The organism is Lactococcus nasutitermitis (assembly GCF_018403765.1).
Classification (GTDB): Bacteria; Bacillota; Bacilli; order Lactobacillales; family Streptococcaceae; genus Lactococcus; species Lactococcus nasutitermitis.
The window spans coordinates 1-115,343 of sequence record NZ_BOVQ01000009.1 but is presented as its reverse complement, the minus strand read 5'-3'; the positions used below and the strand labels follow the sequence as shown (position 1 = coordinate 115,343).

110 protein-coding genes, 3 tRNA genes, 1 pseudogene and 1 riboswitch (1 of these 115 running past the window's edge) are annotated in these 115,343 nt (G+C 38.1%); of the genes and pseudogenes, 15 read left to right on the top strand and 99 right to left on the bottom strand.

Annotated features, from left to right (window positions below):
• Positions 1 to 437: the 5' end (the start) of an IMP dehydrogenase gene (guaB, locus tag KJS36_RS10095; protein WP_213536793.1), read on the bottom strand. 1,045 nt of this gene lie to the left of the window's left edge; the window shows 437 of its 1,482 coding nt (coding positions 1-437); it begins with the start codon at positions 435 to 437; its stop codon lies beyond the left edge, outside the window.
• Between the two features lie 182 nt (positions 438 to 619).
• Between guaB and KJS36_RS10090 the strand changes: the two genes are divergently transcribed.
• Together KJS36_RS10090 and KJS36_RS10085 are read left to right on the top strand one after the other, a co-directional pair.
• Positions 620 to 1,873, top strand: a complete 1,254-nt coding sequence (locus tag KJS36_RS10090) for a GH25 family lysozyme (RefSeq protein ID WP_213536792.1) — start codon at positions 620 to 622, stop codon at positions 1,871 to 1,873.
• A gap of 127 nt (positions 1,874 to 2,000) precedes the next feature.
• The gene (locus KJS36_RS10085; protein ID WP_213536791.1) at positions 2,001 to 3,290 is read left to right on the top strand and encodes a GH25 family lysozyme; all 1,290 of its coding nucleotides are present in this window, start codon (positions 2,001 to 2,003) and stop codon (positions 3,288 to 3,290) included.
• A 60-nt stretch (positions 3,291 to 3,350) separates the two neighbouring features.
• Here KJS36_RS10085 and KJS36_RS10080 read toward each other — a convergent pair whose 3' ends face one another.
• The 30 genes and pseudogenes from KJS36_RS10080 to KJS36_RS09935 all read right to left on the bottom strand — a co-directional run bounded on the left by KJS36_RS10080 (position 3,351) and on the right by KJS36_RS09935 (position 31,350).
• On the bottom strand, positions 3,351 to 4,766 hold the full coding sequence (locus KJS36_RS10080) for a DUF2142 domain-containing protein (protein WP_213536790.1): 1,416 nt from the start codon (positions 4,764 to 4,766) through the stop codon (positions 3,351 to 3,353).
• 1 nt (position 4,767) lies between these two features.
• Positions 4,768 to 6,300, bottom strand: coding sequence for a hypothetical protein (locus KJS36_RS10075; RefSeq protein WP_213536789.1), 1,533 nt, complete (start codon positions 6,298 to 6,300; stop codon positions 4,768 to 4,770).
• 194 nt (positions 6,301 to 6,494) lie between these two features.
• Entirely contained in the window at positions 6,495 to 6,920 is a 426-nt protein-coding gene (tagD, locus tag KJS36_RS10070; protein ID WP_213536788.1) for a glycerol-3-phosphate cytidylyltransferase, read from the bottom strand.
• A gap of 9 nt (positions 6,921 to 6,929) precedes the next feature.
• The gene (locus tag KJS36_RS10065; RefSeq protein WP_244842923.1) at positions 6,930 to 8,357 is read right to left on the bottom strand and encodes a lipopolysaccharide biosynthesis protein; all 1,428 of its coding nucleotides are present in this window, start codon (positions 8,355 to 8,357) and stop codon (positions 6,930 to 6,932) included.
• A gap of 49 nt (positions 8,358 to 8,406) precedes the next feature.
• Positions 8,407 to 9,261: a LicD family protein gene (locus KJS36_RS10060; protein ID WP_213536787.1), complete on the bottom strand. Its 855-nt coding sequence runs from the start codon at positions 9,259 to 9,261 to the stop codon at positions 8,407 to 8,409.
• A gap of 17 nt (positions 9,262 to 9,278) precedes the next feature.
• Positions 9,279 to 10,286, bottom strand: a complete 1,008-nt coding sequence (locus tag KJS36_RS10055; RefSeq protein ID WP_213536786.1) for a stealth family protein — start codon at positions 10,284 to 10,286, stop codon at positions 9,279 to 9,281.
• A 1-nt stretch (position 10,287) separates the two neighbouring features.
• A complete protein-coding gene (locus KJS36_RS10050; RefSeq protein WP_213536785.1) occupies positions 10,288 to 11,274 on the bottom strand; it encodes a glycosyltransferase family 2 protein in 987 nt (328 codons plus the stop codon).
• Positions 11,267 to 12,070 carry a glycosyltransferase gene (locus tag KJS36_RS10045; protein WP_213536784.1) on the bottom strand — a complete coding sequence of 268 codons (804 nt, stop codon included), beginning with the start codon at positions 12,068 to 12,070 and terminating at the stop codon, positions 11,267 to 11,269. Before KJS36_RS10045 ends, KJS36_RS10050 begins: the two co-directional genes overlap by 8 nt.
• Positions 12,071 to 12,080: 10 nt before the next feature.
• Positions 12,081 to 13,232: a glycosyltransferase family 4 protein gene (locus tag KJS36_RS10040; RefSeq protein WP_213536783.1), complete on the bottom strand. Its 1,152-nt coding sequence runs from the start codon at positions 13,230 to 13,232 to the stop codon at positions 12,081 to 12,083.
• A 15-nt stretch (positions 13,233 to 13,247) separates the two neighbouring features.
• Entirely contained in the window at positions 13,248 to 13,610 is a 363-nt protein-coding gene (locus tag KJS36_RS10035; RefSeq protein ID WP_213536782.1) for a DUF2304 domain-containing protein, read from the bottom strand.
• The gene (locus KJS36_RS10030; RefSeq protein WP_213536781.1) at positions 13,610 to 14,347 is read right to left on the bottom strand and encodes a glycosyltransferase family 2 protein; all 738 of its coding nucleotides are present in this window, start codon (positions 14,345 to 14,347) and stop codon (positions 13,610 to 13,612) included. The genes KJS36_RS10035 and KJS36_RS10030 overlap by 1 nt, the downstream gene beginning before the upstream one ends.
• Before the next feature lie 382 nt (positions 14,348 to 14,729).
• Positions 14,730 to 16,490, bottom strand: a complete 1,761-nt coding sequence (locus KJS36_RS10025; protein ID WP_213536780.1) for a rhamnan synthesis F family protein — start codon at positions 16,488 to 16,490, stop codon at positions 14,730 to 14,732.
• Positions 16,491 to 16,496: 6 nt separating this feature from the next.
• Complete coding sequence (locus KJS36_RS10020; protein ID WP_213536779.1) at positions 16,497 to 17,447, bottom strand: glycosyltransferase family 2 protein; 951 nt, start codon at positions 17,445 to 17,447, stop codon at positions 16,497 to 16,499.
• A 6-nt stretch (positions 17,448 to 17,453) separates the two neighbouring features.
• Positions 17,454 to 18,824: a DUF2142 domain-containing protein gene (locus KJS36_RS10015; protein WP_244842922.1), complete on the bottom strand. Its 1,371-nt coding sequence runs from the start codon at positions 18,822 to 18,824 to the stop codon at positions 17,454 to 17,456.
• Positions 18,817 to 20,007, bottom strand: a complete 1,191-nt coding sequence (locus KJS36_RS10010) for an ABC transporter ATP-binding protein (RefSeq protein ID WP_213536777.1) — start codon at positions 20,005 to 20,007, stop codon at positions 18,817 to 18,819. The genes KJS36_RS10015 and KJS36_RS10010 overlap by 8 nt, the downstream gene beginning before the upstream one ends.
• A gap of 12 nt (positions 20,008 to 20,019) precedes the next feature.
• Complete coding sequence (locus KJS36_RS10005) at positions 20,020 to 20,835, bottom strand: ABC transporter permease (protein ID WP_213536776.1); 816 nt, start codon at positions 20,833 to 20,835, stop codon at positions 20,020 to 20,022.
• A gap of 68 nt (positions 20,836 to 20,903) precedes the next feature.
• Positions 20,904 to 21,821, bottom strand: coding sequence for a glycosyltransferase family 2 protein (locus KJS36_RS10000; protein WP_213536775.1), 918 nt, complete (start codon positions 21,819 to 21,821; stop codon positions 20,904 to 20,906).
• A complete protein-coding gene (gene cps2T, locus KJS36_RS09995; RefSeq protein WP_213536774.1) occupies positions 21,811 to 22,995 on the bottom strand; it encodes a beta 1-4 rhamnosyltransferase Cps2T in 1,185 nt (394 codons plus the stop codon). Before cps2T ends, KJS36_RS10000 begins: the two co-directional genes overlap by 11 nt.
• A gap of 94 nt (positions 22,996 to 23,089) precedes the next feature.
• The gene (rfbD, locus tag KJS36_RS09990; RefSeq protein WP_213536773.1) at positions 23,090 to 23,986 is read right to left on the bottom strand and encodes a dTDP-4-dehydrorhamnose reductase; all 897 of its coding nucleotides are present in this window, start codon (positions 23,984 to 23,986) and stop codon (positions 23,090 to 23,092) included.
• 80 nt (positions 23,987 to 24,066) lie between these two features.
• Positions 24,067 to 24,543, bottom strand: coding sequence for a hypothetical protein (locus KJS36_RS09985; RefSeq protein ID WP_213536772.1), 477 nt, complete (start codon positions 24,541 to 24,543; stop codon positions 24,067 to 24,069).
• Positions 24,544 to 24,621: 78 nt separating this feature from the next.
• Positions 24,622 to 24,978 (bottom strand): VOC family protein, encoded by a 357-nt coding sequence (locus KJS36_RS09980; RefSeq protein ID WP_213536771.1) that lies wholly within the window; start codon positions 24,976 to 24,978, stop codon positions 24,622 to 24,624.
• Positions 24,979 to 25,018: 40 nt separating this feature from the next.
• Positions 25,019 to 25,390: a DUF2255 family protein gene (locus tag KJS36_RS09975; RefSeq protein WP_213536770.1), complete on the bottom strand. Its 372-nt coding sequence runs from the start codon at positions 25,388 to 25,390 to the stop codon at positions 25,019 to 25,021.
• Between the two features lie 18 nt (positions 25,391 to 25,408).
• A complete protein-coding gene (locus tag KJS36_RS09970) occupies positions 25,409 to 25,852 on the bottom strand; it encodes a VOC family protein (RefSeq protein WP_213536769.1) in 444 nt (147 codons plus the stop codon).
• A gap of 322 nt (positions 25,853 to 26,174) precedes the next feature.
• The gene (locus KJS36_RS09965) at positions 26,175 to 26,459 is read right to left on the bottom strand and encodes a hypothetical protein (RefSeq protein ID WP_213536768.1); all 285 of its coding nucleotides are present in this window, start codon (positions 26,457 to 26,459) and stop codon (positions 26,175 to 26,177) included.
• A 14-nt stretch (positions 26,460 to 26,473) separates the two neighbouring features.
• Positions 26,474 to 27,529 carry a dTDP-glucose 4,6-dehydratase gene (gene rfbB, locus KJS36_RS09960; protein WP_213536767.1) on the bottom strand — a complete coding sequence of 352 codons (1,056 nt, stop codon included), beginning with the start codon at positions 27,527 to 27,529 and terminating at the stop codon, positions 26,474 to 26,476.
• A gap of 18 nt (positions 27,530 to 27,547) precedes the next feature.
• A complete protein-coding gene (locus tag KJS36_RS09955; protein ID WP_213536766.1) occupies positions 27,548 to 28,066 on the bottom strand; it encodes a cysteine hydrolase family protein in 519 nt (172 codons plus the stop codon).
• Positions 28,063 to 28,656, bottom strand: a complete 594-nt coding sequence (locus KJS36_RS09950) for a dTDP-4-dehydrorhamnose 3,5-epimerase family protein (protein ID WP_213536765.1) — start codon at positions 28,654 to 28,656, stop codon at positions 28,063 to 28,065. Before KJS36_RS09950 ends, KJS36_RS09955 begins: the two co-directional genes overlap by 4 nt.
• A 128-nt stretch (positions 28,657 to 28,784) precedes the next feature.
• Positions 28,785 to 29,654, bottom strand: a complete 870-nt coding sequence (rfbA, locus tag KJS36_RS09945; RefSeq protein WP_213536764.1) for a glucose-1-phosphate thymidylyltransferase RfbA — start codon at positions 29,652 to 29,654, stop codon at positions 28,785 to 28,787.
• A gap of 318 nt (positions 29,655 to 29,972) precedes the next feature.
• Positions 29,973 to 30,356 (bottom strand): annotated as a pseudogene (locus tag KJS36_RS10855) (GH25 family lysozyme); the annotation flags it as partial.
• A 322-nt stretch (positions 30,357 to 30,678) separates the two neighbouring features.
• A complete protein-coding gene (locus tag KJS36_RS09935; protein WP_213536762.1) occupies positions 30,679 to 31,350 on the bottom strand; it encodes a DUF1129 domain-containing protein in 672 nt (223 codons plus the stop codon).
• A gap of 137 nt (positions 31,351 to 31,487) precedes the next feature.
• Here KJS36_RS09935 and rpmB point away from each other — a divergent pair, with 137 nt between their 5' ends.
• From rpmB to KJS36_RS09900, 7 genes are all read left to right on the top strand, one after another.
• Positions 31,488 to 31,682 carry a 50S ribosomal protein L28 gene (gene rpmB, locus KJS36_RS09930; RefSeq protein WP_213536761.1) on the top strand — a complete coding sequence of 65 codons (195 nt, stop codon included), beginning with the start codon at positions 31,488 to 31,490 and terminating at the stop codon, positions 31,680 to 31,682.
• 226 nt (positions 31,683 to 31,908) lie between these two features.
• Positions 31,909 to 32,694, top strand: coding sequence for an ABC transporter ATP-binding protein (locus KJS36_RS09925; protein WP_213536760.1), 786 nt, complete (start codon positions 31,909 to 31,911; stop codon positions 32,692 to 32,694).
• Between the two features lie 181 nt (positions 32,695 to 32,875).
• The gene (locus tag KJS36_RS09920; protein ID WP_213536805.1) at positions 32,876 to 33,238 is read left to right on the top strand and encodes an Asp23/Gls24 family envelope stress response protein; all 363 of its coding nucleotides are present in this window, start codon (positions 32,876 to 32,878) and stop codon (positions 33,236 to 33,238) included.
• 32 nt (positions 33,239 to 33,270) lie between these two features.
• Positions 33,271 to 34,908, top strand: a complete 1,638-nt coding sequence (fakA, locus tag KJS36_RS09915; protein WP_373306165.1) for a DAK2 domain-containing protein — start codon at positions 33,271 to 33,273, stop codon at positions 34,906 to 34,908.
• A 142-nt stretch (positions 34,909 to 35,050) separates the two neighbouring features.
• Positions 35,051 to 35,512, top strand: coding sequence for a ferrous iron transport protein A (locus KJS36_RS09910; RefSeq protein WP_213536758.1), 462 nt, complete (start codon positions 35,051 to 35,053; stop codon positions 35,510 to 35,512).
• Positions 35,513 to 35,531: 19 nt separating this feature from the next.
• The gene (feoB, locus tag KJS36_RS09905) at positions 35,532 to 37,625 is read left to right on the top strand and encodes a ferrous iron transport protein B (protein ID WP_213536757.1); all 2,094 of its coding nucleotides are present in this window, start codon (positions 35,532 to 35,534) and stop codon (positions 37,623 to 37,625) included.
• The gene (locus KJS36_RS09900; RefSeq protein WP_213536756.1) at positions 37,612 to 37,779 is read left to right on the top strand and encodes a hypothetical protein; all 168 of its coding nucleotides are present in this window, start codon (positions 37,612 to 37,614) and stop codon (positions 37,777 to 37,779) included. The genes feoB and KJS36_RS09900 overlap by 14 nt, the downstream gene beginning before the upstream one ends.
• A gap of 34 nt (positions 37,780 to 37,813) precedes the next feature.
• Here KJS36_RS09900 and KJS36_RS09895 read toward each other — a convergent pair whose 3' ends face one another.
• The 26 genes from KJS36_RS09895 to KJS36_RS09770 form a co-directional block, all read right to left on the bottom strand.
• The gene (locus KJS36_RS09895; protein WP_213536755.1) at positions 37,814 to 38,719 is read right to left on the bottom strand and encodes a prenyltransferase; all 906 of its coding nucleotides are present in this window, start codon (positions 38,717 to 38,719) and stop codon (positions 37,814 to 37,816) included.
• Positions 38,720 to 38,740: 21 nt separating this feature from the next.
• The gene (locus tag KJS36_RS09890; RefSeq protein ID WP_213536754.1) at positions 38,741 to 39,721 is read right to left on the bottom strand and encodes a polyprenyl synthetase family protein; all 981 of its coding nucleotides are present in this window, start codon (positions 39,719 to 39,721) and stop codon (positions 38,741 to 38,743) included.
• Between the two features lie 199 nt (positions 39,722 to 39,920).
• Entirely contained in the window at positions 39,921 to 42,953 is a 3,033-nt protein-coding gene (locus KJS36_RS09885) for a beta strand repeat-containing protein (RefSeq protein ID WP_213536753.1), read from the bottom strand.
• Positions 42,954 to 43,034: 81 nt separating this feature from the next.
• Entirely contained in the window at positions 43,035 to 43,742 is a 708-nt protein-coding gene (locus KJS36_RS09880; protein WP_213536752.1) for a WxL domain-containing protein, read from the bottom strand.
• A gap of 22 nt (positions 43,743 to 43,764) precedes the next feature.
• Positions 43,765 to 44,112, bottom strand: coding sequence for an EF2685/EF0750 family sortase-dependent surface protein (locus KJS36_RS09875; RefSeq protein WP_213536751.1), 348 nt, complete (start codon positions 44,110 to 44,112; stop codon positions 43,765 to 43,767).
• 112 nt (positions 44,113 to 44,224) lie between these two features.
• Entirely contained in the window at positions 44,225 to 45,304 is a 1,080-nt protein-coding gene (locus tag KJS36_RS09870) for a WxLIP family cell surface protein (protein ID WP_213536750.1), read from the bottom strand.
• Between the two features lie 265 nt (positions 45,305 to 45,569).
• The gene (locus tag KJS36_RS09865; protein WP_213536749.1) at positions 45,570 to 46,181 is read right to left on the bottom strand and encodes a nitroreductase family protein; all 612 of its coding nucleotides are present in this window, start codon (positions 46,179 to 46,181) and stop codon (positions 45,570 to 45,572) included.
• A 79-nt stretch (positions 46,182 to 46,260) separates the two neighbouring features.
• Positions 46,261 to 46,902 (bottom strand): thiamine phosphate synthase, encoded by a 642-nt coding sequence (thiE, locus tag KJS36_RS09860; RefSeq protein ID WP_213536748.1) that lies wholly within the window; start codon positions 46,900 to 46,902, stop codon positions 46,261 to 46,263.
• Positions 46,903 to 47,694: a bifunctional hydroxymethylpyrimidine kinase/phosphomethylpyrimidine kinase gene (gene thiD / locus KJS36_RS09855; protein WP_213536747.1), complete on the bottom strand. Its 792-nt coding sequence runs from the start codon at positions 47,692 to 47,694 to the stop codon at positions 46,903 to 46,905.
• A gap of 3 nt (positions 47,695 to 47,697) precedes the next feature.
• Complete coding sequence (locus KJS36_RS09850) at positions 47,698 to 49,041, bottom strand: cytosine permease (RefSeq protein WP_213536746.1); 1,344 nt, start codon at positions 49,039 to 49,041, stop codon at positions 47,698 to 47,700.
• Between the two features lie 10 nt (positions 49,042 to 49,051).
• The gene (gene thiM, locus KJS36_RS09845; RefSeq protein WP_213536745.1) at positions 49,052 to 49,816 is read right to left on the bottom strand and encodes a hydroxyethylthiazole kinase; all 765 of its coding nucleotides are present in this window, start codon (positions 49,814 to 49,816) and stop codon (positions 49,052 to 49,054) included.
• Positions 49,817 to 49,851: 35 nt separating this feature from the next.
• A riboswitch (TPP riboswitch) is annotated at positions 49,852 to 49,946 on the bottom strand.
• 125 nt (positions 49,947 to 50,071) lie between these two features.
• The gene (rlmN, locus tag KJS36_RS09840; RefSeq protein ID WP_213536744.1) at positions 50,072 to 51,178 is read right to left on the bottom strand and encodes a dual-specificity RNA methyltransferase RlmN; all 1,107 of its coding nucleotides are present in this window, start codon (positions 51,176 to 51,178) and stop codon (positions 50,072 to 50,074) included.
• Between the two features lie 70 nt (positions 51,179 to 51,248).
• Positions 51,249 to 53,042, bottom strand: coding sequence for an ABC transporter ATP-binding protein (locus tag KJS36_RS09835; protein WP_213536743.1), 1,794 nt, complete (start codon positions 53,040 to 53,042; stop codon positions 51,249 to 51,251).
• The gene (locus KJS36_RS09830) at positions 53,035 to 53,724 is read right to left on the bottom strand and encodes a YutD family protein (RefSeq protein WP_213536742.1); all 690 of its coding nucleotides are present in this window, start codon (positions 53,722 to 53,724) and stop codon (positions 53,035 to 53,037) included. Before KJS36_RS09830 ends, KJS36_RS09835 begins: the two co-directional genes overlap by 8 nt.
• 81 nt (positions 53,725 to 53,805) lie before the next feature.
• Positions 53,806 to 55,122, bottom strand: a complete 1,317-nt coding sequence (locus KJS36_RS09825; protein ID WP_213536741.1) for a bifunctional metallophosphatase/5'-nucleotidase — start codon at positions 55,120 to 55,122, stop codon at positions 53,806 to 53,808.
• Between the two features lie 133 nt (positions 55,123 to 55,255).
• Complete coding sequence (locus tag KJS36_RS09820; protein WP_213536740.1) at positions 55,256 to 55,708, bottom strand: dUTP diphosphatase; 453 nt, start codon at positions 55,706 to 55,708, stop codon at positions 55,256 to 55,258.
• 81 nt (positions 55,709 to 55,789) lie between these two features.
• Complete coding sequence (locus KJS36_RS09815; protein ID WP_213536739.1) at positions 55,790 to 57,226, bottom strand: glycoside hydrolase family 1 protein; 1,437 nt, start codon at positions 57,224 to 57,226, stop codon at positions 55,790 to 55,792.
• A 178-nt stretch (positions 57,227 to 57,404) separates the two neighbouring features.
• On the bottom strand, positions 57,405 to 57,827 hold the full coding sequence (locus tag KJS36_RS09810; RefSeq protein ID WP_213536738.1) for a DUF3284 domain-containing protein: 423 nt from the start codon (positions 57,825 to 57,827) through the stop codon (positions 57,405 to 57,407).
• A 9-nt stretch (positions 57,828 to 57,836) separates the two neighbouring features.
• Positions 57,837 to 57,983, bottom strand: coding sequence for a hypothetical protein (locus KJS36_RS09805; RefSeq protein ID WP_213536737.1), 147 nt, complete (start codon positions 57,981 to 57,983; stop codon positions 57,837 to 57,839).
• Positions 57,983 to 58,189 carry a hypothetical protein gene (locus KJS36_RS09800; RefSeq protein WP_213536736.1) on the bottom strand — a complete coding sequence of 69 codons (207 nt, stop codon included), beginning with the start codon at positions 58,187 to 58,189 and terminating at the stop codon, positions 57,983 to 57,985. The genes KJS36_RS09805 and KJS36_RS09800 overlap by 1 nt, the downstream gene beginning before the upstream one ends.
• 106 nt (positions 58,190 to 58,295) lie before the next feature.
• Complete coding sequence (locus tag KJS36_RS09795) at positions 58,296 to 59,780, bottom strand: PTS sugar transporter subunit IIC (protein WP_213536735.1); 1,485 nt, start codon at positions 59,778 to 59,780, stop codon at positions 58,296 to 58,298.
• A gap of 229 nt (positions 59,781 to 60,009) precedes the next feature.
• Positions 60,010 to 61,101, bottom strand: coding sequence for a DUF871 domain-containing protein (locus tag KJS36_RS09790; protein ID WP_213536734.1), 1,092 nt, complete (start codon positions 61,099 to 61,101; stop codon positions 60,010 to 60,012).
• Positions 61,102 to 61,341: 240 nt separating this feature from the next.
• Complete coding sequence (locus tag KJS36_RS09785) at positions 61,342 to 62,340, bottom strand: GNAT family N-acetyltransferase (protein WP_213536733.1); 999 nt, start codon at positions 62,338 to 62,340, stop codon at positions 61,342 to 61,344.
• Positions 62,341 to 62,441: 101 nt separating this feature from the next.
• Positions 62,442 to 62,828, bottom strand: a complete 387-nt coding sequence (locus tag KJS36_RS09780) for a VOC family protein (protein WP_213536732.1) — start codon at positions 62,826 to 62,828, stop codon at positions 62,442 to 62,444.
• 15 nt (positions 62,829 to 62,843) lie between these two features.
• On the bottom strand, positions 62,844 to 63,539 hold the full coding sequence (locus tag KJS36_RS09775) for a rhomboid family intramembrane serine protease (protein WP_213536731.1): 696 nt from the start codon (positions 63,537 to 63,539) through the stop codon (positions 62,844 to 62,846).
• Positions 63,540 to 64,079, bottom strand: a complete 540-nt coding sequence (locus tag KJS36_RS09770) for a 5-formyltetrahydrofolate cyclo-ligase (RefSeq protein ID WP_213536730.1) — start codon at positions 64,077 to 64,079, stop codon at positions 63,540 to 63,542.
• Positions 64,080 to 64,188: 109 nt separating this feature from the next.
• Between KJS36_RS09770 and KJS36_RS09765 the strand changes: the two genes are divergently transcribed.
• The gene (locus KJS36_RS09765) at positions 64,189 to 64,386 is read left to right on the top strand and encodes a cold-shock protein (RefSeq protein ID WP_213536729.1); all 198 of its coding nucleotides are present in this window, start codon (positions 64,189 to 64,191) and stop codon (positions 64,384 to 64,386) included.
• Positions 64,387 to 64,595: 209 nt separating this feature from the next.
• A complete protein-coding gene (locus KJS36_RS09760; protein WP_213536728.1) occupies positions 64,596 to 65,963 on the top strand; it encodes an MATE family efflux transporter in 1,368 nt (455 codons plus the stop codon).
• A 163-nt stretch (positions 65,964 to 66,126) separates the two neighbouring features.
• Here KJS36_RS09760 and KJS36_RS09755 read toward each other — a convergent pair whose 3' ends face one another.
• From KJS36_RS09755 to KJS36_RS09635, 25 genes are all read right to left on the bottom strand, one after another.
• Positions 66,127 to 67,599 (bottom strand): amidase family protein, encoded by a 1,473-nt coding sequence (locus tag KJS36_RS09755; RefSeq protein ID WP_213536727.1) that lies wholly within the window; start codon positions 67,597 to 67,599, stop codon positions 66,127 to 66,129.
• A 110-nt stretch (positions 67,600 to 67,709) separates the two neighbouring features.
• Positions 67,710 to 69,143: an Asp-tRNA(Asn)/Glu-tRNA(Gln) amidotransferase subunit GatB gene (gene gatB, locus KJS36_RS09750; protein WP_213536726.1), complete on the bottom strand. Its 1,434-nt coding sequence runs from the start codon at positions 69,141 to 69,143 to the stop codon at positions 67,710 to 67,712.
• Positions 69,143 to 70,609, bottom strand: a complete 1,467-nt coding sequence (gene gatA, locus KJS36_RS09745) for an Asp-tRNA(Asn)/Glu-tRNA(Gln) amidotransferase subunit GatA (RefSeq protein ID WP_213536725.1) — start codon at positions 70,607 to 70,609, stop codon at positions 69,143 to 69,145. The genes gatB and gatA overlap by 1 nt, the downstream gene beginning before the upstream one ends.
• On the bottom strand, positions 70,609 to 70,914 hold the full coding sequence (gene gatC, locus KJS36_RS09740) for an Asp-tRNA(Asn)/Glu-tRNA(Gln) amidotransferase subunit GatC (RefSeq protein ID WP_213536724.1): 306 nt from the start codon (positions 70,912 to 70,914) through the stop codon (positions 70,609 to 70,611). Before gatC ends, gatA begins: the two co-directional genes overlap by 1 nt.
• Before the next feature lie 50 nt (positions 70,915 to 70,964).
• A complete protein-coding gene (locus KJS36_RS09735; RefSeq protein WP_213536723.1) occupies positions 70,965 to 71,462 on the bottom strand; it encodes a GNAT family N-acetyltransferase in 498 nt (165 codons plus the stop codon).
• The gene (aspS, locus tag KJS36_RS09730; protein WP_213536722.1) at positions 71,455 to 73,245 is read right to left on the bottom strand and encodes an aspartate--tRNA ligase; all 1,791 of its coding nucleotides are present in this window, start codon (positions 73,243 to 73,245) and stop codon (positions 71,455 to 71,457) included. Before aspS ends, KJS36_RS09735 begins: the two co-directional genes overlap by 8 nt.
• A 328-nt stretch (positions 73,246 to 73,573) precedes the next feature.
• Positions 73,574 to 74,362: a GTP-sensing pleiotropic transcriptional regulator CodY gene (gene codY, locus KJS36_RS09725; RefSeq protein WP_213536721.1), complete on the bottom strand. Its 789-nt coding sequence runs from the start codon at positions 74,360 to 74,362 to the stop codon at positions 73,574 to 73,576.
• Between the two features lie 142 nt (positions 74,363 to 74,504).
• Positions 74,505 to 75,719 carry a pyridoxal phosphate-dependent aminotransferase gene (locus KJS36_RS09720; RefSeq protein WP_213536720.1) on the bottom strand — a complete coding sequence of 405 codons (1,215 nt, stop codon included), beginning with the start codon at positions 75,717 to 75,719 and terminating at the stop codon, positions 74,505 to 74,507.
• 127 nt (positions 75,720 to 75,846) lie between these two features.
• A complete protein-coding gene (locus KJS36_RS09715) occupies positions 75,847 to 77,427 on the bottom strand; it encodes a glycosyltransferase (RefSeq protein ID WP_213536719.1) in 1,581 nt (526 codons plus the stop codon).
• A gap of 251 nt (positions 77,428 to 77,678) precedes the next feature.
• Positions 77,679 to 78,008 (bottom strand): DUF1292 domain-containing protein, encoded by a 330-nt coding sequence (locus tag KJS36_RS09710; RefSeq protein ID WP_213536718.1) that lies wholly within the window; start codon positions 78,006 to 78,008, stop codon positions 77,679 to 77,681.
• 50 nt (positions 78,009 to 78,058) lie between these two features.
• A complete protein-coding gene (ruvX, locus tag KJS36_RS09705; protein ID WP_213536717.1) occupies positions 78,059 to 78,484 on the bottom strand; it encodes a Holliday junction resolvase RuvX in 426 nt (141 codons plus the stop codon).
• Positions 78,484 to 78,750 (bottom strand): IreB family regulatory phosphoprotein, encoded by a 267-nt coding sequence (locus KJS36_RS09700; protein ID WP_213536716.1) that lies wholly within the window; start codon positions 78,748 to 78,750, stop codon positions 78,484 to 78,486. Before KJS36_RS09700 ends, ruvX begins: the two co-directional genes overlap by 1 nt.
• Before the next feature lie 164 nt (positions 78,751 to 78,914).
• Positions 78,915 to 79,826: an aldo/keto reductase gene (locus KJS36_RS09695; RefSeq protein WP_213536715.1), complete on the bottom strand. Its 912-nt coding sequence runs from the start codon at positions 79,824 to 79,826 to the stop codon at positions 78,915 to 78,917.
• A gap of 120 nt (positions 79,827 to 79,946) precedes the next feature.
• Entirely contained in the window at positions 79,947 to 80,081 is a 135-nt protein-coding gene (gene rpmH, locus KJS36_RS09690; RefSeq protein ID WP_003135255.1) for a 50S ribosomal protein L34, read from the bottom strand.
• Between the two features lie 148 nt (positions 80,082 to 80,229).
• Positions 80,230 to 81,150: an RNA-binding cell elongation regulator Jag/EloR gene (gene jag, locus KJS36_RS09685; RefSeq protein WP_213536714.1), complete on the bottom strand. Its 921-nt coding sequence runs from the start codon at positions 81,148 to 81,150 to the stop codon at positions 80,230 to 80,232.
• Positions 81,151 to 81,226: 76 nt separating this feature from the next.
• Positions 81,227 to 82,036, bottom strand: a complete 810-nt coding sequence (locus KJS36_RS09680) for a YidC/Oxa1 family membrane protein insertase (RefSeq protein ID WP_213536713.1) — start codon at positions 82,034 to 82,036, stop codon at positions 81,227 to 81,229.
• Positions 82,033 to 82,401: a ribonuclease P protein component gene (rnpA, locus tag KJS36_RS09675; protein WP_213536712.1), complete on the bottom strand. Its 369-nt coding sequence runs from the start codon at positions 82,399 to 82,401 to the stop codon at positions 82,033 to 82,035. The genes KJS36_RS09680 and rnpA overlap by 4 nt, the downstream gene beginning before the upstream one ends.
• A gap of 168 nt (positions 82,402 to 82,569) precedes the next feature.
• Entirely contained in the window at positions 82,570 to 85,929 is a 3,360-nt protein-coding gene (locus KJS36_RS09670) for a KxYKxGKxW signal peptide domain-containing protein (RefSeq protein WP_213536711.1), read from the bottom strand.
• A gap of 21 nt (positions 85,930 to 85,950) precedes the next feature.
• On the bottom strand, positions 85,951 to 86,703 hold the full coding sequence (locus KJS36_RS09665; protein ID WP_213536710.1) for a pilin N-terminal domain-containing protein: 753 nt from the start codon (positions 86,701 to 86,703) through the stop codon (positions 85,951 to 85,953).
• Between the two features lie 18 nt (positions 86,704 to 86,721).
• On the bottom strand, positions 86,722 to 87,921 hold the full coding sequence (locus tag KJS36_RS09660; RefSeq protein WP_213536709.1) for a class C sortase: 1,200 nt from the start codon (positions 87,919 to 87,921) through the stop codon (positions 86,722 to 86,724).
• Between the two features lie 106 nt (positions 87,922 to 88,027).
• Entirely contained in the window at positions 88,028 to 89,902 is a 1,875-nt protein-coding gene (locus tag KJS36_RS09655; protein ID WP_213536708.1) for a beta strand repeat-containing protein, read from the bottom strand.
• A gap of 858 nt (positions 89,903 to 90,760) precedes the next feature.
• The gene (gene argH / locus KJS36_RS09650; protein WP_213536707.1) at positions 90,761 to 92,137 is read right to left on the bottom strand and encodes an argininosuccinate lyase; all 1,377 of its coding nucleotides are present in this window, start codon (positions 92,135 to 92,137) and stop codon (positions 90,761 to 90,763) included.
• Between the two features lie 35 nt (positions 92,138 to 92,172).
• Positions 92,173 to 94,110, bottom strand: coding sequence for a DUF2207 domain-containing protein (locus KJS36_RS09645; RefSeq protein WP_213536706.1), 1,938 nt, complete (start codon positions 94,108 to 94,110; stop codon positions 92,173 to 92,175).
• Positions 94,111 to 94,113: 3 nt separating this feature from the next.
• On the bottom strand, positions 94,114 to 94,680 hold the full coding sequence (locus KJS36_RS09640) for a LemA family protein (RefSeq protein ID WP_213536804.1): 567 nt from the start codon (positions 94,678 to 94,680) through the stop codon (positions 94,114 to 94,116).
• Between the two features lie 394 nt (positions 94,681 to 95,074).
• Positions 95,075 to 96,271, bottom strand: coding sequence for an argininosuccinate synthase (locus KJS36_RS09635; RefSeq protein ID WP_213536705.1), 1,197 nt, complete (start codon positions 96,269 to 96,271; stop codon positions 95,075 to 95,077).
• Positions 96,272 to 96,733: 462 nt separating this feature from the next.
• Here KJS36_RS09635 and KJS36_RS09630 point away from each other — a divergent pair.
• Positions 96,734 to 96,821, top strand: a tRNA-Ser gene (locus KJS36_RS09630).
• A gap of 196 nt (positions 96,822 to 97,017) precedes the next feature.
• On the opposite strand, the gene KJS36_RS09625 is transcribed toward KJS36_RS09630, so the two are convergent.
• Complete coding sequence (locus tag KJS36_RS09625; protein ID WP_213536704.1) at positions 97,018 to 98,577, bottom strand: hypothetical protein; 1,560 nt, start codon at positions 98,575 to 98,577, stop codon at positions 97,018 to 97,020.
• A gap of 247 nt (positions 98,578 to 98,824) precedes the next feature.
• Here KJS36_RS09625 and rnhC point away from each other — a divergent pair, with 247 nt between their 5' ends.
• Together rnhC and lepB are read left to right on the top strand one after the other, a co-directional pair.
• Positions 98,825 to 99,718: a ribonuclease HIII gene (gene rnhC, locus KJS36_RS09620; RefSeq protein WP_213536703.1), complete on the top strand. Its 894-nt coding sequence runs from the start codon at positions 98,825 to 98,827 to the stop codon at positions 99,716 to 99,718.
• Positions 99,719 to 99,724: 6 nt separating this feature from the next.
• Complete coding sequence (gene lepB, locus KJS36_RS09615) at positions 99,725 to 100,351, top strand: signal peptidase I (RefSeq protein ID WP_213536702.1); 627 nt, start codon at positions 99,725 to 99,727, stop codon at positions 100,349 to 100,351.
• Between the two features lie 121 nt (positions 100,352 to 100,472).
• Here lepB and KJS36_RS09610 read toward each other — a convergent pair whose 3' ends face one another.
• The 7 genes from KJS36_RS09610 to rpsL all read right to left on the bottom strand — a co-directional run bounded on the left by KJS36_RS09610 (position 100,473) and on the right by rpsL (position 106,914).
• Complete coding sequence (locus KJS36_RS09610) at positions 100,473 to 100,970, bottom strand: DUF2127 domain-containing protein (protein ID WP_213536701.1); 498 nt, start codon at positions 100,968 to 100,970, stop codon at positions 100,473 to 100,475.
• A 154-nt stretch (positions 100,971 to 101,124) separates the two neighbouring features.
• Complete coding sequence (purR, locus tag KJS36_RS09605; protein ID WP_213536700.1) at positions 101,125 to 101,940, bottom strand: pur operon repressor; 816 nt, start codon at positions 101,938 to 101,940, stop codon at positions 101,125 to 101,127.
• Positions 101,941 to 102,292: 352 nt separating this feature from the next.
• Entirely contained in the window at positions 102,293 to 103,267 is a 975-nt protein-coding gene (locus KJS36_RS09600) for a DUF6287 domain-containing protein (protein ID WP_213536699.1), read from the bottom strand.
• Positions 103,264 to 103,530 carry a prenylated Rab acceptor gene (locus KJS36_RS09595; protein WP_213536698.1) on the bottom strand — a complete coding sequence of 89 codons (267 nt, stop codon included), beginning with the start codon at positions 103,528 to 103,530 and terminating at the stop codon, positions 103,264 to 103,266. Before KJS36_RS09595 ends, KJS36_RS09600 begins: the two co-directional genes overlap by 4 nt.
• A gap of 162 nt (positions 103,531 to 103,692) precedes the next feature.
• Positions 103,693 to 105,780: an elongation factor G gene (gene fusA / locus KJS36_RS09590; protein WP_213536697.1), complete on the bottom strand. Its 2,088-nt coding sequence runs from the start codon at positions 105,778 to 105,780 to the stop codon at positions 103,693 to 103,695.
• A gap of 234 nt (positions 105,781 to 106,014) precedes the next feature.
• Positions 106,015 to 106,482: a 30S ribosomal protein S7 gene (rpsG, locus tag KJS36_RS09585; RefSeq protein ID WP_213536696.1), complete on the bottom strand. Its 468-nt coding sequence runs from the start codon at positions 106,480 to 106,482 to the stop codon at positions 106,015 to 106,017.
• 18 nt (positions 106,483 to 106,500) lie between these two features.
• On the bottom strand, positions 106,501 to 106,914 hold the full coding sequence (gene rpsL / locus KJS36_RS09580; RefSeq protein ID WP_213536695.1) for a 30S ribosomal protein S12: 414 nt from the start codon (positions 106,912 to 106,914) through the stop codon (positions 106,501 to 106,503).
• A gap of 293 nt (positions 106,915 to 107,207) precedes the next feature.
• Between rpsL and KJS36_RS09575 the strand changes: the two genes are divergently transcribed.
• Complete coding sequence (locus KJS36_RS09575) at positions 107,208 to 108,497, top strand: serine hydrolase (RefSeq protein WP_213536694.1); 1,290 nt, start codon at positions 107,208 to 107,210, stop codon at positions 108,495 to 108,497.
• Between the two features lie 41 nt (positions 108,498 to 108,538).
• On the opposite strand, the gene KJS36_RS09570 is transcribed toward KJS36_RS09575, so the two are convergent.
• From KJS36_RS09570 to KJS36_RS09530, 9 genes are all read right to left on the bottom strand, one after another.
• Positions 108,539 to 109,426: a GRP family sugar transporter gene (locus KJS36_RS09570; protein ID WP_213536693.1), complete on the bottom strand. Its 888-nt coding sequence runs from the start codon at positions 109,424 to 109,426 to the stop codon at positions 108,539 to 108,541.
• Between the two features lie 162 nt (positions 109,427 to 109,588).
• Positions 109,589 to 110,869: a glycosyltransferase family 2 protein gene (locus KJS36_RS09565; protein ID WP_213536692.1), complete on the bottom strand. Its 1,281-nt coding sequence runs from the start codon at positions 110,867 to 110,869 to the stop codon at positions 109,589 to 109,591.
• A complete protein-coding gene (locus tag KJS36_RS09560) occupies positions 110,869 to 111,345 on the bottom strand; it encodes a hypothetical protein (protein ID WP_213536691.1) in 477 nt (158 codons plus the stop codon). The genes KJS36_RS09565 and KJS36_RS09560 overlap by 1 nt, the downstream gene beginning before the upstream one ends.
• On the bottom strand, positions 111,342 to 111,989 hold the full coding sequence (locus KJS36_RS09555) for a hypothetical protein (RefSeq protein ID WP_213536690.1): 648 nt from the start codon (positions 111,987 to 111,989) through the stop codon (positions 111,342 to 111,344). The genes KJS36_RS09560 and KJS36_RS09555 overlap by 4 nt, the downstream gene beginning before the upstream one ends.
• Before the next feature lie 18 nt (positions 111,990 to 112,007).
• Positions 112,008 to 113,369, bottom strand: coding sequence for an FAD-dependent oxidoreductase (locus tag KJS36_RS09550; protein WP_213536689.1), 1,362 nt, complete (start codon positions 113,367 to 113,369; stop codon positions 112,008 to 112,010).
• A 112-nt stretch (positions 113,370 to 113,481) separates the two neighbouring features.
• Complete coding sequence (gene mnmM, locus KJS36_RS09545) at positions 113,482 to 114,021, bottom strand: tRNA 5-(aminomethyl)-2-thiouridylate-methyltransferase MnmM (RefSeq protein ID WP_213536688.1); 540 nt, start codon at positions 114,019 to 114,021, stop codon at positions 113,482 to 113,484.
• Between the two features lie 78 nt (positions 114,022 to 114,099).
• Positions 114,100 to 115,029 (bottom strand): tRNA modification radical SAM protein MnmL/YtqA, encoded by a 930-nt coding sequence (gene mnmL, locus KJS36_RS09540; protein WP_213536687.1) that lies wholly within the window; start codon positions 115,027 to 115,029, stop codon positions 114,100 to 114,102.
• Positions 115,030 to 115,073: 44 nt separating this feature from the next.
• A tRNA-Asn gene (locus KJS36_RS09535) sits at positions 115,074 to 115,147 on the bottom strand.
• A gap of 41 nt (positions 115,148 to 115,188) precedes the next feature.
• Positions 115,189 to 115,260, bottom strand: a tRNA-Glu gene (locus KJS36_RS09530).
• Positions 115,261 to 115,343 lie beyond the last annotated feature (83 nt).

Sequence of the window (115,343 nt, the reverse complement as noted above, 5' to 3'; positions counted from 1 at the left end):
CGCAAATCACGATTTGTCAAAATCCCAACCAACTTACGATTTTCCAAAGTTTCCACGATAGGAACACCAGAAATGCGATAAGTCGCCATCAAATTCTCAGCTTCCTCAATCTTGTGTTCAGGCGTTAAGAAAAATGGGTCTGTAATAACACCAGATTCAGAACGTTTTACCTTATGCACTTCCTCAGCTTGCTGCTCAATCGACATATTTTTATGAATAACACCCAAGCCACCTTGACGTGCCATCGCAATAGCCATCTTTGAATCCGTAACTGTATCCATAGCAGCTGAAATAATAGGAACATTCAAATGAATATTAGCAGCCAAATCCACACCTAACTTCACTTCATTTGGTAAAACATTACTTGCAGCTGGCAAGAGCAATACATCATCAAAAGTATAACCTTTTTTCAAAAACTTCGTTTCCCAATTCGACATCGAACAACAATCCTCCAAAATTTTATTGTTCCCATTCTATCACTATTTAGCCCAGTTTTCAATAGGTAAATCTCATTTTCTTATCATATAATCTTTCAAATCATTTTGTAATCAATAGTATGTTTGTTAAAATTAAAAATATCGTTTTTAAAATTAGAATTACATTAGAAAAAGAGAAAAAAATGAAAACTAAATTAAAAAGTATATTCCTCCTTACAACAGTCCTATTAACAGTTCTTCCTCTACAACAAATTTCAGCTGAAACAAGCGAAAATATTGAAAATAACAACCATCCAATGGGCTATTATACAGGGGGGTATCGTACACCAGAAATGAAACGCGCCCGTGCAAGTGCGCCCTCAAATCTCACTTCAAACGATAGTAGCCTTCCAAGAAAAGATGCCATTGACATCGCCAGCTATCAAAGTTGGATGACCCAATCTGACTTCAACCAACTCAAAGCCCAAGGTGTCAAAACAGTCATCATCAAACTTACAGAAGGTACTTATTACCAAAATCCTTATGCAAAATCCCATATCCAAATGGCAAGAAATGCCGGACTGAACATTGCCACTTATCACTTTGCAATCTTTGGCAATACCAGCAATCAAACAAGCGCAAATAACGCTGCAACTAACGAAGCAACTTACTACGCAAATATGGCAAAAAGTCTCGGCTTAACAAACAGTACCGTCATGATTGAAGATGCTGAGTACTCTGGAACTGCTTCTGGAGTTTGGAATCAAGCCAGTCAAAACTTTACCAATCGCCTAAAAAATCAAGGTTATTCCAACATTCGCTATTACGCATCAAAAAGCTGGGTAGAAAGTAAAATCATCAATCCAACAACTTTTGGCAATAAAAATATGTGGGTAGCCCAATATCTCTACGGCAAACCAAGCAACACCAACCTCCAAAACACTCAATACGGCGCATGGCAATACACCAGCCAAATGTATTTCACCAACTTCAGCGCTCAAAAACCCATTGATACTAACATTGACTACGGAAATATTTTTAAAGCTCCAGCAGCCTCAACAACACATCAAGAAGTTTACCGTATGTACAATCCTAACAGTGGCGAACATTTTTATACAACAAACAGCTACGAAGCTACTCAATTAAGTAAAACAGGCTGGCATCACGAAGGTATCGGTTGGGAATCTCCTCTTACAAAAAATAATCCTGTTTATCGCCTTTACAATAAAAACGGAGGCTATCATTTCTACACATTAAACAATAACGAGAAAAATAAACTAGTCAGTTTAGGTTGGCGCTATGAAGGAGTTTCCTTCTACACAGGAGGTAACAGTTCTATTTATCGCTCTTACAACCCAAACAATGGAATGCACAATTATACTCTCAACTCCTATGAACACACACAACTCGTTAAATTTGGCTGGAAAAATGAAGGAACTGCTTGGAAAGTAAAATGAAATAAAGCCTCAAATTTTTTGAGGTTTTTCATATATCAGCAAAATAGCTACTGATTTGTAATTTTGTTAAAAATATATTATGATGATAGAATAGAAAACTCTTACAAAATAACAGTTTGGAGAAAATATGTCTCACAAAAAAATCCTCTTAATCCCTCTTCTATTTTTCGCATTTCTATCAACAAAATCTATCCTGGCTGATGATACTGCTGCAAGTGTGAATGCTACTCCCAATAATCATCCAATGGGCTATTACATTTCTCCTATCTCAACATCCACAACAACAAGTATTCCAAAAGCTTCTACGACATCCTACAGAACTGGTGCTATTAAAGTTGAAGCTCTCTCTTACCACTTACTCAGTTCAGCAAATACACCAGCCAACCTTTCCTCTACAGATACAAGTCTCCCCTCAAAAGATGCCGTTGATGTCTCATCTTACCAATCATGGATGACTCAAAATGATTTCAATGCACTAAAAAAAGCGGGGGTTAAAACAGTTGTTGTCAAACTAACTGAAAGTACAACTTATACTAATCCTTACGCTAAAAGTGAAATTCAAATGGCACAAAACGCTGGCTTAAATATAGCTGTCTATCACTTTGCTGACTTTGGTAATCCTGCCTCAGAAGCTTCCTATTTCGTAAAAGTAGCCCAATCTTTAGGACTTCCAACAAGAACAACTATGATTGAAGATGCCGAAAATACTTCTTACACCGGTAATTGGACAACAGCTTCTCAAACTTTTGCAAAAACTGTACGGGCTGCTGGCTATCCTAATGTTAAATTTTATACCTCACAAAGTTGGGCTACTTCTAATAAAATGAACGCCACAACACTTGGTGCTAAAAATATGTGGATAGCACAATATCTCTATGGAAAACCAAGCAATAACAATCTCCAAAATATGCAATACGGAGCTTGGCAATATTCAAGTCAAATGTACTTTACTGGTATGAGTACTTCCTCCCCACTTGATGTCTCTATTGATTATTCAAATCTTTTCAATGACAATTCAGCCATTAGCTACGTTTATCGCGTCTATAACCCAAACAGTGGTGAGCATTTCTATACAGAAAATAGTTATGAAGCACAGCAATTAGACAAAACCGGATGGAACCTTGAAGGAGTTGGATGGAGTGCTTCAACTTCAACTTCATCTAGTCCTGTCTATCGTCTCTATAATCCCAATGGTGGCTATCATTTTTATACTATGAGTAGTTATGAAAAAAATAGTTTAGTAAAATCAGGATGGCGCTACGAAGGAATTAGTTTCCGTTCTGCTGGTTCTACTCCAATCTATCGTGCCTATAATCCTCACAATGGAATGCACAACTACACAACAAACGCTTACGAACAAAATTCTCTTGTAAAAGCGGGATGGAAAAATGAAGGAATTGCATTCTATTCAGAATAAAAAAATGGCTATTCTCAGCCATTTTTTTATTTTACCTTAAGCACTAACAGCGCTCTTCGTTTATAAATAATAAATTCCAAATAAAGTTCCGAAAAGTAATAATATATTTGAAATTATTATAACAATAATTGAAAAAGCAAATATCATATTTTTGCGATTGAGTTGTATCTTAAAGTGAGTATTTGCAAATACTAAAGGAAATAGTAAAAGAGTTGGTGTAAAATATCTTCCTTGAATACCAGTTATAACTCCTACAGCTCGAACATTCGTTACATTGATTGACGGAGAAAAATAATTCATATATGAAAAATAAACAGCAAGAACACCTAACAGAAATAAAAGCAAAGCACCAAGACTAAGAAGCCTAGATTTTACGAACTTTTCTTCAGTTAAAAGTATCAAAATAAGTAAAACATACCAAACTCCTGAAACCCATAGAGGCATATAGTTAATGGTTGCATATGGAGCTGCAATAATACTACTAAAAATTTGCGAAATATTCGTTATTGAAAATAGATTTACTGAATAATTTAACAATAAACGCCAGCTAGAAAATAGCAGACTTGGATGATGGCTATAAATAGAGTATCCTCCAAGTATCAGAACAATAACTCCTCCCACAACCAATAAAATACCATTAATTTTTTTAATGAAAGTTGCACGATAAGCTAATCTAACTTCTTCTTTTGGTTCTTTAGAATGCTGACTTATTAACACACCAAGAATTACTAATGGAAACAGAGCAATCAACAATTTAATATTCGTCTTCGCGCCCAAATAAAGCATGATGGAGGCAACAACCATTTGCAGCAACCTGACTACTCTCACTCTATTATCAACAATCATATTAATCGCAATAGCAACAGCAAATGCCGCCAAAACGTAAGTCAGCGCATCATAAGATAAACTCGCAAAACTATTCGTAATAACTGGCGATAATGCCAAAGCTAAAAAGAATAATTTTCCTTTTTTCACAAAACGAATGATAAAAAACATAGCTAAGCTACAAATAAATGTAGATAGAAGTCTTGCTGTAACTATCATTACCCCCATAGAAGGATAAATATGATAGCCTAGCCAAACACCCATAGCGGAAATAATATGTCCCCAAAAATTATAACTGAGTAGTGAGGGCTGGGTTTGTACACGTGGCAAATCCTTCATCGGCATTTTTACAATCTTATTTTGAAAATACTTTTGAAAATAATTCCCAGACTGGTAAGACGGAATTTGCGCTTTTATTCCTGAACTTATACTTGCTTCGCCATATGCTGAAATATCATTGGATATTCCTACCATATTTGTCGAAACAGTATAATGATATTGTCCATCTGGTTCATTAAATAATGGCATAAATAAAGAAAGCGATACCCCAATTATAATAGCCAAAATGAGATAAACTCTATGAATTTTTCCAAAGGATGTTCGAGAAACTCTTTTCTGCTTCTCAGTTCTTGTACTTCTAACTCGTTCCATATTATAAAATCCTCACAATAATTATCATCATAGCAAGCATTAATGCTACTAAAATACTAATAGGAAGTATAATCCGAATAAAACTACTCATTGGCTTGACTGACTCACCACTTGTAGCTAATATATTATATTCCTGAACTCCAGCAGAAAAATCTGGAATAGATGTATTCAACGAGTAATCCGGATTCTTAGAAATTCCTAAAGAATTTTCCGCAATAAGACTACCATTTTTAGTAATCTTTGCTCGACTAAATACTGTAAAATGAATCAAATTTTTATTAAGACTATATCCTTTTGGAGGTGTTATCTGATAAAGAAAATAATCTGGACCAGGTGCTAAACCTACTAATTGAATAAGTGATGAGTTAATCTGAAGTGCTTTTTTAGACTTAAAATTAAAACGACTAGTCTCAAGAGGAATTGGAGTTGTTTGTATATCTCCAATCGCATATTGTTTTCCCCCCTCCAGCTTAGTTAAAGAATTTAAATCCAATTGATTAAGATTAGCTACTTTAACCCACTGTGCATTATTAGAATATAACTCATCTCCACCAGCAACTTTTCTCCCAAGGATATATTCTCCTCCAGTCACAAATTTATTTGCTTGTGTATCAACCATTGCGAAATTTATCCCAGTAAGAATAACTGCAGGAGAGCTACTTTTTACAAAATTTCCATTAGTATCACCACCACTAACAACTAATGTAGCTCCACTTGGTGTTAAATCACTAAGACTTGTCGGAGTTACGTGTGCGTGTACAATCAACACTTCATCTTGACTTAATACAGGAAAAGTAACATTTTGAGAATTATTTACCGAAGAAGATGCAATAGGACTAATCGTACTTGCAGAATTATCAGCTTTAATGCTGTCAATAACTAAATTATTGTTTGCTACAACTGAAATCACTCCACCATTTTGGTTAAAATCTTTTTTTATTGTTATCTTATATGTAAGTGTTCGATTAGGTTGAATAATATATTGATTAAAGTTTGAACGACTTTCTTTTTCAGGATTTTCCAAAACAGCACTTAAACGGTCATTTAAGTTTGCCGTGTCAATCATTATTTGTTTAGTAGTCGATGTAATATCAACTAACTTCAATACTTTGCCACTCCCATCTAAGATTAACGTTTTTCCCGCTGGGAGAACTGCGACTGCGTTTCCTTGATTGTTGGTAAATTTGTTAGCAAATTTAGGGGAGGGTTGATGGAAAAAGTTTCCACTTTGCCCATTAGTCAGTAAATTACCTCCACCATATTGAATGAGTAAGCTAATAAGGTCTGGCATTTCTGCCTCTGTATGTTGTTGACCATTTCCAATCTTTGCACCTGTAGGTAAGATAATATCTGGACTATCTTTCTGTCCTTCAACAAAACTCAAAGTTGATTTTACCATCAACCAAGTTGCACTATTCATTTCATCTGAAGAAAATTCCCCCATTTTCATTTGGCTGTAAACTTTCTGAACATTAACAGCAGAATATACACCATTTACAATCGGTGTACCATTATTTACAGCAGTCAAAGACACATTTACATTGGTATTAGTATTATCGGCTTGAACTTTCATAACACTTGAAAAAAAGCTCATAAAAAAGCAAGTAACTATGACACTTAATTTTATTCTCAGTATTATTTGACTTTTCATCAATGTACTATCCATTCCATTAAAATTATTATAAAGCTTTATTTTTTCATAGCTAAAATCGTGTAATTTTCTCGAGTTTAGTCCTTGGTTTCTTGATTATTTAATTTTCCTAGTTCTTCTTTAATCTTAGATGATGAGGTTTTCCCACGAGGAAAATACATTATTTTTAGTTCAGGAAACTGCTCTTTAAGAAAATCAAATTTTCCTTTCCAATCATCTCCCATTGCAAAAATATCAACACCAAACATATCAATATATAAAGATTTATCATCCCAAGACTGTTCTGGCACAACTAAATCAACATATCTAACCGCTTCAAGTACATACTTACGAGTATCATAATCTTGGTAAGCTTTCTTTCCTTTCCCAGCATTAAACTCATCTGTAGAAAGCATTACAATCAATTTATCACCAAGATTACGTGCATTTCTTAGCATATTGATGTGACTCTCGTGTAAGATGTCAAATGTTCCTGCTACTAATACCACTTTTTCTTTATCCATTATTTTTACCTACCTCTTCTTAATAATTTCTGTGATTACTTTTCTCTCTGAACTAAAAAATATAAAAAGTAACCATGCAAAAATAAAAATGACACCTCTAAGAATTAAACTATAAAATAAATTAGAGGGGTCAATAAACTTTTCTAATTCAAGGACTATAAATATTACTCCACCTAAAATAACTGGTGTTATAAATTCTTTAAAAAAGTCAAGTAGTTTCCCATTTAAAGAATGTTTAATGAGTCTATAATAATTAACGCAAAAACTATATAAAAATCCAATTGTCAAGCAGATAGCCACAGTATTGATTGAACCTAGAAGTACTCCAATAATTATTGAGGATACTAATCCACTAGCAGTAAATAATCCTGTAACCCATAATTTTCTACTATGATTTCTTGCTTGAAAAATCGCACCCACAGGAGTAACAATCATCTGACTCCAAACAGTTATTGAAAGAATAGAAAATGGAAAAATAGCTGCTGACCACTGACCACCAAACATACACAAAATAATTTGTCTAGCCGTTGTACTTAAAAATATTGATAAAGGAATACCAATTAAAGCTAAAATATGAACTATTTTAAAATATACCTGTCGAATATAATCCACATCATCTTGATACTCTGAAAGAACGGGCTGTAAAACAGGATTTACTACACTTGTAAAAAGTGTATTAGGAAGCATTAACAGTTGATATGCTTTACTATAATTTGCAAGTGCCGCTTCTCCCATAAACTTCCCAATTAACATATTATCCGAATTTCTGGAGAAATAGTTAACAAAGTTAAATCCAAATTGGTTCTTAGAAAATGTCCATACACTTTTTAATGGTGCCATGTTAAAATGTCTTGTAAAGGTAACCTTAGAGAAAAAATGATTAAGTAAGAAGTTGATAATTGAAGCTGTAATAGCACTTATAATTAAAGCATACACTCCTCCACCAAGAAAAGCAAGAGTTACTCCAATAATCCCAGCACATAAATTAGCAAGCACCAAACTAAAATTAACAGCTTTAAATCTCTTAGCTTTATTAAGTATAGCTGTTGGAACAATATTTAAGCCATTAAAAAATATTGATATCGCTTGTACCCAAGTAAGAAAGTAAAAATCATGATTGTGATAAAGTATGGCTAAAACAATACCGAAGAAGCCAAAGATAACGGCAATACTTAATCCAAACAGAGCGGAGAAGTCAAACAAGACACGATTATCCTCAAAAGTTAGCAATTTATTTTGAATAATTGCAGGTCCCATTCCAGATTCAATCATCATGGCAAAAAATATGATAAATACTTGCATAACAGCAACAAGTCCAAATTGTTTTGGCGTCAATAATCTACTTAATACCATTTGAATGATAATTTGTAAAAGAAAATTACTATAAATTCCGAGGGATGTGAAGATAAAACCCGTTTTTAATTTTGTATTCATCATTAAATTTTTAACCTCCTTCTCACAACAAAGTTTTTGAAAATATAATCTGTTATATTAGTTTCCCATCTACGATATATTCTATATCATCAATTTCTAAATAATCAAAACCATGATGAGTATTAGGATTGATATTGTCAGGAATTTTCATGTAGTCAGGACCATATTGTATTTCCAACATTTTATTATACTCTGCAGGTATTGGAAAACTTTCAGATTCAAATTTATGTTGAATAATTTTATCTACATACTCTAAGGGAAAAAGTTCCTGAGTAAACTTATACGATGTAGAAAAATTAATTATGTAATTTCCGCTTGATTCAGTAGATAATTTATAAATCTTGTTGATTAGATATTTTCGACCTAAAATCTTATACATAACAAAAGCTATCGTCTTAAAAGTAAGCAAACTAATCTTTTGGATGAATGGCATGTCTTTAGGACTAGCAATTCTTGATAGTTTCCTATTGTTTAATATCGTTATGTATCGTTTAATTTTTGAGTATGTTTTACCAACTCTTTGAAAATCATCTGATACAATATCTATGGGAAAGATATCTACGAAAACACCCATTTGATAATCATCATCATCTCTTGAAGACCATACTTTAATTTTTGAATGTTTATCAGAAATTTTTGCTTGTGGACGACTGAAATCTTTCTGCTTTCTGTATTCAAGCAGTTCATAGTTTTCAGTGTCTTTCCAGAGTGACATAAATTTTTCATAGTCTTTTCTGAGCATTCCTATATCAATATCGTCATCCCATGGAATAAAACCTTGATGACGTACTGCTCCTAGCAACGACCCTCCTATGAGAAAATAAGGAATATCATTTTTAACACAGAATAAATCTATTTCTTTTTGTATTTCTAATGCACGCTTGTGTACTTCTTCTAAGTAAGTCATAATATCTCCACACTATCTTATAATTCAAATTCACTTTTGTCTAAGAATTTTTTTTCAAAAGCACTATTCATTTTGTTGACTACTTCATCAAATTCATTTTCTGGAACCCAATCGCCATCTTCTAAACACAAAATCTTATATTTAGATTTGAAAAGAGCATCAAAATCTATTTCTTTGTCCAAATTGACTAATTTTCCAAACTTGAATGAATTCATTGGGATAAATTCAGCTGTGGCACGCGCATAATCAAGCATTACCCAGTCAGAAATACTTTTAATATCTTGAGAATTTCTAAATTTACTTTGTCCTACAAACTCAAAATAATCAGGCAATTTTGTTCTTAATTCTTTGTACAATGTCTTTGTAAGCGGAGCTGGCAAGTGGTCTTCTCGAAAGCCAAGAAAATGACCGTAAAATTTTAACATAGGGAGCATATAAACATTAGCCAAAAAAGCAAATACTCCATTTTTTAGCGAAAACATTTTTTTATTTATCAAATATTTTGTATCTACAGCTTTGTTCAAAGCTAAAATGTTATTAGAAAAAAGAGCGTCACTTGGCATAAATGGAGCGTGCATCATTTGAAGACACGGTTTTCCATTTACAAAGAAATCTGTTGGTAATGTAGGTGCGTTCAAAAACATATCGTCATTAAAATTTACAAAACACTCTGAAATACCTGGGATTTTATCAAAACTAAATTCAATCGCATTTGAATTAAAAGTAGGTAAATATGCTTCTGGAATAAATTCTTTATGGTTAACAACGTTAATTTTCGGATGATTAACATTTAACCACTTAGGAACGTGTCCCCAAGTTACAATATGAATTTTATTTACCCATGGAGCAAATCGTTCTATGGAACGCAGGAGAAATTGGAAATTATCCATATTTCGATAACGACTGTTACCATTTTCATGTGCGGTACCTTTTTGTTGATTATTTCGGTAAAAATCCCTTTCTTTTTCCCAGTCTGGATCTGCACCATCCAGATAAGTAATTACAAAATCAATTTTATTATCCACTTTACACTCCTAAAACTTTTTTCAAATTATTTCTAACAAAATCATTGTAGTAAATTTTATTCATCAATTTTAATCCTAAACGTAAAAGTCCAGAATTGAGATAGACAAACTTTCTCATACCTAAGTTTTTTGAAAGTTCTTTATTTTTCTCAAAAAGCTGAAGAAATAATTTTTTAGAGACATCAGATTTATCTCTTGTACATTCTAACATTACGTAATCATTATCATTGATACAAATGGTCTGTGCTAGTTTCAATGCTTCCGGATGATGTTCTTTTACAAAATCTAACACAATTTCCGTTTTATCAAAAATAGCAAAGTTTCGCTCAGACACTTTCTTATTTGTAAGACTTTCTGGATTAAAACGATAATAATAGCCACAATAATCAACAAAATTTACTTTATTCGCTATCGAAAGTACCTGAAGACTTATTGCTGCATCTTCATACATCATAATATCAGGAAATCTTAAATTTTTAAAGATTTGACGTCCATATAATTTACAAACTGGGCCTGCTGAAGCAAATCCAGGAGAATACATTTGCTTGACACTTTCTACAAAAGATTGGGTTTGAAATATCTCTTTTCTATTTCCTTCTCCCACTCTCTTAAAATCTTTGGAGAACTTACACATTGCAAGCTCATCATCTCCTTTAAGAGTTGCTAATAATACTTCAAGTAAATCTGAACTAATCGTATCATCCGAATCAACAAACATGAGAAAATCACCTGTTGCTTGTTCTAATCCAAAGTTTCTCGCTCCTGCAGGTCCGGAATTTTCAATAGAAAATAATTTCATTCTCTTATCCTGCTTTTTGTCCATATATTCTTGGAGAACTTTAAGAGAATTATCTGTAGAACCATCATTTACTAAAATAATCTCTAAATGGTTGTGTGTCTGTTCTAAAATTGAATTTAAGCAATCTACTAGATAAGTTTCTGCATTATAAATAGGAATTATAACGCTTATTAAGGCTTGTTCATTCATGTTTATTCCCCAGTTTATTATATTGATAAATCATCATAAATAATTTTGAGAGACCTTTGCCCCAATATCTTTCAAAGATTTCGTACTCTTCATTTTTTCTATGTTCGTTTTGCGTATTTACTGTTGTCTCTGATTCTCCATGAATTCTATGTGCCATAAGTCTTTCTGACAGATATTTGATATGTCCTGGCAAGCGCATAATTCTTTCCCAAGCATCCCAATCCAGTGCCATTCTCATTTCTTCATTAAATTTGAAGTCTTTTAAGCGTTCCATATTGTAAGAAACAGCTGGACAGCAAATGAAATTTCCAAAAGCATAAATTCTTCTTTGATAAGTTTTATTTTGCAGAAGTGAAAGTAATTTAAGACCGAATGTTTTAACTTTGAGATTGATATTTCTACTCCGACTTTTTCCTTCTTCATCTATCTCATAATAATCAGAAAAGGCAATATTCAAATCTTCTCTCGCTTTAAATACCTGAAGTATTTTCACACCATAGTCGGCTTCATAAATATCATCCTGATGAGCAATCGTAGCATACTTTGTTTTTACAAAGGATAAAGCTTTATTCCAATCTGCACCAATACTGCCACCTTTGTCAGAAAACTGAGGAATATCATACTTTTCACAAAGTTCAGTAATAAAATCATTGGGTGTTGAAGTGTAAAGAATTACAGAAGATTCCTTTTTCAATACTGAAGTTTGCGCTAACAAAGACTCAATACATACTTCAAGATATGGAGAGCTTTTATACGCACATATAACAAATGTATGGTTATTTTTAACTTCTTTCATTCGGTATATCCTACCTTTCTAACAACTGAGTGCAAGATTCTAGTTCTATAAACGCTTTTTCAAAATTTTCAACTGTTTTATTCCATGTATATTTTTCCATAACACGCTGAGATACTTTTTCTTGAATAGGTCTTATTTTTTCTGGATGATTGATTAAATCTCTTAGAGCTTTCAGTAAAGCTTCTTCACTATTCTCAATAACATAACCATAAGTAGAATCTGGCAACAATTCATAAGCACCACCAACATCTGTTGTTATAACTACGTTTTTCATCATAGCTGCTTCAATCATAGAGGTTGAGAAACCTTCTATTTTTGAAAGAAGAACAAAAATATCAGATTGATTATTCAACTCCATTACTTTATCATGATGAATATAGCCTAAAAATTTAATATTTTCTTGTTGGTAGCGTTGCGTCATTTTTTTATAAATCGGACCATCGCCTGCAATGATAAGCTCAACATTATTATATTCTTTTGAAAGTTGTTCAAATGCTGAAAGTAAAATTTCTACACCTTTGAATGTTGCTTGCAGTCTTCCTGAAAAGCTAATTGTTATTTTATCTGGTTTTGTTTTTTGAGTAAAGTATTTGTCAAATTCTGCTGGGTCCACTGCATTATAAAGAACACCTTTGGAATTTATATTAAATTCTTTTAACCAATCAGCTGCTTCTTGTGATACGCCATAAAAGATATCGGTATTTTTTTTAACACGCTGAATTAAAATTTTCTCTACTTTATGAAGAAAAAAATCTAAAAATTTATTATTAAGTGTGAGATAAGTTGTGCCATGCTCCAGTACGAGTGCTTTTTTATTATTTTCTTTCGCTAGTTGTGTTCCTAAAAGTGCTGGAAGTTGAAATCTTGTGTTGCACACATAATAATCAATTTTTTCCTCCCGAATTTTTTGAAGCAACTGTTTATAGTGTTGATTTTTTTTAAAGAAAGGATAACGTTCCTGCCAAATTTTTCTTATTGGTAGGCGATAAACCTTAACTCCATCAATAATTTCTTCATCTTTTTGGTTGTTTTCTTGGCTAGTCACTACAATGATGTTATAACCTTTTTTCCTAAGTCTTATAGCAACATTATAGGTATAGCGTTCTATTCCTCCAAAATGCGGGAGATAATAACCGCTAAAAAATGCAACTGTCTTTGTCATGGTTTTATTAAATTCCTATTTATTTTTCTGTTTACTCTCTACATCTTCCACTTCCTTTTTAAGCAAGGAAAGTTCTTGAACCAAATTTTTTATTTGTTTTTCAGCTGATATGAGTGACATTTGATATTTTAAGCAAATGATGACAAGCATTGCTACAAGCATAAATAATGCGAGTGAAGACAAGGTATTTATTCCTAAAATGTGAGCTATTTTACTTCCCAAATCAGAAAAAATTGCTCCAAATAAAATAAGAAGTGCTAAAACGAGCCATTTCAGCATATGTCTTATTTCTGCCCGGTCTTTGCGCACCAGTTGAACAGTATAAATAAAAAAAATAATTGCAAGGATAATCGCTAGTATTCTTAATTGTACGGGCATTATTCTTTCTCCCTTCCAAGTAACGAGGTAGCTATAATTGATAGCGAAACGCTAATCATGTAGCTGACACCTTTTAACATATTTATGCTTGATGTACCTGTAGTTCTCTCAAACATTCTGACGCCTACTTCTTTGACACGAATAGATTTTGCGAAAAGGTGCATATAAGTTTCTGGTTCTGGATATTGTCGTGGATAACGTTTTACAAACTGAGAAATGACTTGCTTGTTTCCTGCTCGATAGCCGCTTGTGACATCCTTTATTCTTATTTTTGAAGAAAAATAGATAAGTGCAGATAAAATCTTAATACCTGTCTGACGTGCTGTGGAGGATTTAAATTCTGAATTGCTCTCGTCTAAAAAACGTGAACCGACAACAAAATCTGCTTCATCCTTTAAAATTGGTTCGATAAGATTGGGAAGTGACTCAATATCATGTTGTCCGTCACCATCAAACTGAACAGCTATATCATAATCATGTTGATAAGCATAAATATAGCCTGTTTGTACTGCGCCACCAATTCCTAGATTTTGAATGAGTTCAATATGGTTAATATTATTTTCTACTAATACTTGTTCTTCATTATCAGTGGAACCGTCGTTAATCACGAGATAGTCTAATTGATAATTTATATTTTTTTGGTACGCTTGTACTTTTTGAATATTTTCTACTATTCCTTCTGCCTCATTGTAAGCAGGAATAATGAGTAAAATCTTTTGTGTGTTTTTATCAGCCATTATATAAGCCTCCTTATCCATTGAGTAATTTGAGGGAGTACATCTGGGATATTATTTTGAGTATAATAAACAAATAATGTCTTTGAGAGATACAATACTAAGCTAGAAATGAGAATAATCTTAAATATCCTCAACAGAAATAGCCAATTATTCCTTATTTTACCATATTTTTTAACATAAATCGCAATAGGACTCAATACAAGAGTAATCGGAACATAATTGTATTCCTGATTTACTGGATTATTTGTGAAACTTGTTGTCCATATTCCAAACGTCCACATAGCTAGAATAGCTGTGATTAAGAGATAAATTTGCCTGCTTGAAAGGATTGTTCTTTTGCTGAAATTGACTTCTTGTTTATTATTCATTTCTCATTTTTCTTTTAGCGTTTCCACGGCATCAGTCGATAGACAAGGATTACTTTGATTTTCTTAAACATCATTTTCACCAAATCTCTAAGTTTTGTTTGCGTAAGGTCTGTTTCTACGGTGCGAAGAAGACGATTTGCTGAATAATTGGCGATAAAACCATTATTGGTTTGGATTTGTGAAATACGGAAATCATATCCGTTTACCCATGCTGCATAGACGATAAGACGTTCAAAAGCATGAAGGATACTGTTATATGGAATTGGTTCTTCTGGAACAGCTTCAGCAATATTTATTTCTAAAAGATTTTGAAGTGCTTCTGGACGGTACCAAATCATTGTGCCATAACTCATAACATAGCTGTCTTTTTGCTTGAGCTCTTTGGGATTTTTAAAATCTATTTTTTGCCACATTTCGTACATGTAATGCCAAATATCTCGTTCTGTGATATAAGTTGGTCCGTAGAAATGGTCAAAGAATGATGGTACATCTGCAATCATGAGTCCAAGTTGGGGATTTTTTTCAAATTCTTGGAAAATTTGTTGAGCAGGTTTTAACAGAGCATATTCGATATCTCGGCGCCAACTTTCACCAACTATCCAGTCATTGTCTTTGGATTTCTTTGTGTGAAAATGTCCTATTAGGTCATAATTTTTCATTTTCGGTGTTACTTGCATCCAAGGTAGCACATCTCTGCCTTTATTACCTGTAATTTCTATATCTTTGACTTGTGGCAGGGGATAATCTGTTTGAATCTGTAACTTCTTTTCTTCGCTGTCTGTTGTGATATAGAGGTCATAATTTTTGACAAAGTTGTCAAAATAATTAAGGTACTCTGGAATAAGATCAATGTAGAACGCGTGAAGATGGATGGCAATTTTTAAATTTGACGAAGCTGTCAAATCTGGTGTAAACTGAATTGTTTTTTCTGACAGCATATATTCACGGTCAGGATAATCAACGTCTGTCATATGTTCAACAATGTAAGAAATCGGATAATCACTTTCTTGTTGCAAACGTTCAATCACAAGCGGTGTGTAAATATTGTCTGCGCCATAACTAAACGCTTTGATTTTCAAAAATGGAATGTGACGTTGTAAAAGAGCTGGAAGATTGAAAACTGAAAAATCATGTACTAGCATTCCAGACCAATCTTCTTTACGAGTGTCAAAAAGAACTGCTGAATGAAAACCTGCATCTTCAAAATACTTTGTCATTGCTGTTTCATACTGAATGATAACTTTGACAACATCATCAAGCACTTCAACAGTATCCCAGAATTTGACAAAACTGTCAGAAGCTACTACTTTTTGTTTATAACTGACAAAATAACTTTGGATATGGTCTGGTAATTTAATCTCTGGCTCATCTGCCCAAGGTTTTACTTTGTGACTTCTGTTATTAGTAATTCCCCAAAAATCAACGGTCGCATCACTGTCAAAACGCTCAAAGGGTGCGCTAAAATCATAAACTGGTCCAAAACAAGTATCGTTCATCACTGTGACGGAATCATAATTGGCAAGTTTGTCAAAACCATAATGTTTCATCGCATCAGACCAAGCAACAAAATCATAACCTTTATTTTCACGCTGCATAAAACCATCAATAAGATGCTGATTTGACAGTCCCGTCAAATCTTTTTCAGCAAGTTGACTATTGGAAATAAAGAAAATTTCTCCAAAAAGTTCTCGGAGATGTTGCAGTTGATAAATGACGTGCGCACTTAGTTTATTATCTTTATTAAAATGTACGTAAAGAAGTAGTCTGTTATTCATAGTGTTCTATTTTCTAAAAGGATGGCGTAATTTTCTACCAAGCCGATATTCTGGGGAATTCTTTAGATTTTCTATTTCTGCTGCTTGACTTTCTATGTGAACATCCTTGTCATGCAATGCTTTTTGGATGAATTCATCTTGGTCCTTGATATGCTGGTCTTTATCGGCCAATTTTTGTTCAAAGTCTTGCGCCAAATCTTGTTTGAGCGCTTCATAATTTTTTACCCAAAGAAAAACGTTTGATTGCAAAGCATGGATGATATCGTCAGAAATTTTATCTCTGTATTTATCAAGAATGTAAAAATATGATTGATAATATTGTTCCCAATCATCACGCGCGCTACGTGAATCATCCAGCACACGATAATTCAATTTTGTCTCTGACACAAAGATAGCTTTTGCTTGATGTTGCATAAAAATATTTAGCCAAAAATCAAAATCTTCAAGATTTTGCAGTGTTTCATCAAATTGGACATTTTTCAGCACTTCACGTTTGACAAGAGATGAAACATCAATCAAATTGCCTTCTAACTCTTTTTCCCAACTAAAATCCAAATCTTCTCGCAAAAGATTATGTTTATGTTCAAAATCCCAAAGTTGACAATAAGCAATGTCCGCAGATTTTTTTGACAGTTCTGTCAAAAGTATTTCCAGATGATTTTCATTCAAAAAATTGTCGCTATCCATGAAAAATAGAAAATCACCTGTAAATTTTGCCAGCGCTTCATTACGCACACGAGCAACACCTTTATTTTCTGCTGAAAAATAATGTGTTTCAGCAAATGGAGAAGTCTCTAGTACCTTTGTAATGACTTCATCAGAATTATCTGTTGAGCCATCATTGAAGACCAACAGTTCGATTTCTTGATGAGTTTGTTCAAAAATACTACGTAAACATTTTTCGATATAGTCACTATGATTATAGCAAGTCACAGCAACAGAAATTTTAAAAACCATAATTACCTACTTAAAAATATAATGTGTCACACCGGAACGATATTCATCCGCTGGAAGTTGCAAATGATAAAATTTAACAGCCGTTACTGATAAATTGATAGTCAAAACAAAGACAATCACAAACACCACCAGTTTTTTTAACCAAGCACCTGATTTTACTGATATCTTCTGACTTAGTAAAGTAAAAATTCCTGGCAAAAGTAAAATAAATACCGTGAAATAGCGTCCTTGAGGACCTGTAATCGTTGCATCTGTCAAATAAGAACTATTGACCGCATACTGCAGCAAAATTCCAAACAGATTGAGCGCAGCAACTGCAAATGATAACCAAGCAAACCAACGTGGAATAGCTTCTTTTGTATAAGACAAGAGTAACAAAATCAGTACTGCAAACTGAACTGCAAAGAGCCATGCTGGAACACCTGCTGTATTAGTCCCACTGATAACCTCTGTCGTCAATACTGTATAATAAGGCTCAAGGAAAGTATAAAAGAATTTCCCAGCAATGAGATACAAATGTGCATGATATCTCATAAAGAAATAGACGACTCCCAAGATGAAAATAAAACTGGAACCAAGAGCAATTTGTAACTTACTCAAAGAAATTTTTAATTTCTTTCCAATCAAATAAATCAGCATTCCAGCTACTAGAATAAATAGCAATATAGAATTTTCTTTAGAGCTATAAACAGCTATGGATGGCAAAATAATTCGCAAGAAAAATTTCTTAATCGTAAGCTCTTTTTCTGCTTTAATATCTGCCGCAAGATTGAGTAAGGTTGCAATCAACCATGCACAAACAATGTAGTTAAAACAATCATAACTCAAACTTGTTACAAACTGGATAACTGTTGGCGTTAAAGAAACGAACACAAATAACCATTGATAAACTTTTAATTTCTTGATAATAAAATACATTGCTACAATAAAGAATATCAAATTAAAAATTCGCGCTGTAATAATCATCGCCCCGATTGAAGGGTAAATCATATGACCGATTTTCACGCCCAATGCAGCTACTGAGTGCATTAGTTTATTCCGCCAACTCAGCTGAACAATTCGTGACTCTACTTTTGAATGTGAAATAATAGGTAACTTTGTTTCAAAAAAATTTTTGAAATAAGTTCCTTTTTTCATCATTGTGCTAACTGTTGTAAAAGGAACGGGTGTTGACTGATAATCCTCAGCTGGAAATCCAACTTTTGCTCGATTAACGACAGTATTAGAGATATAAGTGGCACTATCAAAGTGATAACTTGCATCAGGCTCGATAAAAAGTGGCTGAAAAACTGCAAATGCCAATCCCAGCACGACAGCAATGATTAAAAAGATATTTTCTGGCTTGCTGATTCTTTTTTCTTTTCTTTGCCTACGCAAAATCCCATGCTCCATTTCGTTGAATTAAACCACTTGATGAATCTTTCGCACTCAAATCTTCCTTAGGAATATCGTTACGATTTATCATGATGAATTTCTCATCTGGGTCATAAGCAACCATCTCATCTTTACTATTACGTACAGATACTTGCAATTTAAGCTTTAGATTATTAACTTGCTCAAGTTTGCATTCATAGATTGCTTTCTTATGTCCCATTCCTTCTGTCATATAATCCAAGGAATTATCATTATAAATCCATATATTGTGGTCAGCATCAGTGAGTGAAAAAGCAATATATGTTTCAATAGGGGCTTTGACATCGTATTCGATTTCAAATTTGATAGGTTGCTCAGGTGTTGTTTGTACAGGTGAGAGAAGATTAACTTTCAAATCAGAAACATATTCTTCTGAAAGCTGTGTTTTTCCTTGTGCAGCTTCCAAACGTTTCAGATTGTCCAAACTATATTGATTGGCAACTTTATCAACATCTCCTGCTACCTTAATCAAGCCATTTTCAATGAGAATTGCTTTATTACAATATTTTTTAGCGGCATTCATATCGTGTGTCACTAAAATTGTTGTTTTTCCTGATTTTTTGCGTTCGAGGAAGTAATCATTACATTTACGTTGGAAAGCTTCGTCGCCGACGGCGAGCACTTCATCAAGTACAAGGACATCTCCATGTGCTTTAATCGCAACTGAAAAAGCCAGTCGCACTTGCATACCACTGGAATAATTTTTTAATTTCTGGTTCATGAAATCAGGAAGTTCTGCGAAATCTACAATGTCATCATACATGGCATCTATTTCCTCAGTTGAAAACCCTAACATGGCACCATTCATATAAATGTTTTCGCGCCCTGTAAGTTCTGGATTGAAACCAACACCGAGTTCGATAAAACTGACGAGTTTTCCATTGACTGTGACTGTTCCTTGCTCTGGAACATAGATTTGTGAAATAATTTTGAGAAGGGTTGATTTTCCTGAGCCATTTCGCCCGACAATACCAAAAAAGTCGCCTTCGTGTACTTCAAAGTCGATATCTTTGAGAACGTGCTGTTCTTTGTAGCCTTTAATACCGCGCATTCGATTGACGAGAGTGGTACGTAAACTTGTTGTCGCCTCTGTCGGAAGTCGGAAATATTTGCTGACATGGTCTATTTTTACTGCTATATTTGCCATTTTTTCTCTCCCTTAGATAATTTCTGCGAAACGTTTTGAATTTTTCGTGAAAATCCATAATCCGAATGCGAAAATAATAAATGGCAGGATATATGGAATAACAATAACGAAAGGATTGTGCCACATTTGCCAAAGCGTTGGATTGGTATTATTACTATAAGTCAAGACGTAACGCATATCTTGCACGATTTGTGCCATTGGATTGAGCATTTGAAGCTGCGCTACCCAATAATAATGCGGATGTGAGGAAATCTGTGTAACAGGATAGATAATTGGAGTGCCATAAAAGCCTGCTTGCATGATAACTTCCCAGATAGGCCCCAAGTCACGGAAATAAACGAAAGCTGTCGAAAGTATAAAGGAAATTCCCATACTAAAAATAATCAACTCAAAGAGCAACGGAACTGCAAAAATCACTGTCCAACTAAAGTGAACACCATTGATAATCGCAAAACCAATCACAACGACAAGAGAAATAATCAAGTTGATGAAAGCATTGGATACAACTGAAAAGATGATGACAGGTTTAGAAAAATTGACTTTTCTTAGCAAATCACCTCGTCCAACGATGGACATCATACCGACGCCAGTCGCTTCACTAAAGAAATTCCAAACCGTAATCCCTAAAAGAAGTGAAACGGCGAAATGGGGTGTTCCTGCACCAAATCTCATGAATTTCACGAAAACGAGGTACATAATCAAGAAGAGTAAAATCGGTTTCAAGATTGACCAGAGATAGCCGATAACGCTGCCCTGATAGCGAAGTTTGAAGTCAGTTTTAATTAATTCTTTGAGCAGAATTTGATTTCTGCGGCTGAAGAAGTTCATTTGTTTTTCCTTTTTTGATGCAAAATGAGTTAAATGTTCTATTTATTATAAAATCAGTAAATGATTTCTCATTTTTTATATGCAAATTTTGTAATGATGAGTGTTTTAAAAATAAAAGTATGAAGTGTTTTATTTTTTCTCAAGTTGTTTCTTTTTAAAATCTTTCTTCGTTTGCCAAGTGGCTGTTCGAGAAGACTTACGTAATCTGTGATGAGACTACGTTTTTGAGGAGATAGATGCTCAAAACTCAGTAATTTTTTTGCTTGTACTTGACTTGAATCAATCAACCACCAATATTTGTCCAACCAATGATTTGTCCAATTTTTCACGCGTTTTGATAAGGTACGTGAGCCGAGGACGTTGTTGTCATGTTGGCGATAGAGAATGGTCGCACGGTCAATATAGACAAGCTCGCCCAGAGCTGTGGCAACGAGTGCGAGATACCAATCGTGCATGATGATATTTTCGGTGTCTTGCCATTCTTTGGCGAGGGCGGCATTTATCATGCTAGTACAACCTGTGACGGTGTTTTCGGTCAATTCTTGGACGAGTTCTGTGTTGGCGTGGTCGGATTGACTGCGTATCATACTTTTTGACAGAACTGTCAAATTTTTATCAACGACTTTGAGGTCTGTATAATACATGATTGGCTTGCTGTTATCGTGTTTTTTGGTTTCATCAAGCATAATCTGAAGTTTGTCAGGAAGCCAAAAATCATCTTGGTCACTAAAAAATGAAAAATCTGCTGGATATTTTTTGACAAGTTCGTAAAAAGATTTGATAACTCCGACATTCTCTGCTTTTACAAGAGTGATACGGTTGTCGTTTTTGACAAAACTGTCAATAATCTCGCAGGTTTTATCATGTGAGCCGTCATCGCGGATAATCAGCTGCCAGTCTGTAAATGTCTGTTGCTGAATGCTTTTAATCTGTTCAGCAATAAATTTTTCACCATTGTAGGCGGACATTAAAATATTAACTTCCATCATCGTCTCCGGCTACACTTTGTGAGCTTGAACAAAAAATTTCCTCATATTGGGCGCAAATATGCTGCCAAGTGTATTTTTCTTTTATCATTTCTTGTGCCTTGCGGTGGAGATTTTGTCGTTGGTCGTTGGTCAAATTTTCAAGTTCTGTGAATTGCTCCGTTAAATTTTCTTTGTCAAAATAAAGGACGCTATCTGCTGCTGTTTGCTGATTGAAATTAACATTCAGCACCAGATTGACTGGCGTTGACCACATCGCTTCAAGGAGTCCAGGATTTGTCCCACCAACTTCATGTCCATGCAGATAGGTAAATGCGTGCTCCCGAATGTAACGCAATTCGTTTTGATCATAAACAGTACCAACGAATTTGACACGATTATCCTTATCAAACTGCGTTTTTTCACGCAATTCATCATAAAAAGCGTTGCCTTCGTAATTTGTCACAATCACTAACTCACGCGTACTTTCTGACATCATGAACGCACGAATCAAAGTTTCATAGTTATTTTCAGGAACAAATCGACCAACTATCAAATAATAATTATCGCTTTTCACAGCGAATTTGTCAAGAGTTGGCGAGTTTGTCAAGTCAGAAATAACCTGCTCCGTCCCATAAGCAATCACTTTTGAAGAGATTTTGCCATATTCTGCCGTGAGATAATCTTTGATACCGACATTATCGCTGATAATCAAATCCGCGTACCGCACCATTTTACGTTCGGCAAGTTTGAGATAACGGCGTACAGGCGCAGCCCACTTGGTTCTACGCCATTCAAGTCCGTCAGGATTGACGAAAAGCTGACCGCCAACTTTGTGAATTTTTCTAGCATAACGCCCAATCACACCACCGATAGTATTGCCCAAAATATAGAAAATCGGCTGCTCAATCTGTTGCTCTTTAACCATTTTCAAGCTGGCATTAATCGCCAAAATATCATAAGCAATCACGCGCGCTGCGCCGATATTTGGCACATTGATAGCAAAACAATCCGCACCGAGATAGTCAAAATGTCCATCTGAACCCGCCAAATCTGAGTTTTCGCTCTGGCAAGCGACATGATATTGAATGTTCGGATTTTGCTGATGTTTCACGAGTTCTTCAACAAAAGTCTCAAAACCACCGTATTTTGCGGGCAATCCTCGACTGCCAATGATGAAAACGTGTTTTTTCATGTCTCTTTCCTTGATTTTTTAGCTAAATTTTTTTGACAGAATCGTCAAAAATGTTCGGATAATGTGATAATTTTTTTGACAGAACTGTCAAAACTTATTGACGTAAATCACCTTTGACCATATCAGCTGACGGGCGCAAATCGCCTTTTGACAACATTTGTGCGAGTGCTTCTTGCCAAGTTGGAATGTCAAATTCTGTCGCTTTAGCTTTGTCAAGGCTCATCGTCGAGTTGAATGGTCGTTTTGCTTTTGCCGCAAAATTTTTTGACGAAACAGGCAAGACTTTTGTATTTGTATCTTTCAAAATTTCTGTTGCAAAATCAAACCAGGTCACATCTTCGCCCGCAGCTGCATCATTTGACAAATGATAAAAACCGCTTGCTGCATCTGTCGTAACCAAATGTACCATGAACTCAGCGAGCGTGCGGCTCCACGTAGGGCGGCCATGCTGGTCATTGACAACTGTCAACGTATCATGCGTTTTCGCCAAATTTTGCATGGTAAAGACGAAATTTGGTCCATATGAGCCGAACAGCCAAGCCGTGCGGATAACATAGAATTTCGCGCCAGAAGCAACAATCGCCTGCTCGCCCAAATCTTTCGTGCGTCCATATTCACTGACAGGATGTTTCTCCGCATTCTCCAGCCATTCCTCGCCAACTGGCAAATAACCACCAAAAACATAATCCGTCGAAATCTGCACCATCGTCGCCCCAACGCGCGCGCAAGCTTCAGCAATATTGCGTGTCCCGTCAACATTGATTTTCTCGCCGAGTTCTTTTCCCTCGTCTTCTTCCTTGTCAACCGCCGTGTAAGCTGCGCAATTATAGACAATTTCGGGCTTATTCGCATCGAAAAACGCATCCACACTCGCTTTGTCAGTAATATCCAATTCTGCCACATCAGCCGCTGTATAGCTCACACCGCGCTCGTCCAATAAATGACGCAATTCCGTGCCAAGCTGACCATTTCCACCTGTGATTAAAATCATAATTTTTTCCTTTTCTGTTAACTATTTTATCAAAATTTTTCCTCATTATTTTTTTGACAAAACTGTCAAAAATATGATGATTATTTAATTCTCGTCATCAACTGCTCAACTTGCTTTTTAAGGCGCTTTTTGGGCACTGTTCCAACATAGCCAGTAAAATCATTCTCATTTTGCCAAATCGCACTCACCCAAGCCTCAATATGAACCAGCTGATTATGACTTGTATCCACCAGCACACATTTTTTCTGAAGCCAAAATCCATCGCCTTTTTGATAAACGAGCGTTCCTTTATAATTCTTCAGTTTAAATTTCAATTCTTTAACCAGATAATCTTCGACATTCTCGAGCACTTCCTCAGGCATCTTCTCCGTCTTAACATCTGCCACAAAACGACTTTGCTTGTTCAATGCCATGAGTAGAAAAAGAATAGCGAACACCATGGCAAGTAAACCAACGAAATAAAACAAAACATTATTTCCTGAATTAGCATAACCAATCACAGCCAGTCCCAAGCAAATCCCCCCAACTGCTAAATTCCGCTTTCTAATTTTATCCATTTTTCTCTCCTCATCCATCATCAGTATCAATGGAATGTGCTAAATTATTTTTGACAGAACTGTCAAAAAAGTTTTATCTCATTTTGCATGACAAACCGCTTCAATCCGATAACCGTCAGGGTCAATAACAAAGGCAGCATAGTAGGTCGGCGCATATTTTTCCCGAATTCCCGGCTCGCCGTTATCTGTACCGCCCGCAGCCATCGCCGCATCATAAAATTGTTTCACCGCATCATGTGTTGATGCACCAAAAGCAAAATGAATCGGCGCCGCAATGCCCTGAGAAACTCCGAAAACACTGCCGTCAGCGTGCTGATACATCACAAAATTCTCATTGGCAGCAACTTCCGCAAAACCAAGTGGCGCAAGCGCCGCATCATAAAATTTCTTCGACACGGCGACATCTGCCACAGTCAAACTAATATGGTCAATCATTTTTTCTCCTTTTTATCACAATTATTTTTTGACAGAATTGTCAAACCTGTACTTTTGGCAATTCCGATTTCCCGATTTCTGTCAAAAATGTCACACGCATGCAAGTCATCTCAGACTCCGCACTTGGCGCAGAATTCCCATGATAACGCGCCAAATAACTCGCACTCACACGCTCAATTTCCCCTGCATCCTTCACGTGCATGAGATTCACTTGATAAATTTTTCCCGCCACATGAAGCTGTCCAGTGCCTGACTTCATTGCCGATTGCCACCAAGAAGACTGCCTACTCGAAGCTTCGACATACATCACACCATCCACCAACGCAAACCATATCCATGTTGGACGATGTCCCTGCGGGTCTGGACAGATATAAATATCCCGAAATCTTTCAAATTGTGTCGCCTCAATCATTATTGCCTCCCTAGGCTATCAAATCTGTGGATTGACAGCAAATTGCCAAGTAATGCCATATTCGTCGACAAGCACACCAAATTTTCCGCCCCAAAAAGCATCAGTAAAAGCTTGTTGAACCGTGACCCGTCCAGAATTTTCAGCTTTCTCAAAAATCGCTTCGAGTTCCGAAATCGCAGCGTCATCATCTTCCGTCGCTGCCAGCAAAAATGTCAATCCAGACTGAACCGCATTCCCACCAAAATCATCCGCAAAATAAATCGGCTGACCGAAAATATGAAAACTTCCGTGCACCGTCAGTTCTGACAAATGCGCATCATCAGGATTTTTCCCAAATTGCGCCGCAAGCTCAGGCGTAACCACCATCCGTCCGCTATCTGTCGCACCAAAAACCGTTTCGTAATAGGCAATCGCCGTCTTACTGTTCTCAAAAACAAGGTGCGGTACTAAATTTTTCGCCATAATTTCTCCTTTTGACAGTTTTGTCAAATTTGACAAAGCCATCAGCACTGATAAGTTATTTTTTCCTACTCACTTCAACAAAAAACAAAGCTAGCCAAACAAAGCCAAAAATCAAATTTAACCAAGCACCCGAGTGATTTTTTTCCACAAAGAACCTGACAAATGCCGAAATTAAGAAAATAATGCTGGCAACCAAATATAACATTTTAAGAAATTTCATTTTTTACCACACAAACAGTCTACAACTTGCAACACCGATAAATATAAGCCCAAGAATAATCAGAACCCAAGATAAGTTCAAACTCAGAAATTTACCAAAATCCTATTCTTCAACCACTTTAAACTCCTGATAAAATTTCAGTCTTGAATAATCCTTAATCTTTTTTCCATCATCAACTAGAAAACTGCCAAAAGCAACATTATAACCTTGTGCGCCCCAGCCCCAACGGAGTTTGTGAGGAGTCACGCGAATATTTCCCTCTTGCCCTAAAGGAAAAACAATATCCAGCTCAGCCACAAGTTGCTTTACCCAATCTGGCATAGTCGCTTTATCGCCAGAAATTTCCCAGCATTCGACACTTTTCCCTTTTTTATCAATAGCTTTCATAAAAAATCTCCAGTTTAGTCTATCACTTTCTGACTCTTTGCATACTTGGCTTCCACCGCGTCTTTCTCCGCTTTCCACCAGCCCTCATTTGCCTTGTACCAGTCAATCGTCGCCTGCAAACCACTTTCAAAGTCGGTGTGTTTTGGTGTCCAACCAAGTTCTTCGCGAAGTTTTGTGTTGTCAATCGCATAGCGTTTATCGTGCGCATCACCACGAGGGTCAATCACGCGGTCATAGTCGTTCTTGTCTTTGCCCATGCGCACCAAAATGTCTTCCAGCACGGCTTTATTATCTTTCTCGCCGTCAGCGCCGATGAGGTAAGTCTCGCCAATCCGCCCCTTCATCAAAATCGCCCAAACACCAGAGCTGTGATCTTCCGTGTGAATCCAATCACGGACATTTTTGCCATCGCCATAAAGTTTTGGCTTAATTCCGCTCAAAACGTTCGTAATTTGACGTGGAATAAACTTCTCAATATGTTGGAAAGGCCCATAGTTATTGGAGCAATTAGAAATCGTCGCTTTCAGTCCAAAACTGCGCACCCAAGCCCGCACAATCAAATCACTCGCCGCTTTCGTTGAACTATAAGGACTTGTTGGATTGTAAGGTGTCTCCGGTGTAAATTTCTCACCTGCACCCTCGCCATGTCCTGGTAATTCCTCACGATAAGGCAAATCGCCATAAACCTCGTCCGTTGACACATGGTGGAAACGCAAATCGTACTTGCGCGCCGCTTGAATCAGCGTGTAAGTCCCAATGAAATTCGTCTGAACAAATTCATCCTGCGAAATCAAGCTGTTATCATTATGACTTTCAGCCGCATAATGCACAATTGCATCCGCCTTGCTTGCCACTTTATCAACAATTTCAGGGTCAGCAATATCGCCAACCACCAGCTCCACGCGCCCACTATCAAAAAGCATATTGATATTGTTCACATTTCCCGCATAAGTCAGTTTGTCGAGCACTGTGATGTGCACGTCTGGGAAGTTGTTGTACACATAATGCACAAAGTTTGAGCCAATAAAACCCGCACCGCCAGTAACGACGATATTTTTGTATTCAGTCATTTTTTTCTTCCTTATTTTTTAATTCACAAAATCCTTGGTTTCGCAAATCGTTTCAAATTCTTCCAACGATTTTTGATAACCAGATAAGCTCTTATCCGCCGTCGCATCTTTGACAATCACCACATCAAAATGCAGTTCCCGCGCTGTTCGTGCCGTTTTGACAACGCCATTACTCGTAGAAACTCCTGTGAAAACAAGCTTTTTAATCTTTTGACGATTTAAAAGTTGTTCCAAATTTTCATCTGACTGTGTGAAAGCGTTCGGTCCATATTTAGCGATTTTATAGACATTGGGCAAATCACGTGCATCTTCTTCCAAAATCAAACGTCCAACGCGTTCCGCCCATTTTTTAGGCAAAATTTTTGGCTGAACAGTGACCATGATGATCGGTTGCCCAGCATCCGCAAAAGCCCCCATGAGTTTTTGATTATTCGCAAGCACCTCATCATAACTATAAGGCTTCGCAAATGGTGCCACAATCCTGCGCATCGCAGCTTGCAGGTCAATCATGATGAGCGCTGTATTTGACAAATTCATAGTTCTTCTCTTTTCAAAGCTACAACATCTTTCAAAAATGGGTGATTTTTATCGGCTTCAGAAACTTCTGCTTCCGCCAAGTTTTCCCATGTAATTCCCAAAGCAGGGTCTGCATAATTCACAAATGCATATTTAGGCTTCAATTCCAACGCCCAGTAATCATTGACGAGATAACTATACGAAACTGTGTCAGACAGTACCTGAAAACCATTCGCCACGCCGCGAGGAACGTAAATTCCAACACTTGCATCAATCACGGTCTGATAGACATTGCCAAAACTCTCGCCCTCTCGCAAATCAACCCAACTCCCAAGGACTTTCCCGCCATCAGCGACAGAAATGTACTTATCCCAAGGTTCTGCATGAAGCCCTCGCAAGACATTCTTCCGCGAAAAACTCACGTTATTTTGCAATTTTCCTTCTGCGAAAAAGCCTTCTGGAAATCCCAACGGAATCATCTTTTCCTTCTGGAAATTTTCCTTGAACCAGCCACGGTTGTCGCCGTGAACAGGAATGTCAAATTGCAAAAAGCCCGGAATCGCTTCAATCGCCGTCGCTTTTAATTCTTTTTCAAAAAAATTACTGTTCATTTTTTGATTTTTCCTTTTTGTTTTATTTATCTTTTGCTCTATAAAAATGAAGCGACATCAATCAGCTTCATCAATAACGTAAAATTGCCCTGTTGGCTTAAAAAGCAAACTAAATTTGGTTGTAAGAGTTATTTTTCTCCTACGAGTCGTAGCAAATACTGTCCGTAGTCGTTTTTCTTCAAAGGTTGAGCAAGTTCACGAACTTCATCACTTGTGATATAGCCCATGCGCCATGCAATTTCTTCAAGGTTCGCTACCATGACGTTTTGCATTCGCTGTACAGTTTCAATATATTGCGCCGCTTCAAGTAAACTTGCGTGCGTTCCTGTATCAAGCCAAGCAAAACCACGTCCCATCAGCTCAACACTCAAATCGCCACGTTCCAAATATGCTTTATTCACATCCGTGATTTCAAGCTCTCCACGAGGACTAGGTTTGATATTTTTGGCAATTTCAACCACATCATTATCATAAAAATAAAGTCCTGTGACTGCATAGTTTGACTTTGGATTTTCTGGTTTTTCTTCAATAGAAATAGCATTCATTTTATCATCAAATTCAACAACGCCAAAACGCTCAGGGTCATTGACATGATAACCAAAAACAGTGGCTCCATGTCCTTTACCTGCTGCTTTTTGCAAGAGTTTACTCATTCCTGGACCATGATAGATATTATCGCCCAAAATCAGTGCCACACTATCTTTTCCAATAAAGTCAGCACCTAAAATAAATGCTTGTGCGAGACCATCTGGACTTGGTTGCACTTTGTATGAAAGAGAAATTCCAAACTCTGAACCATCGCCCAAAAGTTCCTCAAAACGTGGCAAATCTGTCGGCGTTGAAATAATCAAAATCTCTTTAATTCCTGCCAACATCAATGTAGAAAGTGGATAATAAATCATCGGTTTATCATACACTGGCATCAGTTGTTTACTTGCTGCGCGAGTCAAGGGATAAAGACGTGTCCCAGAACCACCAGCTAAAATAATTCCCTTCATTTAAGGAACCTCCATAATATAATTAATCAGGTTAATTATAGCATAAAATCGCTTATGTGTCATTTCTCTATTTTTCGCATAAATCATCAAAAAAAGACGAAGATTGAACACTTCGTCTTAAAAAACATCTTAGTTTAATTGTTGAGCTTCGGCCCAACCTGAATCTGTAGTTACGTGTGCTGCTCCCCAAGTTTTAGCCCAATTAAACGCTTCGTTGAGGTTTGTAAAGAGAGCTTCACCGAAAATGTTGTTATTACTATCTTCTACAAATCCAACATAGTTATGTCCGCTGGCAGCTCCAATACCTCCGCCAACTCCATACCAAGCAATACCTTCATTACTCCAACCAGCTGATACTAAAGAATTTTCTTCAGCTTTATTTGTTGTATAGTTGTGAGAACCTGCTGTAGCATGAGGATTGTAAGCACGGTACAATGGTGTTTTACCACCTGAACGCCAACCAATTCCTTCATAATTCCAGCCTGCTTTCACAAGACTACTTTTTTCTGCTGCACTTGTCGTATAGAAATGATCTCCAGCATTAGGATTATAAAGGCGATAAACGGGCGCTCCTTTAGTAGGGGCAATCCAACCAATTCCTTCAAATCTCCAACCAGCATTTACCAAGTTTTGGTCTTCCTTGATATTTTCCGTGTAGAAATGTTCACCACTGTTTGGATTATAGAGTCGATACATATAGACTCCAGCAGTATTGACACCTGAAATCTGCTGCGCATGAGCATGAGGTGCTGCGATAACTCCGCCTGCTATCAAAGCAGCGGAAGCAAGAACGGTAAGTGTTACTTTTTTCATCCTGTTTTTCTCCTTACAAAAATCTTTACAATGTAATTTTATCAAAATTATTTTAATATGTAAAGGCTTAACATATCTTTGTAATTACTTTTTGTATTAAATTATAAATTGTATTTTATAAAAAAAAAAAAATAGATATATTTTTTTACAATATGTCTATTTTTTATTACATCTGGATACAACAATATAAAAAAACAAGATAATCATCTTACTATTTCGAATTTACTCTCGCTGCCGGTGTCATTGCTGAGCGTGTGTGAAATTGACGTTTTACCAAATATTTGATACCAAAGGCAAGAACTGCCAGTACAATGCTGACGTAAGAATTAACAATCGGATTCAACGCTCTTGGCAACATTGCTGTCACTGCTGTTAATACTCCCCAGACGAGGACAACAGCAACAACTAGAAACATATTTTTCCAATTCCATTTTCGAGTAGTTGCTTCTTGACTGTAGAAAAAGCGATACATCATGTACATCACAATCCCTGCAACGGCCGCCATAATAACCGTTGTTGTTAGACCATAGGTTTGATATTTCTTGCTGAAAAGTCCGAGAACTCCGCTAATAGCTGTGATTGCTCCAAAAAGCATCAAACTGCTATCAAGCCACATCAACACTGGATTTGTATTTTCATTACTTGTTTTTGTAGTTTTGCCAGCTTTTTTTTCAGGTTCATATTTTTGAATGAATTCTTGTGGTGTTCCAAGAAGTTTTTTGGCTAAAATCCCTGTTTTTTGCCCTTCAATGATTTGAGGCAAAATGTCCGCCAAAATTGTTTTCACTTCTTCATCTGTTTTACCAATTACCATTAGTTGCTTGGTTACGGCATGAATATATTCACTATTTTTTGCTGTGAGTTCCTCTATTAAATTGTCCATAGCACTATTTTATCAAATTTAAGAAAAAAAATCAGCAAAAGAAGAAAAATAACTTGATTTTTTTGATAAAAAAATGTTATACTAATCAAGTATGTTATCTTTCGAAGCATAAAAAATATAAGGGGAGGATATAAATCATGTCTAAAGTATGTTATTTTACTGGTCGTAAGACTGTTTCAGGTAATAATCGTTCACACGCAATGAACCAAACAAAACGTGTTGTAAAACCAAATCTTCAAAAAGTTACAATTCTTGAAGGCGGAAAAATCAAAACTGTTTGGGCTTCAGCAAAAGCATTGAAAAAATTGCCTGCTGGCGTTGAACGTGTTTAATTTCGTTTTTGCTTGCGCAAGCAAAAAAGTAAAATCTGTCATTTTTGACAGGTTTTTTTATTTTTGACAGAACTGCCACTCGACTTATGGCTTTAGCCACTTAGCGAGAGTGGATACCAGAAAGCGTAGCTTGTCGGTGTCAAAAACTTTGATAAAAAAATTCGCAACTTACCAGATTTTGCGTTATAATAGTCTTAATATTTTGAAAAATATGGAGAGATTTATCATGGAAATTCTTTCATTTAAAAATGTCAATTTTATGCGCAACCAAAAGTCTATCCTATCTGATATCAACTGGCAAGTCAATCAAGGTGAAAATTGGGTCATTCTCGGTCTGAACGGTTCTGGAAAATCTAGTCTCATCAAGCTTATCATGGCAGAAAACTGGAAAACTTCTGGAGAATTAACCGTGTTAGGCACGCGCTTTGGCAAGGACCAAATTCCCGCATTGCGTCAACAAATCAGCATTGTCGGCTCATTTATCGCTGAGCGTTTCAATGGTAATAGTCATGCGGAAAATTTAGTTTATACAGGAAAATTCAATTCAAGTATGCTCTACAAGCCATTTACTGACCAAGAATTGGACGAAGCGCGCGAGCTTATGCACCAAGTGGGCGCAAGCGATCTGATTGGACGTATTTATGGGACACTTTCTCAAGGTGAAAAGCAACTTCTTCTCATTGCACGAAGTTTAATTTTGCATCCTAATATACTGATTTTAGACGAAGCCACCAACGGATTAGACCTCTTTGCCAAAGAAAATCTGCTCGAAAAACTTCACGATATTACAACAATGAAAAACGCCCCCACTCTCCTTTATATCACTCATCACCCTGACGAGATTACCGAAGATTTCAACAAAATTCTCCTCCTGCGTGATGGAAAAATAATCCAATCTGGCGATAAATCTAGCATCTTAACCGAACAAAGTCTCACCAATTTTTATCAAAAACCTATCCAAATCGAAAAAATCAACAAAAAATACTTCGTCATACCAAAAAAAGATTTTTGACAGTTCTGTCAAAATTTTTTTATCAAAAATTAGGTTTTACAGAACTGTCAAAAATATCTCACACGACAAACAACGGACAAAACTGTTTTATTTTCCAAAAATATGGTAAAATAAGTCAGGATATTCAAATAATATGGAGGAAAGTACCTTAAATCAAAATTTAATCGGTACAAATATGAAAATGAGTGTTACGATTAATAACCAAAATGGAAATGTCGATATCGCGACCGAGGTCATCGCAACGGTTGTCGGTGCAAGCACCACAGAGATTTTCGGTGTTGTTGGCATGACAAGCAAAAATGCTGTCAAAGACAACTTCCGCAATATTTTACGTCAAGAAAATTACGCAAAAGGTGTTGTAGTTACAACAAATGAAAACGAAACTTCCATTGATGTTTACGTCGTTATTTCTTATGGTGTAAAAATCAGCGAAGTAGCAAAAAATATTCAAGAACGTGTACGTTTCAACTTAGAAAACCAACTCGGTATTTCTGCCGCGAAAATCAACGTCTATGTACAAAATGTGAAGGTGGTTGAAGACTAGTGACCAAGATAGATTCAAATAAATTCAACGAAATGATTCAGGCAGCAGCTAGTCGCCTGAATGCCCAAGCTGAATATGTCAATTCCCTCAACGTGTTCCCCGTACCCGATGGTGACACAGGAACCAATATGGGAATGACCATTACCAACGGTGCCAAAGCTGTTTTTGAAAAACCAGCTGACACAGTCGGCGAAGTAGCCCAAATTCTTTCAAAAGGTCTTCTCATGGGCGCTCGTGGCAATTCCGGTGTTATTCTCAGTCAATTATTCCGTGGCTTTGCCCAATATGCCAAAGACTACGAAGAACTTGACGGCATTCATCTCGCCGCTGCTCTACAAAACGGTGTCGAAGTTGCCTACAAAGCTGTCATGAAACCAGTTGAAGGAACTATCCTTACCGTTTCTCGTGGCGCTGCTGAAATGGCAAAACACAAAACAGACGAAACAGACGATGTTATCAAAGTCATGCAAGCCGCACTTGACGGTGCTAATAAAGCACTTGCCATGACACCAGATTTACTTCCAGTTCTCAAAGAAGTTGGTGTTGTTGATTCCGGCGGACAAGGTCTCGTCTTCATCTATGAAGGTTTCATGACCGCTCTTAACGGCGAATATATTCCAGAAGATCCTGAAGAAGGACCTGAAGCAATGGAACGTATGATTAACGTCGAGCACGAAAATTCTGGTGTAGCCAACGCTTCTACAAGTGACATCAAGTACGGCTATTGTACCGAAATCATGGTTGAAATTGGCAAAGGTCCAACAGCTCACGAAAGCTATGACCACGACACATTCCAGACCTATCTTGCCAGTATCGGAAACTCTCTTCTTGTCGTTGATGATGATGAAATCGTCAAAGTCCACGTCCATACAGAAGACCCTGGACTTGTTATGCAAGAAGGACTCAAGTTTGGTCGTCTCGTAAAAGTCAAAGTTGACAATATGCGCCTCCAAAACGAAGGTGTCAAAGAAAAAGAAGCCAAAGCCACAAACATTTCCACTTCTGATTCCAAAAAGGATTGGGGCCTCATTGCTATCACAGCAGGCGATGGCTTAGCCGAAATCTTTAAAGAAATGGGCGTCAATTACATCGTCTCAGGAGGACAAACGATGAATCCTTCAACCGAGGACATCGTCAAAGCTATCGAAGCGGTCAATGCCGACAAAGTCATTATTTTACCTAATAACAAAAATATTTTTATGGCAGCAAAATCAGCCGCAGAAGTTGCAACAATTCCTGTAGAAGTCGTTGAATCAGCAACAATTCCTCAAGGTTTCACAGCTCTTCTCAGCTTCGACCCAACAAAATCAATCGAAGAAAATAAAGAAGCAATGAGTGAAAGCCTCAGCGATGTAAAATCAGGTTCAGTCACAACAGCCATTCGTGATACAAACGTTGATGGAATTGAAATTCATAAAAAAGATACACTCGGAATGCTTGACAATAAAATCGTAGTCAGCACTAAACGTATGAATGATGCCATTTTCGCCGTTTTTGACCAAATGATTGATGAAGACAGCGAAATCGCAGCTATTTATATCGGCAGTGATGGAAAAAAATCCGTAGCTGATAAAATTGCCAAGGAACTAGAAAAGAAATACGAAGACTTAGAAGTAGAAATTCACGAAGGCAAACAACCCGTTTACCCTTACCTCTTCTCTGTCGAATAAGAAAAACTTGCAAATAAAAAAACTTTACAAATTGTAGAGTTTTTTTATTTTTTTAACAATCCTTGCAAAATTTCCTAAAAAATGTTTTACTAATAATGTAAAACATTTTTGACAAATCAAACAATTTTCATGGAAAGAACAGATGAAAACACTCAATCAAGCCCATATTGGGCAAGTTTACTATATATCCGAGCTAAAAAAGACAACTTTTTCCCAAAAACTTCGTGAACTAGGTTTTATACCTGACAAAGAGCTTGTCCTCCTATCACTCAACGAAGATAATGCTATCGTTAAAGTAGGAAATACTCGCCTAGCTCTAAGTTTAGATTATCTACGAACAATCATCATCAAAAACGAGCAAACAACAGAAAATATGATAGGACTTTCTAGCCTTACCGTAGGTCAAACTGGTGTCGTACGTATGATTGATGCCACAGGCGAAATAAAACGCCGTCTCATGGATATGGGTATCACTCGAGGCACGAGCATCTTCGTTCGTAAACTTGCTCCACTTGGAGACCCAATGGAACTTCACCTTCGTGGCTACGCTCTTTCACTAAGAAAAAATGATGCAGAAAAAATAAAAGTTACTCTCAAACAATAAATCATATTTAGGAAAATACATGACAACAATCGCACTTCTAGGAAATCCCAACAGTGGGAAAACAAGCATCTTCAATATATTAACTGGCGCCAATCAACAAGTTGGTAACTGGCCCGGTGTAACTGTCGAGCGCAAATCAGGACATTACAAAAAAGATAAAAAAGTTGAAATCCAAGATTTACCCGGCACTTACTCTCTTTCCCCTTATTCTCTCGAAGAAGAAGTCACGCGCCACTATCTTCTTCAAACACCACCTGATGTTCTCCTTAACATTATAGATGCTACCAATCTGGAACGCTCTCTTTATCTCACGCTCCAGCTCATGGACTTCGGCATTCCAATGGTTCTAGCTCTCAACATGAGCGACCTTACCGAACGTGATGGGAAAAAAATAGATATCGAAAAACTTTCTTACAGCCTCGGAGTACCAATCATTGCCACATCTGCCATAAAAAATCGTGGCTTGAATGAAGCAGTCAATATAGCTACAAAAACACATGATATAGCTCACATTGAATACGATAATCGCCTAGAAGGAGCCCTCGCAGAAATTGGCAAAGTTATCCATAGTAGCAATCGTTTCGAGCAAATCAAATGTTTTGAAGGTGATACTCTTACACTTTCACAACTCTCTCATGCTCAACAGTTTGAAATCAAAGACATCGTAAAAATCACAGAAAAAGTGATGTCCGATGATTGTGAATCCATCATTGTCAATGAGCGCTACGACCTCATCGGACAAATCGTACAACTCTGTGTGACAGATATTTCAAATGGCAAAGCCAACCTTACCGACAAAATCGACCAAATTGTCACTCACAAATGGCTTGGTTTACCAATTTTTGTCCTCATCATGTGGCTTGTCTATTACATTGCAATTCAAACGGTTGGTACAGCAGCCAGCGACTGGCTCAACGACGTTCTCTTTGGTCAATGGCTTCCAGAAACCGTCTCACATCTAATGAACCAATTAGCGATTGCCCCTTGGCTCAAAGATTTAGTGCTTAATGGTATTATTGCAGGTATCGGAGCTATTTTAGGTTTTATACCTCAGATTTTTGTACTATTTATTTTACTGGGGATTTTAGAAGATTCAGGCTACATGGCACGTGTTGCCTTTGTCATGGACCGTATTTTCAGGCGTTTCGGCTTATCCGGAAAATCCTTTATTCCCATGTTGATTGCATCAGGTTGTGGTGTTCCAGGAATTATGGCAACTCGCACTATCGAACAAGAGCGTGACCGCAAAATCACGATTATGATTACAACTTTCATGCCCTGTTCAGCAAAACTCCCTATCATCGCCCTCGTTTCTGGTGCATTTTTCCGTCATGCCAGTTGGGTTGCTCCGAGTGCCTATTTCCTTGGAATGGGCATGATTATCGTTTCAGGTATTATCCTCAAAAAAACACGCTTATTTGCTGGAGATACTTCTGCTTTTATCATGGAACTTCCCAGTTATCATCTCCCTCATACAACAACGGTCTTCAAATACGCCTTTGACCGTGCTATTAGTTTTGTAAAACGTGCCGGAACAATTATCTTCGTGATGAATGTTGCAACATGGTTTTTATCAAACTATAACTTTGCACTTCAACATGTAGAAGCAGCCCATTCTATCCTTGCTCACATCGGTTCCGCGCTTGCCTTCTTCTTTGCTCCTCTTGGTTTTGGAGAATGGCGCGCTACCGTAGCTACAATCACAGGACTTGTCGCTAAAGAAACAATCGTTGGCACGATGAGCGTTCTCTATTCTCACACTTCTGGTGTTACGGGTAGCAATGGACAAGCTATTTGGCAAGCTCTACAGTCTCATTATAGCGCACTTTCTGCTTATTCTCTCCTCGTCTTTAACCTCTTATGCGCGCCTTGTATCGCAGCTATCTCTACGATTTACAAAGAAATGGGAGAATTAAAATGGACATTACGTGCCGTAGGTTTTCAAACACTCATTTCCTATAGTATGAGTTTTATCATCTATCAATTTGGCTCAGCAATCAACAGCCAAAACATTAGTTTTCCAACTATTCTTGCTCTTATCGTCCTTTTCATCGGACTTTACTTTATATTCCGTCGCCCTAGCACAAAGGAGGTTTCTCATGAACTTAGCTAGTATCATCTTATTTCTTCTAATTCTCATTGCAATCACATTTGCCCTTAGAAAAGTTATCAAAAGCAAAGGAGCTTGTGATGACTGCAAAGCAAGTTGTCCTATCAAAAGCACCACACTTCAAGCCAGTCCTAAAAATCATGACTGCTGCAAATAAATCCTAAAAAAAGTGCTATAGCTAATAGCACTTTTTATCTCAGCCACAATCCAATAAACATCAAAACAACTTGTAAAAACTGAAAAATCATCAGAATACTTACAGAACTTACAAAAGTTTCACTCTTTATCTGTTTTACAAGATAAGGACGAGCAATCTTGATAATCAAAGGTACAATCACTATCATTCCTAACATAACTGGTGATAAAATTCCTAAAATAACCGCAAGAACAATAAACAGAAAACTCAAAATAATAGCCAGTTTCCACCAGGTAAGCGCAGCAGTTTTTCCAATATAATGCACTACTGTAAAACGTTGATTTGCCTCATCTTCTTCAACATCACAAGTATTATTAGCAAGCATCATATTAGCAATCAATAGTGTATTAGGCAGAGCTACAAGAATTGTCGTTAAGATTGTCTCAATATTCCAGATAAGTACCGTGTGAGCATTGATATAAAGACAAATCAAAAAAATGAGATAACCCATTGTAATTCCGCTTGCCACTTCTCCAACAGGTAATGTTGATAAAGGCTTTGGACCAGCTGCGTAAAAAATACCAACAAAATAACAAATCAAACCTAGCCAAAATACCACCCAACCCGTCATACTAGCTACAATTAAGCCTAAAATCAATGAACTAAAGAAAAATCCAGCAAGTAACAATCGAATTGTCCTAAGTGAAATTTCTTCCCGACCAATAATATTTGTATTTTTCTTATATCCCTCAGTATCAACAGCTTTATGATAATCATTATAGTTATCCCATATATCAACAAAACAATTAAACAAAAACATAGCCACAAAATAAAGTAAAAGTGGCACAAGATTTGCTTGATGATAATGATATAAAGAATAAGAAAGCCCCAAAAGAAAAGGAAAGACACTCGCTGTCTTAGCTTTCAGTTCAATCAATTCAGCAAATAATCTAAAATTCATAAAAAATCCTTTGAAATATCTCTAATAATTTCTTTGAAGTAGAAGTTTCGTGACCTCAGCTAATATTTGTTTATTCTGTGTATCTGGTAACTTCGTAATTTCTTCCAATGCAATATCGGTTAAACTATTTGCCATTTTCAACGCTGCTGACATACCACCAAGTTCATCAACTAAATGAGCTAACTTCAAACATTCCTCACGTGTCAGCTTATCAGACTTTTCTAAATACGGTAAAATAATTTCTTTATCTGCTTCTTTTGCAAATAACAAAGGTAAAGTATAAATACCTTGACGAAAATCTGTCAATATCGGTTTATCAGCCGCTGATAAATCTACTGTAAAATTTAAAATATCATCATAAATCTGAAATGCACAACCAATTGCCAGTCCAGTCTTGCGTGCTGAGTATTGCATTTTTTTATCTCCACCTGCAAAATAAACACCTTCTAAGCAACTCAAGCTCAATAACTCAGCAGTTTTGCCACTGATTGCTTTGAGATATTTACGAACAGAGATATCTGTTTGAAAGGCTGATTGCATTTGTGTCAATTCTCCCTGCAAAATCTTTTTCATTGACTTTGCATTATGTACAAGAAAAGGAGTTGTAGCCATCGTTTCACATAATAATTCAAAATAAACTGTATAAACAAAATCACCTGTATAAACAGCGACATCTTTTCCAAACTGTGTCTCAATAGATGGCAGCCCTCTGCGTAATGGTGAATCATCAATAATATCATCATGAATCAATGTTGCTGAATGTAAAAGCTCTAAGGAAGCCGCAATTTTAACCAATTTCTCATCATCTTTATCCTTATTATCAATTAAACCTGCAAAAAGAAAAAATAAAGCTGGACGTATCATTTTCCCACCACAAGCCGCAAATTCTCGCAAGGCATCTTGGATTTCAGAATTATTTATTTTTAAACGCTCTGCCATTAAATCTTGGACAGCAGCCAGTTTTGCTTGTATCTCTGGATAGTTTTGCCAAAATGTAAGCAATATTTTCTTTTCCTCTCATAATTATAATAACAATTTTATCCATTTTGAAATTCATTCATAAAATTTCAAAAATAACTAATATCAATAATAAAGCGCTATCTCTTATTTTAACAAAAACAATCCAATATTGCTCTTGTTATGACTTCTTAGCATAAAATAAATAAATCCCTCTATAAATTATAGAGGGATTTATCCAGCCCTATGGCGCTACTATTAAAGTCCAAGTCAGAACTCCTTGATAACTCGTTGCCAGTTGTGAATCAACTGGAACATTCAAGCGAAATGGACTTGAACCAGCATCTAGGATAACTGTTGTCCCACCTTCAGCTTGAGATGTAGTCATTATCTGTGTAGGAGCTGTACTCAACACTTGATTGTTATATTCTAAATCTCCTTCAAGAGAAATCCCTCCATTTGATGATGTGATTGGTGAAGTTTCAGCTACTGTAACTGTCCACGGAGAAGCATCACTTCCGCGTGTATCAGATACCGTTACTGGTTCATTAAGATTTCCCGTATATGTTTGATTTGAACTACTGATAGTATGTGAGCCAAAATCTACTGACGAAGGTACTTGCAATGAAATTGAGCCAGAATAAGTGACTGAAACTTCATATGTATTATTTCCCCCAAGTATATAACCTCCTGCACCCGTTACGGCTTCCTGCAAAGACATATTAGCATCTATATAGTTATTATCCAATGGGTCTGTATATTGGACAATCTGCCAACCCGCATGACTTGTTATCCAACCATCCAGCCAGTCTTGTCCCGTTTGTACATCATTCGAAGATATCCGCGCTCCTGTTAAGCCTAACGCTACAACCTGTGGATTAGGTGTAGTAGGAATACCTCCATCTGGAATTGGACTGACACTTTGATCAACATTCACTTGCAACGTGACCGTTTGTTGTACCGCTTTTAATTTTATAGTAAAATTATTCATTCTTTGGCTAGAGTCTGTAAAATAAGGATTAGCCGCTTGTGCTGCTTGAAGTGCATTCATACCAGCTGTTGTGCTATCAGTATAAGTATTTCCATCAGGTCCAACCACTGTATCAATCGCATAGCCCGTTGGAATTACTGGATTGAAGCTTATCGCACTGCCTGTCTCCCCAGATAAATTTATCTGGCTCGGCAAGGAAGCTTGAAGTTGTCCTGCATTCCCGTTATAGCCTGGTGTATTGCTATCCCATACAAAACTTACCGTTCCTGTTTGATTTATCGCACTAACTAATATTTGAAAGTTACTTTGCAAACCAAAAGTTGACGGAGCATTTTGATAGTACATATAAGGGAATTTAGCAAGCGCTCCTGTTAAATCAGCATTCCCTGCTAAACTATTACTTGAATTATCCGGTGCTATGACTGCAGATGCTACATATCCTGCTGGAAGTTGCGATAATCCCGGATTAGCAATCACTGTTCCTGTCTGACCACTCTGAGTGATACTGCTTGGTAAAGTAGGAACAGAGTAGCCTGTACCCGCTGCAGTTCCATTATAACCTGGCGTTCCCGAAGCATACTGATAACTAAAGTTTGCCGTTTGGGATGTCGGAGCTAAAATAACCGCAAAGTTATTAGGAGTTCCAGATGCTACTGTTGCAGATGAATCTGTCAAAGGATTGGCAGTCAACGCCGTTCCTAAACTTGGATATACCTGATTATTAGGCCCTATCACTTCTAATATACTATAACCTGTTGGAACAACAACCAATGGTACTGGTGCAATACTATCAGTTAAGCCTGATGTATTGGCAATAACTGGCAAAGCACTTGCAAGTCCAGGACTACTAGGACTTGTCGATGGTAGTGCATAAGTCACATTCGCCATTGTATTTGTTATCGAATTACTTGTTCCCGGAGTTCCTCCAATATACCAAGGAGTAAAACTTGCTGTTTGCGTATTTGGAGCATACTCAATATTTATTACATTGGGATTAACTCCTCCTGATTGATAATTTTGTACAGTGACAGAATTTGCAGAGCTAAAACTATATCCTGCTGGTGCTGTGGGTGCCACATAGCTATAAGTTCCCGTGGTGCTTGTCGAAGTCGCTGGAGAAGATGTTGCTGTGTTTCCTGGTGCCAAAACATTCAACGTATCATTAACATTTGCAGCAATCGTAGTAGGTGACCATCCAACTAGTGAGGCTCCTGTGTTTGCATTCACATAATTAACAGTTGTCGTTTGTTCTCCACGATTGATTGTACCTGTTGCACTGTCTAATGAAACCGACATTTCAGAATAGTTTCCTCCTGTCCCTCCAACAAACCCAATAGACATTGAGTTTTGTAAGTTACAGTGAGTGGTCAACGTATAACCTGATAAGCCTCCATTCACACTACTTGACCCCAAAAGTCCCCCGTTATTTGTTGTTTGAGCAATGAGATTTAAAGTTAATGTCCCCGAATTAAAGCCTGTAGGTGCAGAGTTTGTTGTATCTGGTGTCCAAGACATAGAAATAGGTTCTTGAACTTCCCCTGGAATTCCTGTATCGAGTCCCAGTGCATAATTATCATCTGGAGCTTGCATCCAAGCCTGTCCAGTCGTTGTGTTTGTCGTTGTGCCTGCTGGATAATTTGCTGGATTAAGCATTCCTGATTGAGTCGTGTTACGAATAGCCATAACATTCCCTCCGCCAGCAGTCCAGCCAAATAAACTTCCATTTCCATCATACATAGCATCATCATTAAAATACAAATCTCGACCTAAAAAATATGTATTACTTAATCCATTTATACCTAAATTAGGTCCTGTGGCATTAGGAATATTGGCTTGAAGCTGACTATTGGAAGATGGAGTTAAGATAAAACCTAGAGCATCTCCACCATTTTCGAAATTTCCTCCCAGTCCTATAATCAAAGTTGTATCAATTTTGATTGTTGCTTTCAGGGAAAAAGTTGATGCCGTGGAAACTGCACCATTAAAAGTAGCAAAGCCAATTTTATTTTGATTATCATTGACCAGATTAAGCCAATTACCAACGATAGAGGGTGAATCATTCCCACCAATCGTATAATTTGTTGCTTGATTTTGTTGCCCACTATAAGTATGGTGCCCTGTATCCCAAGAACTACCTTGTGTCAGAATTCCAACTCCTGTTTGAGTAACAGCACTAACAGACTGTACTGGAAACAACGCAAGGATAGGTATGAAACCACTAAGTAAAAGTAGGCTACTTGTGCATAAATGTATGAATTTTTTTAGTAATTGTTTCAAATTTATCATTGTCGCCTCTCTTTACAAAGAGAAGTTTCTTTCTTTAAAATCAGAAAGAAACTTCAACTTCAAAAGTATTATCTTTTTTACTTATGGGGCAACTTCCAAGTCCCATTCAAGAGTTGAAGTATAGGCACCCGTATTTGCAGAACCTGAAGGAACATAGAGAGAGATTGGACCGCTCGTGCCACCGTCCGCATAGTCCGTTGGTGTACCATAGTTTACCAAGTATTGTCCAACCGTTCCATCACCTGTCATGACTGTTTGAGCCTCACCAGGTGTGAGTGTATAACCAGCTGTAGTTGCAGGAACATATGCCCCTCCTCCTGCATTTGCTCCTACTCCAGAGCCAAAAGTCAAAGCAGCATCAGTTAAATCTAAGTCTCCATTATTAAATTGTGCTTCTTGAGTAACTGAAAGTGTCCAGTTTCCATTACCTGCTCCTAAACCACGTAAATCGTGCATTTCAACAAAATCTGCTACAGGATTACTTGCACCAAATGCAGTGGTATCATCACTTGCATAATAAGTCTGATTGCTTGTTGAAATTTCATGTGAACCAAAATCTAAATCTGAAGCATAATCAATAGAGAAGTCTCCTGCAGTACCTGCATCTCCTGTACCATCAGGAGCTTGTGGATTTGTCACATCAGGAGGAGTTGTTGGAGCAGTAAAGTTTACCGTACCATTTGTATCCCAGTGTCCTGCATCAACTGAATCAGCAAAAATAGGTATAACTGTTCCACCGAGAACCAATGTTGTAAGTGCTACAGCAGAAAGTGTGATTGTTTTTTTCATAATAATCTCCTTGTTAAATCTTTTATTTTTTTGCTACTTTTATAAACTTTTTATTTTTTAAGTATAAGGTAGAACTGATTAGTAGGAAACTTATTCCAATGATAGTTGCTAGATGGGAACTGCTTCCTGTTTTTGGGAGTAATGTATTTCCCGTAATTTGGGAAATTTTTATATCCGTTTGCTTAGCGTACTTTTGAGTAGTCGCTCCTCCTTCTGGTTCTTTCTGAACCGTTGACGATGGTGAAGTTTTAGGTTGATAGAATCCTACACTTCCTTTTGTCTGTACAGCTTGTACACTGTCTCCATCTGCTCGTATCGGTGGTGCCATAATAAGTAACGCACCTACAAGCAAAAATAAACTTTTATTCAATTAATGCCTCCTCCTCCTTGGTATTAATATATATATCTTCACTTCTGAGCTATTTTTAATTTTGCTAGAAGATGAATTCAAAATTACTAATTGAAAATTAAACTTTTTCTCTTTAAGATTGAGCTTTATCTCTCCTGCGACGTCTCATCATCAAGAAAATGAAGACTAATAAAAGAATGAGCACAGCACCTATAATCGTCAGTAAATCAACAGAATCAGTATTTTTATGATTGATTGTTGGGTCTGATGCGTTAAGCTGTTTAGCTTTGGGATGACTGATTGTGAACTCTTTTTGGAAAGTCCATTTATAGTCATATCTAGTTGCTAGTCCATTTACTTGTTCTGCATATTTTCCATTGCCGTCTTTTCCTCCATAAACAGTCATTGAAAGTTGATATTTGCCTGCTTTAAGTGGTTTTGAATATTCTCCATTTGGATTGCCTTGTATAGAAACTGGAACAGCAAAGTTAAAATTTGAGTTAGGTGCCATCTTCATGGCTTTTCCTTCATAGCTATACTTAATATTTTTATCTGTTATTCCTTGAACAACTGCTTGAGTATTCATATCTTTTAAATAAGTAGCTGCCGAATTTTCTAAATTACTAGAAATAACATTTCTTCCGTTGACCTGACTTGCTTCAACACCATTCATGCTTAATTTAGGAGCAATTATTGTTTGGTTTTGTTGCATGATTAAAGCTACAACATAACGATATTCATTGATAATAGAAACACTTTGCGATTTGGCTTTTGGTTTATTATTCGTTTTTTCCTTAAAGCCAAGTCCACCTGCCATAACTCCGTTAAAGTTCGCTTTTGGCATTGTTGCTACTATGTTTATAGTTGTTGTAGCGTTAGCTGGAATAGTAACTTCTTTATATTGACTAGGAATGCTAACGTAATCCTCTATTTTATATTTTAGGGATTTATCAGATGCTTTATTTTTAGTATCATACACAGCTAAGCCATTATTATTTGTTGTGGCAGTAGCAAAACTTGTATCCACTGTAATAGGATTAGATGTTGTATTGGACAGCTCAATCGAGATGGTTTGTTTTTGCCCCGGTTTCATTACTAAATCAAAATAACCTTGATTTTTATTAAGTTGATTATTGGGGAAGATAGGATTGACTGTAAAGCCTGAAGTAGATGCTTGAACCTTTGATACAGTCAGAAAAGTAAAACCTATCATAACGAAAATAGCAATTAAATGTTTTAGTTTTTTCATTATTTCTCTCTGTCCTCTAGCTAAATGCTTTCTAATTTTTTGTAAACATTTACTTTATAATTGAAGTATATCATTTTTTGTTCTTTTTATTGTAAAATATGTTTTACAATATTTGTTTTTTGTTTTTTAATCTATTTTTATAACGAATATTGTTTTTTTGCTTTTTATTTCATGCAAAAAAGCATTCATTTTAAAAATGAATGCTTTGTTATTTATTACAAACTTTAAATTAACGAATTTCTACAATTCTATCTTGTGGCAAGCGATAACTTGCTTGTCCTTTCTCGGCAGCATTTCCTAACGGAATGATAAGTTCTGGACGATAGCGACGTTCAACTTCAAGGATTTCATTGACTTTTGGTGTACGTTTAAAGCCTAAAATGACATTACTATCGTATCCTCTATTTTTGATTGCTAGAATAAGGTTCATTGTGATGATACCAATATTGATGGATAGAAAATTACTTTCTGTCAATTCATCATAATCTTCAAACATACTTGGATAACGGCTATTATAGCGTTCTAGCATTTCATCATCTAGTTCTGCTCCTGCAATGCGAGCAATTTCTCTTGAACGTTCTGGCAAATCAGTATCACTAAAGAGTACGATTGCTGAGCCTGCTGTACGAATTTGTTCTTGATTACGTGGATGAACTTCTGAAAGCAATGCTTCACGTTTTTCAGGACTTTCAATAATAACAAAATGCCAAGACTGCATATTGTGAGCAGACGGGGCAAGACTAGCGGCTGATATAATCTGTTTCACATCAACTGTTGGAATTTTTTGTCCGTCAAAATGCTTAACTGCGTGTCGTGATTTGTTTAATTTTACGTAATCCATGAGTTCTCTCTTCTATTTTTTGTCTTTAAATCTATTCTATCAAATTTAGTAGGATTTTGTTCATATTTGAGAGTGTTTTTTATTCAAATGCTCTTAATATTGTGTTAATTGTTCTATAAGGCATTTTCGTCTCTGTGAGTAGAGAAATAATGGCAACACCATCTAAACCTGTTTTTGCTAATTTTTCAGCTTTACTTAGGTCAATACCACCAATTCCTACTATGGGAAGTTGGTTCACTTGAAGAATGCTTGTGAGCAGTTTATCTCCAATAGGTTTGGCTGCATCTTTTTTTGAACTCGTTTGATAGATTGGTCCGATTCCTAGGTAATCTGCCTTACTTGATTGGGCTTGTATAAGTTCTTGTTCATTGCGCACAGAAAGTCCAATAAAGACTTTTTTTCCTAGTAAATCACGCGCTCTACTCACTGCCATATCGTCTTGTCCAAGATGTAATCCATCTGCTCCGACTTCAAAAGCAAGCGCACTATCGTCATTGATAATAAATGGAACATTATGCGCTTTTGCTACTTTTCTTAAACGATTTGCCAAGCCCAATCTTCCATCTTCATTTTTATAATGCGTTCCTTTGTCACGAAATTGATAGGCTGTGACACCACTTGCGATAAGTTTTGAGATTTTTACTTCTGCTTCTTCTAAAGAGAGATTAGGAAAATCTTGCGGCCCTGCAATAAAATAACATTTCAAAAAATTTTTATTCATTTATCCTTTTATCCAGTGATTGAGTGGACCATGACCATGCCCAACATTGATTTCTTCTTTAATTGCTTTGCTGATAAATAGTTTAGCTTTTGGCATAATGTCCAGAAGATTTTCGTTTTGTGCGAGGTGGGCAACAATGTAGGAGGAAAGTGTATCTCCTGTTCCATGTGTTCGTTTTGTATTCGTTCGATTTGCTGTGTAAGTTGTTATACTACCATTTGCCGTTAAAAGGCTATCTATTACTTTACTTCCTTTCAAATGTCCTCCTTTGATGAGAACATTTGCTGCTCCCATTGCTTGTAAATCAAAGAGGGCTTGATGGATTTTTTCTTCAGTATCAACTGGATAGCCAACTAATACTTCTGTTTCATCAAGATTTGGTGTTATGAGTTCTGCCAGAGGGAAAAGTTCTATTTTTACTTTTTCAATCGCATCATCAGTCAAGAGTTTTGCTCCTCCTTTTGCTACCATGACTGGGTCAACAACGAGGTGTTTCGGGCGATATTTTTTTATTCCCTGAATGACTGCTTCTACTTGCTCTTTTGAAAATAATGCACCTGTTTTTGCTGCTGAAATCTCTAAATCTGAGAACACTGAATCAAACTGTTTTAAAATAAAATCAGGAGGAGTTGTTGTTATTGCCTGCACACCATAAGTGTTTTGGGCGGTAAGCCCTGTGATTATTGTTGCACCGTACACTTTTTGATTGTGGAAAGTCTTGACATCTGCGTTGACTCCAGCGCCACCACTAGAATCAATACCCGCAATCGTTACTACTTGTTTTACTTGCATTTTTTATTTTTTCTTTCTGAATATTTTTGTTAATAGATAATATGTGAATCCTGAAATTATCAATGCTTCAAAACTGACTCCAATCGTATGACTGAGGAAGGTCAATCTTTCAAAGAGATTGTAAGCTATTAAACCTATGAGCCATGCAATTATCGCGAGCCAATTCACTCCTTTATGATACCAATAAGGGCCATTTATTTTTTCTAAAGCATTGAGTTGATATTTTCTTTTATTGAAAAGATAAAAATCTAGGAGGTAAATGGGGATAACTGGGATAAGTGTCATACCTACAATGTTTAAGAAAACAATAAATGTGTCTAAAAAGCTGTTGACAATCAGTGGAATAAAGGAGATGAAAGAGGCAATAATCGTGACTGTTATGAGAGATTGTTTCAGTGTTGCTTTTTTAAAGATATTATTGAAAGCTGAACCTGCTGCGAGCAGACTTACAGCGTTTGATGTTGTGGAACTCACTACAATGACAAGTAAGGCAACAAGTCCTAAGCCAAGTTTTGTTGCCACAGCAGATGGATCAGAATTATTTGGATCAAAACTGTGTAAACTCAATGCCATAGCAATGGTTGAAAACATACCGATAGCTGCAAACCACCATGTCCCAAGATTGATGCCAACGAAAGGGATAATAAGAGCTGATTTTTTATCTTTGGCAAAGCGTGAAAAGTCTGAACCTGCTGTTGCCCAACCAAGATTGAAAACTGCCATTGTGTCTATGACCGTTCCTGTGGACATTTTTAGCTTGAGCGCTGGATGCCAGTTGAATATTTGTTGCCATGAATAATGATGAAAAACAACAACCATTTCCCAAATGACGAGGATATAAATCAACCAAATACCAAAACGTTCTAAAAGTTGTATGGAGCGTTCTCCTAATGAAACGGATAAGAGATGCAATATCATCATCAGGAAAACACCTAAGCCAATACTTATGTAAGCTTTATTTCCTGTCGTGCTTGGAAAATCGAAAAGAACGTGCAACATTGTCCCCATGGAAAGTGCTGCGATGAAAGTATTCGTTGCCGCCCAGCCCATGAACTGTACAATATTGATAAATGATGGGAGAATAGAGCCGCGAACTCCAAAAGAAGGGCGTGTCAAGTACATTGAGGGAAGTCCTGTTTTATAGCCCATATAGGCGGAAATACTCATAAAAGCGTAAGAAAGTATGCCAACAATAATGAGTGTGAGTGAGGCTGTCATCACTCCTGCTGCTGCAATCACTCCTCCTGTAAACCAAGTGCCGTTATTTGCATTCGCATTTATCCAAGTTGCGAGGGAGTCCCAACTTCCAACGTTGCGCTGATGATTTTTTATATTTGAGTTTTCCATAAATTTTTCCTTAGATAATCGTTTCTCTGGAATTTTGAGCTTTTTGGTAGAGAGTATCAAGAAGTGTATTCACAAAATTTCCTGGTAAGTTGTTGACTGCTGTGCTTGCCAGTTCTCCTGCTTCCCCAAAGAGTTGTGTGGCTTCAAATGCTGCTTCTAATGGTGAATCTGAAACGGAAGCAAAAGCTCCGATTATTGCTGAAAGCATATCGCCACAGCCAACGTTTATTTTGAAAAGTGGACTATGTGTGTTCACTTTTAATACTTTTTTTCCATCTGTAATCGTATCTGTACGTCCTGTTTGTACAATTACTGCGTTGGTTTGTCTGGCAGCTTTAAGTGCATTATGGTCGTTTACTTGTTCATCTAGGGCATCTATTCCTTTGCTTGCTACGACTGACTGAGCGAACCATGCTATCTCGGCGGCATTTCCTCGAATAATCGTTATTTTTACTTCGGCAATGAGACGGCTGACAAAGCTGGCACGATAAGGCATCATCACGGCTACGGGGTCTAAAATAACTGGTTTGTGCATTTTATTTGCCAGTTTAGCTGCTGTGATGAAAAATGGAAGCTCTTCTTCGTTTATCGTGCCTGTGTTGAGGACAAGAGCGCTAGAAATACTGAGAAGTTCTTCAAGTTCGTTGCTTGCTCTGGTCATGAGAGGTGAAGCGCCCAGAAAGCTGATGGCGTCTGCAACGTGTTGTTGGGTAACACTGTTTGCGAGGTTCAAGACGAGAGGTTGTTTTTCTTGAATAGTTAATAAAATAGACATAAAAAATCTCCTTTGTGTGGGCACAAGGAGGGTTCAGCGAAATACAGACACATTCCTACGCAGGTATTAACCTGTTCAGGTCCGATGGTTTTTCTCAACCGCATTGTTTGCAGTACCCATTGTGCTTTTTTATATTTTATAATGTTTTTGTGTAACATTATTTTTAATTGCAGTTTAAGTATAGCATATTTTTATGGTTGGGACAATATACTTTAGAAATTTTTGAGATAAAAAAACTGGTTTTGAGACCAGTTTTTATGCTTTTGTTGCTTTTTGGATTTGTTTTGAACGGAGTTGTCCACAGGCTGCATCTATATCTGTGCCGTGTTCTTGACGAACGACACAGTTGATGCCATTTTTCTTGAGAACGTCGTAGAATTTCATGGTTGCATCGTGTGTGGAGCGCTCGTACTTGATATGTTCTGCTACTGGATTGTAGGGAATGAGGTTGACATAAGCGAGTTTGTTACGTGGCTTGATGAGATTTGCAAGTTCTTGGGCAATTTCTGGTGTGTCATTGACGCCTGAAAGCATGATGTACTCGTAAGTCACTCGGCGATTCGTGGTTTCTGTGTAATAATCAATGGATTCAAAGAGTTTTTCGAGAGGTTGTGAGCGGTTGATGCGCATAAGGCTTGTGCGGAGGTCATTATTTGGTGCGTGAAGGGAAATGGCAAGGTTGATTTGCAGTCCTTCGTGGGCAAATTCTTCGATTTTTTTCGGCATGAAACCGCAGGTGGAAACGGTGATGTGGCGCGCGCCGATGGCTAAACCATTGTCATCGTTAATCACGTGGAGGAAATTTATCATGTTTTCGTAATTATCAAAGGGTTCACCAATTCCCATGACGACGATATGTGAGACACGTTCGTCTTGTCCACGTTCGTCAAAATTTTTTTGGACGAGCATGATTTGGCTGACGATTTCGCCTGCGGTAACGTCGCGTTCTTTTTTGAGAATGCCGGAAGCACAGAAAGTGCAACCCATGTTACAGCCGACTTGAGTGGTAACACAGACTGAAAATCCGTAAGCTTGACGCATGAGGACTGTTTCAATCATCATGCCATCAGGAAGCATGAAGAGATATTTGACTGTGCCGTCTTCGGATTCTTGAATGACGACTTGCTGCAAGGGATTCATGATGAACTGGCTGTTAAGTTTTTCGATGAATGCTGCTGAGAGGTTGGTCATTTCTTCAAAACTTTGGACACGTTTGCGGTAGAGCCAGTCCCAGACTTGGGTTGCTCGGAATTTCTTTTCGTTGTTTTCTATTGCCCAGTCAATGAGTTGCTCGCGGGTCAAGCCGTAAATGCTGGGGCGCGTTTCTGCTGTTTTTGTTGCTGTATGTTGTATTTCGTTCATGAAATCTCCGGAATTTTTTTCTCTATATTCTTTTATTAAGTCGGTTTAATTGTATCATAATTTGATTGTTTTACTCAAATTGTAGGTCATAGAGCATTTTATAAAGTCCTCCTTGTTGAAGAAGGGTAGCGTGGTTGCCTTTTTCTACTACTTTTCCTGCATCCATGACAATAATTTGATGGGCGGCGTGAATAGTGGAAAGACGATGTGCAATGACAATACTAGTACGTCCTTGCATAAGATTGTCAAAAGCATGCTGAATAAGTTTTTCTGATTCATTATCTAATGCTGCTGTTGCTTCATCTAAAACAACGACAGGGGCATCTTTTAGAAAAGCACGGGCAATAGAAAGACGTTGTTTTTGTCCTCCTGAGAGTTTCACCCCACGTTCACCGACTTGAGTTTCCAAACCTTGTGGCAAACTTTTGATAAAGTTCAAAATATCTGCTAGTTCTGCTGCTTGTAAGATTTTGTCTTTCGTTGCTCCGAAACTTCCATAACGAATATTTTCAGCAATCGTCCCGTCAATGATTGTGACATCTTGGCTGACAACAGAAATATGCTGGCGCAAATCTTTAAGAGTCATTTGGCGAATTTCGGTAGTATCATAATTGATTTCTCCTGCGCTGGTATCGTACATTCGAGTGAGAAGTTTAATCAGAGTTGTTTTTCCTGCTCCTGAACGTCCTACTAGAGCAGTTGTTTTTCCTGCTGGAATATTAAATGTAATGTGTGATAATATGGGGCTTTCGCTTCCTGTATAGTGAAAATTTACGTTATTTAAGGAAATTCCATTTTGCAAAGGATTGGGAAATGGTTGCGGATTTACTGGATCAACAACTTTTTCGGTCACACGCATAACATCTTCAATGTGGTCATAGGAAACAAGCGCATTTTGAAAATTATTAATAACTTGACTAATCAGAGTAATCGGTGCTTGCAGGAGCGCTAAATAACTGATGTAAGCAACGAGTTCACCAATACTAAGTTCATGATTGATGATAAGATAGCCACCAAATAGAAGGACGATTGCTGTTCCAACTGTATTGACAAAGGTAGTTACTGGTGATAAGATATTTTGCCATTTTGTGACGTCAAGTTGGTAATGATTGCCCTCTTTGACAAGTTTGTCAAATTTGACAGATTCGTGTGCTTCTGTGGTGTAATTTTTTATAAGTTCAATTTGTGTAAATGTGGATTGAAGTTGATTGGAAATTTTTGAGAGATTGCGGCGCATTTTTGCATTTGCTTCGCGGATATGTCCTCTCGAAAATTGAATATTGAGATATAATATCGGAAATGTGAGTGAAATGAGCAACGCCATTTTCCAATCACGAATGTATAGAAAGCCGAGTACACCAACAAAGGTAAATGCTTGACTGACAAGACTAAAGGTGTTGTTTGAAACCAGAAGTTGAATATTTTGAATATCACTTGTCAAACGCACCATGAGGTCGCCCGTTTTCGTGTCTTGAAAGTAGCCATAGTCTTGCTTTAACAGTTTATTGTAAGTGGCAAGGCGAATATCTGCAATAGCTTCAAGAGAGAGGCGCTGCATGAGATAAGCATTGGCGAAGCTGAGAAGCCCAATTAAAGCAGTTACCCCAAGCATGAGGAGGACTTCATGTACAAGATATGACGTACTTCTTTCAGGAATTGCAACATCAATAATGGTTTTTGTAAATTGGGGAACAAGAAAATTCAAAAAAGCCAAAGCAAAAAGGAGGATGATATTTGTGATAAGCAAAGCGCGGCGTTTGATAACTGGCTTTGCGATGAAAAATATCAATTCACTTGGTTTGACTTTTAAATGTGCCAAATACTTTTTAAGCTCACTTGGCGGAAGCTTATTCATATTACGCATCGTGGCGCCGTTCTCTAATTACAAAAGATTTTTTGGGCTGCTTTTTGTCATTTTCTGTTGTTTTTCTTGTTTTTTTATTTTTGACAGAACTGTCAAAAACTTTTTTCTCTGAAAATGGCTTGTTTTGCTTTTTGTCAAATTTGACAGAACGTTTTTCATTCATGACAAAGCTGTCAGTGTCGCGTTTTTTGTCTGTTACTTTTTCTTTATTGTCATAATTTTTGTTGCGGTTGCGATTTCGTTTACGACGTGGTTTGTCAAATTTTGCTTTGCTTGGATTTTCTTCAAATACGCGCTCAGATTCATAGGCTTGCTCATTTTTCAAATCACGCGCACGCACGCGCCGAAGCACAAAATAAGGGCAACCGTAATTGCAATATTCGTTGAGATAATCCTCAAGATGGTCAATCTTTGTGTCAGCCGCCATTTTTTTGCGACTCATGGAGAAAAATCCTTTCAAGCGAAGTTGCTCAAATCCAAAATCGCCGACAAGATAATCATACTTGTCAAACACGTCAGAAAAGCGCTGTTCCAACTTTTCCGCGTCAAAAGCATCACGAAAATCGCGGACAATGTGAAAAGTTTTGTCGCCGCCGATTGTCACGATATTATCCACCGCAATCACGTGTTCTCCCGGATATTTGTTGTAATTTAATTTTGTTTCGTCTATTTCTTTAGCCATTTTATCTATTTTTTCTTTTATATTTTTTGACAGAACTGTCAAAAATGCCTGCAAATCTTTTTGACAGTTCTGTCAAAAATTTTAAGCTTCTTTTGTCAATTCTTTGGCAATAATTTCACGTAATAAATCTGGAAAAAGGATTTCAGATTTGCCCGTTTTTTTGAGCAATGGAAAATACCAAGCAAACAAGTACTGGTCAGGCATGACGACTTGGTAAGTTGCTTCATTTTCCACGACTTTATCCCCGAAATAAAATTCTCCATCTTCCAGCGAAATTCCCTGCATGACAAGATTTCCAAAACTCTTTCCGCGAAATCCCATTCCCTGAATTTGCTGCGTCCCCAAAAATGCGGAAACATCAATGATTTCAGTCAGGACATTTTTTAGCTCAGCACCAGTAAAAGTGAAGCGAATCAGTCGCATAGAATGTGGCAAAACATCGTGCAAAGTGTCCAGCGTAATCTCCGCCGGTAACTCATCTGTGACCAGCAAACCAGAATTCATCACGCAAGCAGCTACATTTCCAAAATCTGCAAATTTGCCAGCAATGAAATGACTGGCTTCAAAGTCTGGAAATTGATTGCTCAAAGCTTTTTCCAACTGTGCAACTTGTGTACCACGCAAAAGCGTGTGTCCTTGCACTTCCCAGCCATGACTCTCAAGCAAATCTGACTTTTTCTTTGGCAAAGTATTCGTTGAAATAGCCTCAATCTGCGACTCTATCAGATTTTTTCCATCAAATGTTAAGTCAATCTCGCCAATATGCTCACCATATTTCCCAGCTGCCGCAAGTAAAGTACCATTGAGCTGCGCGCCATGCTCAAAAAGATGATGTGTGTGACTTCCGATAATCAAGTCAATATCATAGTTCTGTGCGATTTTTTCATCCGTCGACTTTCCCAAATGCGACAGCAAAATCGTGAAATCACAATCTAGCGGAAGCAGCTCGTCCAACACTTCAAACGGGTCTCGCAACTCCCAACCAGTGTAAGGATAAGCCGTTTTGTAAGGCGCCGTCAAGCCTAGCACACCAACGCGCAAGCCCCAACTTGTCGTAAAAATCTGCGGACCTTGCGCAAATGGTGGATTGAGATTGGACAGCAAAACTGGGAAATTCGCCTTATCATAAAGATGTTCCAGCATCTCGTGCGTCAAACCCAAACCTTCATTATTGCCAATCGTTGCCGCCGTCAGTTTGAGCCGATTCATCAACTCAACATTCATCTGCCCGTCTGTCGCTTCAGAAATCGGGTGCATTCGGTCAACATTATCTCCCAAATCAAAACGAAAAACATCGCTTTGTCCCAGCGATTCTTCCGCAAAAAATCGTTCAATTATCGGAAATTTTTTCAAATGTGAATGCAAATCATTAAGATGAAGAATGCGCAAATTGTTCATGTTTCCATTATAACACACCTGTCAAGGCTTTGACCGTCAAATCAGCTAAATTTTTAGCTCAGAAATTTTTGACAGAACAGTCAAAAGAGATTTCAACCAAAAAATATTTTTGACAAGTCTGTCAAAAACATTTTCAAGCTCCAGTAGAGCCAAATCCACCAGCGCGCACAGCTTTTTCGACGTCATCATCTCCATCAGCAACTAAAAATGGCATGAAAACGCCCTGAACAACACGTTCTCCCTTTTCCACCAGCACATCATGCTCCGTGATATTTCTCATCTGCATATACATATGACCTTCATTTTCAGGATTATTATAATAATCCTTATCAATCACACCAACAGAATTGATTAAAACCAAACCTTTTTTCCGCGGATTACTTGAGCGGCTATACATATAAAGCACCTCGTCAGCCTGCATATAAGCTTTCAATCCCGTTGGAATCAACTTAATCTCGCCCGGCGCCAAAGTCACCGTTTCTGCCGCCTCAATATCATAGCCCGCCGAATGCTCCGTTGAACGCACAGGCAAATTTATCCCAGCATTCTCATAACTTGACAGCACCTCAAAACCACGTGTTTTCATTTTTTCTCGCCTCCATTTTTTAAAAATTAACTCCTTACATTATATCACAAATAAAAAAGCGCCAACAGACGCTCTTTTTCTTTAAATATCCTCACCATTCGTCTCAATAATATGTTGATACCAATAGTAACTATCTTTCGGAATGCGTTTCAAACTGCCTTGCATCGTTTCATCTTGGTCAACATAAACAAAACCATAACGTTTTTGATAACCATTCAACCAGCTCAGCAAATCTGTGTAACTCCAAGTATGATAACCAATAACCGTCGCACCATCTGTCATCGCTTCTTTAATCGCTTTGACATGACTTTCAAGATATTTGATACGGTATTCATCGTGAATTTTACCATCTTCGAGTTTGTCATATTCGCCAAGACCATTTTCAGTAATCATGACTGGAATACGATAACGGCTCGTGATACGGCGCAATGCAATCCGCAAGCCTTCAGGGTCAATCTCCCAATCCCAGTTCGTACGGTCAATAAATGGATTTTGGATTTTCTTATGCAATCCTGGAACACCTGATTCCTTTGTCGTCCCTTTTTTACCTGTCGTATTAAATCCAGCAGCACCAACGCCACCATCAATAGGATTCCAAGCATTTGTCGCCGTCTGATAATAGTTAATTCCCAGAAAATCAGGATGTGCCGATTTCAAAAGTTCCGCATCTCCCTCAGCAAATTCAGGTGCCAGACCATTTTCACGAAGATAAGTCAATGCCGCAATAGGATATTCACCATAAATATAAACGTCCATCCAGAAATGCGCATACATTTCCTCAGCATTTTCTGCCGCAAGCACATTCAAAGGGTCGCTGTCCTTCGCATACTGTGGTGTATAAGCAAATGACGGTCCAATCTGTCCTGGAATTTTCATCTCATGAAATTTATTGATGACTGCAGCATTTGCCAAGTTTGCGATATGATTAACTTGATAAAAAAGTTTTGTATCTGTTTTTCCTGGTGGATGTGTCGCAATCTGCCAACCTTGACTTGTAAAGACATTTTGCTCATTGAGTGACACCCAATATTTCACTTTTCCTTTGAAAGCAGTAAACAATGTCCCTGCATAATTCACAAAATCAGCAATAATCTCGCGTGATTCCCATCCATCATACAAATCCTGCAAAGCTTGTGGCAAATCCCAATGGTAAAGTGTCACGATAGGCTCAATCCCATTTGCAATCAACTCATCCACAAGATTTTCATAGAATGCTAATCCTGCTTCATTGACTTCTCCACGACCTTTGGGGAAAATCCGTGTCCAAGCAATCGAAAAACGATAAGACTTCAAGCCCAGTTCTTTCATCAAGGCAACATCTTCTTTGTAGCGATGATAATGGTCAACGGCAATATCACCATTTGTACCTTTGAAAGTTTTTCCCGGAATACGAACAAAGTTATCCCAGACACTGGCTTCCTTACCATCTTCAAAAGGTGCGCCTTCAATTTGATAAGCAGCAGATGCACTTCCCCAAAGAAAATCCTCTGGAAATGAATTTAATTTTTTGTGTTCCATATATTATCCTAACATCAGTAAAATTACTGATATTCCTTTCTATTTCTCTGTTCCAAGAACAGCTAACTTTATATTTATTATAACACAAGAAAACGTTTTCTATCGTTTCATATTTTGGAATATGTTTTTATTTTATGAAAAAAAGCCTGCTAATTTAGCAGACTTTTAGTGTCATTTCTTATTTTCCGACATAAGCTTTTTGGATAGCATCTAAGATACCTATCATGCGGCGTTTTTTGAAACGTCCAAAAAATATCGAAACAATCATGTCATTAAAATGTTGAAAGAATCCTTTTGCCGTCTTACTTTCAGTGATGATGACATCTGTTGAACGGTCATCAATCTTATGCAATTCCCATCGTGTCTTATAGGTATTACGGTTTGTTGCTGTCGTAAAAGCATAAACTGTTGGCGCGGAAACTTCATCAAACTTAATCTGTCCTGTTTGATTTTTACCAAAAGTTTTCGTGTACTTGAAGCCCGTCAAATTCCGAATTTTTGGACGTTGCTTCGTGTTTTTTTCGATATCATAAAGACAAGAGTCAATGATTTTTTCAAAGATAAATTCGCGTGGCGCGTCAATAGTTTTAACAATTTCCATAATAAAATCCTATTTTTTTTCTTCTTTTTTCTTATTTTTGTGTGTGACAAAGAGAATGATAACAGACAAAATAAGAAGTGGCAATCCAAGATACCATGTATGGTATGCGATGAGTAGCAATGATAGACTTAAAAGACCAATTCCCCAGTTTGACATTAGGCAACTCCTGTACTAAAGAACAATCCTTGTCCCCATTCAGAACCTTTGATGATAGCTTTAGCACGATTTGCTTCCGCTGCTTTATCTTCGGCATCTGTTTCAAAGAAAAGTTTAAGGCCTTGTTTTTTCACAAATTTGAATCCCTCAGTTTCAAGAAGTGCCTTGATATCTTCTTGTTTGAGTGCGATATTAACAATAATCATGAGTGTTCTCCTTTGTCTTTTTATAATTATTATAGCATTTTGAGCTATAAATTCATAGAGCAAGGAGAAATTTTCCTTGCCCTATTGTTTTAATTTGTAATCCTTATCAATCGACTTCTTCTTCTTCAAGTTTGTTTGCTGCAATAACAAACGGTGTCCAGATGAAGAATGTAATCACTAAGTTGATGACAACAACAACGATAGCACGCCAGTCAAAGCCTGTAGCCATAAAGGCATTCAGAATTGGTGGAGTAACCCAAGGAACGGCAACAACGACCGGATTAACCAAATGCAAGATTGTTGCTACATAAGCAATGATAACTGAAATCAATGGTGCCACTGTGAACGGAATCAAGAAGATAGGGTTCAAGACGATTGGCAAACCAAACATGATTGGTTCATTGATTTCAAAGATACCAGGAGCAAGACCGATACCAACGACTGTCCGATAATCTTTACGTTTCGAGAAGATAAGAATGGCAATAATCAGTGTGATTGTACCACCAGAGCCACCGAACCAAGCAAAAGCGTCCCATGAACCACGCACCCAAAGGTTGACGTATTCATTATTAACAGCGTGCGCTTGAGATGTTGCACCTTGTGAAATAAGATGTTGAATACCAGAAATGTGTTCTTTGAAGTAAAGTTGTTGGTTGCTCAGTCCAAGAGGTCCCCAGATACCGTCAAGAGCAGGTGACAATACGTTTGGACCATGAATTCCGAAGAACCAGAAGATTGAAACGAAAATAGTGACAATCAGTACGGCAACAATATTTTGTGACAAGACTTGGAATGGTGCTGCGATGTACTTGGCAATCAAGTAAATGATTGGATGTCCTGTCAATTTTTGGAAGATATAGTAGATAAGTGAAACAACATACAGTGAAGCAATCGTTGGAATAATTGCCAAGAATGCTTTTGCAACTGCTGGTGGCACAGTATCAGGCATTTTAATCGTGATATTGGCAAGCATCAGTTTTGCATACAAGATAACGGCAATCGCGCCCATAATAATAACTGTAAAGTATGCGTCAGCATCCAAATGTCCAGCAGCAAAGAATGGTTTGTAAGTTGCAATCAACTGAGCAGAAATGCCATCGTTAATTTTTGTCATTGCAGCTGTACCCGCTTTACCTGTGCCAAGTGCTGTACCGATACTGCCTAATTGGTTTGGCAGACCTGCAAACAAAGTAGCAACTGAAACGATACCTCCAGCTAGGTCATTGACACCATAAGCACGTGCTAAGTTGTAACCCCAAGAAAAGGCAAAGATAACACCGATAACAGTCAATGTTCCTTGATTGACCAGACCTGAAATGTTATTCAAGTCGCCAATGATTGGGACATTTGCTAAGGTCCAGACTTTATCTGGTGCCAAAGCGGCGAATTTTGTAGGACCATCTACCATTTGCTGGATAGATGATGGGAAAGTTGTGACAATGGCAGAAATCATCGCTGCGAGCGCCCCAGCAAGTGTTGCTGGTAACATACCAATCATTGAGTCACGCAAAGCAACGAGGTGCTTTTGTGAACCAATCTTAGCGGCAACTGGCACAATGTATTTCTCCATCCATGCAGTAATTCCGTTCATGGAATCCTCCTTTGTGTCGGCTAAGAATGTTTCTCTTGTAGATACCTACAAGAGAAACGGCTAGCCGTTTTTTAATAATAATAAAATACTCTAATAAAATTAGAATTTCAGTAAACTTATTTTTTACACGTTTACATTATAATGATAAGGTTTTCATTTTGAAATTGCAAGGCTCTGTCTTCAATAAAAAACATATTTCCTTAATAGAAACATAAAAGTTGCTGAACTGCTAATTATTTTTTATCAGTTTGAAGCTGCTCCAAGGTTTGAGATAATCTAAAAGAAATTCTTCATCTGGAGCGAGATGAGCAACGATATTGACACGTCCATCGTTCTTCATCTCTTTGAGAGCAATTTGTGTTTCTCCTTTATATTGTCCATAACCATTATTATCAATAACAATATCGCCACGATGAATGGTTTGCGTATCATGAGCTGGGAAATCTTCGTCTTGATAAATCACGCGCGTCATGGTTGAGCGCAAGATGTAAGCTGAACGGTCGCCACGGTAGCTGTGTGTCGTTTCAAAGAGACATTTTTCTTCAACTTCGCTGATGTTTGGGCGAGGGATAATTTTAATTTCTGGGATGCTTGCGTTGAAAGCTTCTGACATCGCTTTTAGCTCTGTTTCGCTCGCGTAAGCATTGGCAATCGTGATGTCGTCAATCCCGCCGATGAGTTTGTAGTGCTTGACTTGTGTGGCAATCTCTAAATCTCGATGGTCTTCAAGACTACACAAGCCGTCTTGCGTAGGCCAAGGGCCAAAAGTTGCTGCATGAGAATTGACAAATGCCATCGTATTGAGATTGTATTTTTTGAATTTCTCGGTGCATTGTAGGAAAAAATTGTATTCCAAGCCTGAGTAGCGGTGAGGATAGAAATTGTGACTGCCGAGGAGTTTTTCGGTATCTGGCGAATAATCCATGATACTGTCAACATAAGTTGTCCCTTGGCTCATATTGATTTCAATCTTGATGCCATAGGGATTGTGGGTCATTCGGGCTTCTTCGGCTCCTGTAAAACCAATATCCAGTCTGACACCATCTGCGCCCATTTCGTGGAAAAACGAAAGGTCATCGTAGCTGATATCAAGTTGAGTGAAAAGTCCTGGATTGATGTCAATCATGACTTCCATGTCGAGAGAATTTGCATAATCTACGACTTTTTTAAAGCTACTAAGAACTTGTTCTTTATCTCCTTTAATCTCTAATAGTGAGGTAAATACACGCTTGAAGCCGTATTTGTGGGCGAGGTCAAGATAGGCTTTGTCTGCCTCATAGTTTGAACGTTCTGGATAAATTGAAATGCCTAATTTTCCCATTTGTTTCTCCTTTGTTTTTAAGCTTATTTTAATGATAAGGTTTTCATTTTAAAAATGCAAGCGATATCATAACAAAAAATATATTCCAATTTCTGGAATATATTTTTATATTGCTATTTTTATGTTTGGAATTTTTAGACCAAAATTGTGAAAAATGCTTATTATCGCTTTTTAAAATCTATACCAATTTTTAATGTTAGTTTCTATGTTATCTTTTCGTTATTTTTCTGTTATTAAAATTTAAAATTCTTCACGGAGAATGACGAGATTTTCTCGATAGATTTTTGCTGTAAATTCTCCGATTGTCATGGTTTGTGCTTTGCCATTGCCTACTGTGATGTTATTTTCTGGGAGGATATCATCAGTAATTGTTGCTGCAAAATCTGGTGTTCCATTGATTTTTAAAAATTCTTGGAGATTGACAATGCGCGCCATCATATGAGGATGCTGAATAATCTGCAAACGAGCTGGTTCTGGGCAGTCGTACTCCAGCTGTGTATTTGCTGGGGCTGTCCATGTAATGGTGTCAAAACTCGCGGCGTGACTATTGATAAAATGATAAAGAGCTTGTTTTGCATCTTGACTCAGAAAAGCGAGTTCTTTGATTGTAAAAGTCATACCGTCAAAGTCATAAATCAAGTAACCAAGCGCTTTTTCATCTTCTTTGTAAATCGCAAAATAGGGTTGAGATTTGTAGTTGAAATAATAATCCCAAGCAAAGTTGTCGCGTTTGACACTTCCTTGATTGTCAAGTTGCTCATGGATTTCTTGGAGGTCTTTTTGAGCTTCGCTGAGCGTTTGGCGCGTTATTTTACCTGCTGTGCGTTTTCCTTTTGGAAAATCTGTGGCTTTGACTGTGTAGATTTTTTTGTCAAAAGCATATTCGTAGCCAAATTTTCGGTAAAAATCATAGGAAAATGGGGAAAGATAGGAAATGGCTGTTCCTTTTTTGTAGTTGTCTTGCAGGATTTCCGTCATGAGTTTGCGGATGGCGCCATTTCCTCTGTACTCTGGATAGCTTGCTACATAGCCTATTCCGAGCATTTTTACTGTGCTATTTTTCCAGTAAATATTAAAAGGAATATCAATAATCATTGAGGTCAAAAGATTATTTTCTCTGTGAATATAGGGCTGAGCAACATCAAGCAGGCGATAAAAGGCTTCGTCTCCTCCTGTGATTGGCTTGTGAAAAGCATATTTTGTCAAATCTAGTAATTCTTTTTTTGTATTCGTATTCATGGCTTTATTTTATCATAAAAAAATTTTTTGACAAAACTGTCAAAAAATGTGAAGTACTTTTTGGCATGAAAATCTTTTTTGACAGTTCTGTCAAAAAATTTTTAGATGGTCAGTTCGATTTCATTGCCCTCTGGGTCAATGATGACAGCTTCGTAATAACCGTCCCCTGTGGTTCTTGGTCCAGATTTGACAGTGAAATCATCTTTGCGAAATTGCTGAGTGAGTGCATCGACTTTTTCGGCTGAACCGAGTGAAATCGCTAGATGAGCATAGCCAAAATGTGTAGGAGAATTTTTTGACAAAGCTGTCAAATCTTCTCGTGTCCCAATTTCAAGACGCGCGCCATCTGTAAAACTCAAAAAATAGGATTGGAAGCTTGTTTTTGGATTGTGATACTTTTCTCCCGCCACAGCGCCAAAATAATGCTCATAAAAAATTTTCATATTTTCTAAATCTTGAACAAAAAGTCCGATGTGTTCTATCTTCATCTCACAGCTCCATTTCTAATAAACAAAGGGAATAACAAGAAAAGCGACAAAAAGCACAAGCATCACTATGCTCGAAATTAGGCGATAATGTGGAGGAATGGCACGTTTCAACGCTTTTGGTGGGAAAATCGCTGAGAGCAATAAACCACCAACCGCACCACCAATGTGCGCCCAGATATTGATTGTTCCTAAATCAAACATATCATAAACGAGATTTATCACAATCAACACGAGAAAAGTCTTGCCAATCTGCTTGAATGCTGGCATTCCTGTGAAATAGCCAAGCCCTGCAACCGCACCAAAAATCCCAAAAATAGCGCCAGATGCACCAGCCGAAACGCCGCCAGCTGGTGTGATGAAAAATGACAACGCATTTCCAAATATCCCCGAAAGGAGGTAAATCACCGCAAAACTGCGCCAGCCAAAGATTTCTTCGACTTGTCTCCCGATGAAAAACAGTGTCAACATATTCATCATGATGTGTCCCCAGCCAATGTGAATAAAAATCGCCGTAAACAAGCGCCACATTTGGCTTGGGTCTACAAGCATCTGTAGTTTGTAAAGTCCACCAACTTGAACAATATTTTGCCAAGCCGTCGCTTGATTGCCAAAAGTCACGTATTGTCCCAGCCAAATCGCCAGCGTCACAATCGTCAAAATATAAGTTGCTTTGTGTTGATTAAAATCTTTTTTTATTGCTTCAAAATCCATTTATTTTCTCCCTGTAAATACTTGTTGAACAGCTTTATCATGCGCTTCATTGACAAAATCAATCCGCTGAAAATCATAAGCAACCGATACCGTTGCCCCCGAAAAATGACTCAGATAACGATCATAATATCCACCACCAAATCCAATGCGAAATCCCACTTCATTCCATGCTAAACCCGGCACAACAATCAAATCAGGAATTTCCTCCTGACAATTTTTTGGCTCTAACATACCAAAATCCGAACGTTCCAAATCTGCTGAATCATATTTGACAAAAATCATTTGATGATTTGACAAAGTTTTCGGAATTAAAATTTCTTTCTTTTTCATTTTATCATTTTTGACAGAACTGTCAAAAAGTTTTCGCAGGTCAAATTCCATCGTCATAGGCATATAAAGTGCAATTTTATGCGATTTCTGCCAGATTTTTGACTGAGTCAAATCAGTTAAAATTTCTCCTGTTTGTCGCTTTTTTTCGTCTATATCAAAATTTTTTAACAAATTTATCACATTTTGTCGAATTTCTGCTTTACTTTTCATACTATCTATGATAACATGAAATTGTAAGTTTTTGTTTTAAGATTATGTTTGCTATTTGCTACACTTTTCCTAAACACGATTTACGGAATTTAAGAAAGGATGTATCAAAATGGCACAAGGAACAGTTAAATGGTTTAACGCCACTAAAGGTTTTGGCTTTATCACTGCTGAAGATGGAAAAGATGTATTCGTACACTTCTCAGCAATCCAAGGCGACGGCTTCAAAACTCTTGAAGAAGGACAAAAAGTGAACTTTGATCTTGAAGATGGCCCACGCGGACCTCAAGCAATCAACGTTACTAAATAATTAAAAAATTTATTTCCGCCGCAAGGCGGTTTTTTTATCGTCAAAAATCATCAACTGCCAATCGTCATTAAGAAGATAAAATATTTTCTCTAAAATAAAACAAAATTCCCATTGCTTTCTAGCAACAAAAAGTCTAAAATATAAAGATAGAAATTTATAGGCTTGCCAAAGAAAAAAGCCATTATAGAAAGCGCTAACACGAAAACTTCATGAAAGATTTAACCAAAGGGAATATCTTTAAAGGACTGATTGCATTTACCCTCCCATTACTGCTGGGAAACTTTTTTCAGGTTCTTTACAATACCGCAGATACACTGATTGTCGGACAAACTTTAGGAAAGGACGCTTTAGCTTCCGTTGGTGCAACCGGCTCCATCAACTTTTTGATTGTCGGATTTGCTCAGGGAATGACTGCTGGACTGACGATTTTGACTGCACAGCGATTTGGTGCAAAAGACAAACTCGCCGTAAAAAAATCCTTTGTGACAGGACTTTACTTTACCGTCGTCATCTCGATTGTTCTCAGTGTCATTTCCGTGATTTTCGTCGGACAACTTTTGCAAGTCATGCAAACACCAACTGCGATTTTTGAGGGAGCAAAAGTCTTTCTCACCATCATGCTCGGTGGAATGATAGCTTCAAACCTTTATGCTTATCTCTCAAATGCCATTCGAGCGCTGGGAAATTCCAAAACGCCCTTGTACGCTTTGATTGTTGCAAGTATTTTAAACATTATTTTTGAATATGTCGCCATTCTCGTTTTTCATCTTGGACTGATTGGCTCAAGCTCCGCTACAATTCTAGCTCAAGCAATTTCCGTTGCCTATCTTTTTATCTACATCAAACGCAAAGTTCCAGATTTCAACATCACACGAGATTTACTAAAGTTCGACCGCAAAGAATTCAATCATCATGCTCGTTTAGGTGTGCCAATGGGCTTCCAATCATCAATTATTGCGATTGGTTCCATTACCATGCAAATCGCGCTCAACAAGATGGGGACAAACGCTGTCGCCACGCAAGCTATCGTTTCCAAGATTGACCAACTCGCCATGCTTCCCATGATTACTATGGGACTTGGTATGGCAACATTTGCCGCACAAAATTACGGTGCGAAGCAATTTCGTCGGATAAATCAAGGACTTTACCGCTCGATTGCGATTGCCGTCGGCTGGGCAATTTTCTTCGCGATTGTCCTCAATGTGTTTAACTTTTACTTCACGACCGCATTTATCTCGCCAGACCAGTCTGCCGTCATCAAAATGGCAAGTGAATATTACCTAAGAAATGGCGGATTTTACTGGCTACTTGCGATTTTATTTGTGACACGTTCGACCATTCAAGGATTGGGCAATGCAAAAATCCCGACCATCTGTGGATTTATGGAACTTGTTTTCCGTGCTGGTGTTGCGATTATCGGTGTTCTTTTATTAAATTATTCTGTGATTATCTCCGCCAGCCCTGCCGCATGGATTGGCTCAACTTCCATCCTCATCCCAACTACTATTCGCATGATTCGCCAATTCCGAAAAAATGAAACCATCGAAATCCCCAAAAATCAAAAACTCCCAGTATAAAAAAATGAGCGCTAACCAGACGCTCGTTTTTTATTTAGGAGTAAACATCATGAAAAATTTTTTTATTGGAATAAATATATTCTACTCATCTTCACTTAACTTCTACTCAACCAAAACTAAATTTTAACTAAAAAATTTTTTGACAAGTCTGTCAAAAAATTTATCAGCAATAATAATCAGGCAGACGAAACTGTCCATGATTTTCAAACTCTTTAGCAATCTCCAACAGCTCAATCTCACTATTTTTTCGTCCCCAAAATTGAATGCCCATTGGCAAATTTGTCGTATCAGACACATAAACAGGCAAAGAAATAGCCGGCTGTCCCGTCAAATTACTAATGAAAGTATAAGGCGAATAAGCAAGTGAACGCTCAAAAGCTTCCTCAATAATCTCAAGTTGCTCAGCAAAAGACTTATCCGCAATGTTGCCCATTTTTTCAAGGACTTCAGAACTCATCAATTCCTCACCAATTTTAGGAGCTGTTTTCGCAGTAGTCGGTGTCAAAAACGCATCATAATCTTCAAAAATATTTTTCTCGAAAATCGCTGCCACATCATCCCACTCATCCAGCGCATCAATATAGCTCGCAACAGGTGTTTTTCTCCCAGTTTCCAGCAAAGCATAAGTCAATAATTCAACAGCATCGCTCGTCAATTTCTGCCCTGCCATTCTTTCCCAAGGCAAAAGCATCGCAGCCGTTTCCGCCGCATTCATCTGATAATAACTCTCAATCAAATAACGCGCATCAAGAGGAAAAGGCACTTCATAAACATGATGCCCTTGACTTTTCAAAAATGCAACAGCATTAAGCACAGCATTTTTCGCATCATCAGAAATCTCAATCCCAGCAATAGGTGCTTCTAACGAAAATGCAATATCCAAACGCTTTTTAGGCTCAGAAATTGTCAACAAACGCTCTTTATCAAGTAAAGGTGCCTGATAAGGTGCTGCTTCTTGTACCACCTGCATTTCCGCAACAAATCGCGCCGTATCACGCACAGAAACAGTCAGCGCACCAGCGATTGATGCGCCCTGCCAGCTCCTAAAACCATCCGGACCTTGTGGCATTCGTCCGCGTGTCATTTTCAAGCCAATTAGCCCCGAAAAACTCGCAGGAATGCGTATAGAACCACCACCATCAGAAGCCCCAGCAATAGGAAACATACCAGCAGCAACCGCAGAAGCAGCCCCACCAGATGAACCGCCCGAATAATGAGCCAAGTTCCAAACATTCCGTGTATCGCCATACAATGCAGAGTCTGTGATATTTTTGAAGCCAAACTCAGGTGCATTTGTCTGTCCAAAAGGTGTAAAACCAGCTTCCATCAGCTTCGTCACATAATAGCTATCACGTGTTGCCACATCATTTTCAAAAAGTCGAGAACTCGCCGTTGCTGGCAATCCAGCATGACTTTGTCCCAGCATTTTCAAAGGAAAAGGAACTCCAGCAAAAAAACCTTGCCTAGTCTTTGGCAAGTCCTGTTTTGCTTGCAAAATATCATGTGCAATAACAGCATTATACTGCGGGTTGAGGTGCTCAATCTTCATCAAAGTATAGTCAAGCAACTCAGCCGCGGATATTTCTCCTGAACGTACCTGCTCTGCCCAATATGTCGCATCTCTGACTGCTTTCATGATAATTTCCCCTTCTTAATTCTTACTTTTTATGTATTATAGCATAAAAACCACTCTTTTTTACAGTAGAGAAGCACGCAAAAAAATCCCCCTTAGGAGATTTTTCAAAATCACTGTTTATCAAGTTCTTCAAACAAGAGTTTTTGCGCAACTTGTGGGTTAGCTTGACCTTTTGTAGCTTTCATCAGTTGACCAACGAGAGCTTTCGCTGCATTTTGTTTCCCGCTCTTATAGTCAGCGATAGATTTTTCATTCTTCGCAAAGACTTCGTGAATCAGTGGCAAAAGTTGTGCTGGGTCAGAAATCTGTACCAGACCAGCTTTCTTAACAAATTCTTCTGCTGAACCACCATTTTTCGCAAGTTCGAGAAAGACTTTCTTAGCGATTTTACTTGAAATTGTACCATCAGCGATAATCCGCAACATTTCTGTGAGATTTTCTGGTGTCAATTTAATATCTTTCAATTCCAGATTTTCAGCGTTCAAATATTGTGCAACATCACCTTGCAGCCAGTTAGAGACAAGTTTTGCATCTCCTCCAAGCGCAACTGCTTTTTCAAAGAAATCAGAAGTTGCTTTGCTGGACGTAATTTGACGTGCATCATAATCATTCAAACCAAATTCAGAGAGATATTTTGCCCGACGTTCTTTTGGAAATTCTGGCAAGGTTTCACGCACTTCTTCAATCCATTCATCAGAAATTTCCACACGTGGCAAATCAGGTTCTGGGAAATAACGATAGTCAGAAGAACCTTCTTTGACACGCATCAGGATTGTTTCACTCGTTTTTTCATCAAAACGACGTGTTTCCTGACGAATTTCGCCACCAGCACGCAACACTTTTGCTTGACGTTCTACTTCATATTGCAGTCCACGACGTACAAAGTTAAAGGAATTCAAGTTTTTCAGCTCTGTTTTTGTCCCAAATTCTTCTTGCCCATAAGGACGTAGCGAAATATTGGCATCACAACGCATCGAGCCTTCTTCCATTTTGACGTCAGAAACGCCCGTATATTGAATGATTTCCTTAAGTGCCGTCAGATAAGCGTAAGCCTCCTCAGGAGAGCGCATATCAGCTTCTGAGACGATTTCAATCAATGGAACACCTTGACGGTTCAAATCAACGTAAGAATAGCCGTCTGTACCGTGTGTGTTCTTTCCTGCATCTTCTTCGATGTGCGCCCGTTCAATACGAATATTTTTTCGTGTACCATCTTCAAGCTCAATTTCAATCGACCCATTATAACCAATCGGTTCATCAAACTGACTGATTTGATAAGCTTTTGGATTATCAGGGTAGAAATAGTTTTTCCGGTCAAAGTGCATACTTTGATGAATCGCCATTTTCAGTGCCAAAGCAGCTTTAATTCCGCTGTCAACAACACCTTTGTTTAGCACTGGCAGGACACCTGGCAAGCCCCAATCAACGATATTTGTTGACGTATTAGGGTCAGAACCAAAACTTGTTGAAGCTGGAGAGAAAATTTTAGAATTTGTGTTAAGTTCCACGTGGACTTCAAGTCCAATTACTGTTTCAAAATTCATTATTTATCACCTCCAAAAATCACGGGTTGTTGTTTATGATAGTCTGTTGTTGCTTCAAATGCTGCAGCCACTTGATAAAGTGTTTCTTCGTCATAACGTTTTCCAATCAGTTGCATTCCGACAGGTAAGCCATCAACAAAGCCTGCAGGCACTGAAATACCTGGCAACCCAGCCAAATTGACAGGAATTGTCAACAAATCTGCCAAGTACATCGCAACAGGATTGTGCGATTGTGTTCCCAAATCATAGGCAACCGTTGGTGCTGTTGGGCCTAAAATCAAATCATAGTTTTCAAAAACTTTTGCAAAATCTTGAATAATCAAAGTTCGCACTTGTCCAGCTTTTTTGAAATAGGCATCATAATAACCTGCTGACAAACTAAATGTTCCCAGCATAATCCGACGTTTCACTTCATCTCCAAAACCTTCTGAACGAGATTTCACATAAACATCCTCGAGGTTTTCAATGTGGTCGGCGCGATAACCAAAACGAATCCCGTCAAAACGTTGCAAATTTGAACTGGCTTCCGAGCTGGCAATGATGTAATACACCGCAACGCCATATTTTGAGTGTGGCAAGCTGACTTCTTCAACTGTCGCACCAAGGCTTTCAAGATGTTTTGCTGCTTTGAGGATTTGCTCTTTGACTTTTTCGTCAATGCCTTCACCAAAATATTCTTTTGGTAAGGCAATTTTCATACCCTTGATATCTTTACCGATTTTGCTGCCAAAGTCTGGTACAGCGACGTTTGAGCTGGTGCTATCTTTTGCATCATAACCAGAAATAACTTGGAGCAATTCGGCATTTTCTTCAACAGTCGGTGCAAATGTACCGATTTGGTCAAGCGAACTTCCAAAAGCAATCAAACCAAAACGTGACACACGACCATAAGTTGGTTTCAAGCCGACAATCCCGTTAAAGGCTGCAGGCTGGCGAATAGAGCCTCCTGTATCTGAACCGAGTGACAAACGCACTTCGCCTGAAGCGACAGACGAAGCTGAGCCAGATGATGAGCCGCCAGGAACTTTTTTCTGGTTCCAAGCATTTTTCGTTGGTTTGACTGCTGAATTCTCACCAGAACCACCCATGGCAAATTCATCCATGTTGGCTTTACCGACAATAATCATCCCCTTGTCATAGAGTTTTTCTGTGACCGTCGCATCGTAAGGTGGCATCCAGGTTTTCAAGATTTTTGAAGCGGCAGTTGTTTCAATATCTTTCGTGACGATATTATCTTTGACGGCCAGCGGAATACCGTCTGTCAATACCTCTGCGCGCACACCACGTGCATCAATTTCCGCAGCTTGTGCCAGAGCTTCTTTTTCTGTCACATTGAGAAATGCACCGATTTGCTCTTCACGTACCTTGATATCTTCGAGCGTTGCTTTTGTCAATTCTGTCACTGAAATTTCTTTATTGACAAGGAGTTCGTGGAGTTCTTTGACCGTTTTGTCGTTAAAAGTCATCAGGCATCACCTCCATCAGCAATCATCGCTGGCACTTGAATAAAGCCATTTTCAGTCGTTGGCACATTTTTGAGCAACGCTTCACGATTCCAACCTGCAACAGCGACATCTTCGCGCATTCGGCTGAGATTGTCCGCAACGTTCATCGTGAAGTCAACACCTGTCGTATCCACTTCGTTGAGGGTTTCAATCATATCAATAATTTTGCCAAGTGTGTCTGTGAAACCTTGGATTTCATTTTCTGGAAATTCAAGTTTTGCCAGAGTCGCCACGTGCTTGACTTGTTCTGTCGTAATTTGACTCATTTTTCTCTCCTTTTTTCAGAGTTCAATCTTCTTAATTATACCAAATTTCACTACTTTTTGTATTGATGACCATTGTCTGTTTTGACAGAATATTTTAAGTAAATTTTGCCATTTTCCTCTACTTTTCCTGTACTGACGAAATTATTTTTTTCAAAACAACGCTGACTGGGTAAGTTTTTTTCAGCAATTTTTACCCAAAATATTTTTGACGAAACTGTCAAAAAGTATTGCAAAACTGCCGTTGCCACACCTTGCTGCTGATAGTTTTTTGACAGGACAATCGCGATCTCATCGTCATCAGAAATCGCAAAGTCTCCAGCAAAATCATTGTCAACGTAGATGTACCAAAGCCTGCCGTGCGTCAGCTGATAACGGTACATTGCCTCGACCTGCGCCAAATCATAGCCCTGTTCCGTAGCATTGACCTGTTGCTGAATGGTCTTGTCCTGATAGAGTTTGAGCGCTTTTGACAGTTCTGTCAAAAAATCTTCCGTCGTTGCCAGTATTTCTGTCAGACGAATTTTTTCTGTCAACTGCAAATCAGACATTTTTCAAACGCAGGTCACGCAGTTGTGCCGGTGCAACCTCAGCCGGTGCTTCCAGCAACAAATCACGTCCCGTTCCATTTTTCGGAAAGGCAATCACTTCACGAATATTTTCCTCACCAGCAAGCAACATGACAAATCGGTCAAGTCCCAGCGCACAGCCACCATGTGGTGGAAAGCCGTAATCCATCGCTTCCAGCAAAAATCCAAAATCACGTTCATAATTCGCTTTTTCCATGCCAAGCAAGGCAAACATCTGCTCTTGCATTTCACGTTGATAAATACGCAAACTTCCGCCACCAACTTCATAACCATTAAGCACAAGGTCATAAGCAAATGATTTCGCCGTTTCAGGTGATTTTTCCAATTCTTCAGCACTGACTGATGCCCGTGTAAATGGGTGGTGCATGGCTTTATAGCGTTTTTCAGTGTCATCAAATTCCAGCAATGGAAAATCTGTCACCCAGAGGAAATTTAGTTTTGACGAATCTGTCAAATTCAATTTTGGAGCAACACGCACACGGAGCGCACCAAGCGCCTCCTGCACTCGTTTTTTCTGCCCACCGACAAAGAAGAGTACGTCCCCATCAGTTGCTGACAGAGCTGTCAAAATCTCATCAGAAGCAACTTTGAAACTCGTTGCCATATTTCCAGCAATCGCCCCATTTTCCACAGGCGCCACCGCAAAATTCACCTTGAAATTTTTGACCAACTGTTGCAATTCTTCCAGCTCATGCTTGCTAAATTTACCAGCTGCTCCCTTTGCACAAATTGCTTGAATCACACCATCATCAGCCAGCCACTTTTTAAGTGTCAAAGAAGTTGCAGCTTGCAAAGCCGCCGTCACATCAACCAACTCCATACCAAAACGTGTATCAGGCTTGTCCGAACCAAATCTGCGCATCGCCTCATCATAAGACATCTGCGGAAATGACGTTTCAAAGTCCAAAACATTTTTGACAGTTTTGTCAGAAATATACTGACCAGCTGCCACACATTGGACATCCTTCGTCTTTTTGACAATGTGTTTGACCATCTGCTCTACAGTCTCTTGCACTTCTTCCTGACTTACAAAACTCATTTCCAAGTCAATCTGTGTAAATTCAGGCTGACGGTCGCCACGCAAATCCTCATCGCGGAAACAGCGCGCCATCTGATAATAACGGTCAAATCCAGCACTCATCAACAACTGTTTCAAAATCTGTGGACTCTGTGGCAGTGCATAAAATTCTCCTTGTTGCAAGCGACTCGGCACCAGAAAATCACGCGCCCCCTCTGGCGTTGACTTCGCCAAATAAGGTGTTTCAATCTCAAAAAATTCCTCGCCATTCAAATAGTTACGCACCGCAGCCATCACATTATGGCGCAAACGCAAATTCTCCGTCATTTTCTCCCGACGCAAATCCAAATAGCGATAGCGCTCACGAATTTCCTCGCCCGCCTCAGAATGCGCATCCAGCTCAAATGGCAAATGTTTCGCCCGCGAAATCACCTCAATCTTCTCAGCAAACAATTCCACTTCGCCAGACTTGATATGCGGATTAACATAGCGCGCCACACGTTCAACAACTTCCCCCGTCACAGCCAAAATCGTCTCTCGTGTCATATCTGTCAATAACTCAAAATCAGGACATTTATCATTCACAACGACCTGCAAAATCCCCTCACGGTCACGCAATTCAATAAAAGCAATTTTCCCATGGTTACGGATATTTGCCACCCAGCCTTGCGCCGTCACAGTTTGCCCTACTTTTTCTTTTCCATATCTTCCGATAAATGTTTTCATTCTATTACCTCTTTTTTTCAAAATTCAGTCAATTTATATTACACAGTCACTTAAAAAATCTTTTCCCAGTGACTTTAAGAAAATAAAAAGGCACCACGAAATCGTTCATAAGGACGAAAACGTGGTGCCACCTTTATTCATTGTCAACAGACAACCTCAAAAACCGTAACGTGGTAAGCGTGTGTTTCCACAAAATATTTTGAGACCATCTTACAAAAAATGTCTCACCAAAATGTGTTCTTCAATCTATCTTTCATGCGCCTTTTCACCCACCAGACACTCTCTACAAATCAAGATAAATCTACTCATTTCAGTATAAATTCAAGTTTTAGAAATTACGACCAGCCAATTTATCAAAAAGTCCATCATTCAAAACTTTAAGATAAGTTCCCTTCATACCAAGCGAACGTGATTCAATCACACCAGCAGATTCCAATTTACGCAAAGCATTCACGATAACTGAACGTGTAATCCCAATCTTATCTGCAATCACAGAAGCAATCACGTGACCTTCAGAACCATCCAATTCTTCAATAATTGCTTTCACAGCTTTCATTTCAGAATAAGACAAAGTATTCACAGCCATTGTTGCCATCGTATCTTTACGAATATTTTCTTCCATTTGTTCAAGTTTCAAGTTAGAAAGTTGAACACCAATGACAGTAGCAGCCAATTCTACCAAAATCAAATCATCATCAGTAAATGGCTCTTTATCGCGCCACATAATGAACGTTCCAAGACGCATCCCAGAACCATAGATAGGTGCCAATGTTGTCACGCCATTTGGATAATCACCCAACAATTCCTCAGGGAAAATTGCCAAAGGTTGGTCAATAGCAACATTTGCAAGCGTATCGTAGATACGTACAGCCGCACGAACATATTCTTCAGGCAACTTACGGTCATGGAAAAACTGGCTGACCCGTTCATTATTAGTATCGTAAGGCAAAGAATAACCAAGTACCTCACCTTTAGTGTTAATAACGCAAGCATTGCAATCAATCACATTAGCAAGACGCTCCGTCATGCTGCTATATGGCAAGTCCTGCTGTAAATCAGAAACACCATCTTGCAAAATTGCTGTAATTCTGCGTGTTTTTTCAAGTAATGTAACCACTTTTTTCTCCTATTTTCAATTCAAATAATTTTCTAAACATATTATAACATACATATTTTCAAAAATCAATAAGAATCGTCAGAAAATTCTTTATATCAGTGAAAAAGAAACGAATTTCACAAAATTTTATTTAAAGCCACCTCTAACGCTTATATTGACTTAAAAAGCGCTCCATTTTCTCCTGAATTTCTGCCAATTCACTCACACGTGGCAGATAAACAATCCGGAAATGGTCTGGCTGTTCCCAATTAAAACCACGTCCATGAACAAGCAATACTTTTTCTTGTTTCAAGAAATCCAACACAAATTGTTCATCATTATCAATTTTGTACATTTCTCGGTCAATTTTAGGGAAAATGTAAAAGGCAGCATGAGGTTTAACAGCCGACAAACCAGGAATAGCATTGACAGCATTATAAATAAAGTCTCGTTGCTCAAAAATTCTTCCCCCAGGCAAAAGCAACTTATCTACCGATTGCGTTCCCCCAAGCGACGTTTGAACCACAGACTGCGCCAAAACATTCGAGCAAAGGCGCATCGAAGCCAACATATTCAGCCCCTCAATGTAGCCCTTAACATTTGATTTATCTCCCGACAAAATCATCCAACCCACACGAAAACCTGCAATTCGATGTGATTTAGAAAGCCCACTCATCGTCACCACAAATAAATCAGGTGCCAAAGTCGCAATCGAAGTATGTGTCGCACCATCCATCACCAAACGGTCATAGATTTCATCCGAGAAAATAATCAACTCATTCTCCCGCGCCACCTGCACAATATCAAGCAATACTTCCTTAGAATATACCGCCCCCGTAGGATTATTAGGATTGATTAAAATGATAGCCTTTGTATTTGGAGTAATCTTCGCCCGAATATCATCAACATCAGGGAACCAACCAGCCTGTTCATCACACATATAATGAACCGCCGTTCCACCAGCAAGAGAAACCGCCGCCGTCCATAAAGGATAGTCAGGCATTGGCACAAGCACTTCATCTCCTGTATCCAGCAAGCCCTGCATTGACATCACGATAAGCTCAGAAACACCATTTCCCGTATAAATATCATCAATATCAATATTAGGAAAATGCTTCAGCTGATAATACTGCATGATTGCCTTACGCGCGCTAAAAATTCCTTTTGAGTCACTATAGCCTTCACTATCCACAGCATTCATAATCAAATCACGAACCACTTCATCTGGAGCAAGAAGTCCAAATTCTGCAGGATTTCCTGTATTCAAACGTAAGATTCTTTCACCATTGGCTCGCATCCGTTGCGCTTCATCAAGTACAGGGCCACGAATATCATAACTAACATAGTCAAGTTTATGCGATTTTTGAAAATCTTTCATTTTCTCTCCTCCATATTTGTCCTAAACAAACTGGCAGTATCTTGAACAAAAAGTCTCTCAACTCGCGTCAAGACGAGGTTTCAATCTTACTGCCCACGGTTGCTCCTCTACTTCTCGCTCAATTCACTTACTTTTTTTGATAAATCATAAAATATTTTTCATTAGCTTGTACAGGCTTATAATTGTTTTGTAGCACAGTATGTACACTTGTCGGCATTTTCTGTCCCGCCTCAATAACAATATACTTATCCTTTGTCTCACTCATTCGTGAATCAAAACTTTGATTGTATTTTAACGGATAGTAACTAGGAACAGTATCTATTGAAGCCACACGTTTTGATAATAAATTGATATTTTTATCCGCCGCAAGCACAAAAACTTTATCCTTTTTAGTCGTATTTTCCTTAACATATTGCGCAATCGAACGTTCCTCTGAAAAAGTGGAGTGATTAAGTACATTATAAGCAATCGGCGCTGCAATCACAAACAAAAGTGCCAAAACAGGCGCAAAAAGATTATTTTGTAGATATGTTAAAAGTAAGCTCCGCTTTTCATCAACAGCCGTTTGCAAACTACGACCAGAAAAGACAATAACAAAAGGTAAAATAGCAAGAAAGTTTGAACTATCAAAGCTAGGCGCAAGGACAACCGTAATCGTCATAATCACCGCTCCAATGAGCAAACATACATACCAAACAGTAGCTTCTCCACCATCTTTTATTTGAGCAATCCCATGTACAAACTTTGTCACCAATCCAAAAATTAAAATCAGAATAACAGATTTCGCAAGAGTAAGCAAAAAGTTACCATGAATACCCAAAGTTGAAAATGGAATTAAAACCGACTGCTCAATAGAAGTATAAAGTGTCTGAGCATTCAAAGCATAGTAAGCCGTCAAATACCCCACAATTAAAATCCCAAAAATAGATGACAAAGCCTGATAGAAACCTCGTCCAACTCGACGATGTGTAACATTATATATAAAGAGCGCTATGATTGAGACGACAAAGAAAAGTGACATCAAAGGTGAAATAACAAACACAACAGCCCCTACAATACCAAACAAGATAAATTTCTCATCACGCACTTCTCTATGAAAATAATTTTCAAAGAAATTTACCGCCCATAAAGTAAAAGGTAATGCAAAAAGTGTAGGTGCATCTCCCCCTCGTCCTAGACCCGCCACAGCAAGCAAAGTCGCAATAGCAATGATAATTCCAGCATTATGTTTCTCCGCCTGCCTAAGCGCTAAATGATAAGCAAACACACCACTAGCAAATAAAGCCAGCAATTCAAAAAGATAAAGCACGATTGAATTTCCAGTAATATTTCCCAACCAATTTATCAAATAAAATAACGAACCACCTATACCATGAAAGTCATTAAAAGGAGTTAAACCTTGTTGCATTGCAAATCCAGAGTAAAGAGCTTGTGACTGCTCCGGTGTAGCTAGATTATTAAAAAGTGGAAAAGTATAAAAACTAAAGCTCAAAAGAAACGAAGCAAGTGCAATAATTCCATATACCGCCCAAGAGCTAATCGAAAAAACCAATTCGTGTTCACGTTTACGGGTCAACTCCGAACGAGGTATCCGTTTAGGAATGCTCTGAGTATCTTCCATTTCTAAACCATCCGTGGTTAAATTTTCTATATGTTCTGAGTTATCGCGTTCACGCTTCAAAGAGCGTGACCCGTATGTATTTGACATGGAGTCCTCCGAGACTTCTCAAAAAGAAGTTTTTTAGCGAGTAAATAATAATTCGTTTTAATCTCGTTAAAAGAATTATATCAAAAAAAGCGAGCTTACTCAATAATGTCGAAAATTTTCTGATTTTTTAGAGAAGAAAAAAATCCCTCACAGCCTCAATATCACCTAAACCACAAGATTTATTACAAACTCTTTTAATTTCACACAACAAAAAAAGAGAACATCGTCTCTCTTTTTATTACCACAAATGTTTAGTCTTCGTCGTCTTGTTGTTCCATAAAGTTATCAAAGACTTCTTCAATCATATCCCATTCCTCATCAGCGCCTTCAGGAATTGGTGTCAAGTCTCCCTCTGTACCATCTTCATTTTGTGTAAATGAATAAGCTTGAATTTCAACTTCACCATTTTCATCTTCTTCGCCATCAACAGGCATCACGAGTACATAATTTTTCCCAAATTCTTCTTGACCATCAATCGTCAAAAGAATTTCATAAAGACTTTCGCTTCCATTATCATCAACAAGTGTGATATAACGATTTTCATCTTCGTGTTCATGCCCGTGATCGTGTGTATGTGCCATGTATTCCCCTCATTTTCAATTCCATCATTTCTAATAGAATAATTTTTTACTTAAAATTTATGTGAATCCAAATAATTTTGCAAAATCAAAACAGCCGCAAGTTTATCAATAGATTTTTTACGGTCTTTACGCCGTACACCGCCATCAATCAACACTCGTTCTGCTTGCATTGTTGTCAGTCGCTCATCTTGATAGTCAACTTCAACAGAAAAACGTTCAGTCACTTTCGCGCCATAATCGCGTGAAGCTTCTGCACGAATTCCCTCATCATTATTCATGTGTTTGGGTAAACCAATCACAATTTTTGATGGTTTATATTCTTTTATCAATTCGGCCAATCTTTCAAAGCCAAGGTCGCCAGCTTCACTATCAATCTTGATAGTTTCAATAGGCTGAGCTGTCACTCCAAGCAAATCACTCACAGAAACACCAACCGTTTTTGTGCCGACATCCAATCCTAAAATCCTACTGAACATCAGAGTTGCACACCATGAGCTGTAAGATAATCTTTAATCAACTCCTCAACAATATCATCGCGGTCAAAACGGCGAATTTTATTACGTGCATCATCATGACGAGGAATGTAAGCAGGGTCACCTGACAAAACATACCCAACAATTTGATTGATTGGATTGTAGCCTTTTGCTTTCAACACATCATAAACATTAACAAGTGTTTCACTAATTTCTTTTTTATCTGAGTCACCAAATTCAAAACGAACGGTTTCATCTGTAAATCCCATAAGACACCTCCTTTTTCTGCCAATCTGACAGACTATCAATTTTCAGCTATACTACATATTATAAGCTATTTTACTGTTTTTTTCAATCCTTTTCGCTCACTAAACACATAAAAATGAAACAAAAAGGGAGGTTTATCAAACTCCCAAATCTTTCATTTCTCTTTTTAAGGTAAAATGTTGCCAGCAGCAAGATAAACTTCATAAAATTCTTCACGTGTCAACACAACATCGCTCGCATCACAAACCTCAGTAATACGACTTGGTGTAATCGTTCCAATAACTGTTTGAATATTTGCAGGGTGGCGATTAATCCATGCAATCGCAATACCAGTCGGTGTAACACCATATTTATCAGCAAGCTCTTGCAATTTTGCATTTAATTTAGGAAATTTATCATTTCCGACAAAAACACCTTCAAACAAGCCATATTGGAAAGGCGACCATGCTTGGATTGTCATTTTGTTAATTCTTGAATATTCAAGCAACCCATTATCATGGTTGATAGAACCCTCATCCGTCATATTAACATGAATACCAGCATCAATCATTCCCGTGTGCATCACACCAAATTGAAGTTGATTCATAATCAAAGGTTGTTTCACAGCTGTTTTAAGCAATTCCACTTGTCCCGCATTTTGATTGGAAACACCAAAATAACGTACCTTACCAGATTTTTCAAGTTCATCAAATGCCGCAGCAACTTCCTCAGGCTCCATCAATGTATCAGGACGATGCAAAAGCAAACTATCAACATAGTCCAATCCCAAACGTTTCAAAGAACCTTCCAAAGACTCCACAATGTGCTTCTTACTGAAATCAAAAGCAATCCCCGGACGAATACCAACTTTTGTCTGAACATACACATCATCACGAGAAAAGCTCGCTTTTTTCAGCGCTTCACCGAAGATAGTTTCACATTCGCCAGCACCATAGATATCCGCATTATCAAAGAAATTAATTCCACCAGCATAAGCAGCTTCCAAAGCAGCAACTGGATTTTTACCTTGTTCATTGATACGCATCACACCAAGTACGATTTGACTGGCATTCATATCACCGATTTGAATTTTTTTCATGGTAACCTCACTTATTTTTAATGATATTCTTATTATAACACATTTCCTGTAAACGGTTTAAATATTATGTTCCTATTTGAGAAACAAAAAACCGACCAAATGGCCAGTTTTTATTTTACATTAAACTGTAAGTGAAGCACGTCCTTTGCGACGACGAGCTGCAAGGACACGACGTCCATTTTTAGTAGCCATGCGTGCACGGAATCCGTGAGTTGTTTTGCGTGGTTTTTTATGAGGTTGATAAGTACGTTTCATTGTGTATAGTCCTAGTACTACCTTTTTACAGCAGTACCACCGTTCTTGCGGTGTTCCTTTCTTCAGTTTTGCGCTTCTTAATAACTAATATCGTTAATGTCCAAAGCATACTTTACAATTTTACACTATGTCTCTGCGTTTGTCAAGATTAAATTTCTTTAGAAACAACAATATAGCGATTGAACTCTTGCCCCTCAGAATGACTAGAGACACCATTTTCCTGTGCAATTATTGTATGTACAATTTTACGTTCATTAGATTGTAAATCATTGATATAGACTGTCTCACCTGTACGTGCACGTTCTGCCGCGCGATGAGCCAAACTTGCAATATAAGCCTTACGTTTCTCATGATAATCGCCAACGTTCACAGCAATATTCATACGTGTATTAAGAATACTGTTTGCATAAGCTTTTGCCAAAACTTGCAAACTTTGCAAAATCTTTCCGTGTTTTCCAATCAATAACGCATCATGTTCAGAATTAAGATTAAATACAATCAAAGAACTGTCACCAGACACACTCACGCGCGCTGCAATTCCCATTTCCTGTGTAATCGTTGTAAGATAACTTGAAATTTTTCTGATGATTTTTTCTTCATCTTCTTTGATACTAGAACTTTTTTCTTCTTGTTGTGCTACTTCTTTAGCAAGTGCTTCTGGAATATCTGAAAGTTCATCTGTATTGCGATTTTGAACAACAGTTTCTTTTGCCGCCTCAATAATCGCATTACGTTCTTCTTCAGTGATTTCCCCACTTTTTTCTTTTTCAGCTGCACGAACAGCTTTTACCACTTGACTGAGTTCAAGTGTTGCATCCATTGCAGAACGTGATTTTGGAACACCAAGATTGACATCTTCAACACCACGCTCAGCAAGATGGTCTGCTTTACGAATTGTTTCTTCATGAATAGGTTCAATATTAACGCGTGCGCGTTTTTTTCCAAAACCTAAGAAGCCTTTTTTCTCTTTTTGTTCAACATGAATATGAACATTTTCACGTTTCACACCAAGTCTGTTTAGTCCGCGTTCAATCGCGTCCTCAACTGTTTCACCAGTAAAAATAGCCATTATAAACTACTCCTGTATATATTATGTTTTTTCTATTCCATGACAAATTTTTATCATGGAATAGAATTTTTTTAGATTATTTTTTTCTTGCTTTTTTCATTGCTTTTTCGCGTGCTTTTACTTTATCTATTTCTACCTGAACTTTTGATTCACGCGCTGCAATTATTTTCCATGGATTTGCTATAAGCATTGTTTGGAACACTTGGAAAGCATTTGAAGCCACCCAGTAAAGTGCGATACCACTTGCAATATTGAATGCCATAAAAAAGATAAATATTGGCATAATGTAAGTCATACTTGTTGTCATCATGTTGCGCTCTGGCGCAGATTTCATCATGAGATATGAACTCAAGAAAGTAAATATTGCAGCCAAGATTGGCAAAATAAATGTTGGGTCCTTTGCTCCAATATCAAACCAAAGGAATGTACCATGTTTCAAGAAATCCACACGGGACAAAGATTGATACAAAGCCCAAAGAACGGGCATTTGAACAACAAGTGGCAAACAGCCCATCATTGGATGAATATTATTCTCGGCATAAAGTCGCTGTGTTTCATCTTGAAGCTTTTGGCGCGAATCCATGTCTTTACCAGGATATTTTTGCTGAATTTTTTTAATTTCAGGCTGTACTTCTTGCATCTTTTGGCTAGACTTAATTTGCATATTCATTAGAGGCAAAAGCGCCGCACGAATGATAATTGTAAATAAAATGATACCAATACCAGTTAAGCCACCAAAAGACAAGAAGCGAATGATTTGAGCAAATCCATAAACTATTTTGTCCCAAAGATTAGAAGATTGACTTGTCACAGCTGCACGACCACACGCCGACAAAAAGACAAGAGCAACACCCATCATTGAGAGTAAAGTTATTTTTTTCTTCAATCGTTTTCTCCATCTACATAAATTTTTGATAATTTCAATACGTGTTTGAGATTTGTTTTTACTTCTTCAAAGTTAAGTTCTTGTACACCTGCCCTCGCAATAATCACAAAATCCTCTTTTGTAAGATTCGATGAAAATTCAGCAACAGCGTGCCTTATCAATCTTTTTATCCGATTTCTAACCACAGCATGACCGAGTTTCTTGCTCACAGAAAGTCCCACTCTAAAATGTGGCTGTTTCGTATTCAACTTGTAGATAACAAATTTCCTATTAGCATAGCTATGTTTCGCAGAAAAAATTTGATTAAAATCTTTTGTACGTTTCACGCGATATGTCTTTTTTATAGCCAAGCCACTCTCCCCCATCCTAAATTATCTCTCTTATTTTATCACAAACTTTGCAAAATGTCACTCTATTTTTAGAAAACGCTTCAACAAGCATTAACTCGTCCATTAGAAAATAAAAAAAGCACTAGTATAAACTAGTGCTCCCACAGAAAATTCACAATTCTTCTCAAGCAAAAAAACGAAGAATTAATCCTTCGTTTTTGTTTTTCCTTCATAATTCACTTCTACTTTTCTACGTTTGATGATAAAAGCACTCGTCAATAGTCCAAAAGCAAGGAGAGCAAGGACACTTGGTGTCAACCAGCTTCCTGCAAATGGAAGCTCAAACGGTGGCGCCACAGTAATCGTATCTGTCGTACTGACTAATACAGTCTGTCCTGCACTATTGGTGTAGGTATAAGTCACTAAAAAGCTGTAGGTTCCTGATTGGTTGAGTTTACCCGAAGCAATCAATACTTTTCCTGCATTCGTTACTGTGATGTCACTCAGTTGTAGCTTTGATGTGGCGCTATTCCCATTATTATCTGCAAACTGGAGATTGGAAACCGTCGCATTGGTTACTGTTGCACCTGCTGCTAGACTAGTAAAAGGTGTATTATCTGCGATGACATTGACATCATTGGGGCTCGCGTAGCTGTTTTGTCCAAGGGTTTGATTGCTTTCAGTTCCTGTGATACTTTGGTCTATCCCGACACTCGTACTAAAGCCATAAGCTCCGACAACCGTTACGGTTGCTGTTTTCGTCGTTGTAGCCATATTTACAGGGTCTGTATACGTATAGTTAATCGTATAAGTTCCCGGAACATTCATGTTAGGAGTTGTAGCAGAATAACCATTAGGCCCTGTCACAGTAACATTAATATTTCCATTTATGTACGTCGAATCTGTAGAGCTCCCATTGGTATCTGTAACAGAGCTAATATTATCTGTTCTCTTCCAAGTTGAACCCGTCGCAAGTAGTGTATTTTTAGTCGTTACAGTTGCTGTAATCGGTGTATAGACGACTGCAAAGTTAGCGATTTTACCCGTGCTAATCAAACCATTACTTCCCGCAGCAACCGTTGCTAAAGATGCAGCGCTTGACATCGTGCTAAAGTTATAGCCCGATAGAGCACCATAGCTCCCCGCTGTTCCGGAAAGTAATGCCCCAGAAGGTCCTGCCGCTGCTGCAGAAGACCACGACGCATCTGTAGGAACGTAAGATGAGTTAGCTCCACCACTTGTCAAAAGCAAGACACTATAGCTGTAGCCTTTCACCGCAAGACTTGCATCCGTTGGAAAGACTGCATAGCTATTATAATATTCCCCCGTAGTCATCCGCCAAGTATTTGCTGCATTAGAAAATCCTGCCGAAGTCGGGGCGCTCGATGCATTATAGGTGGAGTTCGGCGCATAATAGCCATAATTTGAGCCAGCAGATGATGCACCAGACGTGAGCGCTGCTCCACTAGAAGCCTGTGTTTTCAGATAAATCTCTCCCTGTGCAGCGCTATTCGCCGCATAGGTAAAGTCCATCTCCGTACTGCTCGCAGGCACGGTAAAAGCAGAAACCATTGCTGGTTGAGCCGAAGAAGACATCGCACTATAAGCATAGACCGCTAAGTTAGAACCTGATGAAGACACAAGCGTGCTACCTCCAGACATGAGATACATACTCGTCGCTGAACCTGCACTATTATATGCCTGAGAGAGAGTATAGCCATTGTAATTAATGGTTGAAATAGTGTAACCCGCAGGAATATTGGCAGGCGTTCGACCCATTGCGTTCCAATAGGCTGCGTTACTTAAAATAGCTCCTGTTGTCGCACTTGAATACTGGACGGCGCTTGGAAGACTGGCTTGGAGTGAGCCTGTCGCTGCGGCTGAGCTCGCACCCGGCGTATTGCTCGCTGTCCATGCCGTTGTCGTTGTCACAGCTTGTGAGTTCGCAGAGGCAACAATCGTAAACGTTGGGTTCGCACCTGCGCCTGCAAAAGTCCCCGCCGCAGCGCTATATTGTGAGTCATAAGCCGACTCCGCCGAAGTCAACGTCGAATAACTTGTGTTAACATACACATAGCTCGTCGTGTAGCCCGCTGGCGCACTCGTCACCGACGGCGCAGGAATCACTCCATCTGTATAGCCACTCGTCACGGATGCAGATGACGTTGCCCCCCAAGCAGAACCCGGCGTGTTTGCTGCAAGTGAATAATTAAAGGTCGCAGACTGAGAGTTTGGTGTGTAGTAAGCCGAAATTGAAGAAGTTCCCCCGCCAACAATGACAGGCGCTGTCGCACCAGAATAAGTATAGCCCGCAAAGGATGGTGCTGCAAAGTCATACGCATCCGACGCAGCTGGTGCACCACTTGCCACAACACCAACTCTTGCACCAATATCAGCAGTGATTGTGTCAGTACTTTTTTTATAAACAGTTGCCGAAGTTGAAGTATTGATGTAATTGACCGCAATAGGAGATTGTGCCATCGTTGCTGAATAAGAGTTAATCGAAAGAGTATTAGCAAGATAGTATTGAGAGCCATGTGCCGCCTGAAGACCTAATTGCATATTTGATTGCAAGGTCAAATTTGTATAAGTCAACGTATTACCATTGATGGTCATCGTGAGTGTACCCGTTGTCGTCCCAGCACTCGGCGCCCAAGTCAAAGCCATGCTGTCATAGGCGCTAGAGTTAGCCACACTTGAGTAGGGCACGGAAGCAATCCAAGGATTTGTTCCCGTTGCTGCACTACTACTCCAAGCGTTATTTTGTCCCCCGTTCAACGTACCAACTGCCCCCGCACCGTTTGTGGCGAGTATCACTGCCGTACTCGATGTTTGAAAACTTCCATCACCTGTGCCAACATATTGATCTCGACCTGCAAAAATAGCATTGTTAAGACCAGCAATCCCATCACCGACTGCATTTGCTGTATTTAAATTTTGCCCTCCCGTAAAGCTTTCGCCAGCAGGTACAAGTAAGAAGCCGTAACCTGCTCCAGGATTATACCCAGAAGCATACGGACCACTCGCGGCACTAACAGAAATTGAAAATGCTGATGCAGCATTGATGATAGCGTTCAGACTTGCATAACCTGCTTGAGGAGTAGCCGCAGCACTTACTAAGGTCACACTACTCCCTGACCAAGCTGGCGTATAGCCAGAGCCGGATTGTCCCCATGCAGCCCCTCCCGTCAGTGTCGCTAAACTCCCAGCAGTAGTATAACCTGATAACCCAGAGCCAATTGTTAAGGCTGGCATCTTGACGGCTGCTCCCGATCCCGTCAGCCCAGTAGTTGTCGCTGTCGCCGCCTGTACAACTGTCTTAAGCATAAGTGGTGTAAAAGCTGGCTCAATCCCTCCTGCAAGAAGCATCAAAGAAGTTGCACCATAAACCCAACGTTTGCCACTTTTCCACATCCGGAAATTCGTCTGTTGCCTCATGGTATGAGTATGAGAACTGTCTTTTTTCAGCGTATCATTCTCTTTTAAGGTCCGTTGTCTACGTTGTGAACGATTTGCCAAGTGACTTGTTCCACGAAAATTTTTATCATGTCTATAATGACTCATCCTCATCCGCTTCTCCTTTCATTAGAGTGATTGTTGTTCTTCTTTATCTTTTTGTCTACGCTTGATGAAAATCGCAAGAAAAAGTAATATAGCACCCCCTATCACAAGTGAAATAGATTGCGCCGTCCCTGTTTTTGGTAATTTTCCTAAGATTTTTTGATAAGGGTTTTTTGCTTTCGGTTTTTCTTTGTTTTTTGGTATTGGTGTTATCGGTCTAGGCTTCGACGGAGGTGTTGGTGATGTCTTTTCCTCATCAACACTCGACTTAGGATAAAGATAGATTGTGCTAAGATAACTATTACTTTGTGTATCCCAACTAGGAAGTGAAAGCAAAACAGGAGCTTCCGGTTTCATTAAGCCGGCAGCAGCATTACTTTCTTCACTCACTATATAATAACCATCTGTCAGAACTAAGCTTGCTGTCCCTTGACTATTTGTCGTGATAGTTTGTACATCCCCCTCTTTTTGATAAGTCGCTGAGTTCGACAAGTTCACTGTCTGCGCACCCGTTGCTACAACTTTTTGGATACCATAAGAGATATTTGCCAACGCTTTAAGTTCTTTACCTGTATTATCATAGACAGGCATATTATTGATTTCCTCACCTGTATCAATCGTTTGGTCTGGTGCAAATCCTGTTGCCCCTTTACTCAGTCCATACTTCACTATAGTGAGTATTTGCGTATGTTGGTCTGCTTTTACAGTAAAAGTCAAGCTCAACACTCCAATGAAAAAGAGGAGCATTGAAAAAACTTGAACACTTTTTTTCATCATTACTCCTCCTTTCATTCCTTAGTTTTTCTTTGTTTCTTTTTCAACTTGAATGCTTTTTATGTATTTAAGATGTTTCATAGCATCTTCTGACTTTAAAGTATATTGTTCAATTTTTCTCATTCTATGATAAGGATAGTTGGGAATTGGACCTATGATAAGTTCATATTCTTTCCCCTCGTAGCCTGTACTTAGATTTGCTGTGACATATTCTTGCCAGTTATCACTTTTTGCCTTGAAAATACGTCTGGATATTTCTTTGACTTTCTTCAAGCGATAGACGTTAAGCACTGTCTTTTCTTGTTCTTTCGCCCATATCTTAGCGATATGTTTGGAACTTGTCAGATAAAATCCTCTACCAAACGTCCCCGAACTTTGCCCCTCTATGAGACTTGGCTCTTTAAGAACTTTCAGACTGACCTGATAAAGTTTGCGCCGTCTCAAAAGCAAGAGAGCAAGTAACCAGAGCAGAGCGAGAAAAGCAAGACTTGCTGAACCTGTAAATACCCAGAAATTATAACCAAACTGATTACGATTAATTGTTTCTGACGGTACTTTCTTTGTGAGTGCTATCCTATCGCCTGTCACAAGGAGACGTTTATTATTGATACCTGTTGGATAACAAGTCACAAGTGTAGCTAAATCTTCGCCTTTAACAATACTCAACGAACCAACTTGATTGGGATTGACAATTTTGATGTTAATCACTTGATATTTCAGTTCCAAATTGAACGTGTGGATATAGAAAACATCGCCTTTTTGCAACTTGTCAAGATTGGTAAATAAAGTATTGTTCACTCGTCCGGAATGAGCTGCAAGGACTGTATGCGTATTGAGTCCACCAATCGGAAGACTGGTCTGTTGCATATGTCCTACGCCCATAGCAAGTGTACTTTCGGCGTCCCCATGATAAATCGGAATATCCCTCACTTGTATCTGCGGAATTGTGATATAGCCCATCATTCCTGAGCTATTGATTTTTAGCTCTTGTTGGTAGTTGGGAACATCGCCTTTCCAAGGCAGGTGCTGACTCATTGCATAGATATAATCATTATAGAGCTTTGCGTTGTAGAGCTTCGCATTATCAAGGATTTTTTTAGTTTTATTTGCCCCAAGATGCGAGACGGTATCATTGTAGCGCTGAACAATCGTCACAGACTGACGTGAGGCAAAATAGTTGACAACTATCGGATAGAAAAGGACACCGAGCGCTATCACCATGAGAATGGTTGATAAAATATTACGAAGGGAATGTTTCTTTATCTTGGCGGCTTTTTTATGTTTATTTTCCGTCAGAGTTTCCTCCCTTCATCTATTTCATATGACTTTATTTTACTTCGTGAACTTCTTCGTCAGCGTTCTTACGACGACGGATTGCAAAGGCTGCAAGTCCTGCAACTGATGCGATAATCACGATACCAGCAAGACCTTCGCCACCTGTAAATGGAAGTGCAAATGGTTTTTGGTTGGCAATTTCATTATCAGTTGCTGTTGGTGTAGTATCCGCTAAAAGGGCTGTTTGTCCGCCTGTTGAGCTACCATAATTAATCGTCGCATTCTTTTGTCCAAAGACATTATCACCAGTTGTTGCCGCTGGAAGCTGATAGCCAGTAGGTGCTTTGACTTCGACTGCATAGTAGTTATCCGTATTATATTGGTCAACATTGTTATCCACAAGGTTCAAACCAGTGAAAGCTGCTGTACCATTTGATGTTGTCACAGTAATCGCTGTTGTTGCCGTTGTATCTGCGGTACCTGTTGTATCTCCTGTAACAAATGAAGCAGAACCTAAAGTCATCTTACTTGGTGTAAATGTTGCAGTATTTGTGAAACTTGCACTATTTGCTTCAACAAGCGCAATCGCATCTGCTTGACTTGCCGCTTTGACAAGGGTAAATGTCGCACCTGATGCTGTAATCGGGTTCGTTCCATCTGTCTTCGTGAAGTCAAGTCCACCGACATTGACCGTTGTGACGATAGGAGTTGTCGTTGAAAGAACTGCACCATAAGCATTTGTGATAGCAGTCGTTGCTGAATCTTGCACTTGTCCAACTGTGCCGCCATTGACTGTCGCAGAATATTGCGCATTGATGATGACTTGACCGACATTGCTACCAGTAGATCCACCATTAGCTGCAATCGCTGTTTCAAGCTTATCCATTCCAGAACTTGTCAACGTGATAGCACCTGTTGAAGCATCATAATTATAGTCAGCGCCAGATACTAAGGTACCAAGATAGTTCCCGCTAGTATCTGTGTAAGAAACAGTCGGTGTGCCTGCTGTAACAGTTGAAGGTAGGGTGTCTGTGATAGTATAAGTACCATAAACATTACTGCCATTACCATTATTGACCATAGAGCTATCAAAGACAGAGTTCACGTTGAAATAAACTTTATCGCCAGCACCCGCTGTCGTCGTATTAGCTGAACCGTCAGCTGCAGTCAATCCATTGTCAGTTGAAAATGTTGCATTTTCATCCTGTGTGGTACCATCGCCATTTAGGTCAGTGACTGAGGGGGCAACAACACTGTTTGGCGTATTAGTTGAGCCATCATTAGAAGTTGCATTTGTAGTGACTGTATCTGTCACACCTGATGATTTAGACATATCTAGTTTTGGATAAACATTGACTGTACCAGCTGTTGAGTCTTCACTATTGACCTGAACGATGAAGTCCGCAACTGTGGCAATACCATTGACTGTTGTCACTTGATGGAAGTCATAGTAGCCATCAGCAAGTTTATCAAACTCTGCGACACCATTTGCATTTGTTGTCACTGGAGTTGATGAGCCAGCTGTATAAGTGCTAGTATCTCCTGGCACCATAGCAGAAGCTGTTGTTTTAGGTGTGATTGATGTTGCTGTGAATGTCACATTTGCCATCGTTCCACCTGTGACAGTCTGCGTTGTACCGTCATTTTTTGTTGTCCCTTGGTTACCTATTGCAGAGCCTCCAGAAGCACCTGGTGTTGTCGTGCCAGTCCCTGTATCTGTGTCAGTACCATTGTTATTGGTAGTTGCTGCTGTATTTGGCGCTGCCTGTTGAGCATTGATGATAACTGTACCATTAGAAATCTGGTCTTGTGTATCTGCTGCATTGACAACTGTTGAAAGATTGAGCGCTGCACCTCCGAGAGATACTGCTGCGAGAAGCCCGATACTTGCGATTGCGAATTTTTTATTGAGTGATTTGAGTGTCATTTGATTTCTCCTGTTTTGTTTTCTAATTAAAAATGTTACTGAGGTTTGATGTTGTGTACTAAGGTGATTTTCCTCGCGTATCTTTTAGCATAGGCTTCTCCTTTTTTAATATTGAATTTTCGTATTTTCAGTTGCTGGTTAGTGTTCCTTTTGTTAATCTTAACAAAAGGAACTTACTTGTAAGTTCGGATTTTTAGATATTTCCCAGAACTTACTCGCTAACTTTTAGTCATACTTTTTACGATATACAACTGAAAAATTCCTTGATTTTTTGCGATATTGCTTTTATATTATGTGTATTCATTATATTACGCTTTTCCTTTTTTGTCAATACTTTTACTTAGTTGTAACACTTTGTTTGATTTTAGATACTTTCCTTTTTATTTCGGCTTTCTATCAAGGTTTGTGAACTTTTGTGCATTAAGAAAAAGCGAGAAAAATCTTACTTCGCTTTTTCTCATTCTCATTTGTTGGAATTTTGTCATTTCAAAATATTCTGTTAATTATAAATAAAAAAAGAAACTAATTACAATTATTATTTGTAAATAGTTTCTTTTTTCCAGAATTAATAACGAGTACCAGAGCACGTTCATCGTTGATATCACAGATAAATCGATATTTCCCTTGAACCCGAGCAATATTTTACGACGAATTGAAATATCTAGTTTGTTGAAAGTTTTTTCAGCCTTTTTTTCAAAAGTCCAAGTGCATTTTTTAGTCATAATAGACCTGCACTTTTCAACATATCTTCCCTACTTACCGTTTCTTTGAACATTGTCTCCAAAGCTTCTTTGAGGAGAGTGAATATATTTATAAAAAATATCACTTACTAGAGCTAAGTGATACTTTTTCTATTCATTATAAACTTCTTCTTGCTTCTGCGATTTGGTTTTTGACAGAGGTGAAACTTGTTCCTCCTAAGGAATTTCTGCGTGCTACAGCTGTTTTAGACTGCAGAACATCGTAGATATCATCTTCTATCAGATTTGAAAGTTTTTGATAATCGGCGAGTTTGACGTCTTGTAGATAAATACCTTGTTTTGTACAATCAAGGACGAGTTTTCCAACAATTGCGTGTGCTTCGCGGAACGGAATACCTTTTGTAGCGAGGTAGTCGGCAAGTTCTGTTGCATTGGAAAAGTCTTTTTGCGTGGACGTTTCCATGATGTCTTTATTGACTTTCATCGTGTCAAGCATACCAGTCATCACAGCGAGAGCAGTTAAAATCGTATCCGCACTGTCAAACATTCCTTCTTTATCTTCTTGAAGGTCTTTATTGTAAGCAAGTGGCAAGCCTTTTAGGACAGTCAGTAATCCCATGAGATTGCCATAGACACGTCCTGTTTTTCCACGAATAAGCTCTGCCATATCAGGATTTTTCTTCTGTGGCATGATAGATGACCCTGTCGAATAGCTATCAGAAAGTGTCACAAACTTAAACTCATTACTACACCAAAGGAGAATTTCCTCACAAAGGCGGGAAAGGTGCATCATGAGAAGGCTGGCATTTGAGAGAAATTCCAAGATAAAATCACGGTCACTGACTGCGTCCATAGAGTTTGCATAGGGTTTTGAGAAGTCAAGGAGTTCTGTCGTCATTTCACGGTCAATCGGGAAAGTTGTTCCAGCTAGGGCTGCAGCTCCAAGTGGGTTTATATCTGTATGTTTGATATTGAACTCAAAACGTTCATAATCGCGTGTAAACATCTGGTAGTAAGCCATCAAATGCTGTCCAAAGCTGATAGGTTGAGCGTGCTGTAAATGTGTATATCCCGGCATAATCGTGTCAACTTGGTTGTCAGCAAGGTTGACAAGTGTCGTGCGAAGACTTTTCAGAGCTGATAAAACGTCTGTCAACGTTGCTTTGAGATAGAGGTGCATATCTGTAGCGACTTGGTCATTTCGTGAGCGAGCGGTGTGCAATTTTCCTGCAACTGTGCCGATTTCTGCATGAAGATAACTTTCCATATTCATATGAATATCTTCGTTTTCCAACTTGAACTCGATATCGCCATTGACAAGTTGTTGTTCTACTTTCTTTAGTCCATCTGCAATCTTAGCTGCTTCATCTGCTGAGATAATCCCTGTTGCTCCGAGCATTTTGACATGAGCCAATGAACCTTGTAAATCAAAGGGCGCGAGACGCTGCTCAAACTTTATAGATGCGCCAAATTCTTCTGTTTGTTTGTCAAGTGAGGCTTCAAATCTTCCACCCCAGAGTTTTTTTTCTGTCATTTTTTATTTCCTATTTAAAGTGATTGGTCGGGAGTTTAAAATGCTCCGCCTCCACCTCCGCCGCCTCCGCCAGAGAAGCCACCGCCTCCGGAGAAACCGCCTGAGTTTGTATTGATACTTGCTGCTGCATTGAAACTCGATACTGTATTATTTAATGTGCCACCGATTGCCCAGAACATTGGATTGTAAAAGCCAAATCCATAGCCTTCAAATCCTCCGCCAAGCTGGATACCTCGCGTATTCAGGAGTTTGATGACTTCATCAGCATAGCCAAACATTGCTGCAAAAACTAGATATCTATTCCAGAGGACAATACTGTCAAGTTTATCGTCATCAAGGTGTGCAATATCATGCAACATCTTGGAAAAAGCATTCCACTCAAACTGAGCTTGTACACCTGCTTCATTGGGTACACCATCTCTACTATAACTGCTTGATAATATCCCGACGTAAACGGCAAATGCTAGAGCTAAGCCCACAACTACTGCCAGTGGAACAACGAGTGTGAGTGGTTGAGCAAGATAGGTTTTTAAGACTGCTAAAACCACAATAATAAAGGAAACAATCGCAATCAGCCAGAATAATAGTGTGCTGAAAAATAGATTATTTTTTTCCTTACCAGTCAACATACGGAAGTTGTTTGCTAATTGCTTTTGTTGCATTTCTTGTCGAACTTGTCTGGCAATCCTGCCTTGTGTTTCAGCAAAATTTCCTTTTATCCGCTTGCCTTCTGATTGTTGTGTTGTTTTTGAGCCATGTCCGCTGACTTTATATTCATTAAAAGCATCGTTGACATTTAAGGTTGCAATCCCATGTCCGAAAACCATATCCACTATTTCTTCTTCACTTTTTGAAATTGCGCCAGCTTCTTGATACTTAGCTGTTTTCATGAGCGTTTCTTCGCCAACTGCTTTTAACACTTTACGGTCAATCAAATCAGTCAACACTGCCATTACCAAATTTCTAAAGTTAATCGGGTTTTCATTGCCCGCGGGAGAAAGTTCGTTGACATCGGTACTGTAAACATTGGCCGCGACTAAAAGTGGTGATAAATCTTGTGGTATCTGATATAATCGCAAATTGTTATCAAAGCTTGATTTTACAGTGAGTTGATTTATCAGACGCATCACGCGCCAGATGAGTAAAATGAGTAATAATGCTAGAGCAATCGGTGCTAGACAATACACTACAAGATTTATCAGACGAGATTTCCAAGCAATACTGTTTTCAGTTGAGTTAAAAGTTGCTAAACCTTCACTATCACCTGTCGCAACTGTCGGGAAAGCTTCTGAACTCCAGTAGCCATGAATGCCAAGGTCTGATCCTGCTGCAATCCGACGTGCGCTAAATGTGTAACCATTATCAAGTGAGATGGGTTTGATGGACTGATTAAGATAACCTAGATGAGCGGATAAATCTGTCTTTTTGGCTATTGGTGCTGTAATTTTGAAAGTGACATTGTTCAGAGGTGCTTGCCAATCAGAAATCGGCACCCAATTTAAGACAAAAACATCTTTATTAGCAAAAAGGATATTGGTAATGTGGTACACTACGCGTATCTCAACGCTATCGCCAGAGTTTCCGCCATTATATATCTTAGTTTCTAGTGCATTTGTTTCTTGTGTGGTTTGTACATCTTCGCTGGATAATGGAACGGCAATGCCATTTTTTGTTGCACTCACGGAATCTACTGTTGCATTGAAGCCAGTTGGAAGGTTGCCTCCCATACCGAAAGTTACAAACTGACCATTGAAACTATCATCAAACTGATAATGGATATTTTCTGTGAACGTTGCTGTATTATTATCATGAAGCACTAAATCACCGTCATAGCGTGTAATCGTATAACTGATATCTCCACTTGCACTTTTTTGAAATAATGGTGCGATGATTCCTGCAACAATGAGAAGTAGAGCTATAACGATGGCAATAGCTGCTATTTTTATTGCTGGTTTTCTTCCAAAAATTCTCATAAATTATAATCCGTTTTCGTCAAATTTCACATTTGGAACAACTTTTTCTGCTTCTGGTGTTTGCAAAAATTCTGATGCTTGGAAATTGAACATTCCTGCGAAAATATTTGTTGGGAATGTTTGTAATTTCATATTATAATTTGCTGTTGCTGAATTATAAAGTTGACGTGTGACAGCGATTTTGTCTTCGGTCGCTGAGAGTTCTAGCATGAGTTGTTGATAATTGGTATTTGCTTTGAGGTCTGGATAGGCTTCGGATACAGCAAATACTGTTTTTAAAGCTCCAGAAAGCTGGTCAGAGGCTTGCATGGTTTCTGCTGGGCCTGCTGAACCGCTGGCAATTTTCGAGCGCATTTCTGTTACTTTTTCAAGTGTGCCTTGCTCAAAACGTGCATAGCCTTTTACTGTTTCTAAGAGGTTTGGAATGAGGTCATTTCTTCGTTTGAGTTGAACGTCAATCTGGCTCCAAGCTTCTTTTGTCATCATACGCGCGCGGACTAAACCATTGTAGATACCTGCAATCGCGAGAACTAAGATGACAATGATAACGATGATGATAATTAAAGCAATCATGTTGTTTCTCCTTTTTTAGAGTTTTTTAATGTATGACTTGATTATATCATTTTTTTCTTAGATTTTTTTGAGAAATCCCTTTTTTAGTAGATTTTTCTTAATATTTTGTAAGCTCTGCCGTTTCGTTTCGCTCAGAGGGAAACTATTTTTACGGATAGACGTTGGGCTTCTAGATTGTAAAAATAGTTTCCATACTTCACTTTACTGATTGTAGTTGGAGCAAAATGGGCTGGACGGCTATTGAGCCAAAAGCTCTATAAAAAACGGTAGCGAGGTTCTCTGACCTCGCTCTTCCATTTTATTTGCTTATTTACAATAGGGACTCTCTGGTTCACTTTAATTGTGGGGGTCAATACTTTTTCTCTGAAAAGTTTAATTGATTGTTGTGATTTTAGTCTTCTTTGTTTACTTGTGCGTTGACTTGTGTTGGCAAGCCCCAAAGTTTGATGAAGCCAACGGCTGCTGCTTGGTCAAATTCGTCTGCGGCTGTGTATGTTGCTAATTTTTCATCGTAGAGTGAATTAGCTGATTTACGTCCGATTGGTGTTGCATTTCCTTTGAAAAGTTTGATTTTTACTGTTCCGTTGACAACTTTTTGAGTTTCGTCAAGGTAGTTAATAAGGGCTTGTGTGGCTGGATTGAACCACAGTCCATTGTAAATCAAGTTTGAAAGTTCGTTTTCGATGACTGGTTTAAAATGTGCGAGTTCACGAACAAATGTCAAATCTTCTAAGTCTTTGTGAGCTTTGAGGAGTGTCAATGCACCTGGACATTCGTAAAATTCACGTGATTTGATACCGACAAGGCGATTTTCGATGTGGTCGATACGTCCGATACCGTGTTTTCCAGCAAGAATGTTGACTTCGTTGACAAGTTTGTAGAGGTCCATTTTTTTGCCGTTGAGAGCTACTGGAAGTCCTGCTTCAAAATCAACGTCGATGTATTCTGCTTCGTCTGGTGCGTCTTCAACAGAACTTGTCATGAAGAAAGCATCTTCTGGGCAAGTATTCCAAGGATTTTCAAGAATACCTGCTTCAATCGCACGTCCCCAAAGGTTCATGTCAATAGAATATGGACTTTCGAGTGTTGAAGGAACTGGTACACCGTGTTCTTTGGCGTATGCAATTTCCTCTTCACGTGGCCAATGCCATTCGCGGACGGGTGCGATAACTTCGATTTCAGGAGCAAGTGAATGAATGGCTACTTCAAAACGAACTTGGTCATTTCCTTTACCTGTACAACCGTGAGCAATCGCTGTTGCGCCTGTTTCTTTGGCTACTTCGACGAGTTTTTTAGCAATCAAAGGACGGCTCAAAGCTGAAACAAGTGGATATTTATTTTCATACATCAAGTTTCCTTTGAGGGCTGCGCCAACGTAAATCTCAGCAAATTCTTTTTTACAATCAAGAACGTAAGACTCAACGGCTCCAATACTTAGGGCTTTATCATGAATGAAGTTTAAGTCTTTTCCTTCGCCAACGTCCATACAAGCTGCGATAACATCAAAGCCTTTGTCTGCTAACCATTTTACTGCAACACTTGTATCTAAACCACCTGAATAAGCTAAAACTACTTTTTGTTTTGTCATTATTTTTTCCTCTTTAGTTTTTAATATAAATACATTATAGTGCATAAAAATTCATTTGTCAAGAAAAATATCTGATTTTCTGCATTTTTATTTATGAAATTTTATTAAATAGCGATATTATGCAGATTTTCATTCTTTTTTTGATAAAATATTCATTTTTTATTTATATTTTTGAAAAATAAAATTGGCAGAGTTATCTAAAAAGTATATCACTTTAACGTTAGGAATTTCTGTGCTATAATAAGATTACAAAGTTAAGAGAGAGGTATTTAAGAAATATTGAGATGTTCTTCTTAAATTGCCTGAAACTTATCAAGAGGGAAACTCTATTTTCTCAATATAAGTACTTCTTTCTTATCACTAAAGCCAGGGCAGAGTTGGTAGTGTGTCGAAACATACCCAGACCCGAATGGTCAGATTTTAATTAGCTCTGCTCTTGGTTTTAATTGTTAAATATATTTTGGAGCCATGGCAGAGTGGTAATGCAACGGACTCGAAATCCGTCGAACGGGTTAATACCCGCGCATGGGTTCAAATCCCATTGACTCCTTATATGTAAGGTTGGAGAAATATTCAGTTCCTTGATATTTCTAACTCTTCCTTATATTGGTTCCCAAAAAGCTTTTAAATAAACTTTTTGGGATGATTAAGCTCCTTTTTCCTCCTGTTTCCCCATAACAGGAGGTTTTCTTTTTTATAATAAAAAATATGCTTCTGAAAGTGATATCAGAGACATATTTATCATGTTAATTTTTTAGTTTTTTCTTAAATATTCCTACACTTGCCATAATCAAAAATCCTAATAGGCTGGCAATCAAAGATTGTCTGGATGTTCCTGCTGTTTTTGGTAATTCTCTATTGGAATTTTGTTGTGGTAATACTTTTTGTTGTTGATTTTGATTTGTTGATTGGTTAGAAGTTGTTTTATGAGTTGAATTTGAATTTTGTTTTGATGTTTGTTCTGAGCTACTTTTTTGATGTTCTGTTTTTTGGATTGTTGGTTTTACTGGTATAATTGGTGCCTTTTTATTACTTGATGCTGAGTTGAGTTTCAAAATGACTGTATAATAAACTCGTCCGTCTCGCCCAATTTCTGAACCATATCCTACTTGTTTGACATTGTTTTGATATAGAAGATTATATTTTCTTTCTTGTGGTATATCACTTTTTTCTTTAGAAGTACCATGCAAGCCCAACACTCCGTAAGAAACTGCGTCTTCTTCTTCTCCCTCGCTAAGTTCATAAGGTAAGATGCTACTTGTTATTATGATTTCATCTTTATTTTGACTGATGTTATCACTGGCAAAGTTACTGGAATTTTCTATGGCTGAACTTTTTGCTTTTATTTCTAAATCTGCATCACGTTCGGCGGTTGTTAATTTCTTTAAATTTCTAAAATAATTTAGACCTGAGTAGAATTGTTCAGAAAATACTTCCATGTCTGGTTCAAAGATTCCGTCGCTTGGACGATAAAATAAAGTAATCTTTTTATTGATATCATCTTTTTCCCAATGGTCATAACTTAATCCTGGAATGGTTGGTGCTTCTACTTCATCTAAAGTTGATATGAAGTCTGTCCCAACTTTTTCGCCATCAAGATTTTGCATACTTACTTGGTAATCATTTGCCGATTTTTCGATTATTTTTTCTTTACCGTATTCGATAAAGACAACGTACTCGCCGTTTGGAATTCTTCCAATCGCTATCCCATACTTTTCGGCGCTTTTAGGTAGGGTTGCTGTTACTGCTGCAATTTCTTTATTATCACTACTGTCTGATGTGTTTTCTCCTTCATCGGACAGTTCTATAGGATTGGCAGAAAATGCGATGGTTTCACTTCCTAATGATGTGATACTTGTGTTTTCTAATGCTTTTTCTCTTTGAGAAGTTGTTAAGTTCTCTCTTTGCATATTGTCTTGGATTGCCAATGCCAGTCTTTGCTGAGCAAGTGCTGTTAGGTCAGCATCTTCGATGACATTATCTTGCTTAAAATTCTCTGCTACTTTGGATAAAATCTTGTTATAATCTGGTTGGTAAGCTGATGTTTCTGGTAGATATAATAAGACTTCTCCGTTATTACCTGCTGCATAGTCGTAAAGATAATTTTTGCCGTTTACTGAGATTTTTAAAGGAATGTTGTGACCGTCTATAGATGTTTCGATGACTTTCACTTGACCTTGAAATGCTGAAAAGGTGCTTTCATCTTCTAAAATAGGTGCTGTTTGACTATTATCAGATGTGCTTGTATCTGCTTTTGCACTGGCAGTTGCTCCTCCCAAAGCCATTGACAAAGTCAATACTGCCACTGATACTCCTAAAATTTGTTTCTTTTTAATAACTTTTCCCTCGTCTTTTCATTACTTTTTGTCTAATTAGTTTACTAATTGTATTATTGACGTTTTTTAGTATAGCATAATATTCAAATAATGTAAACTGGTTAATTAACCGGTTTACTATTTTTTATGAAAGAAAACATATAGATAAATGAAAGCTGTTTTTTTAAAATTGACGCTTAATTTCAAAATATGAGATTTTTGTGATAAAATAGTTTCTATGAATGTTGTACTTAATTTGGATGAAAAGATGTTGACTTTGCTTTTTGAGAAATATGCTTCTTCGCAACTTTCGTCTAAAAATCCTTATATTCGTTTTTATGCTAAAGTTTCTGGTACGACAATTTCGGTCTATAATTCTGGGAAAGTTGTTTTTCAGGGGAAAAATGCTGAAAAAATTGCTCAAGAATTTGGTTATATTGCGGAGAAAACGACTGTTTCTGTTAATAAGCAGGAGAATATCATCGGGACGGACGAAGTAGGAAATGGTTCTTACTTTGGTGGGCTGATGGTGGTGGCTAGTTTTGTGCGGGCTGAAGATATTTCTTTTTTGAGAAAACTTGGTGTTGCTGATTCTAAGAAGCTGACGGATGAAAAGATTTGTCAGATGGCTCCTAAATTGATGGAAAAAATCGTTCATGTTCCTCTTGTGGTTTCTCCTAAAAAGTATAACGAGGCGATTGAAAGTGGCTATAATGCTGTGAGTATCAAGGTGGCGTTACATAATCAGGCGATTTTTTTGTTGGAGAAGAAATTGGCTTATCCTCCAGAAAATGTGGTCATTGATGCTTTTACAACGAAGGAAAATTATAAGAAATACGTTAAACATGAGAAAAATCAGGTGCATTCGGCGATCACTTTATTGACGAAAGCGGAGGACCAGTTTTTGGCGGTGGCGGTGAGTTCGATTATCGCGCGTTCGCTTTTTTTGGAAAATTTGGAAGAACTTTCTGAAAAATCTGGTTTTCGATTGCCAAGTGGAGCTGGTAAGGCTTCTGATATGGTGGCTGCTGAGATTATCCAAAGTCGTGGTGTTGAGGCATTGCGCGAATTTGCGAAATTGCATTTTGCGAATACTAAAAAGGCGAGTTTACTCGCTCAAAACAGAAAGTGAATGTGTATGAAGAATTTTCTAAAAGAATGGGGCATTTTTATTGCTATCATTGCTATTGCTGTTTTATCTCGAATTTTTATTTGGTCGTTGGTCGTCGTTGATGGACATTCGATGGACCCGACTTTGGCGGATAGACAACGTTTAGTTCTTGTTAAGACGGCAAAAATCAATCGTTTTGATATTGTTGTGGCTAAGGAAACTTCTGATGGGCAGAATAAGGATATTGTGAAGCGCGTCATTGGTATGCCTGGTGATAAGATTACATTTGACCATGATAAATTGACGATTGATGGTAAAGTTTATAATGAGCCTTATTTGAAAGATTTTAAGAAGCAACTTGCTGATGGGCAGTTGGAGAAGACTTATGCGGCTTATCCGTTGACAAAAGATTTGGCAAGTGCTGACCGTTCATATTTTGTTCAGCTGGCGCAGCAGGCTAAGGCTTTTACTGTGAGCAATAGTTCTAGTCCTGTCTTTTCTGTGACTGTTCCGAAAGGGCAATATTTCTTGATGGGAGATAATCGAATTGTGTCGCGCGACAGTCGTGCTGTTGGGACTTTTTCACGGAAAGATATTGTGGGCGAGGCGAAATTACGTATTTGGCCTTTGAATAAGATTTCTTTGTTGAAATAATGTTAAAAAAAGCTTTTGACAGTTTTGTCAAAAGCTTTTTTGTGTGTTTATTTTTTTGACAGAACTGGATAAACACACTAGCCTATCCGTAAGCGAGCAAGCTCGCAATGGCTTTGCTATGTCAAAAAGTTTTTTTATTATTTTCTCTGATATTTTTGTATTCTAGAATTGTCAAAATCATCATGATGAGGTCAACGAGGGTGACAAATATCATAAAAATAGAATGTGTTTGTGTGTATTCATTGATTTGATAAATGATGAAGCCGAGGAAAACGAGAAGTGAGAGAGGATATGCCCAAAGTACTTTTCGCCAGAGAAGCGCGAGTGTTACTAGCTTGATGACACCATGCGAGAGCAAGTAAACAGCTAGAATGTACTGTGTGTTCGTGGTGAAATTTTGGGAAAAATGTACAATGAGATGAGTAAAAAATCCTGTTTTTTCTCCTGTCATTGTACTGCGCCTGAACCAGCTGAGGAGCGTGTTCACGCGCGCTGGAGTCAGGAAAAACATTGCTGTTCCGCCGATAATTTCGCCAAGTGCAAAAATACTTTTTAGCAAGAGGGCAATATCGAAACTGATATCAACAATTTTTGCTTCTTCTTTTTTATCTATTCTCATGGTTGTTCACTGCTTTTCTTTGAAACATTCCATTATTGTAACTCTGAAAACTTATGAAAAGCTAAAATTTTTGACAATTTTAGGTAAACATACTAGCCTATCCGTAAGTGAGCAAGCTCACAACGGCTTTGTTATATCAAAAATGTTGAAAATATTATTTTTCGTCAAAAATATTGCCTAGCTGTACATCTATTGAGCGATTGGCGATATCAATGCGGTCAACTTTCAAGATGGAGCTGTATTCGTCAATCAAACGTTCACCTTTGAAGGGCCCTTCGAGAAAAACAGCAATTCCTGCGAGAAAACAGTCAAACTCGTAAACGAGACTCTTCATGCCATTAATCGTGCCCGCGCCTTTCATAAAGTCGTCCACAATCAAAACACTTTGTCCAATCGACAAACTCCGTTTTGACAGGGTCATATTTTCCACGCGAGAGCTTGACCCAGACATATAATTGACATTGAGCGTTGCGCCTTCGGTGACTTTCGGGTCACGGCGGACAATGACAAAAGGCACATCAAGAATTTCTGCAACTGACTGAGCAATCGGAATCCCTTTGGTAGCAATCGTCATCACGACATCGACTTGTTTATCTCGATATTCGTGCGCAATAATCTGTCCAATTTTGCGAAGATTCGTCGGCGTTCCCAAAATATCTGATAGATAAACGTAACCACCGGGCAAAATACGATTTTCCTCACGCAGCAAATCCGCCAAACCTTCTGTCATTTCTTTTGAGGTTTCATCTGTGATATAAGGTGTAAATCTCACACCTCCAAGGCTACCTGGAAAAGTTTCAACAATACCAATTCCTTCACGTTCAAAAACGCGCCTGATAAAGACTAAATCTTCAGAAATAGATGATTTTGCAACATCGTAGCGTTTGCTCAATTCATTCAAATTCAGCATTTTGTTCGGACGATTAATTAAAAAATTTGTAAAATCAACTAAACGTTCATTTCTTTTCATAATTTCACCACTTTTTAATTTGATGTACCCATTATAACACGCAATTTCCGAACAATCAAATTTGACATGAAACAATTTTACTGACAGCAATTAAAAAATTACTGATGAACATTCGAGCATATCCGTAAGCACTAAAGTGCAACGGCTATCCTCTGACAAAAAAGTCATCAATAAAAAATGCAAACAAAAAGCAACGGTAACCGGCCGCTGTTTTTCTAGGAGTAAAACATATGAAAAATTTTAATTGGAATAAGTATATTATAGCGGCTCTTACTTAATTTTCCATTAATTCAAAATAAATCGAAGCTGAATTTACTGACAGTTTTGTCAGTAAATTTTTATTGCTCATGGTTTAGTTGGTTCTATAAAAAGCATCAGATGGCTCCTCAAAAACTGACCAACCTTCTCCTGTTGACGTTTGCAAAATTCTATCTTGTGTAGAATCTGTTCGGTCAGTTTTTCCAACAGGCGAGACTCCCGCTGGTGTAAAGAAAAACGCCCATCCTTGTGATATGGCTGGATTAGGGTCGGGAGTAAATCCAAACGATACACACACAATATTATCCGACAATACATCTCCTGTTGCTAATTTACCATATTGAGTACGAGAATGGTCACCTGAAAAAACAAGAGAACCATCTTCAGATATCGTGAGAATTGTATCATTTCCATTTTTCCAAGTCCCCGCCACAGAACTATAATCTCCCGCAGCAATCTGCGACAGATTCATTCCACTTTTCGCGACACTCAGCCATACCTCATCGACTCCACCAGCACGCGCAACCCCGTCCGTCAGCACATAATGACCCGTGTAAGTTTGATAGCCATAGTAATCCTGCGTGCCACCGCCATTATACCATGTCACATGGATTTTGACATCGGCTTTTACCGTTTTCTGCTCTGGCATTGTCAGACTTTTTTGACTATCAATAACGTAGCTCAGCACACTTTCATTGTCCTGAGAAATGCTAGCAGTCCCAGTAAAAACACGGTCGTCAGACGAATTTTGCGTTTGCGTCACTTCTCCATCTTGGCTAATTGTCAAACTTGATTGCGTATCTCCTGATTTTAAATAATAAAAGCTATAACTCGTTTCCCATTTTGAAAAATCATTTACCGACGTGACCGATGACGAATTGGAGCTACTTGCTTTCTGGCTCGACACCCTAGTAGATGAAATCAAAGTATTCGCTACTTTTGACGTTTTAGTCGCTCCAACAGATGACAAACTATGAACAATCACTAAAACAATAATAACAGCTAACGCAATAAGTCCAAAAATAGCGGAAAAAAGCGGTACATTTACACCTTTTTTATGCTCGTTCATTTTTCATTTCCTTTGTAGATATTTGATGCAACCAAACGCTTTGTATTATCCACCCAAGTATTTCTGAACATCTCAATCCAAAAACCAAATGGAATAAACCAAATGATAAAAAACGTAATAATTGGATGTTCCAAATCATATTCACAAACAATATCAATAATGGAATATTTGATAAGCGCCCAAATCACACTGGTAATCATCGTCAAAACAACGATTAAAATAAGATTAGTAACAATAACTTGAGAAATCTGATTCACATTCATAAAATTTTCATCTGCCTATCTAAGATTGTTATGTAGCTGTCAAGCTACATAACAATAGTGTACACTATTACATTTTCACAAATTTGGGGTATAAATATTTTTTGACAGTTCTGTCAAAAATAAAAAAGCCTGTCAAAAACTGACAGACTTGTAAAACATTAATTATTCAGCAGAATGTCCGCCATTTTTCTTAATGATTTCTTCTTGAATAGATTTTGGAACATCTGAATAATGATCAAACGTCATCATGAATGTACCACGCCCTTGTGAAGATGAACGCAATGTCGTTGCATATCCGAACATTTCAGCAAGTGGAATAAAGGCATTCACGATTTGTGATTTACCATGTGCTTCCATGCTGTTGACTTGTCCACGACGTGCTGTAACGTGTCCCATAACGTCCCCAAGATTTTCTTCAGGAACAGTGATGACAACTTTCATGACAGGTTCAAGGATTGCAGGTGCAGCAGTCTTTGCAGCTTCTTTCAAAGCAAGTGAAGCCGCAACTTTAAAGGCCGTTTCAGATGAATCGACATCATGATAAGAACCATCATAAAGTTTTGCTTTCACATCAACCATTGGATAGCCAGCAAGGACACCATTCGCCATTGTTTCAACAAGACCTTTTTCAACGGCAGGAACGAATTCACGAGGGACAACACCACCGACAATGGCATTTTCAAACTCAAATCCAGCACCTTCTTCGTTTGGTGTAAATTCAATCCAAACGTCACCGTATTGACCTTTACCACCTGATTGACGTTTGAAGAATCCACGTGCAGATGTTTGTTGACGGAATGTTTCACGGTAAGCAACTTGAGGCGCACCAACATTAGCTTCGACTTTGAATTCGTCTTTCATACGAGTAACGAGGACGTCCAAGTGAAGCTCACCCATACCAGCGATAACTGTTTCGCCAGTTTCAGGGTTTGTTTCAACTTTGAAAGTAGGGTCTTCTTCAGCCAATTTTTGGAGGGCAACACCCATCTTATCTTGGTCAGCTTTTGTCTTAGGTTCAACCATCAATTGGATAACTGGATCTGGAATTTCGATACGTTCCAAGATAACTTCATGTTCTTCATCAGACAAAGTATCACCAGTTGTTGTATTTTTCAAACCAACAGCGGCAGCGATATCTCCAGCGTGAACCGCTTGGATTTCAGTACGTGTGTTGGCGTGCATTTGCAAGATACGACCAATACGTTCACGTTTTCCTTTAGAAGTGTTCATAACATAAGAACCAGCTTCAAGGACACCAGAGTAAACGCGGAAGAATGACAAACGTCCAACAAATGGGTCAGTCATAACTTTGAAGGCAAGTGCTGCGAAAGGCTCGTCATCAGAAGCGTGACGTTCTACTTCTTCTTCAGTATCAGGGTCGATACCTTTAGCAGAAGCGATGTCAAGTGGGCTTGGAAGATAATCAATAACTGCATCAAGCATCATTTGAACACCTTTGTTCTTGAAGGCAGAACCTGCAAGCATTGGGTAAAATTCAACGTTGATAGTCGCTTTACGGATAGCAGCTTTGAGTTCTGCTTCAGAAATTTCTTCGCCAGCGAAGTATTTTTCCATGATATCTTCATCAAGTTCAGCAATCGCTTCGATAAGTTTTTCACGCCATTCGTTGGCTTTGTCAACATATTCAGCAGGGATTTCTTCATCAAGAATATCTGTACCAAGGTCGTTCGTATAAACTTCCGCACGCATTGTTACAAGGTCAATGATACCAGTGAAATCATCTTCAGCTCCGATTGGGATTTGAATAGGATGTGCATTGGCATTCAAACGGTCATGCAATGTTGACAATGAATAGTAGAAATCGGCACCGATTTTATCCATTTTATTGGCAAAAACGATACGTGGTACATGATATTCTGTTGCTTGACGCCAAACAGTTTCTGTTTGAGGTTCAACACCTGATTGTGCATCAAGAACTGTTACTGCACCATCAAGAACACGGAGAGAACGTTGTACTTCGATTGTGAAGTCCACGTGACCTGGTGTGTCGATGATGTTGACACGGTTGCCTTTCCATTGGGCAGTTGTCGCAGCAGATGTGATTGTGATACCGCGTTCTTGTTCTTGCTTCATCCAGTCCATTTGAGAAGCACCATCATGAGTTTCACCGATTTTGTGAATTTTACCAGTATAGTAAAGGACACGTTCGGTTGTAGTTGTTTTACCAGCATCGACGTGAGCCATGATACCGATATTACGTGTATTTTCAAGTGAAAATTCGCGAGCCATTTTTTCTCCTATATTTTTTAAATTTTTGTTCTATAAATGAGAGTTTTCTCATTTATATTTTATCAATTTTTCTCTAAATTGCAAATAAAACCGAGCGGGCAGGTGCCCAGCCCGGTTTATTTTATCTTTACTAATTTTAATTTAGCTAGAGAAATTCGTAGTGTCAAGTTGAGCAGAGCGTACAAAGGTACACGAGCGAAAACTGACCAAGAATTGCCTACGTCAAAATTAAAATTACCAGCGGAAGTGAGCAAATGCACGGTTAGCTTCAGCCATTTTGTGAGTATCTTCACGTTTTTTGACTGATGCACCTGTATTATTGCTTGCATCCAAGATTTCTTTAGCCAAACGATCTTGCATTGTGTGTTCACCACGGTTACGAGCGATTGTTACCAACCAACGAAGTCCAAGTGTTGTACGACGTTCTGGACGAACTTCAACTGGGACTTGGTAGTTTGAACCACCAACACGACGCGCACGAACTTCAAGAACTGGCATGATATTTTCCATAGCTTGTTCAAAAACTTCAAGTGGATTATTGCCTGTAGCTTCTTCGATTTGTTTGAAAGCACCGTAAACGATGTTTGTAGCTACGCCACGTTTACCATCAAGCATTACGCGGTTGATAAGGCGAGTTACGACGATTGAGTTGTACATTGGATCTGCCAAAACTTCACGTTTTGGAGCACGATTTTTACGCATTTTTTCTTATCTCCCTTCTTATGCTTTTGGTTTCTTAGCACCGTATTTAGAACGGCTTTGTTTACGATCAGCAACACCTGCTGTATCAAGCGCACCACGAACAACGTGATAACGTACACCAGGAAGGTCTTTTACACGACCACCACGAAGGAGTACAACACTGTGTTCTTGGAGGTTATGACCAATACCAGGAATGTATGCTGTTACTTCCATAAGGTTTGAAAGACGTACACGCGCAAATTTACGAAGCGCTGAGTTAGGTTTCTTAGGTGTCATTGTTCCGACACGAGTTGCAACACCACGTTTTTGTGGGCTGGCAATACTAGTTTGTACTTTTTTACGGCTATTGTAGCCAACGTTCAACGCTGGAGACTTAGATTTTGAAGTCTTTGGTGAACGAGCTTTGCGTACTAATTGATTAATTGTAGGCATTTTTCGTCTGCTTTTCTAATTTTCTCACGAAATCTCGTGAAGCGAAGAAAAATAGAAAAGCATTCCTTTCTTGTTTTTTTAATTTGGGAATGTCAGTATATGGTCGCTTAATCCAAGTTCTGACAAGAAGTTTGGCAACTTATATAAGTTCTCCTTATGAGACCAAATGTAAAAAGTACCGTCAATCATTATATCAAATCTCCAATAACTTGTCAATTATTTTTTGACAGAACTGTCAAAAATAATTTATTCTTCTATTGAGCTTTCCATCTTTTTTCGCTATAATTTAAACTATGAAAAAACTATTGATTCCGATAATCAGCTTTTTGACAGTTCTGTCAGTAATGGTGGCTCTCCCTGTTCACGCAGATAACTTCTCTGTTGCCGCAAAATCTGCGATTGCTGTTGATGCCTCCAGTGGAAAAATCTTATACGTCCAAAACGCAACGGATGCCAGTACACCGATTGCCTCAGTCACTAAACTTCTCACAGCCTATCTCGTTTATAAATCTGTTGATGATGGAAAAATTACCTGGAATACAAAAGTTCCAATTTCAAATTATGCTTATGAACTCACTCAGAATGCGGATGCTAGTAATATTCCACTCGCACAGGGCGAGACATTTACCGTGAAAGAACTCATGAATGCTCTACTCATTCCATCCGCCAACTCTGCCGCCGTTGCTCTTTCTGAAAAAATCGGAGGTTCCGAACCCAAATTTGTTGACATGATGCAAGCGCAACTCAAACAATGGGGAGTCACAGATGCTAAACTCGTCAATGCTTCTGGTCTGCCAAATGATGATTTAGATGGACATATTTACCCAGGTTCTGCTGCAACAGCAACCAATACAATGAGTGCAGAAGATGTCGCCATCGTCAGTTATCATTTATTGAAAGATTATCCGCAAGTTCTTGATATTACAAAACAAACCTCTCTTCCTTTTGACCAAGGTGGCGAATCATCAGGCACTCTCACAAATACAAACCAAATGCTCAAAGGTTTCTCAACATCACGTTCTGGTGTTGACGGCCTAAAAACTGGTTCAACTGGTTTTCAAATTGACTGTTTCGCTGGAACAACCACACAAAATGGCTTCCGTATCATCACCGTCGTTCTTGACGCTACAAATCCAGCGGCAGATAATTCTACACCATTTACTCTGACAAATCAACTGATGAACTATGTCTATGGAAGTTGGACAACGGACACAATTGCTAATAAAAATAAAACATTCAAGAACTTTAAAAAGTTCTCTATCACCGATGGCAAAAGTAAGTCTGTTCCACTTGTTGCCGCTAAAAATATCACTCCCGTTGTCCCTTTAGCAAGCAATGGAACACCTGATACAAAACATATTTCCATCAACTTCAGCCAAAAGAAAACAGCAGCTATTGAAGCGCCGATTAAAAAATCTCAACCCCTTGTCAACGTCTATGTAAAAGTGAAAGACAAACTAGGCTATCTCCCTCAAAGCACGACAAGCAAATTCTCTCTTATTGCCAAAACGTCCATTCAAAAAAGTATCCCACCAGTTGTTTGGTGGAATCACTTTGTAAAGTTTGTCAATAATGATTTATAAGTTCAAAAAAGACTGGAACATCATCCAGTCTTTTTAATATATTATCCTTGACTCTTAACCACTGCAAGAAGCAAAGCACCTAAAACGAAAAGTATCATACCAATCGTAACATAAACCAATTCTTTTTTGGTTTTCTTTTCGCCAAGAAATAAAATCCCACCGATTGTGGAAATGATAATTCCCAACTGTGAAAATGAAAATGCAATCGCATCACCAGCTTGTGCTGCAGCAAGTAACATAAAGATGTTCCCAATTCCCCACATCACACCAACTGACATATTTTTGAAGACAAATTTTTCCATTTTTATCTTCCCACCTGCAAGTAATAACGCACCAACCATCATCCCAAGTGACATTGGCAAGATAATGGTCAATGTATCAAAATGTACGTGAAACCAAAGAGTTGATAAGTTATTAAACAAAATAACATAAGCAACATAACCCAAAGTTGAATAAGTCAGTGCAATCAGTCCTTTAGTATAATCATGTGATTCAGATGCCATCGTATTTTCAGGGTCTCTTTTTGCCGAAAAATAAAAACCAATCACTAAAGCAAGCATTGCAACAAATCCAAGGATAAACTGAATAGATTTTGTCCACTCATGGAAAGCAAACACACCAATCAAACCACCAAGCACAAGTTGACTTCCTGAAGATAATGGACCAGCAACTGAAACACCGATATATTTCATAGAATGAAACTGCCCAGACTGACCGACAGCCCAAATCAAACCACCAACAAAACCAATCAAAAATATAGGTAATGTCATCTCAGGCCTACGAAACAAAAAAACGACCAACGCAAAAACAAACGCTCCCATTGTCATGCCAAATGTTTGTTGATGTGCATTTCCTCCGATTTTATTTGAAACAAAACCGATAGAACCCCAAGCAAACATTGGAATAAGAGCAAGTAAAACACCCTCCATTTTAACCCCTTTTATAATTTATAATTTGTACATTTTTCAAAATGACGATTTATTTATTTTACACTATTTTTATTAAAAAGCAAGTCTTTGCTACAATAATTTTTCCTTATATATAACAATAAAAAAGTGAAAAATTTTATACTTTTTCTCACTTTTTATAGTCTATTTATTCATTTTTGTTCTCGTTGGACTAATCCATGTCCCAGTTCCTGTAAAACCAAGCACACCTTTCAAAGCTGGTATGAACGTAGCAACTACTGTGATAGCATTCATCTGCCAATACCAGAGCATATAAGCAGGAGCAAAAAATAAATATTTCATTTTCTTCCCGTGATTATCTAAAGCCAGCGAAACAAAAAGTTGCCAAAATCCAATAATTGTCATAAACGAAAAGAAAATAAATATTGAATCTAATAAACGATTGATTGTGCTAAATTGTCCCGTTGCCATATAAAATAAAAACTGAATGACAAGCACTAAGGTTCCAAAAATATACAAAAAACTCCAAAGGATACTTCCTGTCTGGTCAAGTAGCATAATCACTTTTGTCAGATTTTTCACGGGATGTCGAATAATCCGTTTAAAGTTAGTCACCCAAGCTTCTGTACCACCTTTTGCCCAGCGTTTTCTTTGATTATAAAGCATTTCTAAAGTATTGGGTACATTCATATAAAACATGATATCCGCTGCAAAAACCGCCTGCCAACCATTAAACTGTTGGTCCCAAGCAATCGAAATATCTTCCGTTGCTCGATTTTGCCGCCAAAGTCCGACATCATAGACTGCTTTTTTTCGATACATTGTATTGGCTCCTGAATAAGCGTACATAGAGCCTAAAACGCCCATCTGAGTTCGTTTAATAATCCCAACAATACTTGAAAATTCTATTGTTTGTGATTTTTCAACCATCAGTGTACGATTTTGTACGTCCATATTCGCTGTGACAGCCGCAATATTTTGATGTTTTTTACCTTTAAAATAATTCATATATTTCCATAAACCATCTGGCTCTGGCACAGTATCCGCATCATTACTTAAAATAAATTCGCCGCGAGCAAATGAAATTCCGATGTTAAAAGCGTGCGCTTTTCCTTTATTTGCAGTAATTCTTATCACGCGCAGCTTATCATATTTCTGAGATAAACGTGCCAAAATATCTGGTGTTGTATCCGTTGAGCCATCATCACAAACCAATACTTCATAATTATGATAATGAATATCGTTCATCAAATATTCAATCGTTTCTTCAATCATAACTTCTTCATTATGTGCTGGCACCATGATTGTAATAAATGGTTCTTCTTTTTCTGAAAGAACTTGAAAATTTTTCATACGTCCCTTATAGAAAAAACGATAATATAACCCACCAACTGTCCAATAAATCGCTCCAACCATTGGATACAACATGAGAATTTCAAGAAAATCTAAGATAACTTTTTCCATTAGTGTAACCCTCTCTCCTTAAATATATCCTGAACAAGCGTATCAGGAAGATTTTGTTCTGAGGCTACCACATAGTAACTACTTGTTGCTCGAAATTTCTCCTCTCCAAAGCGTTCTTGATAAAGTTCTTCTAAAATTTCTTCACGTTTTTCTAATTTTTCCTCATCATAAGTTTTCTTAGTTGCATAAACTTTTTGCTCCAAATGATTATTTCTCAAAAGTAAAAGTAAGCAAATAAGAGCAATAACTATAAATGTTACTCCAATAAAGTTTTCCAAAAAATGGGTGAAAATAGTTGTCGCGTGCGTGTGCCACTGATAAATTATCGACCAGATTTTCTTTTTACCAAGAGAATTCAATAATACAAGTAATGGAGCAAGAAGAATCAGCCACATAAATAACGTACTTATAATTTGTACTGCTTTTAATTTATGATGTCCCAATTCAAAAAACTCATCTTGGGTAAAATCTTTCATATCTTTGCTCCTTTCAGATTTTTATGGATACTTTCTCTCTCTTTTTTTACTACTGTTTCTGTTGCAGGTTCAAAATTTTTACCATATTTCGAGTTTTTGATGTCAAGTTCCATCATATAGATTGCTTCCTCTAAAAAAGCTGCCTGCTGATTTTCTAAATAACGAAGAATGACAAATAATCCCTGTGTAGAAAGATATTTTTCATCAATGCGCGGATGTACAATAAGGTCATTTTCGAGGATTTTTTCAGAACTCTGGTCAATTTCTTCTTTTTGTGGTGCCAATTTTCCAAGCCATTTTTGTTCTATTTTTTCTTTACTATGATGCAATTTTCCTTTATCCCATAGATAAAGATAAATGCTATAGCCAATCAAAAATATAACACTGCAAATAAAGATAAGAGCAACAAAACGTGTTAACAATTCACCATTTACAGGAGCAAACGCACTAAAAAAATAAATAATGATAAGAAGTGGAAAAATCAAGCCAATCACAAAAGCATGATGATTTCTTGCCTTGATGATTGTACATTTATAGGCGCGCAATAAATCATTTCTTTTATAATTATTTTTTTCAAGTTGATTTAAACTGTTGAGAACTTGCTGACAATAGATAATATCAGCATTTTTAATGCTATCATTCACTGCTCTGCTCCTTTCTTTTTAACTATTTTCTTCAATTTTGGGATTTTGTTTGCGAACAAGTTGCGCTAGAATTTTAGTCAAACCTTCAGGATTTTGATAACCATGTTTAAAATAAAAATCAGTAAATTCAATATCTTCAATACTTAAATTTTGTTCTATTGCAAGAGAAAATGTATCTACGTATCCCGATACTTCTGGTGCTGTTCCTTCGATTTGTACACCTAAGATTTTATGTGTTCTTTTTTCATAAACCAACCAAGCATTTGTAAATTCGTCCGAATTTAAAAAACTATTATGCGAATAAACCATATCGCAATCAAATCCTTCTGCTTGGGCGCGCTTTTGTGTCAATCCTGTGACGCAAAGTGTTCTATTTTCAATATTCATATTGTAAGTGCCCTGGGAAGAATTGATTTTTTGTCGTGCTTCGACAAGATTGATTGCTGCGATCTCTCCTTGACGAATGGCATCACTTGCATGAGGTAAATAGAGAGAATGCTTGATGCGATTGACATAAGTTGTAGAACAATCACCAACAGCAAAAATATCCGGCTCACTCGTTCTCATATATTCATCAACTTCTACTGCCCCCATATCTCCTAAAGTCACTTGATTTGCCAACAAAAATGAGTTCGGACGAAATCCCACAGCATAAATAATTGCATCTGCCTCAAATTTTTTTGATAAGTAAGTATAAAGAACAAGTTTATATCCCGTTTCTGAGTTATTTTCCTCACGAATATCCACAGGAAATGTAGATAATTCTAATTTAACCCCTTCTGCTCTTAGGACATTTTCTATATTTTCTGCAGCTGGAGTATCAAGATATTTATCCAATAAGTGTTCACTTGCTTGTAAAAGTGTGACGTCCAGCCCTTTTTTCACAAAAATCCGAGAAAGTTCGACTCCGATGAAACCTCCACCAACAACGACAAGTTTTTTTACTTTTTCTGGTAAACTTCCCATATGTTTCGCATCTTCCATACTTTTCACAACAAAAAGCTTATTCGTGAAATCTCCGCTAAACATTGGAAAAAGTGGATAAGAACCGACTGCAAGAACTAATTTGTCATAACTTGTAAGCTCTGGCTCATCACTTGTTTCTTTTTGATACGTCATTGTTTTTTCATTGCTATCAATTTTTTTGACAACAGTTTGAGTTTCAACAATAATTCCCTCGGAACGAAGAACTTCTGCTGTAACATAACTCGATTTTCTGAGATTATTTTTTCCCATGAGGTAAAGTGGAATACTTTGAGAAATAAAGCTGATTTCTGCCTGCTTTTCATAAATGACAACTTCTGCATCTGGAAATTCTTCACGAGTGCGTCTTGCGCAGGCAATACCAGCGTGCGAACCACCAATTATTACAACTTTCATTTTTTATTCTCCTTATATTTATTTTTCTATTATCTTTATCTTATCAAAAGGAATATATTTCAAGAAATCATTTGACTTATAATATCATATAAAAAAAGAGACAATAGTAATATTATCTCTTTTCTATAATTATCAAAATAGGTGGTGTGTGAATTTGATTGAGAGGCTGGTAAATCATTACCTCCCAGTCACGTTGCTGAAGTTCTGTTGCCCACTGTAAAATTGCATTTTTTTCTTGCGCTCCGCCATTATGACCATAGTAAATCATAATAGAAATGCGTCCTCCTTTGACAAGACGCTCCATTATTTTTGACAAAGCTGTCAAAGTTGTTTGAGAATGCGTTATAACTGATTTATCCGTTTGAGGAAGATAACCAAGATTAAAAATTGCCGCTGTAATTGGCCCATTGACATAATTATCCAAATTCTCATGTCCATCCAAAATCAATGTTGCAGTCTTACCAGCCGCTTTTAAACGCTTTTGAGTAGCTTCCAATGCCGCTTCTTGCACATCAAATGCAAAAACATGATTTGACAGTTCTGTCAAAAATAATGTATCATATCCATTTCCCATTGTTGTATCAACCACCGTATCCTCAGCTGTAATAATTTCTGACAAAAAACGATGGGCTAGTTCCATTTGCTTTATCATTTATAACTCTCACCACAATCATATTTTTAATTTTTGACAGGATTGTCAAAAATGGCTTCCCAAGAAGTCACAATATTTTTATCCAAAACGTCGGACATCAGCAATTCCTTGCCAACTTCCACGCAATTCCATTTCTTTATCAATCGCATTTAGCACTTCCCACTTTTTCAGCGACCACATCGGACCAATCAAACTCTCGCGTGGCGCATCACCAGTTAAACGATGAATCACAATTTCCTTTGGAATGAGTTCCAACTGATTGCAAATCGTATCTACATACAATTTGCGAGACATTAACTGCAATTTCCCCGCATGATAATCCCGCTGCAAAGCAGTATTACGCATCAAATGCAACAAATGCAACTTGACTCCCTGTATATCACTATCAAGTACCATCCGCCGTACATTTTCGAGCATCATTTCGGGAGTTTCCCCAGGCAGACCATTTATCAAATGCGTACATACATTAATTCCATGTAGCCGAAGCCGTTTCACAGCATCAACATAAGTTGCATAATCATGCGCACGATTTATCAAATCCGAAGTTGTGTCAAAGGTTGTTTGAAGTCCCAAATCAATCCAAACTTCAAAACGTTCATTTAGCTCAGCTAGATAGTTCACAACATCCTCAGGCAAGCAATCTGGCCGTGTCCCAATAGAAATACCAACCACATCAGGCATCGTCACAGCCTGCTCAAAACGCTCTCTCAGTACCTCTACAGGAGCATGCGTATTTGTGAAATTTTGAAAATAAACAATATATTTTTTCACACCTGGCCATTTTTGATGAAAAGCAGCCACTTCCTTTTCAAATTGCACAGGAATTGGCGCTTCAGGCGCCACAATCATATCTCCAGAACCAGAAACTGTACAAAAAGTACACCCTCCATGAGCAACTGTCCCATCACGATTAGGACAATCAAATCCAGCATCAATTGGCACTTTAAAAATCTTTTCCCCAAATGTATTTCTCAAATAATCATTCCAAGTTATATATCTTTTTTGCATAATCCAAATTATAACAAAAAAAGACCTAAAGGTCTTTAATAAAACTCCGGCAGTAAGACTCGAACTTACGACATCATGATTAACAGTCATGCGCTACTACCAACTGAGCTATGCCGGAATAAAGGAAATCATATAGATAAACCAAATCATTCCAAAAAATAGTCCGTACGGGACTCGAACCCGTGTTACCGCCGTGAAAAGGCGGTGTCTTAACCTCTTGACCAACGGACCAAAATCACTTGGCAACTAGCCTATCTCCCAGGAGGCAACCTCCAAGTACTTCCGCCGTGGATGGACTTAACTTCTGTGTTCGA

Bases quoted from the DNA above. Each gene is read 5' to 3' on its own strand.
- KJS36_RS10090 (WP_213536792.1), top strand. From the start codon at position 620: ATGAAAACTAAATTAAAAAGTATATTCCTCCTTACAACAGTCCTATTA.
- KJS36_RS10085 (WP_213536791.1), top strand. From the start codon at position 2,001: ATGTCTCACAAAAAAATCCTCTTAATCCCTCTTCTATTTTTCGCATTT.
- KJS36_RS10080 (WP_213536790.1), bottom strand. From the start codon at position 4,766: ATGGAACGAGTTAGAAGTACAAGAACTGAGAAGCAGAAAAGAGTTTCT.
- tagD (WP_213536788.1), bottom strand. From the start codon at position 6,920: ATGGATAAAGAAAAAGTGGTATTAGTAGCAGGAACATTTGACATCTTA.
- KJS36_RS10065 (WP_244842923.1), bottom strand. From the start codon at position 8,357: ATGATGAATACAAAATTAAAAACGGGTTTTATCTTCACATCCCTCGGA.
- KJS36_RS10060 (WP_213536787.1), bottom strand. From the start codon at position 9,261: ATGACTTACTTAGAAGAAGTACACAAGCGTGCATTAGAAATACAAAAA.
- KJS36_RS10050 (WP_213536785.1), bottom strand. From the start codon at position 11,274: ATGAATGAACAAGCCTTAATAAGCGTTATAATTCCTATTTATAATGCA.
- KJS36_RS10045 (WP_213536784.1), bottom strand. From the start codon at position 12,070: ATGAAAGAAGTTAAAAATAACCATACATTTGTTATATGTGCGTATAAA.
- KJS36_RS10040 (WP_213536783.1), bottom strand. From the start codon at position 13,232: ATGACAAAGACAGTTGCATTTTTTAGCGGTTATTATCTCCCGCATTTT.
- KJS36_RS10035 (WP_213536782.1), bottom strand. From the start codon at position 13,610: ATGCCCGTACAATTAAGAATACTAGCGATTATCCTTGCAATTATTTTT.
- KJS36_RS10030 (WP_213536781.1), bottom strand. From the start codon at position 14,347: ATGGCTGATAAAAACACACAAAAGATTTTACTCATTATTCCTGCTTAC.
- KJS36_RS10025 (WP_213536780.1), bottom strand. From the start codon at position 16,490: ATGAATAACAGACTACTTCTTTACGTACATTTTAATAAAGATAATAAA.
- KJS36_RS10020 (WP_213536779.1), bottom strand. From the start codon at position 17,447: ATGGTTTTTAAAATTTCTGTTGCTGTGACTTGCTATAATCATAGTGAC.
- KJS36_RS10010 (WP_213536777.1), bottom strand. From the start codon at position 20,007: ATGGCAAATATAGCAGTAAAAATAGACCATGTCAGCAAATATTTCCGA.
- KJS36_RS10005 (WP_213536776.1), bottom strand. From the start codon at position 20,835: ATGAACTTCTTCAGCCGCAGAAATCAAATTCTGCTCAAAGAATTAATT.
- KJS36_RS10000 (WP_213536775.1), bottom strand. From the start codon at position 21,821: ATGGAAGTTAATATTTTAATGTCCGCCTACAATGGTGAAAAATTTATT.
- cps2T (WP_213536774.1), bottom strand. From the start codon at position 22,995: ATGAAAAAACACGTTTTCATCATTGGCAGTCGAGGATTGCCCGCAAAA.
- rfbD (WP_213536773.1), bottom strand. From the start codon at position 23,986: ATGATTTTAATCACAGGTGGAAATGGTCAGCTTGGCACGGAATTGCGT.
- KJS36_RS09985 (WP_213536772.1), bottom strand. From the start codon at position 24,543: ATGGATAAAATTAGAAAGCGGAATTTAGCAGTTGGGGGGATTTGCTTG.
- KJS36_RS09980 (WP_213536771.1), bottom strand. From the start codon at position 24,978: ATGATTGACCATATTAGTTTGACTGTGGCAGATGTCGCCGTGTCGAAG.
- KJS36_RS09975 (WP_213536770.1), bottom strand. From the start codon at position 25,390: ATGATTGAGGCGACACAATTTGAAAGATTTCGGGATATTTATATCTGT.
- KJS36_RS09970 (WP_213536769.1), bottom strand. From the start codon at position 25,852: ATGGCGAAAAATTTAGTACCGCACCTTGTTTTTGAGAACAGTAAGACG.
- KJS36_RS09965 (WP_213536768.1), bottom strand. From the start codon at position 26,459: ATGAAAGCTATTGATAAAAAAGGGAAAAGTGTCGAATGCTGGGAAATT.
- rfbB (WP_213536767.1), bottom strand. From the start codon at position 27,529: ATGACTGAATACAAAAATATCGTCGTTACTGGCGGTGCGGGTTTTATT.
- KJS36_RS09955 (WP_213536766.1), bottom strand. From the start codon at position 28,066: ATGAATTTGTCAAATACAGCGCTCATCATGATTGACCTGCAAGCTGCG.
- KJS36_RS09950 (WP_213536765.1), bottom strand. From the start codon at position 28,656: ATGAACAGTAATTTTTTTGAAAAAGAATTAAAAGCGACGGCGATTGAA.
- rfbA (WP_213536764.1), bottom strand. From the start codon at position 29,654: ATGAAGGGAATTATTTTAGCTGGTGGTTCTGGGACACGTCTTTATCCC.
- KJS36_RS09935 (WP_213536762.1), bottom strand. From the start codon at position 31,350: ATGGACAATTTAATAGAGGAACTCACAGCAAAAAATAGTGAATATATT.
- rpmB (WP_213536761.1), top strand. From the start codon at position 31,488: ATGTCTAAAGTATGTTATTTTACTGGTCGTAAGACTGTTTCAGGTAAT.
- KJS36_RS09925 (WP_213536760.1), top strand. From the start codon at position 31,909: ATGGAAATTCTTTCATTTAAAAATGTCAATTTTATGCGCAACCAAAAG.
- KJS36_RS09920 (WP_213536805.1), top strand. From the start codon at position 32,876: ATGAGTGTTACGATTAATAACCAAAATGGAAATGTCGATATCGCGACC.
- fakA (WP_373306165.1), top strand. From the start codon at position 33,271: ATGATTCAGGCAGCAGCTAGTCGCCTGAATGCCCAAGCTGAATATGTC.
- KJS36_RS09910 (WP_213536758.1), top strand. From the start codon at position 35,051: ATGAAAACACTCAATCAAGCCCATATTGGGCAAGTTTACTATATATCC.
- feoB (WP_213536757.1), top strand. From the start codon at position 35,532: ATGACAACAATCGCACTTCTAGGAAATCCCAACAGTGGGAAAACAAGC.
- KJS36_RS09900 (WP_213536756.1), top strand. From the start codon at position 37,612: ATGAACTTAGCTAGTATCATCTTATTTCTTCTAATTCTCATTGCAATC.
- KJS36_RS09895 (WP_213536755.1), bottom strand. From the start codon at position 38,719: ATGAATTTTAGATTATTTGCTGAATTGATTGAACTGAAAGCTAAGACA.
- KJS36_RS09885 (WP_213536753.1), bottom strand. From the start codon at position 42,953: ATGATAAATTTGAAACAATTACTAAAAAAATTCATACATTTATGCACA.
- KJS36_RS09880 (WP_213536752.1), bottom strand. From the start codon at position 43,742: ATGAAAAAAACAATCACACTTTCTGCTGTAGCACTTACAACATTGGTT.
- KJS36_RS09870 (WP_213536750.1), bottom strand. From the start codon at position 45,304: ATGATAGGTTTTACTTTTCTGACTGTATCAAAGGTTCAAGCATCTACT.
- KJS36_RS09865 (WP_213536749.1), bottom strand. From the start codon at position 46,181: ATGGATTACGTAAAATTAAACAAATCACGACACGCAGTTAAGCATTTT.
- thiE (WP_213536748.1), bottom strand. From the start codon at position 46,902: ATGAATAAAAATTTTTTGAAATGTTATTTTATTGCAGGGCCGCAAGAT.
- thiD (WP_213536747.1), bottom strand. From the start codon at position 47,694: ATGCAAGTAAAACAAGTAGTAACGATTGCGGGTATTGATTCTAGTGGT.
- KJS36_RS09850 (WP_213536746.1), bottom strand. From the start codon at position 49,041: ATGGAAAACTCAAATATAAAAAATCATCAGCGCAACGTTGGAAGTTGG.
- thiM (WP_213536745.1), bottom strand. From the start codon at position 49,816: ATGTCTATTTTATTAACTATTCAAGAAAAACAACCTCTCGTCTTGAAC.
- rlmN (WP_213536744.1), bottom strand. From the start codon at position 51,178: ATGAACGAAATACAACATACAGCAACAAAAACAGCAGAAACGCGCCCC.
- KJS36_RS09835 (WP_213536743.1), bottom strand. From the start codon at position 53,042: ATGCGTAATATGAATAAGCTTCCGCCAAGTGAGCTTAAAAAGTATTTG.
- KJS36_RS09830 (WP_213536742.1), bottom strand. From the start codon at position 53,724: ATGGCTAAAGAAATAGACGAAACAAAATTAAATTACAACAAATATCCG.
- KJS36_RS09825 (WP_213536741.1), bottom strand. From the start codon at position 55,122: ATGAACAATTTGCGCATTCTTCATCTTAATGATTTGCATTCACATTTG.
- KJS36_RS09820 (WP_213536740.1), bottom strand. From the start codon at position 55,708: ATGAAAACACGTGGTTTTGAGGTGCTGTCAAGTTATGAGAATGCTGGG.
- KJS36_RS09815 (WP_213536739.1), bottom strand. From the start codon at position 57,226: ATGGAACACAAAAAATTAAATTCATTTCCAGAGGATTTTCTTTGGGGA.
- KJS36_RS09810 (WP_213536738.1), bottom strand. From the start codon at position 57,827: ATGGAAATTGTTAAAACTATTGACGCGCCACGCGAATTTATCTTTGAA.
- KJS36_RS09805 (WP_213536737.1), bottom strand. From the start codon at position 57,983: ATGTCAAACTGGGGAATTGGTCTTTTAAGTCTATCATTGCTACTCATC.
- KJS36_RS09800 (WP_213536736.1), bottom strand. From the start codon at position 58,189: ATGATTATTGTTAATATCGCACTCAAACAAGAAGATATCAAGGCACTT.
- KJS36_RS09795 (WP_213536735.1), bottom strand. From the start codon at position 59,780: ATGAACGGAATTACTGCATGGATGGAGAAATACATTGTGCCAGTTGCC.
- KJS36_RS09790 (WP_213536734.1), bottom strand. From the start codon at position 61,101: ATGGGAAAATTAGGCATTTCAATTTATCCAGAACGTTCAAACTATGAG.
- KJS36_RS09785 (WP_213536733.1), bottom strand. From the start codon at position 62,340: ATGAATACGAATACAAAAAAAGAATTACTAGATTTGACAAAATATGCT.
- KJS36_RS09780 (WP_213536732.1), bottom strand. From the start codon at position 62,828: ATGAAGATAGAACACATCGGACTTTTTGTTCAAGATTTAGAAAATATG.
- KJS36_RS09775 (WP_213536731.1), bottom strand. From the start codon at position 63,539: ATGGATTTTGAAGCAATAAAAAAAGATTTTAATCAACACAAAGCAACT.
- KJS36_RS09770 (WP_213536730.1), bottom strand. From the start codon at position 64,079: ATGAAAAGTAAAGCAGAAATTCGACAAAATGTGATAAATTTGTTAAAA.
- KJS36_RS09765 (WP_213536729.1), top strand. From the start codon at position 64,189: ATGGCACAAGGAACAGTTAAATGGTTTAACGCCACTAAAGGTTTTGGC.
- KJS36_RS09760 (WP_213536728.1), top strand. From the start codon at position 64,596: ATGAAAGATTTAACCAAAGGGAATATCTTTAAAGGACTGATTGCATTT.
- KJS36_RS09755 (WP_213536727.1), bottom strand. From the start codon at position 67,599: ATGAAAGCAGTCAGAGATGCGACATATTGGGCAGAGCAGGTACGTTCA.
- gatB (WP_213536726.1), bottom strand. From the start codon at position 69,143: ATGAATTTTGAAACAGTAATTGGACTTGAAGTCCACGTGGAACTTAAC.
- gatA (WP_213536725.1), bottom strand. From the start codon at position 70,609: ATGACTTTTAACGACAAAACGGTCAAAGAACTCCACGAACTCCTTGTC.
- gatC (WP_213536724.1), bottom strand. From the start codon at position 70,914: ATGAGTCAAATTACGACAGAACAAGTCAAGCACGTGGCGACTCTGGCA.
- KJS36_RS09735 (WP_213536723.1), bottom strand. From the start codon at position 71,462: ATGTCTGATTTGCAGTTGACAGAAAAAATTCGTCTGACAGAAATACTG.
- aspS (WP_213536722.1), bottom strand. From the start codon at position 73,245: ATGAAAACATTTATCGGAAGATATGGAAAAGAAAAAGTAGGGCAAACT.
- KJS36_RS09720 (WP_213536720.1), bottom strand. From the start codon at position 75,719: ATGAAAGATTTTCAAAAATCGCATAAACTTGACTATGTTAGTTATGAT.
- KJS36_RS09715 (WP_213536719.1), bottom strand. From the start codon at position 77,427: ATGTCAAATACATACGGGTCACGCTCTTTGAAGCGTGAACGCGATAAC.
- KJS36_RS09710 (WP_213536718.1), bottom strand. From the start codon at position 78,008: ATGGCACATACACACGATCACGGGCATGAACACGAAGATGAAAATCGT.
- ruvX (WP_213536717.1), bottom strand. From the start codon at position 78,484: ATGTTCAGTAGGATTTTAGGATTGGATGTCGGCACAAAAACGGTTGGT.
- KJS36_RS09700 (WP_213536716.1), bottom strand. From the start codon at position 78,750: ATGGGATTTACAGATGAAACCGTTCGTTTTGAATTTGGTGACTCAGAT.
- KJS36_RS09695 (WP_213536715.1), bottom strand. From the start codon at position 79,826: ATGAAAAAAATTCAAATCGGTGATATGAATGCCAGTCAAATCGTACTT.
- rpmH (WP_003135255.1), bottom strand. From the start codon at position 80,081: ATGAAACGTACTTATCAACCTCATAAAAAACCACGCAAAACAACTCAC.
- jag (WP_213536714.1), bottom strand. From the start codon at position 81,150: ATGGCTATTTTTACTGGTGAAACAGTTGAGGACGCGATTGAACGCGGA.
- rnpA (WP_213536712.1), bottom strand. From the start codon at position 82,401: ATGGGGGAGAGTGGCTTGGCTATAAAAAAGACATATCGCGTGAAACGT.
- KJS36_RS09670 (WP_213536711.1), bottom strand. From the start codon at position 85,929: ATGAGTCATTATAGACATGATAAAAATTTTCGTGGAACAAGTCACTTG.
- KJS36_RS09665 (WP_213536710.1), bottom strand. From the start codon at position 86,703: ATGATGAAAAAAAGTGTTCAAGTTTTTTCAATGCTCCTCTTTTTCATT.
- KJS36_RS09660 (WP_213536709.1), bottom strand. From the start codon at position 87,921: ATGGTGATAGCGCTCGGTGTCCTTTTCTATCCGATAGTTGTCAACTAT.
- KJS36_RS09655 (WP_213536708.1), bottom strand. From the start codon at position 89,902: ATGACACTCAAATCACTCAATAAAAAATTCGCAATCGCAAGTATCGGG.
- argH (WP_213536707.1), bottom strand. From the start codon at position 92,137: ATGACAGAAAAAAAACTCTGGGGTGGAAGATTTGAAGCCTCACTTGAC.
- KJS36_RS09645 (WP_213536706.1), bottom strand. From the start codon at position 94,110: ATGAGAATTTTTGGAAGAAAACCAGCAATAAAAATAGCAGCTATTGCC.
- KJS36_RS09635 (WP_213536705.1), bottom strand. From the start codon at position 96,271: ATGACAAAACAAAAAGTAGTTTTAGCTTATTCAGGTGGTTTAGATACA.
- rnhC (WP_213536703.1), top strand. From the start codon at position 98,825: ATGAATGTTGTACTTAATTTGGATGAAAAGATGTTGACTTTGCTTTTT.
- lepB (WP_213536702.1), top strand. From the start codon at position 99,725: ATGAAGAATTTTCTAAAAGAATGGGGCATTTTTATTGCTATCATTGCT.
- KJS36_RS09610 (WP_213536701.1), bottom strand. From the start codon at position 100,970: ATGAGAATAGATAAAAAAGAAGAAGCAAAAATTGTTGATATCAGTTTC.
- purR (WP_213536700.1), bottom strand. From the start codon at position 101,940: ATGAAAAGAAATGAACGTTTAGTTGATTTTACAAATTTTTTAATTAAT.
- KJS36_RS09600 (WP_213536699.1), bottom strand. From the start codon at position 103,267: ATGAACGAGCATAAAAAAGGTGTAAATGTACCGCTTTTTTCCGCTATT.
- KJS36_RS09595 (WP_213536698.1), bottom strand. From the start codon at position 103,530: ATGAATGTGAATCAGATTTCTCAAGTTATTGTTACTAATCTTATTTTA.
- fusA (WP_213536697.1), bottom strand. From the start codon at position 105,780: ATGGCTCGCGAATTTTCACTTGAAAATACACGTAATATCGGTATCATG.
- rpsG (WP_213536696.1), bottom strand. From the start codon at position 106,482: ATGCGTAAAAATCGTGCTCCAAAACGTGAAGTTTTGGCAGATCCAATG.
- rpsL (WP_213536695.1), bottom strand. From the start codon at position 106,914: ATGCCTACAATTAATCAATTAGTACGCAAAGCTCGTTCACCAAAGACT.
- KJS36_RS09575 (WP_213536694.1), top strand. From the start codon at position 107,208: ATGAAAAAACTATTGATTCCGATAATCAGCTTTTTGACAGTTCTGTCA.
- KJS36_RS09570 (WP_213536693.1), bottom strand. From the start codon at position 109,426: ATGGAGGGTGTTTTACTTGCTCTTATTCCAATGTTTGCTTGGGGTTCT.
- KJS36_RS09565 (WP_213536692.1), bottom strand. From the start codon at position 110,869: ATGGAAAAAGTTATCTTAGATTTTCTTGAAATTCTCATGTTGTATCCA.
- KJS36_RS09560 (WP_213536691.1), bottom strand. From the start codon at position 111,345: ATGAAAGATTTTACCCAAGATGAGTTTTTTGAATTGGGACATCATAAA.
- KJS36_RS09550 (WP_213536689.1), bottom strand. From the start codon at position 113,369: ATGAAAGTTGTAATAATTGGTGGTTCGCACGCTGGTATTGCCTGCGCA.
- mnmM (WP_213536688.1), bottom strand. From the start codon at position 114,021: ATGATAAAGCAAATGGAACTAGCCCATCGTTTTTTGTCAGAAATTATT.
- mnmL (WP_213536687.1), bottom strand. From the start codon at position 115,029: ATGCAAAAAAGATATATAACTTGGAATGATTATTTGAGAAATACATTT.